This window comes from Anaerobacillus sp. 63XJN7_5_ISO-PGPR-S23-430 (assembly GCF_056173695.1).
Map to the genome: position 1 here is coordinate 1206252 of NZ_CM149686.1, position 115343 is coordinate 1321594.

Here is a 115343-nt window from a genome sequence, read left to right on the forward strand (position 1 = left end):
TTCCGATGCTTCCAACTGAAAAGTCATTTTCGACTTCGACATCGATCGAAAAGGTTGCTTTGTCATTCCCATTTACAATGCCAGAGATCATCATGCCGCCCATCGGACTAGTTGTGTCCTTATCAAACTCGATCTGATCAATATCTCTATAATTGTGAATTAAGTAGCTTTCAGCTGTAGCTCTTGCTTTTGAGATCGTTTCATCATCGTACGCTCTTGATGAGTTCTGGCTACAGCCGAAGAGCAGGATAAGGCATACAACAAATAGAAGGGGCCTTCTATTCAAAACGAATCTATCCTTTCTTTACAAGTTTCTAACAAACTTTCTTTTTACATTCGTCTTTTAATTCTAGAAAAAACGCATCATGAGAGAAACCAACGACATTGTAATCATCTTCCTAATTTAAATTTAAGGTGAAGTGTTTATCGTCATTAACTTGACCACTAATGAACACAGTTCCCATTGGTGAAAATTGATGCGAGCTGATTTGTACATGATTAAAGGTTCGGTCACTCACAAATCTGCTCTTTACACGCTTCTTTCATATCAGGGAAATCCTCTCCTGGAGCTAAATGCCCAATTGAAAAATCACTTCGAACCCCAGCTGTAAATTCAGCCTCCCCGTCATTAATCGTTCCCTCAATCGTTAAACCACCCATTTCACTTTCATAGGAACTGGTTATCTCAACGGATCCGATATCTTCATAGTTATGAGCAATAAAACGTTCAACCGATTTCTTTGCCTTATCGATTGTTTCCTTATCATAGTCGTTTCCCTGTGAGAAAAAACCGCAAGCCCCTAATAGAATGGAGAGGGTGAAGAATAAAAATAATCGTTTATAAAAGGGAACCACCTCGTTTTGATTCACGTTGTTAATAGATTGGTAGTGATGAAAAACGCTGAATCTAATTATACCAAATAAAGGTAGAGGATGAAGAGAGCGTTAATTTGCTAGTTTCATTACGATTGAAAAGCATGTTTCGTATATGAGGGTAAGTGGTAGTTAAAATAGAAAGTTACAATATTTGGATGGTGTGAGAATAGGAGATTTGAAGGGGGTATACATGTCTTTTGGTAAAAGGTTCCATATTACATGGTTGATTGTAATGGTATTAATGAGTATTGAGTATGTATTTTTGCCTGATCATGTCATTATAAAGGGTCTTGCACTAGGTTTAACAACCATGACAGTTGCTACCGTATTGAACAAACTGTATCCTGCAAAAGAAAAAACGAAATAATCGTACATCCATAACCAGGTAAGATCATTTTTCACAGCTAAACGAATCATAACCATACACAACTCGAGTTGCGTATGGTTATGAGGTGTCTTATTTACGAACCATAAATCTGTTCTTTACAAGCTTCTTTCATCTCTGGAAACCCTTCCCCTAATCCTAAACTTCCAACAGTAAAATCATTATCGATTCCAGCTGAGAACCTAGCTTCACCACCATTGACCGTTCCATCTACATTTAGTCCACCCATTTCGCTTTGATAAACTTTAGTGACCTCAACGGATTCAATCTCTTCATAATTATTCGTGATAAATTTCTCAATAGAAGCCTTTGCTTTTTCCTGTGTTTCGTCGTCATAATCCTCGCTCTGCGTATGGAAGCTACAAGCAGCTAACAGGAGAAGAACGACAAGGGGAAACGTTTTTAATGTAGAAATAGAACCATCTCCTAACCTTTAGCGCGAATATGGAGCAAGCGCATTGAATGTGAGAAACAATTAATCGTCACATAATCTCTCCAAACATTCTTCTTTCTTTTCAGGAAACTGTTCACTTTGAATCGCTACCCCAGCTACCATCAGATCAGTGTCCAGGCTTACAGAAAAAGCTTCACCGTTTGCTTTACCATCCACGGTCATAATCCCCATTTCTGCTTCATAGGGCTCGGTTACTGTAAGGGTTTCGATGTTAGCGTAATTGTTTTCTATGTAACTCGTCACGTTTGCTTGTGCTTCTCTCACTGTTGTTTCGCTGTATTCTTTCGTACTACAACCAACTAATAAAATGAGCGATACAATGGTGTAAATACGGATGAATTTCATTTGAGCATCACCTCGAGATGAATCATTTTATGTATAAATTTCAATCGGCTAGCTTTATGCATTTTCTCGTTTAGTCTAAACAGTATAAAAGGGAAGAAAGTAGCCCACATACTGCAAAAAGAAAACCTGCTTGCACAGACAAAATCTGTGGCAACAAGCTGAGAGAGCACTATCTTTATTACTTACTTATTTCATAGTCACAAGATTGCTCTTTACATTCTTCTTTAGGCTCTGGAAAGCCTTCCCCCATGCCAATGCTTCCGACTGTAAAATCATCATTCACTCCGATATTAAATGTCGCTTTTTTATTAACGGTGCCTTCAAGAACAAGTCTACCCATCGGTGCAGAAGGAGACTCTTGGAACTCTACGCTTTCGACTTTTTGATAATTATTTATAATGTAACTTTCTACGCTGGCTTTCGCCTTTACGATTGTTTCTTCGCTGTAGTTTTCGCTGTTAGAGTTCACACAGCCTCCTAGCACTACTAGTGATAGGAGTAGAAAGAAATGAATTCGTTTCATTTTCATCAATCCTTTGTAGCTAAATTGAACATGAATTTATTATACCAAATAGAGTAAAAATAGAACCTTATCAAATTTGACTTAAACCGGATAGTGACAGGCACTCGCGAACTAAAAAGTAAGAAAAGAAGGGGGATTATCACATGAATTTTAATCTGGCTGAAGCGATAGAAATACTTGAACGAACGCCACGGTCTTTGGAAGGTTTACTCACTGGATTATCAAACAGTTGGTTAACGACGAATGAAGGAGATGGAACGTGGACTGTCTCTGAAGTGATCGATCACTTGATCGAGAGTGAGAGAACGAACTGGATTCCAAGGGTAGAAACGATACTAAACGGTGGGCAGAATACTTTTCCGCCGTTTGACCGGTACGCTCATCTTACAAATACCACTGAAACCCCCATCGAAAAGAAACTAGATGAATTTAAAGAAGCTCGCTTCAATAGCTTATCGCGGTTAAAGCAGATTGTGGACTCCGAAGCTCAGCTTGAATTAACGGGCATTCACCCCGCATTTGGTGAAGTAAAGCTAAATGAATTGCTAGCTACATGGGTCGTACACGATTTCACTCATGTTTCCCAAATCGTAAGAGTGATGTCAGAGAGGTATAGAAAAGATGTTGGGCCATGGGAAGAGTATTTAGGGGTTTTAAAGTGTTGAATAAAGAAAGAGAGGAAAAGCTAACTTCTGAAAGACGGAGGTTAGCTTTTTATGTATCATTTGTGGAAAGAGTATTGATCAAGCTAAATAAATTTAATTCAAATGAACGATCTCTATGAGGTCAGCGTCATATAGGTGCAGGTAAAGGAGAGGGTTGTATGGAACGCGAGGAGGAGATTCAATTAATTCAGCAGGCACAAGCTGGAAACGATGATGCGTTCACTCAGCTTTTTCAGTGCTATTATGCTTTCCTCTATAAGTATCTTTTAAAGCTAACCTTAAATGAAGAGAACAGCGTGGATCTTGCTCAGGAAACCATGATGAAGTGTTACGTCAAACTTTCTTCTTATAAAGGAGAAGGGAAGTTCTCGACGTGGATGATTTCGATCGCTTCTAGGCTGTACATTGACATGCTTCGGAAAGAAAAACGAGAAAAGAAATGGGTGGATGAAGAGAAGCGTACCTTATCGCGAAAGTTAGCGTGGGACTCGAGTACAAAGGGGATGAATTGGAGCGACCTTTTCACAGATTTTAATACGTTAGACTCCACGCTCAGAGTTCCGATCTTGTTACGGCATTATTATGGCTACTCGTATGATGAAATTGGGAAAATGCTCGGGATACGCTCAGGAACAGTGAAATCCAGGGTGCACACAGGTTTACGGAAGTTACGAAAGGAGTTGGATACGCCGTGAATGACAAGGAAGAAGAAAAGATCGTTCAACACCTCAAGCAGGATTGGCAGCATATAGATGATCTTGGAAAAGAATCACTTTCTCATCTTGATATGGAGAAACAACTAGTACTGTTTCAACAAAAAAAGAAAAAAGCGTTTTACATTGAAAGTGCGCTCTTCTTGTTAACAGCAGTCGTGATTTTGACCGTGGTTATCGTAAGTCTTTTTGAAGCTCCACTTTTCTTTCTATACTTCCAGATCGTTGCAACTCTGATTGCTCCTTTTGCTGTCTATTTCACTTATAAGAAAGTGAATAAGAAAGGAATGTTTGATTATGACAAATCTTGAGCTCTACGTCTTTGTTCCGATTCTTATTCTCTTGTTACTCACGCAAAGCATGCTTCTCTTTGTAGATGCAAAGAAAAAAGGGAGTTACCCGTGGCTATGGGGGATCTGGGGATTGATTCAATTACCGATGCCGACCTTATTTTACTTGCTGTTCGTCGTATGGCCATATAAACGAAGGTTAAAGGGGAAGAGGTGAAAAAATGGACATCTTGAACGACATAAACTGGGCGTTAGTGGCGCCATTGTTGATCTTGCAGGCGATCTTAACCATTTCAGCGCTTGTTAGTTGTATCAAACAGAAAGAAACAAACGGACCGAAATGGATGTGGATCCTTCTTATTCTCTTTGTGAATCTCTTTGGGGCAATCCTTTACTTTGTGATCGGACGTAAAAACAGTTAGGTGGTGAAAATCATGCTTGTTAACATCGACAATCTATCGAAACAGTTTAAAGGTAAAAAAGCTGTCTCGAATCTCTCCTTCACCATTCAGGAGGGAAGCTGCATGGCTCTATTAGGTCCTAATGGAGCGGGTAAAACAACGACGCTGCAAATGTTAGCTCGAATGCTCACACCTGACTCAGGATCCATTCAATTTAACGGATATCAGAATAAAGACTACCGGCCATTGATTGGCTTCTTGCCTCAGCATCCGTCCTTTTTTAATTGGATGACAGCCAAAGAATTTCTTGCTTTCGCCGGTAAGCTATCATCGATACCAAAGGTAGAGCTTCATGATCGCGTAGAGGAGGTGCTAGCGTTCGTTAGCTTAGAAGAGGCCACGTTTAAAAAAATCGGTGGCTTTTCTGGGGGAATGAAACAGCGCCTCGGATTAGCGCAGGCCTTGCTTCACAAACCGAAGCTTCTCATTCTAGACGAACCGGTTTCTGCGCTCGACCCAAAAGGAAGACGAGACTTTTTACAACTGATCGAAGTACTGAAACAGAACATGACGATTCTATTTTCGACTCATATCTTGCACGATGCAGAGCAAATTTGTGATGAAGTTCTTATTCTGCAAGATGGCTGTTTAAAGTGGAAAGGGTCATTACCTTCATTGCGTAAAGAATTTGATTTATTGCCAATTAAAGTACAAACCGAAGAACCGATGAACGGCATCATCGAACAGCTTGAGATTATCGAAGCTTATGAATATATTGATCTTAAAACCGTAAAGGTGAGACTTCCTGCGCATGTTCACCCAAATGAGCTGTTACAGGAGCTCATTAACCGGAATAGAGCAGTAACTCACTTTGAAATGATGCATGATTCATTAGAAGATGCTTATATGAAGGTTGTGAGACAATGAACCGGTTTCTAACGCTATTACACAAAGAAATTCTCGAGCTAATGCGGAATGGCAAATGGATCTGGCTTCCGGTCGTACTGATGATCATCGGCATCTCGCAACCTCTGACAAGTTATTATATGCCACAAATTCTTGATATGGCCGGTAATCTACCAGAAGGAGCTAGTATCACGATCCCGATCCCTACGGGTGAAGAAGTATTGAGCGGCGCCCTCTCTCAATATGGCACGATCGGTACCCTGCTGTTCGTTCTCGCAACCATGAATGTGATCGCTCAGGAACGACAAAACGGTTCCATTACGCTCGTTATGGTGAGACCCGTTAACGAGTGGCAATACTTAGGCAGTAAGACTGTGGCCCAGCTTGCTCTCTTGCTCTTATCACTTCTATTAAGCTACTGTCTCACATGGTATTATACGAATTTATTATTTACTTCAGTAGACTGGAAGCTAATGATGAGTAGCCTCGTCATTTACTCCTTTTGGGTTCTCTTTGTCGTCTCTGTTACCATTTTTGTCGGAACAATCCTCCAGCACAATGGCGGAATAGCCGGCGTTAGCATTCTCTTCCTCTCGCTGCTCAGTCTGCTAACGTCACTACTTCCGAAATTCATGGAATGGAGTCCAGGAAATATACGAGGAGAAGCGATGAAGGTTTTAGTCGAGCAACAATGGACCCAATCAACATGGGTCGTCATCGGTAGCACGACGACCTTATCGCTCTTATTGTTTATTGCAGGTGTTACGGTGCTGAAGAAGTATAGGCATTATTAATAGCGGGTGACAGGCACCCGCGAATTCCCTACGACTAACGTATAAAAGATCCAAGCGGCGTCAATAATGAAACGACTTAATACGATTGAGGTGGGTTTTATGTATTTATTATTCGTGATGGTCGTTTGGATCTTTTTTGCTTATAAATTTATCGACTGGTCACAGTGGAGGAAGCAGTATGCTACCATTCTCTTTTTCATAGTGGTGAATCTTACATATAATTTCCTCTATTTCAATCACACACTGTGGGCGTTCAGAGGGGTTACAGCCGAATGGATCAATCATTCGATCATTAACATGGCCTTCACTTTCTTTATCTGTCCCGTCGGTCTCATCATCTACCTGCAACGCTTTCCGAAGAAAAGGATCAATCAATTCAGTTACATCGCTATATGGGCTGGATTCTACACAGTGCTTGAGACGATCTTCGCCTATAAAGGATTGTACGTCTATGATAACGGTTGGAACGGGTGGTTAAACATTCCCTTAAATATCATCCTGTTCTTGATGATTTATATTCATTATCGAAGTCCGGTGAAAGCACTCATCATCTCCATTCCTCTCGCCATCCTTTTCTATTTATTCTTCCCCGTCCCATTGGACAGTCTAAAATAATAAAGGAGTGGAGCAGTCATTATGATGATTCGTGATGTTCTATCAGTACCCGTCTTTTTGATATTGGCGATGATAGCGTATGGTGCCATGTGGATTTATTTGCGCAGGAAGAAAGTGAATAAGGATGAAGAATGAAGAGGGGATTAAATGCTTGCAGGATGTCGAGGGAGGTTCGATGTCCTGTTTTTTTGTTTTATTGATCTTAAATTGGAGTTGTCTTCCTAGATTACTTAACAATCTAGAAAGCATCTATAGTACAATGAAATCACCAGTGTTATACAATAAATGGAAGTGGTGATTTGATGAGTCAAGATGTGTTAACCATCCCTGCAAGTGGAACCATTAAGATCATTAGTGAGCACAGCATCCATGCTTATCCGCATCCAATGCCTTTTCAGGACAAGCCTTTTGTCGCTTTGAGAGAAACAGGCGGGTATATCGAAAAGTTATACAGTGTCAGTGATCAGGTTGTGCTACATCCTACTAGAGATGATCTTCATTCCAAACTCGCTCACCTTGACCAGGAGACTAGAAAAAGGATTCTTACCTACATCCAGGATCGGAAAAAAGGGTTTGGTTTTGAGAAGCCAGAAAGTGATTATATGTTTTGGGTTCTTAAAGAGGAGAAGGAATTATCTCACAGGCCGAAATTGGAGCATAATACCCCAGGTCACATTTATTTCAATTACGAAGATTTTATAAGTGGCAATAAGATAATCTCTAAAAAAGGAAAACACACAACAAGCGGCGTGTTTGAGTACGACGATTTTCGAGACAATCTTTTGATAGATAAGTACAATCCAACCCTACAATCAATGAGAAGCATGAAGACAAAGCATTTGAGAAGCGAGAATAGTGAAGACGCAATCACTTGGAATGTGTTCAAATCACTTCAACAAATCAATCCTGGCCACTGGTATCCTGAACTGATTTTAAAAGGGATGAATCATACGAGATTCCCCCTTAACAAACAGGTCCATGCTAATCAGGTTCCGAACAAGCTTCAAATCAAACTTTGGCAGTCTATTAAACCTCCTGAGGCGCTCTTGAAGCAAGGGACAGCTGAAGGCGCAACGGAAGTCGATGTCGTGATCGAATGCGAGTAGTTCGTCTGGGTCATAGAAACGAAATATAAATCAGATATTTCTACTGGCACGACCCACGACAAGGAGAGAAACCAGATCTTACGGAATATCGACGTTGGCTCGAACTATGCAGAAGGAAGAGATTTTTACTTTTCATTGTTGATTTTAGATGATAAGTCTTCCTCTAAAGGCCTTGCTGCTGTTGAAAAGTATAGTAGGGAGCTAACGGAGGATGTGAGTCAAGTCGAGGATCATTTGAAGCACCGTACGGTTGGCCTTTCTAATCTACAGGGACTTACCGTCGTTTACTGGAGAGATCTTGCCGCCATATTTAAAAGCTGTATGGATCAGACGGAGGATGAATTTGAGAAAATGATCGCAACACGTGTGTTTAATTGGCTAGGTGATAAAGAGATTCATATTGAACTAGGATAACGGGAATCTGTATTATCAAAAAGTGAGGGGACACATCATTCTATAGTCCCTCGCTTTTTTGTTTTTATCTAGGTGACAGGCACCGATTGAATGATTTCATAAAAAATGATTTACGTATCATTATCCATTATTCCTTTCGATTACCTCCAGCTAATAGTAAAATAATAGAAAATAGATCTGATTTGACATATCGAAAAAAAAGTAAGCTTTTAGACAGTGTACATATGCGTACATATCGGAGGGATTTAAGTGGCCATCGCTACCTATTCAAAATTTACTAGCTTCAAAGAATCAATTAACTCCCTAACAGATCCTGCTGATCGGGAAGAGCTAATGAACGAAACTTTCTTACTTGAACGAGACGAGAAAAAGAACATAGAAATGTATTATGCTCCGTTCGAACATGTAAATGAGCATGCGAAAATCGTGATTGTCGGAATTACTCCTGGACTTCATCAGATGAAGAAATCATTTGAAACGGTTTGGAATAACGCTAATGAAGAAATGCCAGATGAAGAGGTTTTACAAAAGGTGAAGAACCATTCCAGTTTCGAAGGTCCGATGAGGAAAAACTTAATTACGATGTTAGATGAATTGGAACTACATACATACTTTAACATAGCCTCTACAAGTGAGCTGTTTGGTTCCGCCAGTCATCTCGTCCAAACGACTTCAGTTCTTCCATATCCAGTCTTTTATAAAGGAAAAAACTTCAGTGGCTCAACGCCCAATATATTAAAGACGGAAGTATTACATCGATATGCCTTGAACCATCTACCGATCGAGTTAGAGAAGTTAAACGATCCATTAATCGTGCCTTTAGGTGTTAATGTAACGAAAGTACTGATGGATCTAGCTGAAAACAACTTGATTTCAGCTAACTCAATCGTAAACGGATTTCCACATCCTTCGGGAGGAAACGGTCATCGTCATCGGCAGTTTGCAGAGAATAAAGAGGGGATGAAGGAAACGATTGGGCGGTATTTTAGATAAATGAGTTGCTTCTTTTATTAACTGCTGTTTTTAAGTCCAATATCCATACAGTGGTATCGGGAGTATACAAAGAAATGCGAAGTAAATTGTTGGGGGGTGCCTTAGTAACTTTGTCAATAGAAACACCGTTGCTTAGAAAACTGAGGAGTTTAAGAGAATGTAAATAAAGAGAGCGTCGCACCAAAGGGGAAATAGAAGGAGATTGAGGTGATGAAACTTGTATGAACTGCTCTACAATTTCTACATACAAAATGAAAAAATCTATACTCTAACAAACAATAAAACAAATTACATAAAGCCCTCAGGTAATCAAGGAATATTGGTGAAAACTCAAGATACAGAAAAGTTAGAAGGAAATTCACAATGGAAGTTAGTTTCGAAAAATATCATTCTATCAGCTACCACTGACCTTTTAACTCATAAACAAATTTTTCGTAACGATTTAAAAGAATATGCCAGAACAGCCTTTCTCCATTCTTTGTTAGCTCAGCTACCCTTTACAAAGGTAGAACGAGAGAATGGTAGATCAGTTGTTAATCTAATTCAATATACTACAGATGAACTTCCAGAGGCTTCACTTAATCAAGTGCTTGCTTTTCTTGAAGAAATTATTGCAGGTAAATATAATCCTCAACGAATTAGTAGTCAATTCTCAGAGGATAGTATTAAACGACTGAAGTCACGAGCCAGGCAAGGCCTCAAAATCCTTGGATTTCTAGACTCTTCCTTCAATAAAAACGAAGAAAAGATGATGAAATATGAGCAAGCCATAAGCAAGGTTAACATCATAAGAGACGGAATCCTTCATCATCGATACTTTAAATTGGTTCTTGAACTACTCAGCTCCGCCAGTTCCTTCACAAAAGAAGAAAAACTAGATTCATTAGTAGAACTAGGCATGCACATCGTTCGCAATTCACAAGGTGAGAACCTAATGAAAGAATCAGTAGCAAGATACCGAACAAGAAATATCCTATCCTGGTTAGAGGAGGTTAACCTTATCGATTCTGATTGGAATGTTGTAGATAAAAATTCGATACATAAGATAGACGAATTTCAAAGGTTAAGACAAGACCCTTTTCACTCCGTTATTATAAGACTCCGGAAAGAGAGAGCAAAACAACTTCGCAATTTGTTAGGTAGTAAGAATCACATTTCATTAGATACCTTCAACAAGGAAGTATGGAACTTAGGGCATGCTGTATTAAATGGAGAGAAAGTCGATGTATTTGAAGCGTTATCTTCAAAAAATCAAACCATTTTAGATCAGTTAGAAAATGAGTTGAAAAATGGCTCTTTAAAATATTTGGGTAACTCTATATGGGGATCTGGAAGTAGAGTATATGGATCAGGTTTAACTAATCGTTCAGTAGAGGACAAGGAAAGTATTATTCATGAGGCAGTTCAACTTCTCAATGATGATATGAAGCCTATAAACAAAGCGAAGAGAATTGCTAGTTTAAAAGGTTTCGGGGAAAATAGTGCCACAGGACTTGTTATGGTCTTTCACCCTGATGAGTTTGGTATATACAATGTTCGCTCACAGAAATCGCTAAACAAACTAGGGTATGAACATCATGATTTAGAAAGTTTCCATCAACAGCTTTCTAACCTTAAAAATGATGTTGCTGCTGAGGATTATATCGAACTGGATTGGTTCCTCTATTGGATTAGTTTAGATACAGGGAGCGATTCAACTGCCAACCAATACTGGTGGGTTAACCAAGGTCAAACACATCGTTCGGAGAAGCAAGGTGGATTTCTATGGGCTCCAAAGCAGAACAAACAAGGTAGGGCGCTTAAACACCATGTTGACTTGCTAGAAGCTAAGGTAGAAGATCCAATATTCACTTATTCTTCTGGAGAGGTAAAAACTGTAGCGATTGTTCGTGAGCCTACAATTTCACAAGCTCAACCTGATACGATCTCTAATGGTATGTGGGAGAAGGAAGGGTATTATACTTCGGTAGATTACTATGACTTATCTCCTCCTATTGAAAAAGCAGAGGTGCCAGAAAAGTGGAGACTAGAAGAAGAGGGACCATTTGATCGTAATGGAAACGTAAAGCAGGGATACTTCTTTAATGTAACAGATGACTTTGCTACTAATCTATTTCATCGTTTTAAAGAACGTTTTCCTGAAGAGGTTCATCCCTATTTTGAACATAAGGGAGATAAAGTAGAAATGACTGATTCAAAACTCGTTTCTCATATCGATACCTACATAGCTAGTAAAGGCTTCTATTACGAAAAAGAAGAAGTTGAAAACCTCTATCTATCCTTAAAAACAAAACCATTCGTCATCCTATCTGGAATCTCTGGAACTGGTAAGACAAAAATCGTTCAATGGTTTGCTGAAAGTGTAGGAGCGACTGAAGAAAATGGTCAATTCACTCTAATTCCTGTCCGACCGGACTGGAGTGATGGATCAGATCTATTAGGCTATGTTGATATAAAGGGTGAATTTCAGGAAGGTCCGTTAACTAGAGTGATACGAGAAGCAACTAATCACAGAGATAAGCCATATTTTGTATTGTTAGATGAGATGAACCTTGCCCGTGTGGAATACTACTTTAGTGATATTCTCAGTGTTATGGAAAGTAAGCGCTGGGAGAAGGGAGAACTTTTAACCTCGTCAATATTACCTGAGGAAATAATTGGAGAGCGCCTAGGAATTCCAGAGAACCTGTATTTTATAGGTACAGTTAATATGGATGAAACAACGCATCCATTCAGTAAGAAAGTACTGGATCGTGCAAACACGATTGAGTTCAATCGTGTGAATTTGAATAACTTTGCTTTCCTAGAGAATGTTGATGAGATAGAAAAGTTAGAGATTCAAAATGAAATCTTATATGGAGAATTTTTGCATTTAAAAGATGCGTATGAAGGAAATCAAGACATTGTACATAGAGCAACTGATCTCTTGGTAGAAGTGAATCGCATTCTCGAACAAATCGGTGCGCATGTTGGCTATCGTGTGCGTGATGAGGTTTGTTTTTATTGTATTTACAATGATCAGGCTGGTTTAATGACATTTAATAATGCATTTGATTATCAGTTGCTGCAAAAAATTCTTCCTCGCCTCGCCGGAAGTGATGCTAGGGTATTACGCGTGTTAGAAGATCTTTATACATTTACTGCAGGAAAGCGAGTTTCTGATGATCAGCTTGAAAATCTAGTGGAGTCAGCAAAACAAGCAACCTATCCTAAATCTGCTCATAAACTCCTTGAGATGGTAAGGAGGTTCCGTGACGATGGCTTTACTTCCTTCTGGACTTAATCAAGAAGAAGTAGAACTTGTCGTGATTGAAACGGATGAACTCACCCTTTACTTGAAGGGAAAGCCTTATCATGAGCGTTACGAAACTCTCATGCAGTATCACGATCGATCTTATTTTCAAGATGAAAAAATGCAACTAGACGTAACAGCAGAGAAACTTCAATCTGTTCATGTGTTTGATGTTCAGAAGGGGGAGCTTGTCGAAAAGGACGAGCACGCCCCTATTTTCTTTGAGAATGTTGTTTATCAGCTCGTTGCTTTTTCTAAGTATGGAAAGTCACTTCGTTTCCATCATGAACATCCTAGCTTAAGACGTGCAGTGAGCATGGTGAAAGCTGGTAGAGATCCAATTCTCATGGGGAACCTTCAGTTTCAAAACGAAATAGGTTACTCCACATTTGATATTTACGATGGGGAGAAGCAGTTACTTGAAGTAACAATTGAGGTATTTCCTTCAAAGCTAAATTATAAAGAAGATTACAATCGACTTTTAAAGGAAGTAAATGAAGAGGTCTATAATCTTGCTTATCATTTTGTGAAAAAGACGTACGTTGGAGCGGTTTCTAAAGTAGAGGAAAAGCCTTCATTAGCTGAATTTTATCGATTAATTCAAGCACATTTTCAAGACTTTCTTCATGCCCTTAAGCGGATTGAAACACAGCCTCATCATGAATTGAAGACGATTCATGAGTATGTTCGGGGCGATCAGCTACGACGAGTTGACTCTAGAGGTAGGAGTTATTTGAGAAAAAGGCCGCATCTTTTGCAGGAGGTTCCAAAAGGGATTGAAATTGCAGGGAAGTCCTATATGCCATCTAAAGGATTAGGTATGAAAAAAGTACTTTCTTATGACACCCATGAAAACCGTTTTGTGAAGTGGATGATGAATCGGTTGATCAACAAGCTAGATGAATTAAGAATGAAAGTGGCTGACCCAGGGTGGAGAAAAGCAGAGGTTGATGAAACTTTACTAGGACAAGTCGATGGAATGAAAAAGGAATTGGAAAGAAAGCTACGCTCGGCTTTTTGGAGAGAGATCGGTGAGCTTGATCGCTCCGTTATGAGCTTAGTCTTACAAATGGCGCCAGGGTACCGAGAATCTTATAAAATCTTTTTGATTTTATCGCGTGGGTTAGCCCTTGAAGGCAGGATTTATCAAATGTCGGTTAAAGATGTCGCTCTTCTTTACGAGTACTGGACTTTCTTAAAGCTCGGACAAATGTTAAGTAAGAAGTACATACCAGTTAAGCAGGATATTATTAAAGTGGATCGTGATGGTTTGTTTGTAATTCTTGTGAAGGATAAGTCAGCACGGAGAGAGTTCAAGCACCCATTAACTAATGAAAAAATTATTCTAGAATTTCAGATGAAGGATCGGAATTTACCTACAGTTACTCAAATGCCTGATACTGTTCTTAAAATCGAGAAAAAAGGAAAAGGTCATCATTATAGCTATATCTTCGATGCGAAGTATCGAGTAGATTTCGCTGTGGAAGGAAGCTATTACAAGGGTAAATATAAGACGCCTGGTCCACTTGAAGATGACATCAATACAATGCATCGGTATCGTGATGCCCTTGTCGTTCAAGAAGAAGGTCCTTATGAACGGTATGCTTTTGGTGCTTATGTCTTATTTCCGTGGTTTGATGAAGAGACATATGAACAACATGACTTCTATAAAAGCATTAACAAAGTCAATATCGGGGCACTGCCATTTTTACCACAATCAACTCGTTTAGTTGAACAGTTTATCGAGCATCTCATTGAAAAAAGTCCAGAAGAGATCCAGCGAGAAGGAATCTTACCTAAAGGGTCGATCCAGGAATGGGAATCTTCTCTTGAGGAGAAAGTGCTTATCGGTATGGTTCCGAGAGAACAAAACTACCAGGCTCACCTTCAAAATCGCTTCTATCATATTCCAGTTAAGCAGTTAAAGAAAGGCTGGCAGGATGCAAGCTACATTGCACTATATCCTAAAAAGGGGGCAGCTAAGACAAATGGTATCACCTGCTACGGTAAAATCGTTAACGTGAGGTTCCTTAAGCGTTATGAAATTTATGAGCTTCCGAAAAATAGCTCGGATGAATATGTTCGATTTGAAGTAGAAGCTTGGAATATGCTCGATAGCGTTATTCGACCCGTTGGGTATGGTATTTCTGTTTATGCTTTATCGACTATTAATTTGCTAAATCAGTCTAGAGAACTTCCAGAGTTGTTTATGAAAACAAAGGAAGAGATAACACTATGGAGATTGTTAAGAAGGTTTTCTAATCAAGTAAGAACAGAGTTAGATAGTACCCATTTAGATAAGGCGACAGGTATTAAGGGATATAGGATGAAGGACATTAGACTTTCTATTGACCAAAGTAAAGATACGTTGAGAATTGAATCTTCAAACGAAGTTAGACAAATTCAATTAAAATGGTTAACTCAAAATCCTTCTACTGTATTTAAGCAGATCTCTGAGTTGCTATCTCTAAAGTAGAATAATCTAGCAATTCCTTTCCAATTTAGATTGTCTTATATTATGATTAAATTAACTGACAATTAAAAGGGGAGAAGGGAATGCCCACCTACAATAAGCTAGTGAGAGATCGTATTCCAGAAATTATTCGTACGAATGGCAATAAGTGCAGTACCGAAATTCTGGACGAAGCTGAGTATAAAAAAGAGCTGCAGCTAAAGTTAAAAGAAGAACTACAGGAGTATCTTGAAGCTCAGGAAGATAGCCATGCGGTTGAAGAACTGGCGGATGTGCTTGAGTTGATCTATTCATTAGTTGAGGTGCATCATTCTTCTGTTGAAGAACTGGAAGAAGTGCGTAGGGAGAAGAGAGAAATTCGTGGTGGGTTTGATGAGCGGGTTTATTTGATTGATGTGGAGGATTAGTGTGGCTTTCGAGTATCTGTTGCATAAGCACTTTGAGGGAAGGCGAGATGATATCTCGTCTTTTTTGATTTGTTCTGACTAAGTGAAGTTAAATGTGGTATTGACTAAATCCGTATATACAAATCATTATCCAAAAAATCTCATAATTACAACAATATGATAACTGTTGTAATTATGTGGTAAAGGTTGTTTAATAGATATAGATTTTCATAAGGGGGAAATTTCATAATGAAAACGAATTGGATTGGGCTTGGTCTAGTCATTCTATTGATACTCACTCAGCCTATATCTGCATTTGCACATTCGGGGAGAACTGATTCAAGTGGAGGGCATAACTGTTCTCAAAAATCAATCGACAAAGGTTTGTGTACAGGATATCACAATCATAATAGTGGAAATAGCGGTTCCAGCAGTTCGTCAAGTAACTCATCAAGTGGATCTTCAACAAGTTCCCAGTCTTCAAACTCATCAAACTCATCAAACTCATCGACTGGTAACTCATCAACTGGTAACTCATCAAATTCTAGTAGTTCATCTCAATCAGAGAAGCCAGCTCCAAAACCAGAGCCGAAAATAGATGAAAAACAAGTTAAAGCAGATGAGTACACGTCTGTAGCAAAAAGTTTAGTAAAAGAAGAAAAGTATGAAGAAGCATTACAGGAAATTGAAAAGGTTTACGACCTTGATAAGGATACAGCTGCTATCGATTCATTTGTTGCAACAACGGTTAGTAGTATGTATTCTAACGCTGAAAATGCTTTAAAAGATAAAGATTATAACGAGGCTAAAAAAGAAGCAAATAAGATTCTGGAATATGATCGGGTAAGCGAAAAAATGGTTAACGAAACAGAAGAATTACTATCAAAGATAGAATCAGAAGAGGAATATGAAGAAGCAATTGAGAGAGCGCAAAATAAAATAGATGAAAAAGCATTCAGAGAAGTTTTTGTAAGTTTAGAAGAAGCTGAAGAAATCAAGGAATCGGATGAGACGGAAAAAATAAGAGAACAAACGATCCAAAAGCTAGAAAAAAATGCAAAGGAACTCTACAGCAACGCAAAGCTAAAACAGGCAAAAACACAGTATAACCTTTTACTTGAAGTAAATAAAAAAGATGTTTACCAAGACATGATTATTGAAATAGAGGGAGAGGAACGTCTTGTGGATACATATGGATTAGATGTTCCTGATAAACAAGGAGATTCTATTTCTTTATATGATCATTTGCAAATAGAGGGAAATGAAACTCCTTATCAAGAGAACGTCGTCGATAAGCTAGAAAGTCTTGTGGGGAATGCGAAGACTAACGTTATCTTTATATTTGAAAAGTCGATAACAGAGCTATTTAATGGTGGTGAAAAGGATGCGGCATAAATCAGAACAACAAGGAAATAGACGTTTTTATCAAAAATCCTGGTTTATGTGGGTTTTTCTTATCATTTTTCCTCCGGTAGGGATCTTCTTATTATGGAAGCATAAAATTTTCAAAAAACCGACACGATTTGTTTTGACAACAGTGGGTGTTCTTTATTTTGCTTCATCATTTTTTCTTTTAGCAAATTCAACTATTCCATTGTTTTATAACCACGAAGAATTTGTGGAAGCCTATCAAGCGGAGGCTAAGGAAGTTAATGTTTCTTTTGAACTTAAGCAAGAAGAAGAAACGGATCATTCCGTTACATCCAAACTTAGCGAAGATCTTACAATCATAGAAAATAAAGATGACGCAGGACAAATTCATGAAGTCGTTTTAGTAGGGCAGGGCGAAGGATCTGATATTGTTTTAGCAATGGGCGTTACCATCGGACTAGCAAATCAAGATCAGTCTATCGATGAAGTAAAAGAAGTAATGAATGAATTAAAATTATTTGATGAAAGTTATGATTTTGAAAACAATGAAACAACTGTTGAGCGTGATACAATTCGATATAACATGAAGTACAAGCAATCAGAAGGATTGTTATTGACAGTATCAAAAGTGAATTAAATTATTGAAGTGTTCTTTTGGGAATTTAAACCCTTGAATGGAATAGCCATTCGAGGGCTTTTTTAGTGAAAAAGATAATCATAATGATTAATGTTAAAAATTGATAATAATTAGCTATTAAGCTCTAAACTTTCCTCCTACCCAAACCGATGGAAATAAATGTAGGTTATTAATATAGGTAGATAGGAGCAAAGGACATGTCATTCATCTTTACTTTATTATTTATGGGCGGTCTTATATTTCTTTTCCGTAAAGTCATTCTTAATGGAAATTTCACAGTATCGAAAGGGCAGGCAGGCGAGAATCTTGTTCGCCGGTATATTGAAAAACTGGCCGAGTATGAAGGGTATCAGATTTCCACGATTCATGATTTATACATACCAAGGGGTGACGGCACAACAAGTCAGATTGATCATGTAATGGTGACGGATAAGGGGATCTTTGTGATTGAAACGAAGAACTATGAAGGCTGGATTTTTGGAAGTGAGAAGGCGCGTTACTGGACGCAAACGATCTATAAGCATAAGCAGAGATTTCAAAATCCTCTTCATCAAAACTACGGACATATTGAGTCGCTTAAAACTTTTTTGGGAGAGAAGTATTCTGAAATTCCTTATTACTCTGTCGTGATTTTTACAAACCGTTCTGAGCTGAAGCTTAAGGGACCTTTCCAAAATAGTGATGTGATTCATCCAGAGTATTTGAAACGGATTGTTGATCAGTATCCTGGTGATGTTCTTCCTTTGTTTTCACAACAAGAAATACGTGTGAAGCTGAAGGTGCTTGAAAAGCGGGATAAGGAAAATATCAAGGAAGTGCAGCGGGCGCACATTGATGGAATCCAGAGGCAGAAAAAGATTAATCAGACGAAGGTGAATGCGAATATTTGCCCGAAGTGTGGCGGGAAGCTGGTGCAGCGAACGGGGAAGAGGGGCGAGTTTCTTGGGTGCTCTAGTTTTCCGAAGTGTCGTTTTGTTGCGTGAGGGATGAAGCGTGAAAAGTGGATTTTAGATACTTTATCTTTGGCTATGTTAAATGACCCTGTAGATAAATGTGGTAAAATTAAACTGTTAAAGTAATGGATAATAAAAGTGATAGAAGAAATAATGGATCCATTTTTACTCTTTCTTTTGATTTTTTAACATTACGAAATTTCCCTATTATAGGAGCGTTCTAATATGAAAACCAAAATGAACTATTTCATCTTATTTTTAACGATTATTTTTATAGTTGGTTGTACCAATTTAGAAAAGGCATCCAATAAAGATGCAGAAACAAATACACAAGAAGTAAGTACAGTTGAAACAAATGAAAATAGTGAAAAAGAAGAATCGAACACTACGGTTGTTGATGAGCCAGTAGAAGAGGAAACACCAGACCCAACAGAAGATGAACAGTTCGCAGGATACAAACTTATTGAAGTTGATGGTGGAGATTTGTCTGGACATCGAGAACCTAACGTCGTCGTGGATATTGGTTACGGTGACCGTGAATATTGGGCATTTACGAATGAATACGGACAACTCGTACGCGTTGTTGCTGACGAAATCATTCTACAAGATGATCGTAACGAACCTGTATTATCGTCTGGACGGTACTATTCTGATGAGGCAAAGGTTCCGGGCGTCGAAAGTGACGTGTTAGATGAAGGACATATTATTGCTGATTCTCTTGGAGGGGTATCGAATGCTTATAACATTACCCCACAAGAGAGTACACTCAACCGACATGGTGATCAAGCTTATATGGAAGACGCGATCCGTAGCTCAGGTGAAGCTACTGATTTCGAAGCCATTATCACATATTCGGATACGGAAAAGCAGATACCTTCAAGTTATGAGTACACGTATACGTTGGATGGAAATGAGATCGTTGATACATTTGAAAATGTGAACCCTGATGAAGTTAATGCATCACTCGGATTAACTGAGAGCGAGCCTGACGATTCAACTCCTTCAGACACAGAGGGTGATATTTCTAGTATTGATACAAACGGGAATGGACAAGTGACGATTAAAGAAGCAGAGGCAGCGGGTTATAGTATGCCGATCATGAGTGATCATTGGTTATATCCTTATATGCGCGATAACGATAACGACGGTATGGTAGGTGAATAAGAATTCAGAAAAAATATAGAAGGTAACACGTAAAGGGTAGATTGGTAATCTAAATGGATAAGCATTCTCTTGATCCAGGACATTCTATAAGGCAGACCCCCGTTCTACCATTTTGTTTCAGGGTAGATTATTCCAGAAAATATACACTTAGCTGTTTTTTTTATGTCTTGTTACGACTAACTTTTGAATTCAGAAATAGGTATTTGAAACAAAAGTACATAGAGGAGTGAAACCAATGGATTTAACCCCTTCTGACCTAAAAGCAAAAGACATCTACAAACTACTAACCGGCTCCGTTGTTCCAAGGCCGATTGCCTGGGTATCAACCGTGTCTGAAGACGGCGTTCATAACTTAGCACCATTTAGTTTCTTTACCGTTGCTTCCATCCGGCCTACCATTCTCGCGATCTCCATCGGACCAGGGACGGGGGAGCGTGAGGGTACGGAGAAGGATACGCTCGCAAATATCCGGATTCAAAAAGAGTTTGTCATCAATGTGGTGTCGAGCTCTCTTGGAAACGAAATGCAAAAAAGTGCAGAAAACGTACCTGCGGAAGTCGATGAATTTGAGCATGCTGGTTTAACACCGATCGATAGTAAGACGGTGCAACCGAAGCGGGTGAAAGAAGCGTCGATTCATATGGAATGCAAGCTCCATCAAATTATTCCGCTTGGATCGAATGCCCTTGTTCTTGGGGAAATGAAGCACTATCATATTCAGGATGAGGTGTATCTAGGAAACTATAAAATCGATCTCGAAAAGCTTTCTCCTCTTGGCAGGCTTGCGGGGAACTATAGTGAGAGTAAGGGGTTTTTTACGTTGCCGAGATGAGGTTAACAAAGTTACTTTCATCAACCTGCTTTCTAACTTGAGTCCCTGTAGCATACTTTAAAGCGTGATGGAAGAGTATCTGTTCGCTCAGGGTGTCATTTTTAGTATAGGGATAGGGAGGGGCTGATGATATTGAACCAGGAAATCCACTACAAAGAAGTCCAGCGTCCAAACCAGGTCTGGATCTGGGCGATTGTAATAGGCATCGCGATATTAATGTGGATTGGCTTTTTCCGTCAGGTCGTGATGGGCATTCCATTTGGGAGTAAGCCAGGTACTGATATGGAAGTGATCATGTTATGGATTATTTTCGGAATTGCTTTTCCAATCGTTATGCTCGGATGGCTGCGACTCATTACTGAGGTGAGGGATGATGGGGTTTATGTGCGATTTGTCCCATTTCATCTGACACCCCGTGTTTTCTTATATAAGGATATAACGCATTATGAGAGTTTGAACTACCGGCCACTACGAAGGTTTGGTGGATGGGGGATCCGATGGAATTTTAGTGGTGAGAAGGCTTATTCCATTAGCGGGAAGCAGGGCGTTTTGATGGAAGTGAACGGTGAGAAGGTTTTGATTGGATCACGGGAACCGGAGCGTTTGGTGGAAGTGATGGATCGGGTGAGTAGAAACGAAAGTAAGTAGATACGCTTGTAAACAGCATAAGAGGTTCATAGGAATAGTCCTTTTCTCTTGGTAGAAAAGGACTATTTTTGTGGAATGCGTCGAAAGACATAGAAAAGAGGGAAAGAGAGGGTATTCTAGGTTTAGAAATTAATGGAATATATGAGAGCGATCATTTCCTGCTCGACAATACAGCGGCTATACCTAACTAGACGTACACATAGACTTCATTTGTTGTGAAACGAGGTTTGGTCGAAAAGGAGGTTGCGGTGCTAAACGAACTAGAAGAGTTTAAACGTTATTTGGAGCGCATGAAGTATCGGGCAGAAGCCGAGGCGTTGGAAGCGTATCTAGGAAAGGTAAGGGAAGCTAGATTTGATATCGATGATAGTAAACGAGTCTTTGATCACCATCATTCGACTTATTCGACGAATTGGGTTGGAGAGTCGCGACAAGCTTTCGAGACCCTCATGGGAGAACTCGAACAAGCCTCTCAAAGTGTGTATGCGGTTCATGAGGAACTGACCTCTGCGATTAACGAAGAAATCGACCGACTTCTTCAGAAAGCGGAGGGCCTAAAGTGACGAGAATAGCAATTAAACCAGAACAATTAGACCAGCTGGCAAGCGGCATCCAGGATGCCGAGCGAAAAGCGGATGAAGCGATCAGCGATTTTAAATGGAACTATCAATCTCTTCTAATGAACATCACGGGCGCGAACACCGGTAAGATTGATGCCCTTCAAGCGGAGTTGCAATATGAAATGCGCAAATACCGGGACAAGCTCCATGACCTGCAGGCGGCAGTGAAATTAACCGAGAAAAAAATGACGGAAGAGGATCGATCGCTTTCGGCAAAGTTCGGCCTTATGGCATTAAAATTTAGTGGCTTGAACAGGGTGTTCCAGGATTATGATCCCGTCACGGGAGAAGCGTTAAGCTGGAGTGAACATTTTTTTTGGGAAAATCCACTGACGGCTTCATACAGTGGTGCATTTGGAGAAGTGTTTCCAGACCTGCAATATGCTTTAAACCCACAGGTCATCCAGAGTAGGATGAAGCAAACGTATGAAAGTGTCGTGCTTGATCCTTTATCGAAAACGACGGCTTATCTAGACGATGTGCGCCGGGATGTGTCGCACAGTGTAGTTAGGTACTCAAGCTATGTGGATCGCTGGTGGGGAGAGACGCAGCAGAAGGTTGATGAAGCGCGGAACACGGCACGGAGCTTTTTAGGTGATGTGTTAAAGGGTGTGCAGGTTGGAAGCGGGAATGCAGTAGAGGATGCGATTGATGGGTTTAAGGAGCTTAACGCGTTAGCTGAAAAAGCATTTGGACCAAACCTTGCTGTGTATCGCGATGAAGAAGATCTCCCTGAATTACTATTTAAAAGCTTAGAAACGATAAACTTCTATAAGAACATCTTTGGTGATCCAAAAGGCAATGTCCAGAAGGTGTTGGATGTACCGAAATACATGTGGCAAGGATTTAAAGAAGCCTGGGATCGAGACTTTGTGAACGGCGACGCCGAAAGTCGAACGGCATTCATTACTTACGGTCTAACATCATTAGGAATTGGAGTAATAGGAGACAAAGGTCTCGGCAAAATCGGAACAACCGCAAAAACGATTGAAGACGTTGCGGATGCCGCGAAGAATGTTAAGGTTGAAGGGAAGGGTGCTCAACCGGCGTTAGCTGGAGCGGGTGCTGGGGCAATTTCTAAAGGTGGCGCTCCTTATAATGTGTGGAATGATCCGGTTTCGCGGATCAAGACTGAGATTGATCGGGTTTATGGTGGGAAGGGTAGTAAGGTTACTAATGGTTCGGATAAATTAAAGTCAGCAAAAGATATTTATAAAGTTTCACCTAAAAGTGTTAACCAAGCGCTAGTAGGATACGAGCAAACTCATAAATTCACAGCACAATTTAGGGGATTTGAAGTAAAAGCACAGCGTTCCTTATCACATATGTCTGATAAACAATTGATATACTTATTTAAAAAAGGTTACTCACCAAAGGATGGAGCAAATGATACAATTATACTTCATCATCATGAACAACAAATTGAGGGACCAATGATTGAGATGCCTAATAGATACCATGATTTAGGTAATAAGAGACAACATCCATTTGGAAATTCAGGTGGAGTTGGCAGTGGAGAAGCTAGGATTGAATTTAATACTTGGCGTAAAGAATATTGGAAGGCAAGATACGCCAATGAAATGATTAAAAGGGGGATCATTGAATGAAGATAGAAATATTAAATGCTATCGATGAAGAAGTCGAAATGTGCCCAGAAGCCTTTGGGGGACCTCTTAATATTGAGGAAGTAAACCAAGCAGAAGATGAACTAAAAGTAAAATTGCCAGAGGATTTTAAAGAATTTCTTTTGAGATATGGTTCTGGAGCAGCTGGTGAGGCTATTATTTTGGGATTGAAAGAGGCAGAGTTTGTTGCAACACCATCATTTGTAGAGAAATCTTTACATTTTAGAAAAGTACTCCCTAAAGGGTATGAAAATTTTACTGCTATTGGTATTGACGGTGCAGGGAATCCCGTAGGATTTAATTTCCCGAATACAGAGATTATTACATTTGACTTGAATTTTGGTGGGAAAAATATTATAGCAGAGAGTTTTGAGGAGTACTTAGAGAAAGCAATACGTGAAGAATTAAATATACATTTTTAAAATCCAAGATATAAATTGCAATAAGATAAACTAAAGTAAATTAACTGTAAGCATTTGATTGCATATTAGGCAACAAGTGCTTTTTTGAGAGAAATTAAGGCTTTTGGCAAGATAAAATGCTTGTATGCATCACAAAGGCGGTTCCAAAGGAAATTAATTATGAGAATATTAAAGGTTATGCGGACAGGTACCTCGTTCCACTAAAGAAAGACAGAAATAGAGGGAATAAACCAACCTATGTTATCTTTTCGCTCCACCATCGCGTGTACGTTTCTCATGATACAAAAATTCTAAATAAAGTGAAAGGGAGCATTAATTATTCCACTAATTAATGCTCCCTTTCTTTATGCGATGGAGACAACAGAACCGTCCCGACGATTATGAAATGCGCAAATACCGAGACAAGCTCCATGACCTGCAGGCGGCAGTGAAATTAACTGAGAGAAAAATGACGGAAGAAGATCACTCGCTTTCGGCAAAGTTTGGTCTTATGGCATTAAAATTTAGTGGTTTAAACAAGCTGTTTCAGAATAATGATCCTATCACGGGAGAAGCATTAAGCTGGAGCGAACGTCTTTTTGGAAAAAATCCACTGACGGCTTCATACGGTGGTGCATTTGGAGAAGTGTTTCCAGATCTGCAATATACCTTAAACCCACAGGTGATTCAGAGTAGGATGAAGCAAACGTATGAAAGTGTCGTGCTTGATCCTTTATCAAAAACGACGACTTATCTAGACGATGTCCGCCAGGATGTGTCGCATAGTGTGGTCAGGTACTCAAACTATGTGGATCGCTGGTGGGGAGAGACGCAGCAGAAGATTGATGAAGCGCGGAATACGGCACGGAGCTTTTTGGGTGATGTGGTAAAAGGTGTGCAGGTTGGAAGCGGGAATGCAGTGGAAGATATGATTGAGGGATTTAAGGATCTTAACGCATTAGGTGAAAAAGCATTCGGACCGAACCTTGCTGTATATCGCGATGAAGAAGATCTCCCTGAATTACTATTTAAAAGCTTAGAAACGATAAACTTCTATAAGAACATCCTTGGTGATCCAAAAGGCAACGTTCAAAAGGTGTTGGATGTACCGAAATACATGTGGCAAGGATTTAAAGAAGCCTGGGATCGAGACTTTGTGAACGGGGATGCCGAAAGTCGAACGGCATTCATTACTTACGGTCTAACATCATTAGGAATTGGAGCAATAGGAGACAAAGGTCTCGGCAAAATTGGAACAACCGCAAAAACGATTGACGATGTTGCGGATGCCGCGAAGAGTGTTAAGGTTGATGGGAAGAGTGCTCAACCGGCGTTAGCTGGAGCGGGTGCAGGGGGAACTTCGGTTTCTAAAAGTGGCGCACCTTATAATGTGTGGAATGATCCGGTTTCTCGGATTAAGACTGAGATTGATCGGGTTTATGGTGGGAAGGGTACTAGTAGGAAATTCAGTGGGTATAATTATTGGGATAAGACTATTGAATTTAATCATATAAAAGTTTATCAAAGAGACGATATTATTAATCCTAATAAAAAAGATGCGCGAGGAAGAACAAATCTCGATAGGATGAAAAAAGGTTTAGCTCCACTTGGCCCTGATGGAAAATCAATAAATCTTCATCACACTACTCAGCGAAATGAAAGTTCTATAGCAGAGGTTACATCAACCTTTCATAAAGAAAATAGTCTCGTAATTCATATCAATCCAAATAAAATCCCTTCTGGTATTAATAGGAAAGAATTTAACAAATGGCGAAGTGAATATTGGAAAAATAGATACAATGACTATATATTTGGGAGTGAATCATAAAGATGAGTATTGATCATTATCATAAAGCAAAAAAATATATTTTAAATGAAGAGGATACAGCCGACTTTGTTGGAGGTCGTTCAAATGAATTAATACAGTTAGCGGAGCAAGAGTTAGGCTTTAAGTTTACCGGCGCATATCTTGACTTTTTAAAAACATTTGGAGCTGGTAATTTTGGTTCTCAAGAGATCTATGGAATAATTGACCGAGATTTTGAAAATTCTGCGGTTCCGGATGCAATATGGTATACATTAACAGAACGCAAGAATATATATCTTCCTAATCACCTTTTAGTTATTTACGATAGTGGATTCGGTGAACTATACTGTTTGGATTTTAATCAACTGGATGATACGGGAGAACCACAAATAGTTTCTTTTGATACGGGTGTAGAAATAGAGAATCAAATTTATGAGTTAATTGCGAACGACTTTGGAGATTTTCTACTTGATTTAGTGATGGAAGAAATGGAGTAATTATGTTGCATTAAGAATTATCGCTTTAGCCTCGTGGGAACGGTTCTCATGATGCAATAAATTGAGCATCTAAGCATCGCGGGGATGGTTCTCATAATGCAATATTTCGAAAAACGTTAAAAGAAGCATTCATTATTCCAATAATGAATGCTTCTTTTATTTATGAGGTGGAATCACCAGAACCGTCCCGGCGATTCCTGGACAGCCATAACCTCGCTCCCACTTTGAAACGGTTCGATCAGAAATGTTCATTAGATCGGCTAATTGCTTCTGAGTAAGGCGTTTTTCCTTCCTCAAACTATAAATTAGTTCTCCCACTTTGCTATTGTTCATCGTATTCTCCTCCTACTACGTTTCTATCTTATAAGCTAAAAAGCTCAGTAACAACAAACGTTCCGTAGAGTTTTTTATAAAGAAACAGGGTGACGATTCGAGATTGAAAAAAGGTCTGATTTGGTCTTAATAGTTTAGGTCATTTTATCGTGGGTGATTCGCACTGATTTTTTCATATCATCCAAAGGTCACGCTTTTTATGAAGCTTGTAAAAATTGTTGGGAACATCTACTTAAAAATGAGAGAACGCTCACTAGCTCATATGAACCAACTTTGATTATATGTCTTTGAACGGTAGAACATTGTTTGAAAATTATGCTAGATTTAAGGCGCGCTCATACATAAAAGAAACATACTGCTTGATAAAAGAGGTTACTACGCTTTGTTATGTCTCAGTTCTTTTTTGACTTAAAAGACTATTAATATCTCTTACGCCTGAACGAAGGTGTTAGGACATAAATAATCAAAAAAGTAGGAGGCATTACTATGTTAAAGAAATCGATTTTAGTTGTTTTTACGTTGGTTCTGTTGTTTAGTGGATATCAATTTGGTCTTCCGTCGGCTCTTGCGCTCCCTCCTGGAACGCCGTCAAAGTCTGCCGCACAATCTCAATTGGATTCCTTGACTGTACAGTCTGAAGATTCTATGTCTGGATACTCACGTGATAAATTCTCACACTGGATTGGACAGGGGAATGGCTGTGACACGCGTCAATTGGTGCTGCAGAGGGATGCTGATTATTACAGCGGTGACTGTCCTGTAACGTCTGGTAAATGGTACAGCTACTTTGATGGCGTGCAAGTGTATGACCCGTCTGATTTAGATATCGACCATATGGTTCCGTTGGCAGAGGCGTGGCGTTCAGGAGCAAGTAGTTGGAGCACACAAAAGCGAGAGGATTACGCGAATGACCTTGATGGTCCGCATCTTATTGCAGTAACGGCAAGCAGCAACCGCTCCAAGGGTGATCAGGATCCGTCTACTTGGAAGCCAACGCGTTACAGTGCTCACTGCGGGTATGCAAAGTGGTGGATCAATACGAAGTATGACTATGATTTAAGCCTTCAGTCTTCAGAGAAATCGGCTCTTCAAAGCATGCTGAATACGTGTAGTTATTAATTAGGGTTTGATCGTTTCGACAAGCTGAGGAGGTGCGCTCAAATGAAACAAAAGTCGTCTATTTTCACTGCAACTCATGGTGTTATGACCGAAGAAGTAGGTGTGATTAGCGGGGAGCTTGAACTGGTGACTTCCTGTGATGAGAAAGGCGGACTCACGCTTCGCATCACGTATGTAGGAGCAGAGGAGTGGTACACGCTCCCTGGGAAAGAATACCGCTTACACGATGCGCGTGACCATGAAGTCATTCATCGTTTGCTCGTTTCGGTGCTTGAGCGCTCTTAAAATTCGACAAGTGACAGGCACCAAAAGGGGTCAGGTGCGTACCTGACCCCTTCTCCTAGCACTCCCTTCTTCAACCATGTATCCCCCCAACCAACCAACTCTTAGCCCGATGAAACCCTACAGGAATTTGAATAATTGTCGTTTTCTGTCCAGCCTCCAGTTCATAAATGGTATCACAACCATTGATATCAAAACCAAGCAGGGGATGACCGTTCATGCCAAGTGCGCTGGCTGATAACAATATTCGCTGAAGAAGCATCCCCGCTTCCATATGTTGTATGCGGTAGCCTCTGTAGCCAAGGTCGGCTTTGTGATACGTGCGATCTCCGGCAATATGAAGGCAGATTGGAACTTGATGCAGATTAACGTTATGAAGGGACATTCCGGCCTGGAGGTCTAAACGAAAGTCACCCTCTTTAATGGGTAAAAGGGAATGTGAAGTAGGGTCATACCGATAAGCCCCGTTCGGAATGCCATCAACCTGATAAAAGCACCCGTAAAGAGAGACGCGTGACAATTGTTTTTTTTCTTTATCTAAATCGTTAGCGTACCGGTAGGAATCGGTGCTTTCCTTCAAAAGGGAAGCGAGCTGAACCTGATCGATTCTTTGTCCGTTAAAATCCATTTCTGGTGAATAGCGATTCTGACAAACGGAAGCTAAATTTTTGGTTCTCTCTCTTGCTTTAGGCAAAGCAACCTTTGGCTTTTTTTCCAGTTTTTCTTCGCTTTTCTTAAGACCTCGGATTAACTCGGTTGTTTCAAGCAGCGTAGCATGATGAACCTGTGCGATTTCAGGAAACGGTAAGACGTTTTGAGAACGTTGGTAATGCGTTGTTTTGATTTTAGGAATTTCTTTAACCAACTCTGCTGCTGAACATTCTCCAGGCGCATCTTCATGCACGATATTATGCTTTGATAGCGGAATGACCGCGTAAGTACTTTCCTCCAGTTCTTCTAGCCCCAGTAAGTGATTGATCGCTGAATCTAGAAATTGAAAATGAACCTTCGGATAGAAGCGAAAACATTTACTAACCTCCAATAGCTGACCAATAAGTGCCCCCGCATCCAATCCTTGAAGACGATAGGAAAAGTTGTTGTATTTAAAAAAGTTCTTCCAAAACATCGTCGTGATGATGACGGCCCCAAAACAGCTCGAAAGGTTAGAGCTACTTCCTAGTGCGCTGTTTAAGTAAGAATCAAAATAACCTTTACGTAACAAAAGAAGACGATGATGGGCAACATCATAATGGTAAATCCCATTCGGTAGTTCATCTAGTTTAAGATATAGATACAGTTCACTTGGATATAAGCCGCCTCCTGATGGGGGGAAGCGGCGGAATGATTGCATCGTTTCCGTTGATTCGCCACCCTCGTCAGATGGAAAAGCTGTCTGACTAATCTGAGACAGCCCATAAACATACCAGAGAAAATAACCGATTGTTTTCAGATCGGGCGTTGGGTGAAACGATGATTCTTGAATAGCGAATGGAACATCATGAGCAAGAGCGTATTCCGGCAAATGACGATAAATCTTAAATGGAAGGGGAGCATCGTCCCAATTCACTTCCCAGTTCGGTGGCGTCACTAGGTCATTTCGGAAATGCAGTTGATGTAGGAACAAATCAAGATTCATCACTAACCTCCTTGCCACGTTAAGGGAACGGATGCGGATAAGGGTTAAGCTCCTCAACTGTTAGTTCGCGATCAACATATCCGAGTTCTTTTGGAACTTTTAATACTCTGCTTAAGCCTGTGATGCGTCTCAGGTGATGGCCAAAAGTCATCGGCAGCATGCCTGGAATGATGACCTTTGCGCAGTGAAGTCCGTTCCGATGAATTTCAGGTGTAGTTTGATCAACGACGATGACATCCAAGTCCAAACGGCGAAAGGTTTGTAACATCGTATTTAGATCATCCGTGAGGTCGGCATGATGTTTTGCCGGTTGAAAAGCTTCTTGGAATGTTTGCATAGGTCGATTCTGATTTAGTAAAAAGTGAAGGCGTTCTTCCGCTTCAGGAAGTCCGTATACCATGCCGTGATCATCCATTTTCTTCACGAGAGAAGAGTCGTGATACATGGCTAGAAATTCATCTTTCTTGTTTTTAAAATCTTTATTTAACGGTGGGATCAGTCCAACACTCTCAAAGATTGCACTTTTTACAGCTCTCACAGGGTCGAGATGTGCGCCAGCCGCACACATCAGATTTAAGCGATCGGTATGAGAAGTGCGGTTCTTCGTAATCGTTAAGATGCAGGGGATGTTGTGTTCCATCGTTGCATTGTATAAATAAAGATCATAGCCTAGTACTTCTCGCATGCGGTCGATCATCAAATCGAGCTCTTCGTCATTTGATGAGACTGGATCAATCCGAGGAAGAGAGAGCTTTGCATACCATGTTAATAGAAAAGAGTCGCGTTCAAGCACTTCCATCATGCCGTAGAAAATCGCTTCTTCAAGACTTCCTCCGATCGCACAGCCATTAGACGTTTCAAACACAAACCCGTCGCCGCAGCCCATGCTGTAATAAGCGAGCCGCTCTGGCACGAGAATCGGCTTTTTTTCAATAAGAGAGTAGCCCCACACCCAGTTCATTTTTCGATCAGGATGAAATGGAGCGAATGGATAGCCTTGCTCTGCATACTGTTCATCGGCATGAACGCCGAGCTTAAGAGGGTTCAAGGCTCGATCCAGATTGCGATAGGAATCGTGAACAACGGTTCTTTTACCTTTTGGATCAATGCCACAAGACCGCTCCAACCCTTCCAATATCGCTGTCATTTCACTCATCGCATACGAATTTGTTCTTCCTGCAGAGCCTTCATTTCCATTAAACAGAGGAAGGTTAACGATCGCATCAGCATACGGTGTTTCAAAATCGATCATAAGACGATTTAATAGACCTGTTCGTGGATCGAGATAATCTCTTGAAAGTACGTTGCTTAAGTCGTCCATCGAACGACATCGATAGCTATCTTCACTAATTTTCAAACTTGGTTTAAGCGTAATCACCGCATCCGTTTCGGAGTCTTCGGGCAAATGACTGCAAACGGAACAATAGGCGTCTGGTAAGATACGATGGCGAGAGCTCTCAAGGGAACCTAAATTGGTAAATTGAATCACCCTTTCTAATTGAGGAGACTTAAGATGTACCACATTGTGCACTTCATTTTTGATTAGTTGAGCCATTTGAAGAAGTCCCGTTTGAGAGAGCCATTCATCACGAATATCGCCATCGGCCTTGCTTAAAACCTGTTGAATTTTCCATAGATCTTCCCGGTCGTTCGCTGCCATCATCTTTCTTGTATCCGCACATTGTGAACAGCCTTCACGACCGGGGCGAACGAGCGGACCAACGACACCTTCACCAAATGATAAGAAGCCCCGTAGCCAATCGATACCGTGCTCCCGCGCCACTTCCTCCGCAAGTTTATGGATCGATGGATTCCAATAGTCATGGATGACGAGCAACAATGTCGTATTCTTAGGAATCGCCTTCTCTAAGTCTGGAAGGAGAGTGAGGTGATGGAAGGGAGCCAGTTCTTTCGCTACGCGTTGTTGTAACATGCCATTTCCTACTAGTGTAATATTAGCGCTCACGTCGTCTCCCCCTTCCTAACAACACACCGTAGACATCTAGATATCCATCTTTTTCAAAGGTTTCGAGATTTATTTTTACAATGGAAAGCTCCTTTTTTTGTTGTTCGAAAAGGTCCACCACGGAACGAAGAATGTTAGCCTGGTCGTTCGTGTCATAGGCAGGAATATCAATGGATTGAACTGCTTTTTCTTCAAACTGAATCGTTGAAAAAGACGGAGCTGCCGAAGTTGATTTGTTTTGTGCCTCTTTAACTGCCTGAAGAAGCGCGCCGCGCAAAGCCAGCGTGAGAGTAAATCCGATAGTTCCGTACCAGCGGTTATCTTCCGCTTCCCTCCATACGACAGGAAGTCCGTACACATCTTTCCCTAAGCCTAGCTCCGGCACTTTCTTCATGGTCGATAAAACTTTCAAATAGTAGTTACAGAGATTGTCTTCAACTTGATCGAAGGAAAGTTTGGATATGTTTGCAGTGCACTGATCCGCTTTCTCATTCCACTCCTCTTCAAGTGTTTTTTGCAGAGCCCGGCTAACTCCTTCAATGAACGTTTCTCCAGCTCCAATATGAAGGTCGGTTTGTATATAAGGACAATTCTCCAATTGAGAGGGAAGTGATGAGATGATCTTCTCCTTTAAAGGAAGTACGTACTGCTCAATTCCGGTCAAACCAGCTTCTCGCCTCGCTTCTTCGTGGGTTAAAGCGGCAATTAGGATACTCGGATGTCGTAAAGAAGGGTCATCTGGTTGTATGTTAACCGTTTGAATTTCACATTGAGCTAAAGGTAATTGATTCAGCTCGCCTTCTTCCCACTTATGGAAAATACCTAACTCGCTTGAGGTTAACTGACTGAAATAGTAGAGAAGTTCGTTTTGAGCTTTTTTTCCATCATTTGTCCTTATCTTTTCTAATACGTTTTCTACCCTTATAACGTCGAGCTTTGCTGATACGAGCGGATGAGGTTGATACGGATGCCATTTGCCTTCAAGTGTCTCGAGGTTAAGGAGATACATTTGGTTGTGCGACAGCACAGGGATGCCCGTGCTCTTTTTAAATAATTCAAATACGATCACATTCGCTAGCATTGCACCTGCTGGGGAAGAGAGTGAGCTCGTTTGTTCGTTCCGGTTCATGCTTCGCCATGCAGATTCCCAGCAGCCGGAATCGGGGCTTACAAGTGGGCCAGCCACACCAACCTTTCTAGGGCAGAGTGCTGGGATGAATAGTTTTCTTTTTTCTTGGCAGGCATGAAGGATGGTTCGTAGTTCTTTGACATTTCCTTCTTGTGATACGTATAAAATCGCATCGAATGGCTCGACCAGGGCATCCCATGAGAGCGGATCATTATCCTTTGTTAATGTGAGTTCAATAGAAACTTCAGGGTCTGTTTGTCTCGCAGCCGCCTCTAATTCCCTTATTCTTTGTTGACTGGTGTTCGTGTTTGTTAGTAACGTATGGAACCGGGGCAAGCCGGATGTAAGTAAAGATGACACTAATCCAATTAACATGGATTCTTCTCCGATAGCTAAAACGTTTTGCTCTCGGTATCGTTGAAACCGGTAAGCTCCTGAATCACAGAAACTTTCGATGTATTCAATCTGTGCAGCGAATTTCTCCACCACATGTGGTTTCAACTGATGGGAGCGGTCTTTACTAATGTCATGAAGAAACCCATTCGTAAAGAGGGAATCGGTAATCTCGTAAACACGATTACGATAGGGATCTGGTAATCCATCTGTTAAGCAAGCTAGCGAATATTCCCCGTTATACATTGGAATAAGCTTTTCTATCCATTGATGAATCGTGCTACCTTCCATACGAAACGAACCTGAATTGTTTCTAAAATAAACGCTCCCGTTCGGCTCTGGCATGAAGAAAGTGCCCTTCTTTAGCTTTAAACGCATAGAAGGATGAATATTCATCATCAGACACCTCCTGATTCACTGATCTGACTTCATACTAGGAGTCTATGTTCGTTGCTTTGTCTCATATGTGTGGACAAAATCGCGACACCACGGCTGACGAATTTCAAATGAGTTTACTGACACAAAGTAAGGATAGTTTAAGTAGGATAAGGGGTTGGATATTTATGTTAAAGTTGAGATGGAAAGTGAAAAAGTTATTTCTGAAAAGGGCAGCAATTTTCAACAATTTGCTAAGAGATAATAGACAATTTGAAACGAATGTTCATGCCTATTTTATGAAGAATGAGAGGCCATACGCATGGACTATTTGAGGGGATTCTGTCTCCTATAGGCAATGGCATTCAAAACAACTCCTTCAATAATGCGATAACCGAAAATGAAACCGAAGAATGAAGGGAGTCTTTAATAATGAAGAAAAAGAAGAAACTCATCCATTCCGAATGGAGATGGAGTGTGCTGGCTTTGGCGGTTTTCATCGGAGGGAGCTTTGGAAGTCAACTCGTCTTTCTGCCTGATGTTCCCTATTTACCTCCTATCTATGGGGCTTTAACCGGTTCTTTATTACTAGTTATCGCGAATGTGATTTACGTTCTTTATAAGAGAAAGAAAAATACCAGGGCGGGGGATGAGAAACAAAACCACATGTAAGTTTGTGGCAGATGAACGAGAAGAGTTCGTGAACGCGACTAATCGTGCAGTGGAACTTGATGATCAAAAAGTGATTAAAACACCTCCAGTCTTGACTTACGATCTTATTACGGATGAAAACACTTACCAAACATTTCATTTATGGATGACTGAAACCGGAGAAGGATTCATTCAAAGTCTTTTGTTGGAAGATCGTTTCACTTACCGATTGGAGGAAGGAGCGGTAACCGATTTAACCACCTTTTTGAACAACGAAGGAAATGTTGATCTTAGTACTCATATTGAGTTTGAACAATAAAGAACTTAGAGACATTCCTCTCTAACAAAGCATTTCTCCGAGATGGAGAAGTGCTTTTTTAATGAAGGTAAAGGTTGAGAAGAGGGAGAGTTCGAAACGTCCTTTGGTCTATAAACTAGCGAACAGGATGCTTAATGAGCTATCTACAGAACCCAATAGAAATATAAGTCTTCCCTCTTCTGAAATGTGTCCATTTACTTAAAACCTTCCTATGCGCATTGATTTTAATATAGATGTCTATTACCATAAAGATGTATTCAAAATACTTCTTTAAAAACCGGTTCATACACCTGTTCTTTTATCCGGCATCTACTATCACGGTTCATTAAGTGATCGATTGATTGAAAAAGCAAGAGAGGTGTATAAGGACTAGAAACATTGCCAACATTAGATCAGAAAGGGGTTATGACATGTTAAACGAAAATACAATTAAGATCGTCAAATCAACTGCTCCGGTATTGCAGGAGCATAGCCAGGAGATCGGGGAAAGATTCTATGAATTGTTATTCTCGCGCGTACCAGATCTATATAATATGTTTAACCAAACGAATCAAAAATTAGGTACTCAACAAGGAGCACTTGCGTACGGCGTTTATTTAGCTGGAGCCAATATTGATAATCTAGAAGAAATCGAGTCAATGGTAGAGAGAGTGACTGAAAAACACCGGGCTCTAGGTGTTCAGCCTGAACAATACCCAATTGTAGGGAAAACGTTACTTGAAGCAGTTAAAGATGTTCTGGGCGATACGGCAACAGACGAGATTATCGATGCCTGGGGAGAAGCTTACACAGCTATTGCAGATATTTTCATTAAAACAGAAGCTAAGCTCTACGAACAAACAGATCAGAAACAGGGTGGATGGATCGGAAATCGTTCTTTCTATGTCGATCGTAAGGTGAAAGAAAGCGATGTTATTACTTCATTTTATTTAAAACCAGAGGACGGTGGTCCTATTGCGTCTTATAAACCTGGCCAGTATCTCACGTTAGAAGCCAATATAGAGGGTGAACAATATTCTCATATGAGGCATTATAGTTTGTCAGATGCTCCTAATAAAGATTATTACCGAATTAGCGTTAAACGTGAGGATGCCGTAGACGATGCACCAGCCGGAATAGTATCAAACTATCTTCATCATGATATTTCTGAAGGTCACACACTATCTATTGCAGCACCAGCAGGGGATTTCACCTACACAACTGACGACCAACCGATTGTGTTGATTAGTGGAGGTGTAGGAATTACACCGATGTTGAGCATGCTGAATAGCCTGGTTGAGAACGGTTCGAATCGTGAAATCACGTTCATTCATGCTGCTCAAAATAGCAATGTACATGCAATAGGGGAGCACGTAGAGAAGTTAGCGAAAGAAAATTCAAACGTTTCTTATTATGTGTGTTATTCTGATCCAACTGAACAGGATCGCGCTGAGCTTCGCTTTGATAAAGAAGGGTTGATTGATTTAGATTGGCTTCAATCGGTCTTATCTAATCATCAAAAAGACTTTTACTTTTGTGGTCCCCTTCCCTTCTTGAAATCTGTAAATGAATCGCTTAAAGAATGGGGAGTACCAGCAGAGAGACGTCACTATGAGTTGTTCAGTCCTGTTAGTACAATTGAGGAAGAATAGCTCCCTACTAAAAGTGATAGATAAGCCGATCTAATGTGGCGCATAGATACGTTGAAGGGAGAGGTATTTATGGAAACGAAAGAAAATGAAAAAGTCCTCCGCTTGCAAACGGTGCTTGAAGAAGCTTTAAAACCGATTACTACAAAATTGGAAACGTTAGAAAGAGATGTAGCATCGGTACAAAAAGCACAAGAAGAATTAAAAAAGATGGTGCAAAAAGAAAAATAAGCTATTACTCCAAACGTAGATACGATAGTTATTCTCGATATAAATAGATAAATAGTGCCTGACTCCCTATGGGTGACAGGCACTATTTATCTATTTGAATAAAGGTGAAGAGAAAGAGTTTTTAACATGAAGTTGGAGAAAGGAGGACAGTTCGTGAAAATCTATACGATTGGACATTCCAATCATTCCAAGGAATATTTTCTGGACATGTTGCGAGAAGCTGACATTTCCTACGTGGCGGACATCCGAGCTTTCCCCGGAAGCCGGAAGCACCCGCAATATAAGAGCGAAAATATGAAGGAATGGCTTCGGGAAGCAAAGATAGAATACGCACACTTTCCTCTTCTCGGTGGGAGACGACGTCAGTCTAGCTCTGTTGGGGCTGAGTTGAATGAAGGGTGGAAAAACCCTTCATTTCACAATTACGCTGATTTTACGTTGACGAACGAATTTATTGAAGGAGTAAAGAAACTTAAGACGCAGGCGAAGAAAATGAACGTGGCCTACATGTGTTCTGAACGTCATCCCGCCAGATGTCACCGTTTGCTCATCAGTAATTGGTTACAGGCAAACAATTGGGAAGTTCTCCACATCATCGACGATTCTAAAAAAACAATAAAGCTCGTTAAGCATGAGCTTGGAAAGTGGGGGGCCATGCCAATAATTGAAAAGGATGGCACCGTCGTGTATCCAAATTTATATGAATAAAGGTTACTCCTGTAATGTAGTAGGCTCCTTTTCTCTCAGTGAAAGGGAGCCTATCCATAAGATGACCTCTAGACAAAGAAGAAGGATAACAACCCAACTCCATAAGAATATAAAATGGTGTTGAAACTGATCGATTAAAGCGATCGAACTTTGTCGCTCGGGCAATGCTATTGAAAAAGCGTAAAACATCCCAAACGTAAAGTTCCTCGACCACTGACTCACATCATACGTGAATAATCCCTTTCTCCAACCGAATGCTTGAACTCTCTTGACTGCTCTTATGATTTCGATCGTTTCAACGCTAAGCAAGATAAGAAGAACCGCTATCCACATAAAGAGAAGGCTAGTTGCCGACAAAGCCTGAGTGGACACGAGTGCTAATCCAGTAATCGATAATGCCCCGTGAAGAATGCAGTTTGTATTCTTCCAATCGTCTTTCAACGACCAGTTTCTTCCGCGCAAATAACGTAAGCTTAAACACCAAATTCCACATAGATAGAAAAGCCCACCTAAAATCACACCAAATAATAGAACCTCAAGAGGTAAGGAAAACATCTTCGCCCATGTAACGACAAGGGCTTGAGTCGTCACAGTTGATAGCAAAATAATTCCATGTATAGAAGAGGTGGATTGTTCTTTCAATAGAGAATAAAAATGAATAAGGCTACCGCCTAAGAACAGGAAGCTTAGAAATGTATTTAAAATGACAAGTATTTGAATGACGTAAAATGATTCAGGAAAATACTTTAACGTTACCTGACAAAGAACAAATATCCCCGCAACCCACGTCCCCATCATAAAAAAACGAACGGGATGGTGGAGGACTGTTTCCCTCCATTCTCTACGAGAAAACTGTAGCACTAATGAAGATAATAAGCCCACACTAATTAGCCAAACGCCAATGAGTAACATCCCACCAAAATTCCGTGCAATGAGAGGGAAAGCCTCGACGTCTGCATAGAGGAAAATCCCAAGTGCCATTAGTATCCCGCCCGATGCCGGATGAATTTCTCTTCTCTTTATGTTTGCTTTCATAAAAATCACTCGTTTCTTATTGGTCACGAGTTCCATGATATAGCTTATTGGCATATTCCAAAAGGATTTTTTCTGAGGTTTTTAACTCGGATCGAGTTGATTTCAAAAAGCTATCAAAGGTGAAAGCGATCTGAATAAGAGATTTTTTTTTATGAAAATAGAGATTGAGTAAATGACTATAATTTGAAATAATTGGTATTGAGGTTAGGGATGATGTTAGCTCATATGACAATTTCTTGGGTAAAGGATAAGGATATTACTACCCAAGATACGATTGAATTTTTGATTTATGGAATCATTCCGGATTTATTCTTTTGATATCGAAAGAAAGAGGTGAATCCAGGTGTTAAATTATAAAACCATAAATATAGCTAAACATCGTAAAGAAGTCATAACGTTTCGTAAGGATTCCTTTCTAGTGAGTTTTGGAGATTTAACAAACTTTGGAGATGAAAATAAATACTTAAATTGGTTAGAAAATAAGGTGAATGAATTTCCAGGTGGTTTCGTTATGGTAGAAAAAGAGTCTGAATTCATCGGACAGCTCGAATTAACTGTAAAGGAATATGAAGGTAGGAAAATTGGCTATGTGAACTTATTTTATTTAGTCCCAGAAAGCCGTGGCATCGGTATTGGCAAAGAGTTACACAAATACGCTTCCAATTATTTTGCGGATCAAAATCTTAAAGAATTTCACTTGAGAGTATCACCGTCAAATCCATCTGCATTAAGGTTTTACCATAAACTTGGTATGGAAGAGATGGGTTTAGAGTTGGATGGAACAGTGATAAGGATGAGAGGGTTTATCTAAACGGCTAGTTAAAGAATAGAGAAGCGCTTGCTGATTAAAAGGTAAGCGCTAAACGTACGTTTAGAGCAAATTGGTTGAATAAATCATCAAAAAGGGATTGATCATTATCGGGTTTTCACTAGTGTTTTTAATGGTTTTAGGAACTATTGCCATTTTGACATTTATCGTTACTCCAATTAGAGCTGCTAGAAATAATGAGAAAGGAAAACCACCTCGAAAAATTTCTTATGTTATCGTAGGTTTGTTGGTTTTGCACTGGGGATTTTTCTTATGGGGTGGTTACGCATTATTACCTGTGAATATAGCAGATGCCCTATTTATGCCTGTATGGGTAGTGCTATGTGTCGCAGGTTTAATAATAGCGATCTATGAGTTTAAAAGTAACAAAGTTTTTTCAATTCCCGTGGCTGGTTTTACAGCAATCAGCTTAGTATTTAGCATCTTCATTAATGGCATAACGAATATGTAAGGAGTTCATTCCACTGAAATAGAAATTTTTAATTTTTCGAGAGGTGAATCTAAATATGGATAGTATTATTTTTGATTTAGACGGAACGATTTGGGATCCGATTGATACTGTACTTGATGCGTGGAATGGCTGCATCGGGAGGCATAGTCAAATTAACAGAGAACTAACCCGAACTGATTTTGAAGGAACTTTGGGGCTACAAGTGCACGAAATTAGTGAAAAATTGTTTCCACATTTGGCAAAGGAAGTGCGTGACCAAGTGATGCAAGAGTGTTTAAATACCGAGGAGCATTACTTAAAGAAACAAGGGGGGCAACTTTTCCATAAGGTAGAGGATGTCCTTAGATTACTTTCAAAGAAATACAAACTATATATCGTTAGCAACTGCCAGGATGGATACATCGAATCGTTTTATGAGTTTCATAACTTAGGCGAGTATTTTTCGGACTTTGAGAATCCAGGGAGAACCGGGCTATCTAAAGGGGAAAATATTAACTTGATTATCGAAAGGAACAACCTAACTAATCCTATATACATAGGCGATACAGAAGGTGATTTAAAGGCATCAAGATATGCTGGGATACCTTTTGTTTATGCAAAGTATGGGTTTGGAGAGGTAAGTGAATATGATGAGGTTATAGATAGGTTTGAAGAGTTGGTGGAATTATATGGATCTTAAAGGGGCCTTATGAGGAATAGCCTTGTAATTCTCGGGAGCTAAGTTTAATGATACTCTCCGGAACATCAAGTATAGCGATGGAGAAAATACGCAAAGTTAATAGTTCAATCAGAAAAACGTACTTTCAAAAATGCGTCTTCTTGAGGAAAGTTGCTTTTATTTTAGTCTAGATCGCTCATCTTGAATAAGAAATATCGTGTTCTACAGTTTAAACGGTAGGCACTGCATTTAAGAGACTGCTAATCCTTTAGAACTCTCCAGCTATGGCGACTGGTACCCTCTAGAATCAGGTCATTTTGACCTATCTTACATTGATAAATTTCATCTGTTTCCAATAAAGGAATGTCCTAACCCCCACCTTCATAGACTTAGAGAAAAGAAGGGAGGTGGTCTCAATAATTGAGTGGAGTGTTACCCTTGTAGCCATCGCGTTTATTGTTCTTGTCGTCTATTTGGTGTTAACATTACGAAAAGTTATGACAACATTGGCAGAAACAAAGGAGACGTTGTCTGGCGTCCGTAATTCAGTAAACGGCATTTCAGATGAAGCAGAGGAACTGATTCATAAAGCCAATGAAATTTCGGTTGATGTCAAAGGGAAAATGGAAGCCGTTGACCCCTTAATCGAGTCCGCTCATGATGTGGGCGATATGATACACGATGTAACAAGCTCAATAAAAAGAACGGCACTGCAGAAGAACCGTAAGAAAACCATCCATACACAGGAAAGTAAGCCTGTACACATTAAATTGAAATAAGGAGAAAGAGACTGGGAATAGGTAGTGACCCCTGAAAGTTAGAGTTAAAACTAACTTCTGGGGTGCACTACCAAACCGGTCTCTTTTTAAATTTATGAGCTTCCGAGGCTAGGATTTATCTATATTGTATAGATATTTTTAGGCTGTTCACTATATCATTAGTCCTGTACGACGGCCATGCAGCTTTAATGAAATGAAAAAGAGCTTGGAAGCATTGTGCCTCTAAGCTCTTTTCTGTGGGGTTTTAGTTTATGATGTAATTCGTTTATCAAAAGCGTGATTAAAATCAATCCAATTTCATTTTATGTTAGGAATTGATCCGATCAGCGTCCACCACAACGACCACCGCCTCCACCGCAACGACCGCCACCTCCACATCTTGCGGCACAACCGCCGCATCCAGCGCATCGAGCACAACGCGCGCAGCCGCCGCCGCACCCGGCACACCCCGCACATCCAGCACAACCCGCGCATCCAGCGCAGCCTACACAACCTGCGCATCGGAAGCAGCCATAGCAAACAAACCCGATTAAGCGGGAATCATTTGGATCAACATTTGTATGATAGTTGACTTGCTCACATGGTACTAAATTTTGGGCATGGTATTCTCCGACATCTAAGTGTTGAAGATCATTTTGAAATTGATTCATTTATGTCACCTCCACCGACGTTCTTTTCTAATGGTTTGAATATCCTAGTCGATTATCTAGTGAAACACTTTCTCCAACAAAATATGTAGAGTGACTGGGTAATGTTCCTAATTAAGGAGCGGAATACATCGGTACAAACTAGTTGGAGAAGGGACATTTATGAATAATCGCATCGTGTCAACGGTTCGCAGGATGCCTAACAGTCAGATCAAGTCACTCATTTATTAAATCTCTCAAGAATGCTCAACCAGGACCTCATGGTTAAATCCCCCCTTTTAATTTGTGGTAAAACCCTTGAAAGAAAATTAAATACGTCTAAATGAACAATATATATTGCAAAACGACATTAATAATATATAATGGAAAAAGAAGGATAAATTAAATTTATAAAAGGGAGGAAGGGTAATAATGGGATTTGGATTTAAGGGGAAGCAGAAAGACGAACGGCTGACGACTCTTCAAAATAAGATTTACCGGGAAATGTATATTCTCATTGTGGTGATTTGTGCCTTATCAGTTTTGTATAAACAGTTTCTGGTTGAGGACGGAATACAGCATGTATGGACGGAGATTATTATTTTTAGTGCCAGTTCTGGGTATTATCTTATACGATCAACGATCCTTGGAATTTTTTCAGATGAGGTAGAGATGCACGATCGATCGAGGAAGGTGAGCTTTAGTAAACGGAATTTCTTGATCAGTCTTCTCTTGGGAGTGGGGTTTTCTCTTTTCCTTGCGGTTAGAAACTCTTTGAAGTATGGAGAAGGTGCTGAGGAAACATTTTATTTTTTTCTCAGTATTTTATTAGGGTGCTTAATGATTTACATTCCTGTCTTATTTGTCATAATGGTGGTACCCTATGCGGTAGCGAAGTATAAAAGTGATAAGATAAATGAGCAGGAATTAGAAGAGTTGGATGATGAAGATGTGCGGTGATCAGTTGTGAAAAATGTGAGATTAAAAATGGCAAGAGTGGAGCATGATCTCTCCCAGCAGGAGCTTGCCAAAAAGGTTGGCGTGTCGAGACAGACGATTGGGCTCATTGAGCTCGGAAAATATAACCCGACGCTGCAGTTGTGCTTGTCTATTTGTTGGGCGTTAAATAAATCGCTTGATGAGCTGTTTTGGATGGATCCTGAATAGAAGAGAAGCTACGTTGTTCTACGAGTTGTAGAGTGACGTAGCTTTTTTAGTCTTATTTTGTTTTCTTACCGAAATTTTGGGCAAGCGAAATAATGCCTACAAGATAACAAGGAAAACTGACGAGTATTGCCTCAAACCATGAATTTCCGATTGTACGGTATAAGAGAATGACGAAGATTGCAGCGATAAAGTAAGTAGGTATGAATTTTTTTGATAAAAGTAATTCACTCAGAATGAAACAACTCCTCTTAATCGGAACTATTTTTTCCGTATCCGGTTATTTTATCAGAAATGCCACCTCATAATATAGTAAAGTTAATCTATCGAAAAGGAAATCGATTAATCATGGAGGTCAAGTAAATGCGGCAGCGTCTTGTTGGTATTTTACTGTTTAATGAGGTGGAAGTCTTGGATTTTGCGGGTCCCTTTGAAGTGTTTTCGGTTACAACTTTACTAGAGTCGAACGTAAAGCCTTTTGTGGTTAAAACAATCTCGGAAAATGGGGAAATGGTTACGGCGCGTAATGGGTTGAAGCTGCAACCAGATTATAGTTTCGACGACCACCCTTCGTTTGATATCGTCATTATTCCAGGTGGGTATGGCGCTGAACAGATTGAAATCAACAATCCTCGGATAATTGCATGGATTCAAGATCAGAACTCAAAAGTGGAGTTGATGACATCGGTTTGTACGGGAGCTTTGCTGCTGGCGAAAGCAGGTGTGCTTGATGGAAGAAAAGCGACAACTCATTGGATGGATCTTGATCGATTAGAAGAGGAATTTCCAGAGGTCTCCGTTCAACGGAATGTCAAATTCGTCGATGAAGGTTCGATTTTAACATCAGGGGGCATTTCTGCAGGCATCAATTTGTCGTTCCATATGATCGCTAGGCTACTTGGTAAGGAAGTCGCGTTAAAGACAGCGAAACAAATGGAATATGATATTACGATCGAGTGATTTGTTAATCATGAAAAGCGAGCAATGTACCGATAAAGGAGTGAATTCAGTGGAGATTATAGTAGATGATTTAAGAGGACCTGAAGTGGCTAAATTATTGAATGACCATATCCAAAGTATGCAAAAGCATTCTCCACCGGAGAGTAAGCATGCGCTGGATCTAGAGGGGTTACGGAAGCCTGAGATTACGTTTTGGAGTGCTTGGGAAGCGGGTGACTTAATTGGATGTGTAGCGCTTCAAAGATTGAACAGCCTCCACGCTGAGATTAAGTCCATGAAAACAGCTTCTGCTCATCTAAGAAAGGGTGTCGCAAAAAGACTTCTTCAACACGTTATTGATGAAGCGAAAGCGCGTGGATACGAACGGTTGAGTCTTGAAACAGGTTCAATGGAAGTCTTTCAGCCGGCCAGGCGTTTGTATGCAAGCTTCGGATTTCACGAGTGTCAGCCGTTTGCGGGGTATAGGGAAGATCCGAATAGTGTGTTTATGAGTTTGGAGATGTAAGATTGTTTTCTATGATGTGTCATTTAGAGAGAAGTAAAAGGAGTGCTAATGGTTCAGTCAATTAGCACTTCTTTTCGTTGTAGGGTGGCATCTTGTATTAATTCAGAGTAATTTTCCTTTTTAGGAAATACGAAAAAGCGTTCATCGATAAGATAATCGTATAAAACAGGGTAGCCTGTATGGGCCGCTGGAGTTTTTTTTATGTTTTTATGCTCCTCTTGATGGAAACAATAAAATCCAGGTTAGTTTACTCCTGACAAGGGTAGTTAGTAGAAGTGATATAAACTCTTAAGAACAGAATGGTGATTAAATGGGGTTCTTTTACTATATAAAGAAATATTTAAAGATGTCGAGACGTCAGCGGAAAAGTGAATTGAATTCAACCATTTGGTTTATGCCATTTTGGTATATTGTTGGAGCTGTAGGTTTATCTATTTTTACCTATTATCTCGACTATGTTGTGGATGTTAGCTTGTATCTGCCAGTTGGAATTGGCTTTAGTGGTCAGACGCTACAGGTTCTATTGAGTGCACTTGTAGGAGGGGTGCTGACCTTAAGTGCCTTTACACTTAACTCCTTACTTGTTGCCCTGACGACGTTTAGTGGGCAGTTTTCTTCTAAAATGCTTGTCAACTTCGTTAGTGACCGAGCGACGCAGCATGTACTCGGTATTTTTAACGGAAGTTTTATTTACGTCCTCTTAAACTTCTTATACGTGACGCACGGAGAAGAGGAGTATGTAGTTGCGACACCTGTTTTATCCATTCTGACAGCTATTACAGCCGCCATAACGTTTATTTATTTCATCAACCATACTGCTACGTGGATGCAAGTTCATAATATCAGTTTCAATATGAATGCTAAGTCAAAATTAGTGCAGGCTTCTCTTGAAGAAGAATTAAAGCCTTATCACCTTCAGAAGGAAGTACAGAAGGAAGACATTCTTTCAGATTCTGATGGAAAAATTATCAAAACCAATCAATCTGGTTATCTTCAAGTCGCTGACTTTTCAAGGTTGATTAAACAAGCGAATAGAGACGACGTTCTCCTCAGGTTCGATGTTAGAATTGGAGAATTCGTCATAGCAGGCACACCACTGCTTACTTATTGGGAACATGGACAAGTGATGAATCCAGACCGCTACTTGAAATCCATTGAAATCGGGGTCAAACAAACAGAGATTCAAGATCTGGAATATGGTCTTATTAAGCTTGCCGAATTAGCTATTAAGGCTTTGGGTCACAATGATCCGCTTACGGTGACGAATACCATTCATCAGATTGCTGATCTGTTGAATAGTATTGGCAAATCAAAGAATTTCTCTCCCTACCTTTTTGATCAGGAAAAGAAGCTACGAATTATCTTAAATCAAAAAGATTTTAGTTATTACCTTCACAAGGGATTTGCTTCCATTCGAGAATATGCCAATCAAAACACAACAATTATAACGGCGCTTTTAACGATGATTGCCCAGCTAAGTAAAACAATGGATGAGGAAGCACACAAAGATCTATGGGAATTTGCCCGCCAGACGATTTTAGGGTTTGATAACTACAGCCTGTACGAAAATGATTGTCTGCACATTTTAGAGCCTTTATCCGTACTTGCTAAAAAGACGGGTAATGAGAAGGATTATCTGTTCCTACTTGAATACATGCTGGAGCGGGTTAGTTCGAAGAGTGCTTCTAAGATGCCTTCTTCAAATTAAGCTATCATGAAAAGGAACAACCACGTTAAAGGTAGTTTATTTCCTGGTAGGTATTGAAAAAACGATAAAAGACATCCTGCCGTTTTTCTTCGCGGGGATTGTGATTGTATTGCTTGTTACCTATATTCCATCTCTAACGCTTTGGTTGCCTGAGCTGTTTGAGTAAAGGAAATTGTTGGATACAAATGAGAAAAGGACTTATCCGTAGAAGCGGGTAAGTCCTTTCTCATTTATTTTGAAAGTACTGCCTTCCCAACTTTCTGGCCATACTGAGGCTATTCGTTAAAAAGAGGTGGGTCTTATGGATATATTCATGGATGCCTTGAAGGTCATCTTCCGGATAGTAACGATTCTTCCGTTCATGCTCGCCATCGGACTCTATATGGGGAAGCGGTCTATTGGAGAGCTTCCTGTATTTGATTTTCTCGTCGTTCTAGTGTTTGGGGCTGTGGTAGGTGCGGATATCGCTGATCCTGAGATTGATCATATTCACACGGTTATTGCAATGATTGCGATCGGATTGCTACAGAAGTTAATTTCAAGGATAAAGATAAAGCATCAGAAGTTAGGAAAGCTTCTTACGTTCGAACCTACTGTTGTGATGTACAATGGAGTATTCCTTAAAGACAACATGAAGCAGATTCAATATTCGATTGATAATGTCCTTCAGATGCTTCGAGAAAAGGACGTTTTCCATACAGAAGATGTCGAGCTTGCCATTGTGGAGGCTAATGGAAGACTTAGTGTGAAACTATATCCAAGTAAAGAGAGCGTTGTTCGTGAAGATATGGCGATCGATAAGCAGGCCAATGATGTTGAGATTCCTGTTATTTTGGATGGGCGAGTACAGAAGGATATACTGCAGCACTTAGGGCTTACTGAAGCATGGCTAATGGATCAGCTTGAAAAAAGAGGGGAGCCTGCTGCATCTTCGTTATTTTACGCCGGAGTTAATGCAAAGCATGAGTTAGTTATTTCTAGGAAGGATCAAGCGTCAAATCATGTTCCGCCTTTTCGACACTGAACAGAGGGAGCGGCGACTTATACAAGAGGTTTGGATAGAAGCTGCATAAAGAAACTCAGGCGTTGGCCTGAGTTTCTTTATGATTTCCGCTTTGATTTGGTTTCTAGTGGACGACCAGCTTGGTCATCTTGAGAAGGAGCCAGATCGGCTTCATTCGTGTACGATTTCTTACTAGCAAAAGGTTGATTAGCGTATTGCTTCTTGTTAAGTTTCATTTGAATCACCCCTGGTTGTTAGAGTGTCTAATAGGAGCGAAACTATACATAGAGCTTAATCGACAAGTAATGACAGGAATCGGGAGGTGACAGGCACTCGCGACCTCGCGAATTCGCCAAAACCCGTGCATCCTGAAATGGAAAAAGCTATGATGATAGTGGAACATTTAATTTCAGTGAGAACGATACAAAAACATCGAGTGAATCAGATAGGAGTTGGAGAAATGATCGAAGTGATCGTACAGAACAGAGAAGAAGCGATCGAGGCAGAAGCATTCGGAGCAGGTCGAGTTGAGCTTGTGACTGGTATTGAAGCTGGAGGGTTAACGCCAAGCTATGGAACGATAAAGTCGGTAATAAACAGTGTTACGATTCCCGTTCAGGTGATGATTCGTCCAAACGGATATAACCACTGCTACAGCGATGAGGAGAAAGAGGTTATTCTTGAAGATATCCGCATCTTAAGTGAACTCGGAGGCAAGAGGATTGTTATCGGAGGAATTACGAAGGATCATACCATTGACGAAGAGTTACTTGAAACAATCATTCAGCAGCAACCGGATATCGACATCACCTTTCATCGAGCGTTCGAAGAACTCTCTTCTCAAAAAGAAGGGTATAAAACCCTCGCTCAATACCCAAATGTGAAGCGAATTCTTACATCCGGTACCAATCAGGAAGGGCAAGAACGGATCTCTCAGCTTCAAGAGCTTGTGCGCTACTCGGCGGAAGAAAGTATTCCAACGATCATGCCAGGATCAGGACTGTCACTCGCTACTATTGAGAGCATTCACCAAGCGGTGCAAGCAGAAGAATATCATTTTGGTAAAGGCGTAAGAGTGGGAGAAGATTTTTCAAATCACTTTAGTGAAAAATCGATTAAATCGATTGAACAGGTGCTAAACAAAAGGAAGTAATCGTGGTTCATTAAATGCAAAAAGGGGTTCATACATATGCTTTTCAGCAAATTCAAAACAGCCCTGGTGACCGCCCTAATCACGTGGGTATTCGGCATTGTATTAACGACGGTAGGGGGTCTTATCTATCTAATGAGCGGGGGAGAAGGAGATATTTCTGTCGCTATTGGTAGTGCTTTTTTAATGATTATTTATCTGCTACCGTTCCTGTTAGTAGTAGGAATTGCGATTTCAATCGCCTCTGATGAGCTCACACGCGAAAGTAATCGCCGGAAGCGATATGCCTATTTTGTCCACGTCGGACTCGGAATGATGTTATTCTCGTTTATCTTTCCGATTACAAAAGTAGTAACGGACTTCGGTTATTTCATTAGTACGAGTCCCTGGCTGTTTACCGTGATTTTTACCGCTTCAGTCTTTTGGAAATTTGATGAAAAGGCAAAGGGAAAGTTAGCGCGTACTTCTTTCCAAGTTTCGTAAGCTCAATACAACATGTCAAAGAAAGGTGATGAGCAAATGGATGACGCAAAACGGAAACAGAAAGAAAAATGGAATGTGACGGTGCTTGTGGTTTTAGTCTTCCTATCATTCCTTTTTCAAGTCTCAATCGTATATGGCTTCTTAAGCTATACTATCTATTTGTTTATCAGCTACTTTTTCTTTTATAAACCAATACGAATGTGGGATGTTGTTTTTTATTTAGGTATGGTTATTGCTTTATTTATTGCACTTAAATTAACCACTTAGCGCTACCAATGTAAACAGCGACCTTCTCTCTAAACAACTGTAGCAAAGGATTTATCGTTCCAATCAGTATTCCGCCATCGATGCTTTCAGTTTCAATATTCTAAAACATTTAAGAAACCGGTTTACAAATTTTTAGAATAATGTTGCTTTTCTAACGATATAATCTTATAATCAGTTTATGAAAACGCTTTACTTTGATGTGAATCGTTCATTTTTTTATTCATTTAGGAAACCGGTTTCCAAGCGTTTTTAAAAATCGCATGAGGGGGAAGTAACGGTGAAAAACAAAAGCAAAAAGAAGTGGTTGGGGTTAGGACTGGCGTCGCTGCTTGTATTTTCTTTAGCAGCTTGTAATGGAAATGACAGTACGTCTGGCGATGGCGGTGATGAAGAGGTTACGTTGAATTTCTGGGCATTTGGTGCAACGAATTATGAAGAGCTTGCGAAGGAATACGAAAAGGAACATCCGAACGTGACGATTAAAGTGAGGTCTGCAGAATCAGCCGAGCATCATGATGCGCTTTTTACAGCTTTGTCTGCTGGTAGTGGGGCACCTGATATTGCGGCTTTGGAAGTGGATCAACTGGATCGATTCAAAGAAGCGCAGGGACGTTTTGAGAATTTATATGATCTTGGTGCGAAGGATGTGCAGGATCAATACTTAGATTGGAAATGGGAAGCTGGCGCAAATCAAGAAGGCGATTTCCTAATTGGTCTACCGACGGATATTGGCCCGAAGGCACTGTATTACCGCACGGATCTCTTTGAAGAAGCTGGACTTCCAACAGAGCCAGCGGAAGTAGAATCTCTTATTAATTCCCCTGAAGCGTTTAAAGAAGCGGGAATGAAGCTGAAGGAAGAAACAGGAAAACCATTCGTGGATAGTATCGAAATGGCTTATCGCGCTTATTTAGATGCTTCTGAAAAAACATACTTAAATCCTGACGGTGAATTATTGCTAGGTGAAGAAGGAAACGACGTGAAAAAGGCATATGACTATGCTGTTGAGTTAGATGAAGCAGGCATTGTTGGCAAGCTTGAAATGTGGACACCTGAATGGGCGAACGGAGTAAACAAAGGTGAATTCGCAGCAGAGCTTGGAGCAGGATGGTTGAAGGGATGGATGGAAGGAAATGCCCCTGACGCGGTAGGAAAATGGCGCGTGGCAACACTTCCAACTGAATTCGCAGCGAACTGGGGAGGCTCTTATATTTCCATTCCAAGTGAAACCGATCATCCACAGGAAGCATATGACTTTGTCGAGTGGCTTGTATCCCCTGATAATCAGCTGAAATCATTCCAGAGCAAAGGCTTATTCCCTTCCGCTACTTCTGTCTATGACATGGAAGAGTTCAAAACGAACGAAGATGAGTTCTTTGGTGGGCAAGTAACATCAACTGTTTTTGCTGAAGCGGCACAGGATATTGATGGCGCTGTCTTCAAAGGCGTGAAATACTTCCCTGTTCATCAAGAAGTATTAAATGCGCTTCATAACGTTCAAGAAGGTGGCGATCCTGAGAAAGAATGGAGTGCTGCGATAAAGCGTGCTGAGGAATTAATAGACCGATAGAAGCAGTATTTGTGATGGGATATGGTGGGTAAACCCACCGTATCCTACTTAATCACCGGAAGTGGGGAGAAAGCGTGATTTCAATGAGTGGACAGGAAAGAGGGGTTAAGAAGAAACGATATCGATCTGAAAAGAAAAAGGATATGATTTCAGGCTATTTGTACGTAGCGCCTTTTTTCATTATTTTTGGAGTGATTGGTCTTTATCCCGCTATATTCAGCGTTTATCTTGCGTTTCAGAAATGGAACGGATTAAGTCCAATGAGCTTTGTTGGGCTCGATAATTTTCGGATCGTTTTAGAGGATCCTCTTTTTTGGAAGTCAGTATACAATACGATCATCATGGGATTAATGGGCACGGCGCCACAAATAGTCGTCGGCATTGTGTTGGCGTTTCTATTAAATCTTACATTCCTTCGATTTAAAAATTTCTTTCGAATTACGATCTTTATGCCGTATATCACCTCGATGGTGGCGGTTGCCCTTATATTCAGTGTGTTATTTAGTAATCACGAGTCATCACTCGCCAACTACATGCTAGGCGTCTTCGGATTTGATCCGGTGAATTGGTCCACATCTGAATGGGGAACGAAAATCGCGATTTCCATTATGGTGTTCTGGCGCTGGGTTGGGTACAATACGATCATTTACTTAGCGGGGATCCAAAGCATCTCAAATGATTTATATGAAGCCGCAACGATTGATGGCGCGAATAAGTTTCAGCAGCTTCTCTATATTACGATGCCTTTGCTGAAACCGTTTATCATCTTAACGGTGTTCTTCTCAACAGTTGGGGCACTACAGCTCTTCTCTGAGCCGACGATTTTCTTAGGCGCTGGGGCATTTACACGAGACGAAGCACTAACGGTCGTTATGTACTTGTACCGAGATGCCTTTAAGCTTCAATCCTTTGGTACGGCCTCTGCGACAGCGATTATCCTGCTTGTGATCATTCTTTTCTTTGCAACAATCAATACGCTCATCACATCAGGCAATGGCCGTAAGAAGAAGGGGGTAAGGTAATGGCGAATCGAAAGGAACGAAAAAAAGTCTCTTTCAGTAAAGTGCTCATCTATCTGTTTCTAGGACTCGCTTCACTCTTATCCTTGTTCCCGTTCTACTGGATGTTTGTGATGGCGACGCGTCCGAGTGCAGCTTATAATTCAATCCCGCCTACGATCACGCCAGGCGGCATGCTAGTCGAGAACTTCCAGAAAGTCCTGAATCAAATTGATTTCTTTCAAGCGATGTGGAACTCCTTTCTCATTTGTTCCATCGTTACGCTTGTTGTGCTGTTTATTAGCTCGCTAGCAGGATTTGCGTTCGCAAAATTTAAATTCCCGGGCAAGAACGGATTATTTATCGCAATTTTATTAACGATGATCATTCCCCCACAATTGGGATTGATTCCACAGTATTTTCTCGTATCGAAAGCTGGCCTTCTCGATACGCTTGCTGGGGTTATGGTTGTGTTCTTCCTTAATCCGCTCGGCATCTTCCTCATGAGACAATATGTGAGCGAATCGGTACCCGATGAGCTGATTGAGGCAGCGAAGCTCGATGGCTGTTCGAACTTTAAAATTTATCGAAGCATCGTTGTCCCGATTATTCTTCCGGCTTTTGCAACGCTTGGCATCATTGTGTTTACAGCGGTGTGGGGAGAATTCTTATGGCAATTTACTGTCTTAAGGGACCCGGAGAATTATACAATCCAGGTTGCATTAGCTTCCTTAAGTAACACGTTTAATATTGATTTCGGAATGATCCTCTCAGGCGTGTTCTGGGCAACGATTCCATTGCTCATTATTTTCTTACTGTTTAATCGCCTATTTATTTCGAGTATTACAGAAGGATCAGTAAAATAGAGGCTCAGCCGATATAGAAATTGCTTCACATAGCGTTTCTTAGTAAGCTATCAGTATAAATTCTATTATGATGTCAGAAGGGATAGCGATGAGCCTAACGATTAAAGATATTGCACAAATGGCAGGAGTATCAAGAGCGACCGTTTCGAAAATTATTAACAATTACGGTGGCATTAGTGAAGGAACGAAGAAAAAGGTTCTTAAAGTAATCGAAGAAACAGGCTTTCAGCCAAGCTTTTCAGCTAAGGCGCTAGCGACAAAAAAATCGAATCTCATTGGCCTGATCTATGCTGGCCGAGTGAACGTTGATTTTACACATCCTTTCTTTATGGAAGTTGTAACCGCATTTAAGAAAACAGTCGGGTTACTAGGATATGACATCTTGATGTTCTCGAATGAACAGTTTTATCAGGACAATGGAAGCTACCTTGCAAGGTGCAGGCATTTTCATGTGGATGGCTGTTTGATCATCACAGGTGAGGAAATTGAGGATGCCATTTATGAGCTAGTGGAAAGCGACATCCCGTGTATGGGCATCGATCTAGAACTCAATGGCCCAAGCTCAAGCTATGTGATGACAGACAACATTAACTTGTCTACGAAAGTGATTCAGCATCTGTATCTTAATTCGGTAAAAGATATTGCTTTCATCGGTGGGGGATCAGATTCTGCGATTTCTAACTTGCGAGAAAAAGGATTCCTACAATCGATGAATCAATTTGGTCTAGAAGTGAGAAAAGAGTGGATTCAGTACGGTGATTTTCATGAAGAGAGCGGTTATGCAGCAATGAATCGCATTCTCCAAGGAGAGGCTAGACCTGAGGCGGTATTTGCGGCTTCCGACATGATGGCCTTTGGTGCGCTAAGAGCAATTAAAGAAGCTGGACTCTCGGTTCCTGAGGATATCCGACTAGTTGGATGTGATGATATCGATGCCTGCCGCTACAGTGCTCCGCAGCTCACGACTGTAAGGCAGAATAAAGAGCTGCTCGGTAAGCTTGCTGCTCATATGCTTCATGATTTAACAAATGGTAAAACAGAATTGAAACCCGTTTTTATTGATTCAGAATTGATCGTGAGAGAATCTTGTGGAAGTAAAGTATAACGAAACAGTTACTGACGTGATAATGGAGGGAAGACAATGGCAATTATACAATTTCCAAATGATATGAAGTGGGGCGCGGCAACCGCAGCCTATCAAATCGAAGGGGCCGTAGATGAAGGTGGACGTGGCCAATCGATTTGGGACACCTTTTCGCATACGCCTGGAAATGTGAAGAACGGAGATAATGGAGATGTCGCTTGTGATAGCTATCACCGTTATGAAGAAGATATTGCATTGATGAAGGAGCTAGGCATTGAAATGTATCGCTTCTCCGTCTCCTGGCCGCGTATTTTTCCGAATGGCACAGGGAAGGTCAATGAAGAAGGTCTTCAGTATTACCATCGTTTTGTTGACGCCCTACTCGATCATGGCATTGAACCTATGTGTACACTTTATCACTGGGATTTGCCGCAGGTCCTTCAGGACAAGGGTGGATGGGCAAGCAGAGAAACGACGGATGCGTTTGCTGATTATGCCGAGCTTATGTTTAACGAATTTAATGGGAAAATAAAGCACTGGATTACGATCAATGAACCATGGTGCGTGTCTTTCCTATCAAACTTCATCGGCGTTCACGCACCAGGCAATCAGGATCTCCAGCTTGCGACTACTATTTCACATCATCTTCTATTAGCGCACGGCAAAGCGGTTACGAGATTCAGAGAGTTAGAAATGGAAGGTAACATCGGGTATGCCCCAAACCTCGAATGGAATGAGCCTTTTAGTAATAAGCAGGAGGACATTGACGCCTGCAATCGTGGGATGGGCTGGTTTATCGAATGGTTCTTTGATCCAGTCTTTAAAGGACGGTACCCGGAATTTATGCTGAATTGGTTTGAGAAAAAAGGCGTTTCCCTTACGCTTGAAGATGGCGACCTTGACGTTATTAGTCAGCCTATCGACTTTGTTGGGATCAATTACTACACAGGCAGCGTCGGAAGGTATAAAGAAAACGAGGATTTATTTGATTTAGAGAAAATCGATATCGGCTATAATAAAACGGATATTGGCTGGAACGTATACGGAGAAGGATTCTATAAGGTCCTTAGCAAATTAAAGGATCAATATGGTGATGTCCCGATCTACATTACCGAAAACGGTGCCTGCTATAACGACGGCGTTGAAGATGGTCAAGTTAAAGATGAGCGTCGGATACAGTATTTAAAGCAGCATCTTACTTCGTTAAGTCGAAGTATAGAAGCAGGCGTGAACATTAAAGGCTACTTAACATGGTCTTTGCTTGATAACTTCGAGTGGGCAGAAGGCTATGATAAACGCTTCGGACTCGTCCACGTTAATTTCCGTACGCTAGAAAGAACGAAGAAGGATAGCTATTATTGGTACAAGCAGACGATCGATAATGGTTGGTTTGATATGGAGTAGGATTGTTCCCCTCACCGTGTGGCGGTGGGGGATTTTGATTTACCGTAGAGTCTCATACTCTATATTAGTCGAATGATGGAAAAAAAGAGGAGGACCCTTAAGAGAAATCGAAATAGCAAGACGGAGGGATTGTATATGAACTATGCCGTATCGGTAACAGATACAACAAAAACAAATGAGATTGAAAAGAGCGGACTACAGCTATTAGCATTTCTTGATACATATGAGAGTGCGCTGCAAGAAATTACGACCGTTGAGGAGCCGCCAAGAGGGATTGTTTTCCACGATTTAGAATCAGCCACAAAGCTGTATTCGACGATTCCATTGCCCGCCTACACTTCGAGAGACTTGATCCACTTAACCCCATTACGAGACACGTGGAAGGATATTTATCTATCCACGGTAAAAGATGTGAAAGAGGCAGCGGATTATTATGAAAACCTTGAAATGGTCGATGTAGCAGAGCTTGTTGCCCATGAATTCACGCACCACGCTGACTTCTTCCATTCAGAATTCGATGATTGGGAAGAAGAGAATGCGAATGATATGTGGTTCGAAGAAGGGATTTGCTTCTACTTACCTCGAAAACTCTTAATGTCAGAAGAGCGATTTGAAAAACTGATGAAGGTGGAGCGATTGTTAATTGACGCTCATAAAGAAAAGTATGGGGAATACACGCTAGACGCATTTGGAGAAGCGGGCTATCGAGGTGGAGACGACTTCTCTTATTCGGCTGCGTTTTATGATTATTGGAGAAGTACGAATACAGTTGCTGAGCTAATTGATAGCTACTGCGAAGGCAATGTACGTGAGCTTATTCGCTTGTATCGCAAGTGGGTAGAAGGCGGAGAAAAAGGCCGCCTTCAGGATTACTTTATTAATAGGTTTGGACTATCGGATGAAGTAGCAAGAGGGCTTTGGTTGAGGTGAAGTAGCAGTTTGGTTCGACATGTTATGACATAAAGCGGGTGGTGCCTGGCACCATCCGCTTTTCTCTTATAGTGCTTCACGTATAACTTTTTTATAGTAAACGACTGATAGCCCGCCGAAGATTGAATAAAGCAACGTATAAATTCCCATAACGATCAGCATTGGCGTATACAATTCGGTTCCAAAGAAGAACCAGCCGGAACGAACGGCAAAGTAGCCGTGAAGAAGTCCAACAACAAGGGGGATGCCGAAGTTAACAAGCTGCTTGCCGCGGATGCCACGTGAGAGATCTGCTTGTGTGAAACCGAGTTTTCTGAGAACAGTATAATTCGGACGTTCTTCTTCTCCTTCATTCATTTGTTTAAAGTAGAGGATACATCCTGACGTGATCAGGAAGGTAAGTCCTAGAAATCCGACGATAAACATGATAAGACCCATGTTTTCCTTTTGCTCTTGAAAGGATTGATATTGAGAGCTGTTCCCCTGGTCCTGTTCGAAGGAAAGTGACTGAAATAGCTCAGTTGCTTCTGGTAACGTTGACTGATTTACAAGGTTATATCCAAAATAGGTTAAAGGCTCATCTTGTATTTCTTCATCCATATCTTTTTGAAGAGAAGCAAAGGTCGTTTCATCCACTACAACCGTAGGTAGACCACCATCAGAATAAGAATACGGGAGGATATAGTCACTTTTCAATCCAAGATAATCTTGAGCTATTACTTTCTCTTTTCCTTTAATTTGAATGACGCCAGCGTTATCAAAACGAATGACGGATTCAAGAATTTTGCTAAATCCGGTAAAAACCGCTTCATTAGAAGACACATCTATTTCTTCAAGTGTTTGATCACTAATGACAGGTAACACCATTTCGGAGGCATCAAAAGCCGTCCCGGACTGTTGTTTAGTAAGGATTTCTTCTGTCAAAACGGTCGCTTGAAGAACTTCCATTTCTTTGGTCGTGAAATCATAGCCTCTAGCCTTCAATTCCTTTTCAAATATAGCCGCATTTTGTTCCTCGGCAAGGGAGAAATGGTCCGGAATGTTTTGTTTCGATGTTTTTTCTGCGGAGTAATACGAAATATAGCTAAGTGAAGAAAGAGCGATCGCGAGTGCTGATACAGTTGTAATAATTGTAAGCAGAAGCGAGTTGGATTTCATTCGAAACATAATTGATGATAGAGAAAGTACATCATTAATGTTCAGATAGCCTTCTTTACGCTTCCGAATTAGGTTGGCGACGAATCGAATGGATCCTTTGTAGAAAAGGTATGTTCCCAAAATAACAGAGCCAAGTATAAAGGCCATCGCAAAGAGAAGTTCGTTCATGGCTGAAAAATCGCCATCAAACAGCCTGCTCGATACGTAATAACCTGCAATAATTAGAATGAGTCCAAGCACACCCATGATGATTTCTCGAATGGAAATGTTCTTTATCCGTTCTTCAGATTTAGAGGTCACGTGGAACAGAGAGAGAATACTTTGTGCTTTAATAAAGATCCAGTTCGTTAGCAAAATGATACCGAAAATGGCGAAGAAAACAATCACTGTTTGCAGCAGGGCAGCAGAGGAAAAGTTCAGACTTGCCACTCCATCAATGCCAGTAGCTTTGAAGAGGATCATTTGGATCAGCTTGGAAAATGCAAATCCGACAAAAATACCTAAACTCATAGAGCCAATATAAATAAGTAAATTTTCTACGGTTAAGATTCGGAAGATGCGACCTTTTGTCATGCCAATTAATTGAAAGAGTCCGATTTCTTTTCCGCGTTGTTTAATAAAAATGCTGTTTGCGTATATGAGAAAAACGGTTACGATCACGACAAGCATGATTGAAGCCGCTCGGATGGCGGCTGTCATTTTAGCTGAAGTTTCCATGTTGTCGACACCCGGGTCATATTGAAGAGTGACGAAGGAAAAGTAGAGTCCGACACTAAAGATTAGGGCAAAGACGTACAAATAATAGTTTTTCATGTTCTTCTTTAAGTTCTTCCGAATTATGTGATTAATGCTCATACTGCACACCACCGAGCACGCCTTGAGTCTTCATGATGTCTTTTAGAAACGATTGGCGTGATTCCGTCCCTTTATTGAGCTGTGTATAGATGCGGCCGTCGCGTATAAAGATGACGCGACTGCTGTAGCTAGCTGCAACGGGATCATGCGTAACCATTGCAATCGTGGCTTCGCGCGTTTCGTTTAAGTCGCTTAGCTTATTCAGAAGATCGGAAGCTGACTTTGAATCGAGTGCTCCAGTAGGCTCGTCAGCAAAGATAATGCTTGGATTATGAACGAACGCTCGAGCGGCAGAAGTACGCTGCTTTTGTCCTCCTGATAGTTCATTTGGGTATTTATCCTGGAGATCATGAATGCCAAGCTCACCTGCAAGAGCCTCAAAAGCTGCAGTAGCCTCTTGTTTGGAAACTTTTGCAATCGATAGGGGAAGCAGGACGTTCTCTTTCACAGTTAACGTATCGAGGAGATTGTATTCTTGAAAAATAAAGCCAAGATGTCGTTTTCGAAATTCAGCGAGCTGCTTTTCTTTTTGCTTTGTCATTTCCTGGCCTTCAATTTTAATTGAGCCACCACTTACCCGATCGATTGAAGAGAGTACGTTTAATAGCGTCGTTTTTCCAGATCCTGATGCCCCCATGATACTTATAAATTCCCCACGTTCGATCGAAACGTCGATACCCATTAATACTTCTTGCTTCAAAAACTTATTTCCATAGCTTTTTTGAATTTTACTTGCTTCAAGTACGGTGGTCATCCAATTCCTCCAATGTTTAAGTGATAGTTTCATTATAAAAAGGAGGCGCAATTCTTTCCCTCGATTCGCCGAACAATAAGAGAAGGCATGTGACATTGTTGTCACATGCCTCGAATTTGTTCAAAGTCATTAAGTTCCGGAAAGGTAAGAGTGAAAGCTGTACCGCTCCCGGGCTCTGAATCGACCTCGATGGTAATCTTCAGATAGTCTGCAGCTTTTTTTACGAGATAAAGGCCTATTCCAGATGCTGCTGAATCATCATGATTGGAAGTCGACGTAAATCCTTTCTCAAAAATGCGAGGAAGATCACGATTCATAATCCCGCGTCCCTTGTCCTCAATGGTAAGGAAAGGTTTTTTTCCATTCCTGCCGCTTGTGATACGGATGTCACTGTTTTCGCTGTACTTAACAGCGTTTGTCAGTAGTTGACGAAGCATAAAGGAGAGCCACTTGGTGTCGCTAAGTATTTCACTGACAGGCAAGTCAAGATCGAAGCCGATTCGTCGCTGTTTGCACCATGTACGTAGTGGAGAAATTTCGTTGACCAGAATCTTTTGGAGGTCAACCCATTCGATATACAGATCATTTTCAATCGCTGGCATCCGCTTCTGGTGAAGCTGCTGATCAAGAAGAAAGTGGATGCGAAGCCATTCATATGTAAGCTGCTCATTTAGCTCTCGATCTTGGACGCGTTCAATCAGCAAATGAAGAGCTGTAAGCGGCGTTTTCACTTCATGAATCCAGGCGACAAGATCATCTTTCTCTACTTCGAGCTGGTGTTTCATATGATTGCTTTCGTTTCTAAGCTGCTCGATTTGATCTGTCGTGACATGCTCTACCACTTTTTCAAAAGGGGTGGTGGCCTGTGGAATACTTGTTAGATCATGGTTGTTATCCCGGTCTTCCAGCTCTTTGTAGAATTTCGTTTCCTTCACGAAACGTAATAGTAGAAAAAGAAAGAAGAGGAGAAGGGTTAAAAAGACAGCATATAGAACGGACGTGAACGGGATCGTCGGATCAATTAAGGTAATGAAAAGAAAAGCCCCTTCTATGAAAAGAAAGAAAGCAATCCAGCTACGGCGTTCCTTTAAAAACATCCATATCATGGCGTTTCTATGGCCATATAGCCCTGTCCTACTTTTGTTTGAATGGCGTCACCAAAATCGATCTCCGCTAATTTTTTCCTAAGTCGGTTTACGTTTACCGTGAGCGTATTGTCACTAACGAAACGCTGATCGTCCCAAAGACGATTAATAAGCTCATCTCGGGTAACAATCTTGTTTTTACGTTCAATAAGCATAAGGAGAATGATCATTTCATTTTTGGTTAGCTCAATAGCACTTTCATCAAACGTCACCCGATTGCGCTCCGAATCAATGGTGGTACCGTTCCAGGTTTTAAGTGTATTCGTCTCAGTATTGTAATTGTATACGCGCCTGAGTATAGCCTGAATTTTTGCAACAAGGACATCAAAGTGGAAAGGCTTTTGGATAAAGTCATCTGCCCCAAGGTTCATCGACATGACCATATCAGTTGGATGATCGCGAGAAGAGAGGAAGATGATCGGAACATTTGAATGATCACGAATCATTCTGCACCAGTGAAAGCCGTCAAACTTTGGGAGTTGTATATCAATAATTGTTAGGTCAGGTTTCACTGTAGAAAATTCTTGCATCACCTCACTAAAATCGCTAATGCCATAGACCTCATATGACCATTGCTCGAGGCGCTCTTTGATTTCGTGGAATAGGGATGTATCATCTTCAATTAATAGAATCTTAAACATTGAATCACCACACTTTGCTTCGTCATCTATGTCGATTATAGCAAATAAATGGTAAATAAAAATAATAGAAATGAAAATGATCGATTCGACAAAAAAGAACAAAAACCGGGTGGTGACAGGCACTCACGACTAGCGTATCCTTAAAAAGCATGAAAATAGGAATTGGGGGAGTACGATGAGTTGGTTCAATCGAAATAAGAATGACATTAAGTGGACAGAGCTTGATGAAGAAACACGTGAAGAGATGCTGGTATTTACGGGTAAAAGGGATAAAATTTATAAAAAGAAGTGGGAAAAGTTATCGACTAAGAAGTCACCTATTTCGTGGAACTGGGCAGCATTTTTCTTAAGCTTGTTTTGGTTTACATACCGTAAAATGAACGTATTTGGATACTTGTTCCTCGGTATTATCGTCATAGTGGACGTTTTATCGATTGTGTTTTTTAAGAAAGCACTACCCGGTTCAACGATAGCGCCTGCTTATATTGTTTTGGCTCTGTTTGGAAATAAGCTCTATTTTGATTTTGCGTTAAGCAAAGTAAAGAAGCTGAAAGACCTTTATCCCGATCGTGATGAGCGTCTTGCCGTGATTAAAAAGCGTGGAGGCGTGAGCTGGTTATATGCGCTTCTATTTGTGGTCGTCATGATGATCTGCGGTTTTGGAAGTGCGGCTCTAGAAGAGGAAGTTTACTATTCCTACATGGAACCTAAATTTACAGAAGCTGCTGAGTTACAGGATTCAGGTAAATTAGATGAAGCGATGGGCATTTACAATGACATCGAAAATGACAACTTACCTGTGCCATCTATTCACTTTAACAAGGCGCTTCTATATGAAGAGCAAGGAGAATTTGAAAAAGCGTTAAGTGAGATGAATACATACATTGGATTAGAACCTGAGGATGAAGAAGCAATGGAAATTAAAGAAGAGATTGAGGCGAAAATGGAATAGAGGGAAGAGAGATGGGGTCAGGTGCGTACCTGACCCCCTTCGCGTACATTTGTTTTTTTATTTACATATTTCTCCTCTTTTAATCAATAATAAGAAAAAACCGGATGATTAAAGGAGTGGGTAATATGGAGGAAGTAAACCAGCAAGTGTTACGAGAAGCCCATCAGGCATGCGGAGATATTGAAACCATTCGTCAGCAGTTGATAGATGCGAGGCAAAGGGGAGATTTGAATTTAGCTCAACAGGTTGAGCGAGAGTTAATTCGTGCCGAGCAAGTCGCCAGAGAGTGCCAAAGGAAGCTTCAACAAACTACAGCAGGAAGTCTTGAGGGCGAGCAAATTCTTCAGCAAATCACTCATGACTTAACGACGTGTGGTCAAACATTGCGTCAACAATAAGAAATTGAATCCATACAAAGGGGCTGACATTCATATGTCAGCCCCTTTGTAATTTTAAAAGGTGTGAAGCAGGACAGCAAAATAAATCTACGGACGCTGCTCTAAATCTTTCGCCGTCTGACTCATCTGTACATCCTTTTCCTTTTTGAACGTGCCAAACAGCACATCGACAAACGGAGTAGAAACACCGTACCAATAATTTTCGTTTTTATAATGATGTAATATGTGCGTTTTCTTGATCCACTGCCCAAACCTTGTTTTGGGCTTAAACGGTCGATGGGCAATGTAATGTTTCCATTCGTAGACGAAGAACATAGCGAGCAATCCTGTGCTAAAGGAAAGTGAGAGCAGTAGAGATCCAGACAGGACATAGAAGATCAAACAAAGGAGCAGCAAATTCGGAAAGCTATACCAGATCGGTAGAAATAATAATTTGAGATCATTCGGCATTTTGTGATGGTCGTAGTGCAACCGTTTAATAAGCTTAAGAAGTAATGGATTGTTAGGTGTATTAATGTGAAACAAAAAGCGGTGTGTGAGGTATTCACTAAACATATAGGTGACAATCCCAATGATTATAAACACTGGGACAAGGTGAGAGAGGGTCATTGTCAGTAAGAAGCCAAGAACGATGAGAAATAGGATAAACATGATCAAGATATCAAGGTGGAAGAAAAAATCACGATACAATCCTTTTGCTTTCAAGTTATATGCCCCCGTTCATTTTCGTTTTCCAGAGTTCCAGGCTCGTAGACATCATCTCTTTCGTCAGAGACTCTGCGTGATCAAGATCTCCTTTTAACGTAGCTTCGAGAAACTGCTCATAATAGTGCTTTGATGCTTGACGATGAGAAGGGTCTAGAAAGTACTTTTCAGCCATTTTGCCATAGATGTCTTGAAAACTATTAAGGATTAGAAGAAAGATGGGATTATGTGAGAGCTCAGCAATGTTTTTCTGTAGACTCCAATCAAAATTAGCGTATGATTTCGGATCGTCTGTTAGCTCTTCAAGTGGGATGAAAAGCGAAATGATTTGGAGTCTGTGATGAAGAAGAGCATCCCGGACATAAGCAGGTGTTAACGTAATACGTAGCTCGAGCATGTAAACGATAAACTCATCAGGTATATCTTCGTGGTGCTGGAGGATGTTCACGATCGTCATTAAATGGCCATGCTTCCAGTAATCATTTACAATCGCTGGCGCACCTTTACGAATCGTAATCCACCCGTCTCGCTCTAGTCTCTGTAAGGCTTCACGAATGGTAGGGCGACCTACTTGATAGTGAGAGGCAAGTTCTCGTTCAGGAGGGAGCGGATCGTTTGTCGCCCATTCTTGTTCTAAAATAGAGTGTATGAGCTGTTTAGTGATTTTTTCGGACGATCGTTCTTTCATTGAGTGTGATCTGAGTATTGCGGAACGAAAAAGCCACTTGTGCGAAGTTTTGAGCCATCAATTGCGGAGAATGGAGCCAGTGAATGCATAGAAGAGAGCCACCGGGTAAATTTCACTAGTGACTCTCTGCTTTAATATGGTCAACGAGGAGCGACTAAACTATGCCTTTCACGCATTGATATGTGGCCATCGATTAGTATTTTATAAGAGTCATGGACAATCCGGTCAAGAATCGCATCAGCTACCTGGGCTTGTCCGAGTTTGGAATGCCACCCTTCGGGTGAGAACTGGGAACAAAAGATGGTAGAAGTCCGCTTGAGCCTCGCGTCGATAATTTCTAAAACGTGGAGTACTTGATCTTGAGACAGCTCACTCAGGAGCCATTCATCCAATATCAATAAATCAATCGATCTGTACTTTTTAATCAGTTTGCGAAAACTTCCATCTGCCTCATGTTTGGCAACTGCGAGTTCATCCAATAATTCGGGCAATCGGATATATTTCACCTTGTAGAACTGCCGGCAGGCCTGAATGCCGAAAGCATTTGATATCCATGTCTTTCCATTGCCTGAAGCGCCCATAAGGATAATATTATGATGCTTCTGAAGATAGGTGCCGGACGCCAGCTCTAAAATTAACTGCTTATCCAACTTACGGTCAGCGTGATACTCGATCAGTTCAACGGCTGCGCTCGAGTCATCAAATGTGGCTTGTTTAATCAATCGGTCTAACTTATTCGACCTTCTGCGATCATATTCCGTATCCACCAATAGGTTAAAACGATCATCAAAATCCATGCCTTGGAAGTCTTTATTTTCATTCTGTAGTTGATATAAGTCCGCCATTCCACTCATCTTCATGTCCATTAACTTTCGTAAGGTTTCTTGGTTGATCATTTTTTATCCCTCCCAAAATAGGTAGCGCCTCTGGTAAAACCATAGTCCTCTGTCTGCGGTTCCCCAACTAGCTGTTTGTTCGCTTGCTTTTTCTTCTGCCTCTCCAAGATGCTTTTAAGAACGGCAACGGTGGGATGGGAGGATATCTCCAGTAAGGTCTTGGTCGCTTCCTCAAGCTCTGATTCCGTTCTTTTAGAGGCTGTACTTCTCAATCCGTTCAATATATTCAAAGCTTTCTTTTCAACATTTGTTTTCAAGATATGTTCAACCAGACGTTGCGTATTCGGTCCGACAGTCCTCGCCCATTTACGGTTGTTTTCTGGATTGTGATCGAGATAAAGCCGATGGTGGTCTGGCATGTGATCCGGATTTGTGGCATACGAATCTTCTGATTTTTGTTTACGTGGATGGGATGCAATCCGCACATCTTTAAAGTACAATTCAATTACATCCGCAGTGATTCGGACATCGACATCCTCGCGGACGTATTCATAGGGGACGGAATAGAACTTATAGTCCACTTGAACGTGGTAGTTCGGTTGAACTTTGGCAGTTGCCCATTCCGTCATCTTGAACCGTGTTGGAGGTAGAGGATGAAGGTGGCTCTTCTCCTCTTCTTCAAACACTTTGAACCTAGAACCCTCGCGCTTTTGGAAATTCATCGTATTGATTTCTTCCAGCTTTTCAAAGATTCGTGCATTCAAATCCTCGAGATGAAAACACTGATAGTTTCGTAATGATGCAATGATCTGCCTTGATATGTATCCGACAGTTCCTTCTACACTCGCTTTGTCTTTCGGCTTTCTGACGCGACTGGGCACCACAACCGCCCGGTAGTAATCGGCTAATTCCCGGTAAGCTTCATTGATCATTGGGTCGCCCCGGTGGGGCTTAGTCACGCCCGTCTTCAAATTATCAGGTACCAATGCCTCGGTAACGCCTCCAAAATATTCGAATGCATGAATATGTGCACGCAGCCAGGAAGTTGATTTCATATCAAGAAATGCCTCTACATAACTCAACTGACTGTAGGGAAGAGTGGCAATGAACACATACGCTGGTATAACCTCTCCGGTCGAATTATCCATGATTTTAAGCGTCGTTCCTGCCCAGTCCACCTCTAAAATCTCGCCTGGCTTTCTTCTAATTGGCATGGTCAGCTTATGCTTCTTTGCGAAGTTCCCATATTTTTCAGCGAATGTCCGATAGGCATATGGGACTTTTCCATCTTCTCTAGCTGCACTTGCATATTCGTTGTGCAGAAGCGTCAGGGTGACATTTTTCTTTTGTAGTTCTTTGTGAACCCACTCAAAATCAACGGGGCAGTATCCCTTTTCAATTGCTTGTTTCTCCGGGAACAAGTAAGTCCCAAGCCACTGATTATTCATGGAATCCTCTAACCCCCTTAACCCTCTTTCCTTAGCCCGCTGGACAACTTCAGCGATTGTATTTCGCGAGTGGCCGGTACTGGAACTGATCGTCCTCTGGCTTATGCCATCGAACTCCATCCCCAGAATCTTCCGATAATTAACCATAAAAAAATCCTCCTTCTACACAAGTGTCATGCTTTATAGGCATGTCCCTTAAGTATACCGGAGGTATATTGTGAAAATATGTTTTTGTGGCACTCTACTCCGCAAATGGTGGCTCTATCTTCCGCAATCGGTGGTTTAATTTTGCGCATAAGTGGCTCATTCACCATGCAATATTCAGTGATCACCTCAATTCTGGTAAGACCAGAGTTTTTGTTGGTAATACCATTATAGTATAAAGAGTGGAAGATGGGTGGTATTTGTTTGAAGATTCTTTCTTTTGAAGAGGTGGGAGCGGGAAGGAATTAAAAGTTAGCAATAAAAACACTCTGCAGATGAGGCTTTTGCAGAGTGTTTATGTTCTGGGATATAAAGAATAGAGATCTCCTACGGAAAAAATAATTTAATATAACAAAAAATTAAACAACCACTTATTTATCATTAGGGAATTTTAATACGATTGTTTTTTTACTTTATTTACGTTCCTCTAGAAACTGAAGAACCTCATCTATGTTTGTGGAATACAAAAGAGTATATTCAAAGTCAAACATAGTTAGTTGATTTACTACTAGATATTCATCCGCCGGTATTGCGTTAATAAACCTCTTCCACTTATATTTCTTTTCCATCTTCAATATTTCTTGATCGATTCGCTCCTGATCTATTTTTAATACAGCGAAACTTTCAGTAACGATTTTTTTGTTTGGAAATTTCCTTTCCAAAATCTCAATAAATTTGGGTATGAGATTAGCGTCAGTTACAACATCCACATTACCAACTAGATCAATTTTATCAAACATTTCATCATGGAATCGATCGTCATTGCAAGTAGGATTAGTAAAAATAGCTACACAAAAACGATCTTTTTTTCCTTTTGGTTTATTAGATACCATGGGTTTTCTCCTTGTTAACTTTTGGTGGTACTTTAACTCTTTCCATTACACTAAGAATCTCCTGTAGTAGATTTGTTCCTGAAGATTGTTTTGCCTCAAGCCACTCACATCCATCTTGATTAATCATTTTTAGGGTCCAGTTATATGAAGGAGAAGAGAGGACGTGTACACCCTCAATATTCCATACATCATCTTGTTTATAATATATGATCAAGCGATTAGAGTAATGATAGCGTTGAATAGCGCGTTTGAATTGAGCAAGTAGCATGCTGTTTTTATTCAATTGGTTATTTTGTATAACTTCATCAACATTATGTATCCTTCGCTTTATTATATACTGATTATAATCAATTGGATCCAAGAGGAGTTCTTGGTTAAGTCTATCTGGTAAATGTTCTAAGCCCATTAACATACGAGGCACTATAACTTGTCTCCATGTAACGTCTGGAGATGAATGAACGTATACTTGAAATTTGCAGTTATCGAGTTTTTTACACTCAATAATATGATCATCACCGAAATAGAATAAGCTCTGTCCTTTTAGGTCAGTTGTGATTTCTACAATGAGATTTGTTTTTGCCAAGACCCACATGGCTTGGATAAATGATTCTTCAAATTTCAATTCTTCATCTGTATAATTCACAAGATTTTTGGCATAAAGCTTTTTAAATGTCTCTTCCCAAGCATGCTTCATTTCATTGGGATTATCAAAAGGTGAAGAGATGCCAATTAAGACTTTTCCTCCAAGAAATTTTACTATTAAATAGATTTCTTTTTTGGATAGGGTCCATGTTTTCATAGCTTATCTCCTTTTAGTATATAAAGTCCTTACCTCATGTTCTTAATATAATTTTCCCTTTCACTTTTCGAAAGATTAAAGTCCGGACGTAATTTTTTAACAGTATCATAATTCTGCTTGATGAAAATATATTTCTGGATCCATGTTGATAAGAACGATGTTAACACTGTAAATATTGCTAATATTAATATAAGTACTATCAGTTGAAGAGAATCAGTGACAAACGAAGACATTAACAACTGTGCAATGATATACCCGAAGCTGGACATAACTACGATAGGTGCAACATTAATTTTAATTCCTTGTTTTTGATTTTTTTGGAAAGTCCGTTTCTTTAACATCTTCCTATAATAAATGTGAAAGAATAATAGCAACGAAATAATAGCTACAAGCCCAATATAAAAGTAGTAGTTTTGTTTTACACCAATATTAAAGAATAGGAACTTTTGAATAACTAGAAAGTAAATATAGGTTGTTACTAATCCAAGAACGCCAAAAAATAAGTAGAAAGCATGTTCAAATTTATAGGGAGCAATAAAGCAGACAAGTCCCCAAAGGTTAATTGCTATGATAGGAATAATGCCAGCCCAAAATAATTGGATAGAAAAAGGAGCACTTATCAAGGGGATAATCCCCATAATATCTAAGTAAATAAACAAGAACCCAAAAATATAATGCCGATTATTTTTGGGTAGTTGTAGTTTACTAATATAGGAAAATGTGAACTCGTCGATGTCTTTACTTTTTTTCAAATGTCGTCACCTCATTTGTTATAGATTAAAATTTGATTAATCAAACCAAGGCACAATAGAATTAATACCTTCTCCAATATCATCTAATAATGCAGTTGTACCTTTCTTAATAGCATCACCGATGGAGTCCAATTCTCCATCATTATCAACATCCATGAATTTAAGATCACTCAAAGCAGTAGTAATGAAGATTCCTGCTAACGCACCAGCTAATGCTCCGACTGCAAGTCCAACTGGACCTCCAATAACGCCTCCCGCAAGAGCACCAGCATATGCTGAAGCTACTATTGATGACCCAGCAATTACAACATCCCCTGCTACATTGCCGGCGATTTCGCTGGCTGTTTTTTCTTGTTGAATGCCATGAATAATATCACCAGTTACAGTGGCTGCTACTCCCACAACACCAATTCTATTTCCTGCCCATTTAAAGGATGCTTTAATGTTTGTCATAGGATCAACTAACTTATAAAGTTTTGGATAATTGGTAGCGTTAGTACCAGAATAAGTTTTCTTATTGAATCCCATTAATTCAGGATTCGTCACATGAATTCTTGTTTTAGTAGCACCTTGGGCAGTTAGGTAGAATTCCCTTTTAACCCCAAAGCCTTTAAAATTTTTATTAATACTCTTTGCGGTAGTGTAACCGGTAGCGGTCGCTACACCAAGATTCGTAGCCGCATTAATAGAATTCTCTCGCCAAGATTCAAAATTTAAACCTAGAGTAGGAGAAGGGTCCCAATTCATCTCGTTGTTGAAATCGGAAATACCTACACCATCTGATATGACTCTAGGGTGTTTCGTAATAGAAGAAAAAGCATCGGTAGATATAATTGGTTTTTCGGAAATTTGATTATAATCATTATTCGATTGATATGTATCAACTGATAATTGTCCACTTTCAAAAAGTTCGTGGATTTGATTAATATATTTATTCATTAACTGGATATCTTGATCAACTTTATCTAGAGAGATCCATTGATTTTGGTCAAATTGAAATAACTTTTCTACTGTTTCATCTTTATGTTGCTTTGCCGATCTAAGTTGTTGATGGAATCTATTATCATCTAAAGGTGGTATTGAGATGATGTCATTTACACTATGAATCGTTTGATTTGCATCATTGGTAATATCGATTACCGTATCTTTTGCATATGTTAATCCAGTCTCTAAATCTTGTCCTAGAAAGCTTTCTCTTATTAATCCATTCGAAGATGGTTCGTAAGATTCCATCTCATTCTTTAAATCGTCCAAAGTTGATTCATATGTTTCTATTACCTGGTTATAAAATTCTAGAAATGAATGGTGTGCATCGTTATAGAAAGCTCTTATTGATTGGCCTCCTTTTCCTTTGAAGGACGCTTCAGTAGAAATAAAGTCTTGAATAGCAGATTGGATATTACTTATTTGATCTTTTTGCTGTTTAAGACCTCCTTTTATTTCAATTAGTCCATTTTCAATTGATTTGACATCCAGGGTCTTCATTATAGCATTCATCTCCTAACGTAATTGGATAGAGGAGGAGAGCTTTTTGTCGGCGTTCTCTAATTGTTGAACCGAATCTCGTACGGTCTGGTTGTTCTCGGCGAGAATTTGTTTGTAGGCATTTCCGACCTCTGTTAGCATGTGATTTAACTCATTTAATCGGTTTACGACGTCTAGCGTATTCCCTTCTCCGGTGTTCTTTGGTAGCTCTGCGTTAAAGGAGTTCAAGCTCTTCTCAATGCGACTGATCGATTGTTCGACTTCACTGAACTTTACAAGCAATTCGTTACTCAATTTGCATTTCTCCTTTCCCTCGCTTCTTCTTCTAAACGATGTTTTTCTTGGATTATGTTTAATTCCAATGCTTGTATTTCACGACGAAGGTAATCTGCTTTATTTTCCATTGTCGTAAGTGCGAAGTTTAACTGATTGATCGATAAATCTTGATAAGCCATCTTCATATCTTCGCGTATATTTTGGAACGAGTTCGCTAATTCCCCGGCCCATGTAGCGGGGGAGAGCTCAGGTTGATCGACAAGCTGTTTATTTTGGAGAAATTCACTCTGTAACCCATCTAGCTTCGTTAAACTAGCTTGAAGGCGGATGAGCTGAGCTCGTTTTTCCGCTACTTCAGTTTGTAAATAAGATAAATAGGACATTTGCGCTATCCCCTTTGTATGGTTGATAAGAAAAATCATACTCAAGCAGTAGTATATGGTACCAAATGGAAGGGTTCTGGTAAATAGGTTGTTCTACCTGTTCGTGAGACTGACGTACGGGGTACTTGTACCTATACCCGTTTTCTGATTCTTAGTAACCATATTTTTGTAAAAATGGTAATAGTGTTAATCGGTGGTTTTTATAGCTTCATAGAGTTTACGTAGCCTTCACTAACAGGTTTAATTATGAAAAGGAGTTAGATGTTAAATGGTTAGGGTGTTCGTTTATCGGGAAAGTACGGAGTAGACTCTGTTAAAGAATGTTCATACTTTTGCCATAACAAAAACGAGATTGGCGCTGTTATACTTAGGATAGAAGTCATGAATCAGTTCACCTAGAAAAGGAAAGAAGGAAAAATGATGAGCACAGAATCTGAATCTAAACTATTGTTTTCATTGAGCATTGTGCAGTTTATCCTATCTGCGTTAATACTTTTACTTCCGATTATGTATCTGATTACTCCTGAAGAGGAGAATTTACTACTATACGGCATTATGGGATTTGGCGTAATTAATTTACTTGCTGGTATTTCGAAACGTATCAAAGGGGAGCACCGTTCTGGTATGTTTTACTCCATCGCGGGAGTTGTGCTGTTTGCGATTGGTGTAAGCATGTTGATGTTTTAATAGATTCTTATAGTAGACAGACCTATTCTCATGTGAGAGTAGGTCTGTTTTTGTATGGAGTAGGGAGAACGTTTGGCTGCATCTCTTCATTAAGCGCAGGTGATTCGACAGGAAGTTACATAAAGCGGGTGGTGACAGGCACTCGTGGGTCTTATCTACTAAAAAAAGTATTTGAATATTTCGGAATATTATCTATAATCAAGGTAAAGGGTGGAAATATTTACAAGGGTATACAAGGGCGATTTGAAGGCATGTATTTCTTGCTTTTGAGGAGGTGATGAGAAAAGTGAATGGATACATAAAAGCCCCAGAATGTTTTGTCTTGGTGGACACATTCTGGGGCAGTTGTTGGCGTGCAAACCAACATTGATTTTAGTATACCCTGTATTCAAGCAGAGGGGAACCGTAATGGTGAATGCGAATGAATCTTATACCCGATTTAAAGGGACGGAAGGGAAAAGTAGGCATGGTCAATAACGAAGTAGAAATCTTAAATGACTATGAAATTAGTAAAACGACCAGGGCGATTGTAGTGGCGAAAGAGGTTGGGTTTAGTTCGAGAATTTATGATCGATGCGGTATCTATTTATCAACAACATCTCCAGTAGATTTAATTAGGCAGGCTTGTCTTGAAGCTGGGGTTACGTATGAAGGGCGAAGAAAGGCGGTTATCTATCATTTGAAGTACGAACAGCAGACGCCCATCATCGTTTCCAATTGGAATGCGATTTCGGTTTTTCCAACAGAGTCACCTGAAAGCATCGATTGCTGCTGGGTATTTTACCAGCATGTTAGAGATGTGTATGCGATCACGAAGAGTACTACAATGATTTTGTTTCAGGATGGTTTTGAGCTCCTGGTTCCTGTCTCAAAGGGCAGACTACAAAAGCAAATGGAGCGAATGGGGCGCTGGATTAGTCATTATTCGAATAATCCTGTTTATTGTTGAGAGCGTTGGAGGGGTCAGGCACGCGCCTGACCCCTTCCAGAGAAAAAGGTGGCAGTGGATGGTTTTGATCAGGATGGTTTGCTTGATGTGTTTCCTGGAGGAGGTTGTGATCCTTTATGGATCGCAGTGATGAGAGTTAATCAGGAACGCCTTGATGAAGATATAAAGAAAATGGTGAGAACGATGCGTTGGAAGTATTTCTTCAAAGGTATTCCTGAGGAAGAGTATGAAAAAGTGGAGGATTATGTTCACTTTGATTCGAAAGAGGCTGTCCTTCAATCAAGGAATCTATCAGAAGTGAGAGCTTTTCTGCAGAAAAAAATGAGATAGAAGCACGCGCCAACTCCATTACCAATTACTTGAAGGATTGAAACAAGTAAAACGAGAAGTAGTTAGTGTGATAGACCATGGTGTTGGAGGTGGAGGTAGATGGAAGATGCAGTGTTCTGGATTATGATCGGCGGTGGTTTACTGTCCCTCATTGCCTGGGGATGGTATTATGCGTCACTCGGAAAACGAATTGCGAGGGAAGAAGAAAAGGCAGGACGAGATCTCACGTATGAAATCAATCCGTTTACGGGCAGTTCGCACGGTGTTGATTCGAAAAAGAAGCAGAATCGTAAATAAGGTGATACTCTGCTAAGCGTTTGGAGATATGTTAATGAAGAAGGAACGTAACTCTGCTAAGATGTATTATCTAGCTTTTGGGATCATAGGGCCAGTCTTGATTGCGGTGGTATTTTTGCGTATGCATGTAATGTTTGATAATCAATCTGGAGCTTTTGGTTTGATGATAAGCTTTTTCTTAATCCTCACCTATATTGAATTCCTGGAAAAGAAGGCGGGGTTAAGTAGGAAATACAGGTGGACGAGAGCGATAGGATCGATGGTGTTATTTACTTGTCTCACCATCTATATTTACCTGCAATAGACGGAGGGAGTGAAAAGCTGCGTTGAAGCGCAGCTTTTTTTCTGTCGATTATTTTCATGTGGAAAGGGTGAACGGGGAGTGGATTTGAAGCTCATATTGGAACAATTGGATGTAAACGATAGGCAAGTAGATCTTGATGACCTTATTAAAAATATGCTTCAACAAATCGGTAGTACAGATCCAGTTTTAAGAGATGAACTCATTTATACGACGTTTGGCAAACTGGTTATGATGGATTTCTTAAATGAAGAACAATTGACTCATCTATTGAACGTTTGTCTTGATCAAGATCACCTTTTTTATCAAATGGGAGAGCGAGGGACAGACTCGGTTTTCACACGTTCTTTTTCGGTTCTGGTAGTTGCACTTGTAGTCGAAAAAGATCGCTCCAATCGTTTCTTGAAGAAAGAACAAACCGAAGCTTCGATAGAAGGAATTATACGTTATTTACAAGAAGAGCAGGATACGCGCGGGTTTGTAGCATCAAAGGGATGGGCGCATAGTATCGCTCACGGAGCTGATGCTCTTGCGGAAGTGATCAGACACCCGCTTTTTGATAGGAAGAAAACGGGTGAATGTCTTGATGCGATTCAAGAGTGTCTTTTCAAGGAAGGTACATATGTGGACGATGAGGACGAACGGCTTTTGTTTGCGATCGAGGCGCTTTTGGAGAAAGGAATGAAGGAGGAGGAGCTGAGTAATTGGGTGACGTCACTTAGTGACAATCTTGAAGCCCATTTTGAAGTGGAAAGGTATAGTGTGGAATTCTTTCATAAGAAGGGGAACGTCCTAAGTTTTCTGAAAAGCTGTTATTTTAGGCTGTTGATCAGGGATACGTGTTCTGATGCGAGGCGTGTAATTGAAGACGTCGTGGAGAAATGGACGAGGAAGATTTATTTAGGGGATTGAGTGAGGTGCATAAGCAGCGGTGTTACAACGATCTAAGCGTTATGGAATAAACCCTTAGAAAGGAGTAGTTTCAGTGCCAAAATCATTACCAGGAAAGCTAGCTTTGTTTGTACTGGGTGTATTTGTTATTCAGATCGTAGTTTTTGTAGGTATGCTTTATAACAATAATGGATTTGGAGCGTTTGTGAAGTTTATTCAATTTGCTCCGATCACAGCTTTGTTAGGGATTGTTTTTGGAGTGATGGGTTTTATTAAGGAAGGTAGGAATGAACGAGGTATTCCGCTTGTTGCCATTGGAATTGGTAGTCTCTTTCTTCTGTTCTGCATCTTTTTCTTATCATTTTGGTCATTTGGTGGGTGAGAGGATAGTAATCGTTGCTGCACAGTCCTTCCTTCATCAAAATGAAAAGAGTCTTCTTTTTAATTTATTGGGATGATAGAATTCGTTTTTTTTATATGAATCAACACTTGGGGGTAAAAGAATGATGGGAATCGGATTAACTATAGTCATGTTTATTGTCAGTCTGTTTATTCTATATGTCGTAATCGAATCAGCCGTTAGAAGAGGGATTAATAGTTCCGTTATTGGTAAGTATCTCGAGGAAAAGCATGGTTTGAAAGAAGAGCATAAACCTTCTTTTTTAGATCATGATCTGGATAGTGATGAGTGAGAGTTCGTTCAGAAAGTAGAAGTCAGCAAACAATAACACACAGGAAAAGGAGATGTTTCTCTCGATGAGAAACATCTCCTTTCTCCTTAATGCTTAAATTTCAATAATCTAAGTGCATTTAAAATAACGATTAAGGCTGCGCCGGTATCGCTTAATACAGCGATCCAAAGTGTGAGCCAGCCCGGGAAGATGAGGGCAAGCGCGATCACTTTAATAATGATCGAGAACCAGATGTTTTGTTTAATAATTCTTAATGCTTTTTGGCTTAACTTCATTGTATGTGGAAGTTGATCAAGGTTATCGGCCATAAGAATAATATCGGCTGTCTCCATCGCTGTGTCAGTTCCAGCGCCACCCATCGCAATGCCTAGGTCGGCAGTTGCAAGTGCAGGAGCGTCATTGATGCCATCTCCAACCATAGCTACCTTGTACCCTTCTTGTTGTAGCTTCTTAATGGCGGTTACTTTATCTTCAGGAAATAGCTCCGCAAAATAACGATTCACCTTTGCTTCTGAAGCAATTGTTTTGGCCGTTCCTTCATTATCTCCTGTTAGCATGACCGTTTGTTTGATGCCGCTTTGTTGTAATGAGTCTAAAGCCACGGCAGATGTATTTCGTATTGTATCAGAGACGGCAATCGTCCCAAGAATTCCTTGCTGTGTTCCGATAATGACGACGGTTTTACCGTTACGCTGCATTTCTTGTACATCTTTTTCTATTATTGTTAAAGGAACAGATAGTTCATCGAATAATTTTGGATTCCCAGCGTAATAGATCGTGCCATTAATTGTGGCTTGAACGCCTTTTCCGACGATAGTTCGAAACAGCTCACCATGCTGTGGTTGTAAGCCTTTATTGTTTGCATAGTTTACAATCGTTTTTGCAATCGGGTGAGTGGAATGGTTTTCTAATGTTAAGGCGATGGATAGTAATTCTTGTTCTGATCCGTTTGACGCCTTAATGTCGGAGACTTTCGGTTTACCTTCTGTTAATGTTCCTGTTTTATCAAATGCAATAGCGGTGATCGCACCTGCTTTTTCTAAAAACGTACCGCCTTTAATTAATACGCCATTCTTAGCAGCATTTCCAATTGCTGACACGATCGCAACAGGTGTTGAAATAACGAGTGCACATGGACAAGCGATAACTAGTAATTCAAGCCCTCGATAAAACCACTCTCCCCATGTTCCGATGCTGAGTAATGGTGGTAAAACCATTACGACTAAGGCGAGCACGAACACGATCGGTGTATAAATCGCTGCGAATTTATCGATAAAGGCTTCCGTGGGCGCTTTCTGTTCCTGTGCTTCTTCAACGAGATGAATAATTTTGGCGATCGTCGTATCGTCAGCTAACTTTGTAACTTTAATCTCAAGAGAGCCGTGTTCATTCATGGATCCAGCATAGACGGTATCGCCGATTCCTTTATCAACAGGAATTGATTCACCTGTAATCGGAGCCTGATTAACGCTTGATTCTCCTTGAATGATTTCCCCGTCCAATGGTAGTTTATCACCTGGTTTAACGACGATAGTTTCACCAACAGTAATACGCTCTACAGGTTTCTTCACCATTTCTGAACCAGCTTTAACCCAGGCTTCTGGAGGAGCTAGATCCATCAAGTTACGAATCGAATTTCTTGTTTGTTCAATGGATTTTGTTTGCAGGTAGTTTCCGATAGCAAACAGCCAAACCACGACAGCCCCTTCAAGCCATTCTCCGATTAACGCAGCGCCAATCGCAGCGGCAGACATGAGAACGTTCATGTCGAGTGAACGACTTTTAATTGCAAAGAAGGCACTTCTAACAGGTTTAATACCACTGATCACAATCGCAATGGTGTATAGAATGGTTGAAACGATTGAAGGGATGATCGTAAAAGAATTTATGAGCCCTAGTGCTATTAAACTACCAGAAACGATCATTGAAGCATTTTCATTATTCTTCTTAGTATGTGTTGATTTTTTAGTATCTGGAACCGCTTTGAATCCAATTTTGGAAACTTCTTTCATAATGCTTTCCTCTTGAGTAGAAGCGTCAATTTTCATTTTCCCCGTGGAAAAATTAACGCTCACTTCTTTAACGGTTGGCAAGGTGTTAAGGTGATTTTCGATACTTTTGGCACAGCTGCCGCAGTCCATTCCTTCAATATGAAAAGTTCTATAATCCTTTTTCTGATTGATCGGTTCAACGGAATACCCGAGTTTTTTGATCTCTGCCTCAACCTGAGTAAAGGCATCTACAGAACTTGCGGCTACTTGCAGTTTTGCTGTACTGTAATTGACCTTTACCTCAGTTAAATTCTTTAATTTACTTAACGTTTTTTCAATGGTTTTTGCACATGCAGGGCAATCCATTCCATGAACTTGATAAGTCTTTTTCTCCTCAGAAGTATCGGTGGAATGAGCGTCTGTTTTCTCTAGATTCTGTTGTTCGCTACTGCAACAGCTTGTTTTTTCTGACTTGGTGTCTTCAGTTACATCAGTGTTACTACTGGAACACTGATCCGCTTCTTGCTTGTATTCATTTTGAAGAGCAGAACTGCAGCAGCTTGCTTTTTCGATAGAAGAATCACTGCTACATTCGTTTTTTTCTTCATTTTTATTGTTACAACATTTATCTGCCAAAGAAAGTCCTCCTAATCAACGTGACGTTCACAGCAAGCTACATCATTTTCAACATCATCTAGTATGAGATCGAACATCGTGAGTAGATCTCGAATTTGTTGGTTTCTTAAACTGTAGTAGCAATACTTTCCTTCATTTCGACCTACTATAATCCCGCAACCTTTCAAACAAGCAAGATGCTGTGAAATATTTGACTGGTTTCCATTTACTTCTTGAACAATCTCAGAAACGGTTTTTTCAACATCCTTTATGCTCTCAAGAATTTGAATTCGTGTTTTATTAGAAAACCCGTGAATTAGCTTTACTTTCATATCAATATCAACAGTTTGCATATGTGCCCTCCTGACATATTAGTAAAAACGAATATGTATGTTCTCTATCATATTAGCAATCTCTAATGTGTGTGTCAAACTAGTGTGAATTTTTTCGAAGTTAGACAGTGAAGGTGCAATAGGTGATATCTATATGAAATAAGAGATTGAGATATTTGTATGATTTTGGAATAATTAAAAATGGAAGTCATTGCGAGGTAAAATGACATTTCATAAAAAGATGATAGTGTGAAGGAGTCATATGACCGATGAGGTTGCTTACATCAAAAAAGGTGGCAGAGTTTGAACTTATTCAACAGGCTTTAATCAATGAAGGCTTATCAAAGTTATCAGATGACGCAAGAATCAAGAGGTTAGGAGAAGGTGCCTGGCACTGTGCGTATTTGCTTGAGCGGGAGCGGCTTGTTCTTCGCATACCGAAGAAAATAGCTTACGAGCGAGAGGTGATTTTCAATCGTAAGGAGTTAATAGCGGAGTATGCTGCGACAAAAGCTTTTTACGCGCACGCCAATAAAGCAAAGAACGACATTTGCCCTAACTATTTTAAGTACAGCGTTAATGAAGAATTAACGTACACGCTTGAAACTTATGTAGGAAAATCAATTGATCTTAGCACTCAGACGATAGAAGATGGGAAAAGATATGGAAGAGAGCTAGGAGAGGTCTATCTTGCTCTTGAATCGTTTACTCCACCATTTAAGGGGATTGGATATTTGTATCTTGACGAAAAAGAAGAATTAATAGGCGCGTATGATCTAACTGTAAGTGAATTTCTACTTGAAGAAACAGAAGAGTATCGGGAAGAGTTACATACGCTGCTTGTAAGTCCATACAATTTTGATAAAGAGAAAGTGAAGGAGTTTGGGGAATCGTTTATTTCTAATCGCTCGATTGATCGCGAATCTATTATTCTCACAAATCAAGATGCTTCACCAGAGAATCTCATTTTCACGAAAAGTGGCGTTAAAATGATCGATCCTTATCCTCTTCTAGCTACTGGAACGTCACTTGCAGCTAATTATGTTTTCAACTATGAGACGTTATTTCCTACGTTTTATAACACAGAAAGGTATCGGAAAGGGAATTACCATCAATATGTTTCAAAGCTAATTGCGAATGCAGAAGGGTTTAGGGAAGGGTATATCAGTCGCTTGGAGCAGAAGCATGAAGCCCTACATGTTGAGGTGTTTTTAAAACTTCTGACGATGGCGCATGATCATTTTCTTTTGCTGCAGAAAGAATCTCTCACTTGTGAAGAAGTAATCCGTTATGGGACGAAGGGGCAAGTGGAAGAACGTTTCATGGTTTATTTGAAGGAGCTTGAGAAATATCCATACTTATAGGTGAGTTATTAAAAAGAGTTCGGACGATTCATCGGATGAACCGTCTGAACTCTTTGATAGAGTGGTTATTTCGATTTCTCTTCGTTCTCATCCATGTTCCATGAATATCCCGATTTTCCCATATAGTAGAGAAAACCAGCAGACGATAGGATCGTTAGAATCGCAATGATTAGTCCGATGAAGAGCCCTCCTTTGAATAATGGTCCTTAATTTCTTTGTGCAATAATCGAGTTTGCGATTTCTACCATATCTTCCTTCGTGAATGGAGATTCTTCCCCTGATGGCGTGAATCCAGTCACTTTGTATAGAGCATTTTCGTTTTTACTTAGCCACGTGATCGTTAAGAGGTGACCATCTTCAGCTTCTGAGTATGTGCCATTAACATCTTGATCAAGTTCCTCGTTCGTTTCCCCTATAGAGGTATCGATTCCCTTTTGGTCTTTAATCATAACGTTTAGTCGTTTGTCATCTTCTCCATAATAAAAATCCATTCCATATGGCTCTAATTCAGTTTCGGCTACAGCTTCCACGTCATCTACTTCTAATGGAATTTTCTCCATATTGGGTACGGTAATTTCACTTCTAAAATCTTCAGGAAGTTTCTCCACTTCAGTCTTAACCTCAGGGTAATTCTCTTGTAGGGAGTCTAGATGATTTTCAGTAGACCCTTCTTCCTGTCCACCGCAGGCTGCGAGGATAAGTATTAATCCGAATAGAACTGATGCTAATTTCAATTTCATATGTATCCCTCCTATTCTGTACTACGAAATAAGCTAGGAAAAGTTTCGGATTTAATGCCATTTGTTAGGTTTAATGGTATTGAATTGGGATTTTTATAAATAGAAGAAAAGATCTCTTCACTACAAAAACCTCGCTCATCTTTTCATGATAGCGAGGTTTTTTTGTTCACATTAATCTATTATTCTTTTAAGCCAATAATCGCTCATAAATAACTTCTTTCGTCTCTAAATCGATAGCATCTACTTTAATTTTCACTACCTGGTTATCATCATTCTTCTTAGCGCCCCAGAGACGTATGTAGTTATTACTATTATGATCTAGGAAATTCACCTGAACGGTTCTAACATCCCCGATTTCTACTTGTTTGTCCTCAATCCAACACTCTTGAAAGACCATTGTTTCTTGGGGTTGGCTTAATAGGTAGTCATGCATGAACTTTTCAAACTCAGGAAAATTCATCTTTTGATCTTCAATACAAACCTTGTTAAATTCATCGCGATCCGTAATATGGTAATTTGCTTTTGATTCGTTATTCATTGTAATTCCTCCTCGTAAACACGGTTGATAGATAGTTATTTCCCCGAAAAAGATCTAGGTAAAACATCGAGAAAAGGAAAGATTCTGATCGGTTGGGAGGAAAAGTTTACAACCATCTTTGCGAATGTAGGGTGGTGAAATAATAGTGATTTGAAATTTTGGAAAAGAAGGGATTGTGAAATGGTCAGCGAATGTATGAAATGCTGATGGAAAGAGGTGAGTGGCATGGATAAAAAAGTGATGAGAAATGAGTATATACGGTAGTGAAAAATGTAAAGAAGGAATGATGGAATTGATTAGAAGGTATCAAGTGATTGACCGATTTCCAACCAGCGACGAATATGTACGGTTGTGTTTATCAGTCGGTTGGAATAATATGAATTTTTCTGTAGCGGAAAAGGCGGTTCGTCAATCTATTTATGCGACGGCGGTATCTTATGGAGATGAAGTTATTGGCATGGCACGTATCGTTGGTGATGAGGCGATGTATTTTTATATTCAGGATTTCGTCGTTCACCCTCTGCATCAGGGGAAGGGAGTAGGGAAAATGTTAATGAACCAGCTTTTCTCCTATTTGAAGGAACATGCTCCTACGCAAGCCTTCATCGGTCTTTTTGCAACAGAGGAGGGAAGTCACTTATATAAGCAGTTTGGCTTTGAACAACCGGGTGATATGAATGGAATGTTTCGCTTAACCCCTATTGAATCATAATGCACCTAGACGGTGGCGGTGTCTTCGATAAGAGGATATCGTCACTTTTTAATGGTAATATTTGAAACTTTATAGGGGTTCCACACGTAATTAAACAAAAGGGGGAATGGAAATGACAGCATTTATTGTAATATTACTCGTTATTGCATTTATCGCATCTGGCTTTTCAAAATCGTCGTCAACGCGACGTTCTCCAGGTGGAACGGATCATTCAAGCTATTATAGTGGTGGGCATCAAAGCTCAGGATGCGATAGCTTCGGTGGAGATGGTGGGGGATGCGGTGGTGGTGAGTAATCAGGAAGCTTAGTTGTTGAGGTGAGAGAATGTTGAAAGGAATCAAACGTATATTGGCGCTCATAACGCTAGCTTTAGCGGTAGCTGCTTTCGTGAAGGGTAATGTTGCAATGCTTGCCCCTATGCTCCTTTCTCTGGGTCTTTTTATGGCTGTTTTAGGGATTGAAGAGCGTGGAGAAAGGCGAAGAAAGAAAGCTGGAGTGATTTTTTTAGTGTCAGCTCTGATCATTCTGACTTCTGTTTATATCTTTTAAGGATGTGTGAAAAGGTCATTTCAAAAGGAGGGATTGTCATGAGTTCTCATTTTCGTGTAAAGCCTAGTAAAGTTAGTTCCATGATCGGAATGATTGCTGGCTTTATTTTTGTAATTATCGGTATTGCATTTGTTTCGCAAATAGGCGCATTCGGTATTGTTTGGACTGTGTTTGCGATCCTTATCACGGGATACCATGCCCTGAATGTTTTTAGTAAAAATGGCGTTTCAACGTATCAAGCTGATGTTGATCGTGACGATGATAAGGGTGCGGCTTCCGATCAAGACTACGAGTCGAAAATACGTCAACTTCATCGTTTGAAGGAAGATCACATCATTACGGACGAAGAGTACCAAAAAAAGAAAGCAGAACTCTTGAATCGTAAGTGGTAGAATAAGAGTAGCGAATTAAATACATAAGAGACATGAAGGTTGCTTGCCATGTTGAAAGGAGCACCATGTGAAGACAGAGATCATAAAGTTAACGAAACCAACTGCTCAATTTGTTGAAGTCCTGAATCGGTGGGAAAATGATCGAGAATTGATTCCGCTGATTCGCCCGAATAAAAGCAGGGAGGAATTAGAGCGGCGCGAGACGATCACTCTTGAGGGAGTGAGGGAGCGTCTTACGTACCAGCAGATATTCCAGATCTTTGTGAATCACGAGATGATCGGAGAAATGAATTACATGGTGGATCCTCCACACCTTTTGAAGCAAGAACCAGGAACGGCATGGATTGGAATTACGATTGGCGAACCTGAAGGTAGAGGCAAAGGAATTGGATATGAAGCAATCCAACATTTAGAAGAGCAAATTTACCAGCAGGGTTTTAATCGGATTGAACTAGGCGTGTTTGAGTTTAATACGAATGCGCAAAAGCTCTACCGAAAGCTTGGATACGAAGAGATTGGCAGGTTAGAAGATTTCACCTACTGGCAAGGAAAAATGTGGTCAGATATTCGAATGGAAAAGTACTTATAAGAAAGCGCCGATCAATTAGTGGTCGGCGCATTTTTTGATTACGGTGGGCCCAGGTACGTATCTAACCCCGTTCTAATTATAATATAACCACACCAATGATGATAAACGCTATAGAAAGAAATTTCCTTCTTGTAGCTTTTTCGTTGAATAAGATGAGACCGGCAATGGTTGTGCCGGCGATAGAGCCGCCGGACCAGATCGCGTAGGCTAGTCCGATTTCAATAGATTGCACAGAAAGGGTGAGAAAGTAGATGCATAGCCCGAATAAAACAAATGAGGCGATGCCTGGAATTTTACGGGTGAATCCAGCTGATAGCTTTACGGCAATACTGCCTATAATGGAAAAGGCGAGAGCTAAAATTAAAAAAATCATATCGTTTCCTCCCCTTTTTCTCTATAGCGAGACTTTGTATTTAAGCCAACGATGCCAATCAGAATGAGGAAAATAGCGAGAAATTTTGAGAATGACGTAGACTCTTGAAAGAGGAGGATTCCAGCTACGGCTATAATCACCGTACCGCCCCCAGACCAAAGTGCGTTAATGATGCCCAATTCGTGATCTTTCGTTAGAAAAATATAAAAGAGGATCGCGATAGCATAACTCAAGATCACTATTAAGCTTGGTCCCCACTGGGTAAATCCATTACTGTATTTCATGAATGTCGCCCCGATCACTTCAAATACAATAGCGATACTGAGCCAGATATAAGCGCTTTTCATTGTTATCCCCCAGTTCTTGATCATATTCTAATTCTAGAATAACGTGTGATCGAGGAGAGTGGGTAATATCAATAAATGATGGATCTATAACTTCAGGTTATAATATAGGGGAGAATCATATGAAAGAGGAGAGTGTTTATCTTGCTTCCGAAGTTAGCGTACTTTATTAAAATTGCTGACGAGAGAAGTTTCACTCGCGCAGCAAAAGCTTTATTTGTTTCCCAGCCGGCTCTCAGTAAACAGATGAAGAAGCTTGAAGAGGAGCTTGGTTTTTCTCTTTTTAACCGATCAATTAAAGGAGTAGAGCTGACTACTAAAGGTCAAGCTTTTTACGAAGATATTAAACCGCTGTTTACGCAGATTAATCAGACGGTCGATCGCTATAAGAAATTTGATCAGATACGATTTGGCTCGACACCGATCTTAAGCACCTATTTTTTGCCTGGATACTACGAGCAGCTTCAGTATTCGAATGTTCATGTTACGGCTATTCGAGAAGATAGTTTGGATTTGGTGCCGCTGTTAGAATCTCATGAAATTGATGCGGCGATTGTTCAGAATACCTCAGCGATTGAAGGGATGTATTCAACATTTTTATTTTCTGAACCTTTTGTTGCGGCTGTACCGGTTTCTCTTTCATTAGCGAATAAGAAAGAAGTGACCCTAGAAGAATGTTTCCGGTATACGCAAATCATCCCTCCTACCGGCTATCTTTCTGAGCAAGTAAGAGGGCTATTACATGACCATTCATTTGAGGGAGACGTGCTAGAAACGCACTATCTCGGGATGGGGGGACTTGTCTCGCTTGGAATTGGGATTGCCTATCTTCCGAAAATGATGGGAGAGGCGATTGAACAGAAAGGAGTTGTTTTTCTGCCTATAAAAGGAGAGGCGCTTAGTAGAGATATGCATCTTCATACGAACAGCCCGGCTCTTCTTTCTCTTTTATCAACATCATTTGAACGGCGTTAACGTTCGAGTGGCAATGAAATGGTAACAACGGTTCCTTCGCCAACAGAACTATCAAACAGAATGGCCCCCTTGTGTTCGTGAATGATTTTATAACAGACGACTAGTCCAAGGCCAGTACCAGTATCTTTATTCGAAAAGAATGGCTCACCAAGTCGGTCTAATCGTTCTTTCGGAATGCCTACGCCTTTATCAGCAATTTTGATGATCAGGTGCGTATCGGAGTTGCACGTCGTGATAGAGAGTTGCCCTCCATCTGGCATCGATTCAATACCGTTTTTGATAATGTTCATAAGGACCTGGGTCATTTGATTTTTCTCACAGCGCATCATGAGGGATGGCATATGGAAAGTCGTCTTCACATCGACATTGTTTAATAAAAGCTCTGGCTCCATGAGTGAGACGACGTTACGGGTTAGCGTCATAATATCAGTTTGTTGGTACGTAACGGCCTGTGGTCGCGCGAGTGATAGGAATTCATTGATGATTGATTCAATCCGATCCATTTCAGATAACATCAGCTGCAATATATCATTATGGATCCGATCTTTGTACAGCTGAATAAATCCTTTTACCGATGTTAATGGATTGCGAACTTCATGAGCGACAGCTGCTGCTAGCTGTCCGATTGCAGAGAGCTTTTCTGAACGAAGGAGAAGCTCTTCTGTTCTCTTACGATCGCGTATATCTCTTGTAATAGCGGACATTGCCATGATGTTCCCCTCATGGTCTTTAATCGGTGAATAGGTAATGCTTACGTCGATTAGCGTTCCATCCTTTTTCTTCCTTACCGTTTCGAAATCCACAACACCGTCACCGTCAGTAACAGCTTCTATGATCTGATCAGCCTCTTCTTTATTGTCATCAGGGTAGATGTCATAAAGATGACTTGTCATGTTCTCATCTTTATAGCCGTAAAGTCGCTGGAAAGCGGGATTTACTTTAATGATTTCTTTATCAAGGTTACTAACCGATATAGCATCAGCATTATTTGTGAAAATGGAGGCAATAAGCTCCTGTGTTTCAACAAGTTCCTTTTCCACCTCTCTGCGTGCTGAAATATCCCTTCCAATAGCGATTAGATATTTCCGATCACCATCAGCGTTGTACGTTGGGGCTTTAATAATTTCAAATGTGCCTGTCTCTCCATTAGCTAGTTCAAGCTCATATTCGTATTCCACCTTTTTTTCTTCTTCCCAGGCAATCCAATCTGTTTTTGCATTGTTCTTAAGTAGATGGTGAGCATCAACGCTTCTGCATTTTAACTCATCACACGTTTTTCCTTTGTATGCTCCCTCTTCGATCCCAAATATTAATTTCGCATACGCATTCATTTCAAGAATTCTTCCTTGTTTATCTTTAAAGATAATGAATTCAGGTATGGAGTCAATGAGCGAGCGCAATTGTTCTGCTTGATCAATTGTATCGAACTGAGCATTTTTGAACTCAGTGATATCTTTTACGATTTTATAAGCACCGCGGAAGTGTCCATTTGTATGAATGGGAATGGTTTTGATCATAAGGTGAACCTTATTGCGGTAAATGTCATACGCCTCAATTTCGTAAGAGCGTTGATCTCCATATAAGGCTAATTCGAAATGTCTACCGATCTTAGAAATCGCTTCCTCATTTACCACATGTGTAGGTGCTTTGATCAAGTCTTCCAATGAATAGCCAAGCATTCTGTGAAGGGCTTGATTGATTAGGGTTAGCTTTAAGTGTTGATCAACAAAAGCAATCCCATCAGGGTTTTCATCAATTAATGAGTGAAACCGCTGTTCAAGCTCTTCGGTAGGAATGCTTTCATTGTTATCTGAAGGTTCACCGGTAACTTCCTTGTAGAGAGCCTCTTTATCCTCAACAATGACAAGGGTCACATGGTTCGAATCTATTGGAGAGAAACGAATCGCTTCTTTCGTAAAAGGTAGAGGGAGTTCAATAAATTTTCCCGGCTCCATTGTAAAAGCTCGATCGAGGTGTGCTTGGATTTGGTTCTGTTCGATTGATAAAATACTTTCAATGCACTGTATGGATTCTGCTTTTTCATAAGAGGAGAATCTTGAAATCGCATACTCATTACGATGGACGATGCCCCCGTTTCGATCAAGAACCACGAGGGGCAGAGGAATGGCATCGTAATGGGCGTAATAGGAAGCAGTATTCATAAATGTAACCCTCCAGATCTCGTAAACTATTTTACTATTATAACAAATGAAAAGGGGAGGGGGGTCAGGTACGTACCTGACCCACTCTCCTTTTTTAAAATGTTATCAAATCCACATTGCTGTTTATCACATAACACTGTATGATACATAGTATATATAGTGTATGACACACAGTAAGAAGGTTGGTGAGGGTGTGACGTTATTAAATTCATTCATAACGGAGCTCAGAAGAGGCACGTTAACGCTTGCGGTCCTAAGTCAATTAAGAACTCCTCAATATGGCTATTCTCTCGTTCAATCGCTTGACAAATCAGGCATATCCATTGAACAGAGCACGCTGTACCCTCTGCTTCGGAGGTTAGAGAAGCAGGAGATGGTGACGAGCAGTTGGGATACAACGGAAAGCAGACCGCGTAAGTATTATGTATTAAGTGAGTATGGAAGAGAAATTTTCGAACAGCTGAAACTAGAGTGGGAGAAAACATCGAGCGAATTAGCTACCTTGTTGAAGGGGGAGGACGAACGTGAATCTGATTGAGGTTTACATTGGTGAAGTGACGAGACGACTTCCTGAATCCATTCGGGAGGACATTGCGCTTGAATTAAGATCAACGATCGGGGATATGCTGCCGGATGATCCTTCAGAAGAAGAAGTGAAGAGCGCCCTTAATGAACTTGGGAGCCCGGTACAAATGGCGAATGGATTTCGGGATTGGCCAATGCATCTCATTGGCCCTCAATATTTTGAACTTTACATGAAGATTATCAAGATGGTGTTACCTATTTCGCTCGTTGTCACATTTATCGGGTTTATGACGATTAATGTGATCGACTACAATGGCACAAGGTCACTTGGAGACGTCTTTTTTAATCTGATGGGTGATGCTATTGGAGGCTTATGGAATACCGCAATTCAAACACTGTTTTGGATCACCCTCATTTTTGTGATTTTGGAACGGACCGATATAAATATAAACCGAGCGCTAAAAGGATGGTCAGCGGATGAATTAGAGAAGGTAACCTCTGTGCCCAAAAAGAAGAAAGTTGCGAAATCGGAGCTATTCGCAGACCTTCTCTTTGCGGCAGTTTGGGCAACGCTTTATTTTAACGCAGACAACTTACTTGGCATCATTCGAAACGGTAAGGTGGATGTGCCTTTCTTTAATAATGATGTGCTTTTATCTTACTGGCCACTTGTAAGTCTGACTCTTCTAACGACGGTGTTGCTAGCTTTATATAAAGTGATTGTTGGCTATTGGACGAAGCGTTTAGCGATGGCTAATGCTATTCATCATGCCTTTGCGACGACAGTAATTGTGATTATGTTATTAAATGATCAGCTGATTCATCCAGATCTAACGAACCTATTGTCTCTTTCAGAAACGTATCAAAATATGATTCTTGCAGCAATTGGGCTATTCTTTATTCTGAGTGCCGGCATGGATATTGTAAAAGGATTTTGGAAAGCGAACTTGTAAGTTTAGTGCTTTTTTTCTTGGAATATTTAAAAATAGTGCTAGAAATGCAAGGGTTTAATTAACTGAAAAAAATAAATTTTAATAGAATCGCAGAAATTGCGATTCTTTTTTTCGTGATGTAAACCCTTTATTATCAAGGGTTTTTAGGGATTTTCTATCAAATAGAACCGTCTGTTTCATAATTAACAGAAAAATTTTTTAAACGTTTCCATTGATTTATGAAATAATAATTCCTATAATGAAGAAAGTTGGAAGGGTTTTCAATCGAATTAATGTAAACCCTTTATTTTAGAAGAGGTGGGAGTTATCATGGAAATCTACTTATTAGCAATAACACTCATATCAATTGCAATCGTAATTGTAGGAGTTTCTGTATTTCAGTGGCATGCTTTCATTGGTTTAACTGTAGCGGCTTTATTCCTGGCAGTCATGTCGGGCATGGAATGGGTCGATATTATAGGTTCATATGAAGCGGGTGTTGGTGGCGTACTTGGTCACTTAGTTGGTATTCTAGCACTTGGTACGATTCTAGGAAAACTGCTGTCTGAATCCGGTGCAGGGTTGCAGATTGCGAATTTCTTTATTCGCGTCTTTGGAGAGAAAAAGTTGCCATGGGCGATGTTCTTCTCAGGATTTATTATCGGAATTCCAGTATTCTTTGAAGTTGGTATTTTAATTCTATTACCACTCGTTATTTCGATTCAAAAGGCAACGAAGAAAAACATTTTATTGATTGCGCTACCAGCTGTAGCAGGTTTGTCGATTGTGCACGGATTGATTCCGCCGCATCCGGGTGCCGTTGCTGCGATTGGTATTTATGAAGCGGATCTTGGTAAAGTTCTATTGTATTCACTAGTTATAGCGCTTCCAGCTGGTATTCTTGGTGGTCCGGTATTTGCCAAATGGATTAACAAGCGCGTAGTTCCTGTAGGTGAGCCTGATTTGATCAAAGTGGAAGATCAGCAGGATCCATCTAAACTACCTGGTACAGGCATTTCATTTACAACAATCATTATGCCGGTGTTTTTACTTGTTCTAGGTACGTTCGCTCCGTTCCTACCGTTACCAGGTAGTGCGGAAGGGATTTTAGAATTTATCGGTAGCCCACTTGTGGCACTGTTATTATCTTGTTTCTTTGCATTCTATTTCCTTGGATTCCGTCAGGGATTAGACAAAAAACAAATTAAGAAATACGTAGAAGAATGTATTCTACCTGTTGGATCAATCATCTTGATCATCGGTGCAGGTGGTGGCTTTAAACAGATTTTGATCGATAGCGGAATTGGAACGATTATCGGGAATCTTTCTCAAGATCTTTCGTTATCACCACTCGTTCTTGCCTTTATGATTGCAGGTCTTATTCGAATTGCTACAGGTTCCGCAACTGTTGCTTTAACAACAGCAGCTGGAATTGTGTCACCGATCATCGCAACGATGTCAGGTGTGAATCTAGAATTGCTCGTTATTGTTACAGGTGCAGGTTCACTTATGTTCTCACATGTAAACGATGCTGGTTTCTGGATGGTTAAAGAATATCTAGGCTTAACCGTTAAAGAAACGTTTAAAACGTGGACTGTGTTGGAAACCGTTCTTTCCTTTGCAGCATTTGGCGGAGCATTAATTCTGAACATGTTTGTATAAAAGCGAGAGGGGGTCAGGCACGTGCCTGACCCCCTCTTTTTTTCATTCCAGCATAAAACGCTCCTATTTAGGAAATGTTAACCATATCAAATACGATAGGGTACATGATGGGATGTTGAATGAAGTGAAGAATAAGATGATTGAACTTCATACTTCAATCGAAAAATTAAACGATGGATATAGCACCCTTTGGAAAGAAGAAATGTTTCTTGCCTGGCAATGGTGGTTGAACGTTTTACTTCTTGTAGGACCGTGGGTTATTTGGCTGATTCTACGAAAAAAGGAATGCACGAACCGTTTATTATTAGCAGGATTATTCGTTTATGTGATTACATCAACGCTGGATTCGATGGGCGTTGCTTATGGTCTATGGTTTTATTTGTATACACCGCTACCGTACATACATACGTTTTTTATGCCATGGGATTTAAGTTCTTTCCCAGTTATGGTAATGTTGCTTATTCAATACAAACCAAACTTCAGTCCACTATTGAAGGCGGTGTTCTTTTCGCTAATTTGTGCGTTTGTATTCGAGCCGTTATTTATTAAATTAGACGTATATGTTCCTCTTAAATGGGAGTTATATTATGGGGTGCCAGTCTACATTATCATTTATCTTATTGCCCACCGTGTTAGTAGGAGAGGTAATTTCCACGAGTTAGAATAGAAAAGGGGGAGCAGGTACGAACCTGCTCCCCCTTTTTTGGATTCTATTACTCGTTACAGTTATTTTCTCGGTCTTTTATTTCTGATGTTTCACATTCGATTTGAATGGTAGTGTGCGAGAGGTCAAATTGATCATGTAGTTTTTGCCCAGCGATCTTAAGCATTTGATCTCGATTTACCCCCTGGTTAACCACAAGGTGACAGGTGAAAGATGGAAAGTCGGAGGTAATGTTCCAAATATGCAAATCGTGAATAGAATTCACCCCATCGATTTCAACTAGCGCTTTTTTCACTTTTTGAAGATCGATATTAGAAGGGGTTCCTTCCATTAATACGTGGAAAGAGTCCTTCGTGACTCGGATCCCGCTAATTAAAACGAGTATAGCGACAATCGCACTCGCAATTGGATCGGCGTAATTCCAGCCTATGAACATGATGAGCAATGCGGCAATGATTGCGCCGATTGATCCAAGTAAATCACCTAATACATGGAGAAAAGCACTTCGTAAATTGAGATTCTCAGAAGTGTCTCCTTTCATAAGGATCCAAGCTACGAGAATATTGACGATCAGGCCAATAGTAGCGATGACCAGCATACCTGTGCTTGCTACATCCGGTGGATCGATAAAACGATTAATGGATTCCCATAAGATATAGAATGAAATCGCAATAAGCGCAATCCCGTTTAAGAACGCCGCAAGAATCTCAAATCGCTTATACCCATATGTTTTCTCAGTATCAGATTTCTTCTCACCGAGTTTAAAGGCAAGTAAGCTCATACCTAAAGCGACGGCATCGCTAAGCATGTGACCGGCATCAGATAAGAGTGCGAGACTGTTGGTTATAATTCCTCCAACAACCTCTAGGATCATAAAAGTGGCGATAAGTATAAAACTAATGAGTAGTGCTTTTTTGTTTGCTGAATGAGTGTGTCCGTGATCATGAGAATGATTATGATTATGCCCCATCGTAATGCCTCCAGTCGATTAACAATAAAACGTTATACATGAGTATATGTTCATATACTGATTATACCACTAATGCAAGTTGTTTTAAACGTCTTTTGAAGGGGTCAGGCTCGGGCCTGACCCCTTCAAAAGACAACTGTATCTATAAGGCGGATTTTCGCTCAATTAGTATGTATCAAAAGACCAAACTTGGGGACTTTAATGTGATAGAGGAGCGTGATGAAGGTGTCAAAGGACAAGGGTATTCTTTATTTGATTTGGATAGTGACTGCAGCACTTCTATATAAATATATCCCGAGAAATAAAATTCGACACGGTCTTGTAGCCATGTTTTTTAAGCAGTTTGTTACATGGTTTTTCGGTTTGCTTGTTGTTGAGAAAGGACTTATTCAATATCCTGTTCGACTTTTTAAGAAATCAAACCGTACAAGCTTCACATTCGAGTATTTTGTTTATCCCGCGTTTTGTGCCATCTTCAATTTGAATTATCCGGAAAATAGAAATAAATTCACTCAGCTTCTTTACTATGTTTTTCATGTTGGAGTCATTACGATAGGAGAAGTGATCGCGGAAAAATATACGAATCTAATAAAGTATGTTAAATGGAAGTGGTACTGGAGTTTTATTACGCTTTCGCTGACGAATTTTAGTTCACGCATGTTTTATCGCTGGTTTTACAAAGATGAGCTTAAGACAAAGGAATCAAATGAATAAGTCATTCTCAGCTTCCTCATTCTGGAGGCTTTTCTTGTGCAAACAGAGAGAGGGAGTAATTAATATTCATGCTGAGAAAGCAAGGCAAAGTTTGTACATACTTCTTTCCAAAAAGACAGGCTTATATTTACTGTCACTCATATGATATCTTTCTTATGACCAAACTGAAGTAAGAAGGGTGTTACGATGAGCAAAAACATAAAACTAGAACGTCCAAAAATTCCGGCTATCCTTGAAGAAGGTCATTTTCATGCGATTTATAATGATGAAGACTTAACGCTAATGAATTGCGAGATTATAGGTGAAGCGGTGGACGACGTTGAGCTTGACCGTGTGATCTTATCGAAAGTGGTGTTTAGAAACGTTACATTTACAAACGCCACGTTTCCTCAAATTGATATGATTGATGTTATATTCGATAATTGTAACCTTTCCAATGTGAACTTCACTGAAGGCATCATTCATCGCGTGAAGTTCACGGACTGCAAGTTAATGGGTGCTGATTTCTCGGAAGCAAACCTTGGAAACGTTATGTTTGAGAATTGTATGGCAAATTTCAGTAGCTATGTGGATACCAGGCTGAAACAAGTGAAATTTGAAGATACGTCTTTGCAAAGCGCGAACTATCATGGCTGTCAGTTTACAAAGACAATTTTCAACAGGTGTGACGCAAACGATGTGAATTTCGTACAAACGCTCTTAAAGGGTGTCGATCTTAGCACGTGTACATTTGAACGCCTTCATGTTGATTTGGAAAGCCTAGATGGATGTGAAGTTTCACAGGATCAGGCGATTGGGTTTGCGAAGTTGTTAGGATTGAAGGTAGTTGAATAGCGAGAGGGGGACAGGCACGTGCCTGTCCCTCGCTGCGTTACTTCATAAAAGAAGTGATTGAGGAATGGGCGGATATTTGAAATAATTGTTAGTGGATATAACCTGCGATAGAATATTGGGATTTACATAAAGAAATAAGTGGTTTTAGACAAGCTGCTAAGATTGGAGGGTTTTATGAACATTCGCCATGTGAAGCAATCAGATTACTATATGATTTCTCCACTGATCAATGAATGGTGGAGTGGAGGACAAATGATCGACAAGCTTCCTAAAATGTTCTTTGATCATTTTACGAATACGAGCTTTATTGCAGAAGAGAACGGTGAGATTGCTGGGTTTCTAATTGGTTTTCTTTCACAAACTCATTTAGAAGAAGGGTATATTCACATTGCTGGTGTTCACCCTTCTTATCGAGGTGGTCACATTGGACGTCAACTTTATGAGTCGTTCTTTCAAACAATGAAAGTTTATGGCAGAAGCTTAGTGAGGTGCGTCACCTCGCCGGATAATAAGAATTCGATTGCCTACCACTTTAGAATGGGTTTTGAGATTGAAGGAGGAAACCGCGTCGTGAATGGAATTGCGGTTCACTCAAATTATGACGGACCAGGGCGTGAGCGGGTTGTGTTTGTGAAGCGCGTATAAATGTCCGTGGCGGGGGTCAGGTCCGCACCTGACCCCCGCGCTTTTTTTACTGGCAATTGAAACTAATTCTCGTTCGTTTCGTATGTAGTAATACGCAGAAAAATTGATCAGTTTATATTCTCTAATAGATTTACTCTGAAAAATACGTAAGGCATTGGAGAAGGATTTATGGCAGAGGGGATGTTTTTGCTTATGATTGTGTTCATTACGGTTTTTATTATTGGAAAAAAGAAGAAAAAATAATTTGTAGGTTTGATTCTTTTCTTAAGGGAGTGTTTGCTAAGTTTATCGCAAACGCTCCTTTTATCCATTAGGTCATTTACATAGCACAAAAGTGAAACTTTATTCTGAGGAAGGGTTGAATTTAATGAAAATAGAAAGCAAATTGTATGAGGAAGCAGTGAGTTTAATAGAGTCTCGTTACCCGTCTGGTTGGGGAGGGGCTGCGGCGATGTACACAAGTGAAGGTTCTATTCTAACGAGCGTTTCTCCAGAGAACATAAATGCTTCTGCAGAGCTTTGTATTGAAACGGGGGCTATCCTAGAAGCCCATAAATTAAATATAGAAATCACGCATTCCATTTGCGTCGTACGTGAAGATGAAAATGCTCAATATGTGATTTTAACCCCGTGTGGCATTTGTCAGGAACGACTCTTTTATTGGGGATCGCATGTGAAAGCAGCTGTGTTCACAAAAGACGGAACGCTTACCTTTAAAACATTGAAAGAGATCCAACCTTATCACTGGTATGAAGCATATGAGGGAGAGTAATTAGATAAGAAGTAGATGGGCGTTAATCTCAGGAATCAGTTCCATGTCCAGGAGCTAAAAGCAAAGTGTTCATCCGTATAGGGCTAATCAGGTGGTTGAAGGATGTGAGAATTTCAAGTTTCCCCAGAAGGGATTTATTCCCTTTTATAGAAATGTGTAGTGATGATAAGTAAATCCTGGAAATGAGGGATGGCGATGATTGAGACGCTCTGCTTTTTCTGTATAAAGAAATTTCATATTAAGCCCTCTGATTCACAGTTTCGGAAGTTGAAGCAGAACCCTGGTGCGAGCTATGTGTGTAAGGCGTGTAACTAATCGATGCAGCGAGAAGCACAGCAAAGCACGGGAATTCATCCAGACCAAATTGATCAGTATGATAAATTATTCCGTTAAAATGACCGGAGGGAGTGAAGATGTATGAAAAGATGGCTTGCATTCTTGCCCGTTCTTCTCATTCTACTCACCAGCTGCAATGGAGATGGTCAGGCTGTGACGAAACAGGTTGTTCAAAAAGAAAATCAAACAGAAGTAAGTAACAATTTCACATCAGGCTCTTATAAGATGATTGGTGAAGAAGAGCGGATCGGCTTTATATATGATGATGCGTCAGCATTCAAAGCTGGTGAACCTAATAAGTACATGTGGCACTTGTGGGGAGATGAAGACGAACTAAATGGTTCTCTTAAAGTAGTCGGAACCCATCAGGAGACAAATGAGGAGATCGTGGTTTTTGAATCAGATGAGTTGGCGGGTCCGCATAACGGAGCGGATGCTCACGTCCCGTCAACAATGCAACTTCCTTCACCAGGTGTTTGGGAGCTAGATGCTTATGTTGGGGAAGAATTTTTTGGAACCATTGTAGTGGAGGTCATGTAATTGCCTTACTTTAATAAAGAAATAGGTGTACAAAAAGAAGCGTTGGAACACATACTTTATCAGAATCCAGCCATTGAAAAGGCTCTCGGTGTACTAAGGGAAGAGTTCAATCATGCTTACATCGGGGCAGGGTGTATTGTGCAAACGGTTTGGAATGACTTAACGAATCGGCCGTTGGATTACGGCATCCATGACCTCGATGTTGTGTATTACGATGATCAGGATTTGAGCTTAGAAAAAGAGCTCGAGATAGAAGATCATCTTCGGAAGTTGCTTTCTGACATTCCTTATAAAATTGACGCCAAAAACGAAGCGCGCGTTCATCTCTGGTATGAAGAGAAATTTGGTCAGCGTATCGCCCCTTATTCTTCAGTAGAAGATGCTATCAATAGCTGGCCTACTACTGCAACATCAATCGGTGTCAAAGTAGGAGAGGATGGTGCGTTTCAGGTATATGCGCCATACGGATTATGTGATTTGTTTGGGTTAATTGTGCGTGCAAACAAGTTGTTAATTACCCGCGATGTCTATGAAGCGAAAGTGGAAAAATGGACGCGGAAATGGCCAGAGCTTGAGGTGATCGCTTGGGACAAGTGATGAAGGTGCAAAAAGGAGTACTCTAACAATTTATAGTGGTCTCTTATCTACTGTTTGGAGGCAATAATGGAAGCGAAAAAGTTCTTATCTTTACTAGGGTGGGTGATGCTTGGATCGTGGCTCATTCATTTTTTTATTTACTATTTAATCGATTTAGATCGAGAAATCTATTCTGTAGAAAAGATCGTCTCAGGGATTGTGTTTATTCTTATCGCAGTACCAATCTATTTTACTGGTGTTCACCTGTATTATAAATTTAGCGAGGAGCGTTTATAGGATGAAAAAGGGGTTGGGGGAGATCTGAGTTGCAGAGAGTGGAAAACATAGAAGGAAGGCGATGTGGTATGGCGCATTTTGATTTAGAAAAGATACTACCAAAACCCTCGCTAAAGGAACCCTTTCTACTTGGGATCGATGGGTTAAGTCGGTCAGGTAAAACCACGTTCGTCTCCGAGTTAGAGCACTTACTTGAAATGTCAGGGTATCGCTCTGTTACATTTCATATAGATGATTACATAGAGCCAGAGCAAAAGCGGTATAACACAGGCCACGAAGAGTGGTACGAATACTATTTTTTGCAGTGGGACGTCGCTAAGCTAAAACAGCAACTTTTTGACAGCATAATGGAACGAATACCGCCCGAAAATTTGAAGGTAGATTTGGTGTTAATCGAAGGGGTCTTTCTGCAAAGAGACGAATGGCGTTCTGCGTTCGATTGCGTGCTTTTCTTGCAATGTGAAAGAGATGTGCGGTTTGGACGAGAGAAAGAAGAGACTCAGAGAAATCTAAAGAAATTTGAAGAGCGATATTGGAAAGCAGAAAAGTATTATATGGATACCGTTAAGCCTTTGGAGAGAGCGGATTTTGTGATTGAGTCATGATCGTTCAAGAAAGGAATAAACGGATTAGCATTCCTTCAGTAGGCATATTCTTGCAACTGTTCCTTGTTTTATTTGTCACTGCGCTAAACGGTTTACGAACTTCACTGATGAATCATTTTTCAATTTACCCAGTTGCCCTTATGGAGCTAACGATTGGCGTCATCAGCTTATGTTTGGTGTCTACGGGCTCATTCAATCAAAGTATTCCGCTCTTTCATGGATCGTTGTCATGATCGGTGCAATGACGTGCTTTCTATTTGTTTTTGTGTATCTACTTCCAGAGGGGGGACTCCGCCTCTCATCGGATGGTTATGAGGTCATTTGAATCCAACGAGCGAATGTTCGTAGCGCCTAAAAAGATAGCTGATTATGACATGGAATGGAACGATGTGTATCAAGAAATAGTAGATGCTGCATTAAAATTGGAGGAAAACTAGTGAAAATGAAAGTTCTGGCTCCTTTCATTCTATTGGGAACATTACTGCTATCAAGCTGTGCGGGTAATGAGGATAAAACGGCTGAGATTAAGCCTATGCCTGATTCGGATTATGTAAAAACATTCGAAGAGTTGAATCTTGGTAATCTATTCGATTTTGAATTCGAATTAGAGAATGCGGATAAACGCTGGGTAAGGCTTTGGGTTGAGCGGTATCAAGATGGAGAGAAAGATAGTGAGCCTATCACGGAACTTATCTACGGTGAGAGTCCGATTCCTGATGAAACGTCCAAAGGGCATTTAGGGTTTGGAATCATTCAGTCTAATGAAGGTGAACCGTCTTATTTTCTTTATTCACCAGGCGTTAGCTCAGCTCCGAATAAAAGCGTTGAAAAAACGAAGTCAGAAACATCAATGGCCACATTTGACTATGCGTTTCCAGATGAAAAGGTGGATTTACTATTGAACGAAGAAAAAGTGCTTGCAGCGTATCGGAGCACTTCATCGAATCAAATGAGAACCTATGATTTAGGAAACAAGGATGATGTTAAGAAAATGATTCAAGAGGATACGGAGGTTTTGTTGTTAAAAATCTTGATTGAAGAAAGTGATGAGGATAACTAATGGTTTTTGTTATGTCGGTTTAATAGTCATAGGATTTTAGTATGCTGAAACTATAAAGAGAATTTAACGAAATAGAGGCGTTTTTGTGGGAAATGTATTCTTTTTTGGAAGACTAGGATTAATATTTATAGTTGCTATGTTTCTTATAACATGGGGCGTCACTGCTCTATATAAATTAATGGCAAAGTAAAGAATGAAATTCCGTCTATCATTATGAGGGAAATTTAATAATAAAGTGAAGAACAGAGCTTGGAATGGCTTTTACGCCTCCAAGCTCTATTTTTATGTGATTTTACGTTTTCACCTCTGAAAAAAAATGAATGTATTTTCCAATTAGTGGTTGCTTTATATATCATTACCTGATATATTACATTTATTGATATATCATTAAACGATATATGATTGGAGGAAGCTAATGCCAAGAAATGATTCTCTTGAAGTGGGAGAGCTAACAGATACATCTTATTACATTCTCCTATCACTGATGGAGCCTAAACACGGATATTTAATTATGAAAACAATTGAGGAAATGACAGACCACGCGGTTGTGGTCGGACCGGCGTCTATGTATACCACGATCAAAAAGCTACTTGGGGCAGAACTGATTAAGCTGCATGATAAGAGTGATAAGAAAAAGGTGTATGTAACGACAGAAAAAGGTGTTCAGCTAGTAAAAAAAGAAATCGAACGAAAACGCCAAATGATTCAGCACGGGGAAGAAATCCTCGCAAATAAAGGAGAGTGAGTATATTGGGGAAAAAGAAATATGTGATGAGTAGCGGTTTAGCTTTTTTTGAAGAGAAAGAGATGGAGCGGCTCGGTAAGTTTGCGCAAAAAGGATGGTTTTTAGAGAAGTTTGCGTTCTCAGGTTTTAAGTTACAAAAAGGAGAACCACAGGACGTGATTTATTCACTAGATTATCAATCGGAAGCAGATGAGGAGTATTTTAGTTACTTTGAAGAAGCGGGATGGAAGCATGTTTGTACTGGAGCGGGTGAAATGCACATCTTTTCGGCCGCACCAGGCACTACCCCAATCTATTCAGACCAGGCTTCCGTCAAGGAGAAATATAAAAGGGAAAGCCAATCAATGAAAAAGGTCGCCCTGCCAGCATTTCTAATAGCTGTTATGCTAGTCGTGTTGCTGTTTAGTAGTGAGAATGGATTTCTCCCTACTGTTGTTGGGGATATAAGTGAATATGCAAGTTACGCGGTTTATATTGTGTTGATCTTCACAGGAATGCCCTATCTTTCGTATCAATATAAGTTGAGGAAGTTGGAGAAGCGTAATGTTTAATAGGGGACAGATGCAAATAAAGTAATAGAACTGTCCGTGGTGATGGGACGATTGTTTGTAATGGGGGTCAGGTACGCACCTGACCCCCATTACGTTTCACACTCATTTTCTCTTCCTCCCAATCAACAGCGACACTTGCGCCATTGTAAAAGGCAGGGATGATTTCTTTCGATAGGCAAGGTACTTGCGTTCCCAGGTGTGGGCGTATTTCCCTTTGAACTTTCGTAGGCCCTGGAAATGATAGAAGATATGCCCATGAAGAAAGATTTGGGCGGCGATTCGCTCACTTAGGAAAGAGAACTTCGACTGACCCACATTCGAAAGTGGAGCCATTCCTAGATTAAAGCGCTCGTAGCCTTCTGACTTCGCCCATTCAAATAAAGAGAGAAACATGACGTCCATTGTGCCTGAAGGGGCATCGTGTAGAAAACGCATTAAATCAACAGATACCGTTTTGTTGTTATCGTAGACAGGCATAAGACTAGTAAAAGCAATGATCCTATCGTTTTCTTTCATAACAGCGATCTCTGATTTGTTTAGATAATCCACATGATAGAATCCGAGCGAAAATCCTTTCTCATTTCTTCCCTGTAGCCATTCATCAGATACGTCTTTTAGCTTCTGCAAAAGATCTTCACTGTGCGGAGGCTTTACTATTTCAACTTGAAAATTCTCTCGTTCGAATTTGTTTTTAACAGCACGCAATGCTTTCATTCTCTTTCCAGATAGCGTGAACTGATCTAAATCTACGAATGCTTCTTCCCCAAGCTTAAAGAAACCAAAGCCTTTTTCATGGAGAATGGGAAGCAGGCTGTTACTAACTTCATAGAATACTGGGGTATAACCCTGGATATCTGCCAGGTGCTGAAACTCTTCGATAGCTTCAGGAAATGCTTCTTTCTGTCCGATTGGATCGCCGAGAACGACGAGTTTATCGGATGATTTTTGGAAGCAGATTAAGACTGTTCTATTGGAGTTCCAAAAGATTGATTTATCGTGCAGGAAAATTAAGTGAGCTAACGTATTTCCACCGTAGGTTTCAAGGTGCTCTTGTATTTCATTATCATGTTCAGGTGATGATTCCTTGATTGGGTTTCTCGGTTTAATCACGGCGGTTCCTATCACAAAAACAATCAGCGCAATCATTAAACCAATTAATGCACTATAAAACAGCGTGTGGTAATCTGTAATAACATATGGCAAGACTTGTGGTGGAATAACGCCGTTTGATGAAGGCAAGCTTAAATATCCAATTAACACATACATCGACGTGATGAATAGGATCACTAGCCCATCAATAATGGTTTTGCTCCACGTTAATACATAGCTCTCGCGATAGAAGCGCGTTCTCGACATATAGAGAATGAAGGCAACGAGTAAGAGAAAGATTGCTTCCTCATAATCGATCCCTTTAGAGAAGGTAAAGGCAGCTGCTGCGAAAAGGACGACGATGGTGAGATAATATGCTCTTTTCACCTTGTACTCAATTCCTCTTGATAACCCGAGTAAAGCAAAGCCAGCTCCAACGGAAAGCTGATGAGAAAGGTTAACAAGAAACGGTAGAGAATGCATTTCTTCTAGAATTTTTAACCGATCGATTATACCAGGTAAGGCTGCAGACAATAGTAAAATTAAGCCCGAAATAAACACGAGCAGCGTAAGCATCACATGACTTAGCCTTTGAATAAGGGCAAGTGGGAGGCTATCCCAGTTTGCATTCCATTTCTCCCAATAGTCTCTTACAAAAAGAATCGCAGCGAGTAAGAATGGAAAGATAAAGTATCCAACTCGATAGAGAATGAGTAGAAAAAGGACTTTCTCATCTTGGACACTAACAAGCTGGGTTCCCCAAATGAAGATCAAATCGAACGAACCGAGTCCGCCCGGGGTCATGCTCACAATCCCAACGCATGAAGCGACAACAAAGATAGGGAATAACTCGTGAAAAGAAATGCTCAGTTCAAGTATGTTTGCTAGTAACCAGACGGCAAGGAACGCAAATGTCCACTCAAGGAGAGAGACGGCGATGAGCTGGAATTTCGTTCGTGAACCAAAGAACCGAGGAGAGCTTTTATCACGATGACGAACGAATTGAAAAAGCAGGACAGGCAGATACAGTCCAACCGCTATAACAACGACATAAAGCCATAGGAACTTTTCCATAAGAAGATTATCTCTATAAGCAACAAGAATTGTGACTGCAAGGAAAGATAACCCAGTCAAATAAAAATACGAAATGTTTCCAATGGACTTAGATAGTTTCTGTTTATCTACCTCATAAGTTTGATAAAAATATTTTCTAAGCATTCCGCTAATAATTCCACCAGATCCGATCAGGTTAGAGAAAGCATTGACGATAAACGATTGCTTCAACAGCTGCTTTTTCGGAAATGATTTTTGAAGTGATTTTAAGAGCAATGAGTCGTATAAGAACATCGGGCTAACGGCTCCCATAGAAATTAATAAAACGAGAATAAGTTTGCCTATGTTAAACTGATTAACTTCATTTCGAAGAAGCTCCGGGTTGATGCTAGACATGAAAGGAAGGCTTTCAATCACTGCTAGCACAAAAAGAAAAAGAGGTAAGATGAATTTCAAATAATGAAATAAATACTTGTAAAAAGTTGTTTTCATAGTTCACTCCTTTATCTTGATTTTACATGAATCTTAGAAAGTTCACTCAATAAATTTGAAAAAGGTGAAAGTTTTTGCCTTTAGGAAGAAAATCATAAACCATCCCCGTATAAAAATATGTATCGAAAAGTGTAGTATAGCAGAACGATTCACTCACACAAAAAAACGTTCAGAGGATTTCCTCTGAACGTTTTTTACTTACATTTCTTCTTGTGCTTTTTTCTTGCCTCTAAATCGATACAAAACAAGGTAAAGCATCGGAACCATAATCAGCGTTAAGACAGCTGAGAAAAGGATACCTGATATGATCGTAACGGCAAGCGGTGTAAAGAGCGCATCGCCACTTACGGCAACTGGGATAAGGGCAACGATTGATGTAATCGCGGTAAGGAGAATTGGTCGTAAGCGAACACGACCGGACTCAATAACTGCGTCTTTTACATCCATGCCTTTTTTCAGTGCTTGTTCGATAAATTCAATTAACACAACCGAGTTTCTTACTACGATACCGGTGAGGGATACCATTCCCATAACACCAAGGAAACTGATTGGCGTTTGGGTAACGAATAGTCCAAGAATCGCACCCGCGATTGCGAGGTATACGGCAACGAGAACTAGGAACGGAAGTGAAAGTGAATTAAATTGCAGGGCAATCAATAGGTACACTAGGAAGAGTACGATGATGAAGAGTACGGTAATTTCAGCAAAGAAATCACTTTGAGCTTCGTTTTCACCGCCAAGTGTAATGCTGTAATCAGCATCCTCAAGCTGATCGCGTTGATCTTCCACAATTTCTGTTACGTTTGCTTCATAATTCTCCTCGTCCTTAGGGAAGGCACGAAGCGTAATCGAGCGTTCACCATCAATGTGAGGAATCTTTTGGATTTGTTCACTTTGTTCTGTTGTCACAAGCTCATCTAATGAGATGAGTTCAGGTGGTCCACCTGTTGATGCGGCTGGAAGCTCAAGGCTTGAAAGATCGACTTCATCTTTGCTACCTTCTAGCACGATATTCATATCACGCTTTACAACGCCATTATCAAATGCTTTTAGTGGAATACCTGCCGTTGCAAGTCGAATTTGCTGGCTGATCTGATTGACCGTAATGCCATTTTCTTCGAGTGCATCGCGATCTGGTACATATTCGAGCGAAGGTTCAAAGTCACCTACGTTATCAACGACAAGGTCTGTTTCAAGTCCTTCGATCTCTTTTGTTAGCTCATCTCTAAGGTCGATAAGCTTATCGATTTCTGGTCCAGAGACGGTAACGGTCACAGGTGCTCCTGCAGGAGGTCCCTGCTGGATCGTTTCCATAAAAATCTCAGCATCCGGGTACTCATTTCTGAGCTTATCTGTCCAGTCGTCAATGAGTCCTTGCGTTGTCTGGTTTTCTCGATCGACTCTGGCAACGATTTGGCCAGTATTTTCACCAGTGCTCGTTAGCGAGCTGTTGAAGAGACCAGGAGTACCTGTGCCTGTGAAGACGCTTGTTTCATATACGCCGTCATCTGTTTTCAGTTTTTCTTCGATTTCTTGAAGCGTATCGTGTGTGTCTTCGATCGGCGTACCAATTGGTAGCGTGATGTCGACCGTTACTTCTTCCTTATCAGCAGCCGGGAAGAACTCAAACGGTGTTAAGATGACTAATCCGAAGATCGCTGTCGTGAGCACAAGACCAAGAATAGAAACAAGAATTGGTTTTTTTGAAAATTTCTTTAGAAGCTTGTCGGCATAAACATCGGCAAGCTTATTTAACGGTTTGCCAAGAAGTCCTGGTGCATCTGACATTGGCTTCTTCGATCGACGGCTTAAGAAGTAGCGCAAAATCGGCACGAAAATGAGTGCCACTAATGTTGATGCAATAATCGTTGTAATGAGCACTGTTGGCAACGCGCGTATAAATGCCCCGTTACCACCTGAAAGGAAAATTAGTGGCAAGAATGTAAAGACGATCGCTAGAGAGGAGGTCACGATGGAGACCCAGATCTCTTTTACGCCATTAACGGCTCCCATTAATCCTTTATCGCCGAGCTTATATCTTCGCTGGATGTTGTCGTTTATGACGATCGAGTCATCAACGATAATCCCGAGTGCGATGATTAACCCGATGACGGAGATCTGGTTTAGATCCACATCAGCAAAAGGTAGTGGAATAAAGCCCATTAGAACGGAAATCGGAACAGCAAGTGCTACGACGAGCGCACCCGATCCAGATAGTCCGAGAGATGTTGCCACAATAACGGCAAGCACAGAAATCGCTAGGGATAGGAATAGGCCATCAAAAATGTCCGTAACGATTGAAGCTTGAGAGTAATAAGATTCCAGTTCTACGTTCGAAGGCAGGCTTTTTGAAAGCTCATCCACTTTATCGCTCACACGCTCGTCAACAGTTGGGATATCTTCTCCGGACTTTACGTAAGCGGTGAAGGAAACAGAGGGCTTTCCTTCAAAAGTGATAATATCTTCAACGTCTTTTGGACTAACTTCAACGCTTGCAATGTCTTTTAAGTAAACCGCGTCTCCATCAGGGTTTTTACCTACAAATAACTCTTCCATTTCATCGAGTGAATCGTAGTTTTCAACAGAAAGCTGAACAACTTCCTCATCCATTTTCTGTTTTCCTAGAGGAGTTGGGTAGTATTCATTATTAATGGCACTTTGAACATGGGTAACGTTCAAGCCGGAATCTTTTAATTCCTCTTGTTTTAATTCAATTAAAATTTGTTCTTCAGGCAGTCCTTTGATCGTAACGCCAGAAACGCCTGATAATTCCTCGACTTCCTCTTTCCATCGATTTAATTCTTCTTCAAGAGAGAGGAGGTTGTCGCGGTTATCGCTTGTAAGATGGTAGGAAACAATCGGCATTTTTGCCGTTGATTCATTTACATCTGGTTCGAAAGCTTCGTCAGGAAATGAAGTCGAGGCATCGGAAACGGCCTGGCGTACGTCACCAAACACTTCCTTCTTACTTTCTCCTTCCGCTACTTCGATCACAATGTTCGAAAAGCCTGCTGCTGAAGAAGATGTCACTTCAGCGATGCCATCGATCGAACTGAGCGATGACTCGATTGGGTTCGTAATTGATCGTTCAACTGTGTCCACCGTTGCACCAGGATAAACGGTGCTAATCGTTCCGATATTTACTGTTGTTTCCGGAATTTCACGCTGTGGAAGTTGAATGAATGTAAACACTCCAACAATGACAAATAATAGAATAAATATCATAAAGAGCTTGGACCGTTGTAAAATCCATTTCAACATATGAGAGCCTCCTCTGTTCGTTTTCGACTGTTCGGTCAATCTGATGTCATTTATACCCCATATTTGTTGAAATATAAAGTTTTAATGTGCTTGACTCAATAGTCATTTTTACTGAGATTAGCTAGGAAGTCAAGAAATGAGTGTGCTAGAAAAAGAATTCGAAAGGGTGAAGGTTAGTCAGGTATGATTAAGTAAACTTCTTCTTTTAATCGAGATATGCAGTTTAAGCTCGAGGGCATATTGTGACTATCATTCCACTCATCAAGTAGTGTATTCTGATGGGAGAAGACATCGAGGTGAACGATATGGATAAACGAAAAGCAATATTAGAAGCGGCCGTTGAATTGATCGCAGAGAAAGGATACACACATACATCGATGCAGCAGATCGCTGATAGCGTAGGAGTATCAAAAGGTTCGCTTTACTCATTTTTTCCATCAAAGGAAGATTTGATTATTTCGATATATGAACACTATCAACAGCTCGTTTTTGAACGTGCTTTTGTTGTCGGATTAGACGGTAATCTACCACCTTATGAGCGGTTTGCAAAACAATTCCAGGTCCAATTCGAAGGGATATTGGAATATAAATCTTATATGAAAATGCATATGCGCGGGGAATCCGCTCAAAGCAGTGAAAAGCTTGAAGGAATGGGCCATCGCATGAGAGGGAGACTCTTTAGCTGGCTAGAACGAAATTTGATTGATTTATATGGGGAGAAGATTGCCCCATATAAATGGGATTTGATGTGGATGACGCAATCCATTTATACCTCCTACACAGGTCTTATGATTTCTTCTGAGAGCCTGCTTTCTCCAGAAAAGCTTGGAAAGCACATCGTTAGGCAGATTGATATTCTAGCATCGGATTTTCTAGCAGGAAATAGCGCGCCTCTTCTAGATGATGAAATGATGCGTCCTTTTTCCGTAGGGATGGATCGAGAAGGTGCTTTTACATCGTTTGAGAAAAGAGAGAGTGCCTGGAAGGCGCTCTATAATAATATCCATGAATTAAAGCAGCCTCAATATTATCTAGAGGTAACGGATCGCATATCAGAAGAATCTAGAAAGTCAAAACCTGATGAGATTGTGATGAGAGGGCTGTTTCATTTACTGAAAGAAGAAGATGTGCTGAAAAGAAATGCACAAGCACTAGAGGCACAAATCCTTCCGGCGACAGAACATTAGGATGGTTATTTTCCAATTTTTTCGGGTAAATAGGGTGTAGAGAGAGATGGTTATCACCAAAGGAGAGAGAGACAAATGTCAGAGAAACCTTCATCAATCAATGGAAGCAGTACCTTTATTGCAATTGTTTCCATTGTAGCGGGCTGTCTTGCTGCTATCATTGCAGGAAGCTTCCTATCCGGAGCTATTGAACTAGCAACAATTGAAATCTTCCCTATATTCTTCCCCATCATTATTTGCGCTGTCGGCATTTTTCTAGGAGTGGTTGCTTTTCGCATTTCAAAAAGAAGACTTGCAATAATGGGGATTGCCTTAAATGCTGTTGTTCTTTTACTGCCATTGGGCTTTTTAGTCGTGAAGTTATAGAGGAATGAAGAAAGCAGTTTAGATTATGAGTTTCTAGCTTTAATCACATGAGAAAAAAGATAACAATGAGCGCTGAATAGTATTTCAATTCAGCGCTCATTTTTTATTCTTTATTCAAGATTCGGAAGGTTTTTTTAATTATTCTGAATAAAATATGGATAATTATGTTAACGTTAGGGGGTGCTATAAAAACTGGGAGGGATGTTAGTGAGAAATACACAAACAAAGCAGTGGGATTTAGACAGCGTTTATCCAGGAGATAAAGTAATTTCATTAAAAGAACAGGTCTCTACTATCATTTTACATATTGATCAAGTGCAAACAGATTTGGAAAATCAAACTCATCCTCAAGAAATACTTGAAATGGTTAAGGCGATAGAACTTGTTCAAACCATCAACACAAACGTTTTTGAAATGGATGAGTATATTATTTGTGAATTTTCAGTCGCCGTTCATGATCCAGAGCTACAAACGCTTAATGAACTAAGCACTCGGATGAAGTCACGGATGGAGACGCTATTGCTTACTTTTCGTCACTATCTCGCAGCTATTTCAGATGATCAGTGGCATGCATTGCTCAAAAGTCCAGAAGTTCAAGGAATTGAAACGTTCTTAACGATTCAACGCCAAAAGGTTAAAGACCAGTTAAGCCCAGATCTGGAGAAAGTCATTCACTCTCTTTCAGTAAATGGTTTTGATGGATGGGAAGACCATTATGAACAGGAATTTGCTCAACTTACAGTGCCTGTGAGTAATGAAATGGGGATAGAAAACATATCTTTTGATTCGGCATTTATGCGTGCGATGCTCTCAAGTGACCGAAAGATTAGGGAGGAAATTGCTTCATCAATGACAAACGTTTGTCGTGAAAACGAAATACGTTTTGCTTCAATATTTAATCACCTTGCAGGTTATCGGAACGAGCTTTACCGTTTAAGGGGGTGGTCAAACCCTATGAAGGAAATGTATGAACAAAACCGAATCAGTGAAGCTTCAGTTAATAGCATGATGCAAGCACTCCATCAAAGCAAAACTTTGCTACATCAATTTTTAGACCGGAAAGCGGAGTTAAATCAACTAGAGAAGTTGAGTTGGTTTGATATTTACTCTCCAACGTTTACTTCTAAGGAAACTGTTACATATGACCAGGCAACAGAAATCGTCATAAGTCAGTTTTATCGATTTAGTGAAAAGATGGGCAAATTCGCTGAACGAGCTTTTGAAGAAGGATGGATTGATGGAAAACTCTCTGATTCTAAGCGACATGGAGCATTCTGCGCATCGTTGCCAAATTCGAAGGAAAGTCGAGTACTCCTATCTTTCACAGGAAACTATCAGGATGTCGTTACTCTTGCTCATGAGTTAGGGCATGCTTATCATAATTTTCACCTTCATGAAGAACCAGGATTTGCTCATCAAACCGGAACGGGATTAGCAGAGACAGCATCGACTTTCGCAGAGAATCTAGTACTTGATGCCGCAATCGAATTAGCGGATTCAGAAGAAGATAAATTATCCTTGCTAGAGTTGAAAATTATTAATGGATTAAAGTACATTGCTTATATTCCCGCTAAATTCGAGTTTGAACAGCAGTTTTACGAAAAGCGTAAATCCCAGATGCTTTCAGCAACGGAATTGACTGATTTGATGGAGAAAAGTGAAAGAGACTGGTTTCAGGATTCATTAGAAGAGGTGAACACCCATAACTGGATGACGATTCCGCATTTCTTTAATACAGAAAAAGCTTTTTTTAATCTGCCGTATACAATTGGCTATTTGTTCAGTAATGGTGTTTATTCGCTTTATTTGCTAGATAAAGAAACGCTTCCTGAACGATATAGTCAACTACTCAGCTCTTCAGGCAATAAAACAATGGAAGAATTAGGCGCTGAGTTCCTAGATCAAAATTTAACCGAACCATTTTTCTGGGAGACATCGATCAAGCCTTTAGAGAAAGCCATTTCAATTTATCTCGAGAAAACCAAGGCTTATTTGTAAGCAAGAGTCGTTTAGTGATATGCCGTTTCATTTCTTGATTGTTTAAAATACTATTTTTAATAGATGAAAAGCTAGGTCAATCTGATCTGGCTTTTTGGTTATGCTTCGTTATAGAAAGGTGGTTCTTTGTTTGATTTCGCTCTAGGAGACTAGTAGGCTCTTGTTATTAGTTAAACGATTATTGTTCGTCATTACCGTTGGCTCGTTTTGTTAGCGTAATGTTCCCATCAACGATTTTCTTCTTTCAATCTCCTCCCATTCACGGTTATACTAATGCAAGAGTATTGGATCAACTATGGGACGCAACATCCCTTATACAGAGAGGATTTAACAGCATGCTTGATTATAAGCTTTACAAAAGTAAGAAGGCGAACTGCAGTGAAACGATCGTGTTGATTCACGGTCTTGGTGGGAACTATGGGATCTTCTGTAACCAGATCTCCACATATAAAAAAGAGTATGATGTGCTTGCTATCAACCTACCGGGGCATGGAAAATCACCGAGTACTGACAGTTATAACATGCCTTTCAATAGAGAATTAGTCGCAGACGAAGTGATTCTGCTTCTAGATGAGTTAAAGATTTCTAAAGCACATTTAGTAGGTATTTCACTAGGCTCTGTTGCCGTGCATCATTTGCTTCAACGAGTTCCGGAACGCGTTCAGAGTGCTGTACTAGGAGGCGCGATCACACGATATTCTCCTCTAGCTACCTTCATGCTTCGCGCTGGAAATGCAGTGAAAGCGTTTGTACCATATATGTGGTTGTATAAAATGTTTGCTTATATTATGATGCCTAAAGCAAATCACGCTAGCTCTAGAAAGCTATTTATCAGAGAAGCTCTTAAAATGAATCGAAGAGACTTTCTAGCTTGGTATGCGTTAACACCTCAAGTAAATGCAGCATATGCGAACGTTCAACAATATAGCCAAAACATCCCGAAGCTCTACATTTCTGGGGAACAGGATCATCTCTTTTTGGATCCTTTATTAGAAGATACGAAAAGCGATGAACAGGCACAGCATTTGATCTTAGAGCAATGCGGTCATGTTTGTAACGTGGAAAAACCAAGGGAGTTTAACGATGCTTCGCTTGCATTTTTTAATCAGCATAGCTCAACCCAGTCTTCCATATCATCCGCTTTATAAAGGCTTTGAGTGCCTGTCACTAAGCGAATTTAGACCTATTTGTAACCTTTTCACCGTTTAACTCGTTTAGATAGAAAAGGCTGAGCGAATGGAGGGGTTCATGGTGAAGATCAAGCTTCTACCGATTCTAGTGGGAACCTTATTACTATTAGGTATAACTGGCTGTGGAAATAATGAAGCTCAAATCGTAAATACATCAAAGGGTGACGTGGGGGAAGAGACGGCAGTTCCAGCTACATCAGAAAATGAATTCTCTCAAGAAGCAAGAATGATGGCGAATGATGAGAAACTCATTGAGATGCTAAAGTCTACAGGAGTGATCAAGGAAGATGCGACGCCAAGTGAGATACAGGAGGCGCTAGAAGAGTACTTGAAGGAGAAAGCAGAAGGGATAGACCAGGGCGCAAAATCAAGTGAGAAATATATCGAGGATTTGAAGAAACAAATTCAACAAGACTTAGAAAAAGAAGGTTCGAAAGAGTAATCTTAGACGAGAGCTTTGGTTCTAACAGTTCAGAAAAGGCGTGCATTGAATGCCCTCCTTTTTTGAACTTTTTTTGTTCATTTTAAGAAGTAAAAAACATGAAGCTTGGAACGAAAAGTTAACTGGTAAATATATGATATTATGAAAGTAGTATAGTACTAGATGGGAATGAGTGAAGTTGAATAAACCTGTGGTCATTTGCCTTCTCCTTTTTAGCGCACTGTTTTTAGTTTTTCAAGAAAGCGCATTAAGTACAATGATCTATAATTGGTTTTTAACGATGCTGCTGATGTTCTACATATATACAATTCATGGTGAGGAAATAGATGAATATTGATCAGTTACAATCTAGAAAAAGCCCTGCAAACGGATTCTCTTATTTGTAGGGCTTTTTCTATTTTTTACTTAATTTAACGTGTTGAAGCGTTATTGCAAAAAAACAAATTAGTGATGAGGAAATGGTGCTTTTGATCTGATTTATTTGTGTGAAAAATAGCTCACTACTTGAAAAAATAGTCATAAAAAGGAGGGTTTTAGGAAATATGGTGACTTTTGTATCATTCAAATTTTTCTGAAAAAGGATTATAGTATGATTATTGTAAAACTATTGTAAAAAACATTTTTTTAGGGGGAATGAGATTTTGAAGGGGAAAAATGTACTGTCAATGGCGATGATTGCTGCGCTAACGCTAAGTGCTTTCACAGCACCTGGAGCAAGTAGTCAAGCTAGTGTAGACACGCCGCAAGTGAAGCAAGAAGTGAAGGAAGAAGTTGTACATAAGCAAGGTCCATTTGATCTAGCTATTGCAAATGAAGAAAAGCTAATTGAGATGCTGAAAGAGAGTGGGAAAATCTCTAAAAATGCATCTGCCAAAGAAGCAGAACAAGCATTGGATGTGTTTTTGAATGAAAAGTCTGAGTCGCTTATGGAAAAAGACACGACCGGGGAATTAGAAGATGAAAAGCTTGAAGTTGAAGCTGACATTAAAGAAAAGTTAATGAATGATAACAAAGGTAAGGGAAATGACAACGGGAAAAAAGGCGGCAAGAAACTTGATAAAGTCGTTGAAGAAGACTATCACGGTGATGTTCGTTCTGATAACGTCCTAGTGCTTTTAGTCGAATTCCCTGATTTTCCACATAACAGTATTAAGCCAGATGAATCTGATATGTATTATGAAGATTACGTGAAGGAACACTATCAAGATATGATTTTCGGTGAAGATGGGTATGAAGGTCCGAATGGTGAAGATCTTATCTCTATGAAACAATATTATGAAGAACAATCAAATGGCGCTTACACGGTAGATGGCGCTGTTGCTGGATGGTATATGGCATCCAAAAATGCAGCTGAATACGGTGGTAACTATCCGACAGAAGATGATAGCGACAAGAATGCGCGTGGTCTTGTGAAAGAAGCTCTGAATGCAGCGGCTGCTGATCCTTCTGTCAATCTAGCAGAATATGATCAGGAAGATCGCTATGACCTTGACGGTGACGGTAATTTCCGGGAGCCAGATGGTCTTGTTGATCACTTGATGGTAGTTCACTCAGCAGTTGGAGAAGAAGCTGGTGGTGGACAATTAGGATCTGATGCGATTTGGTCTCACCGCTGGAACCTTGGTAGTATTTTCCCAATCGAAGGATCACCAGAACCAGAGGAGGATTACTTTGGTGCAGGTTCCATGTATGCATATGACTATACTATTGAACCAGCTGATGGAGCAGCAGGAGTGTTCGCTCATGAATATGGTCACGATTTAGGTTTACCGGATGAGTACGATACACAATATTCTGGGGCTGGTGAAGCAGTATCTTACTGGTCAATCATGGCGAGCGGAAGCTGGGCTGGTGCACTTCCTGGAACAGAACCTACTGGTTTCAGCGCATGGTCTAAAGAATTTCTTCAGGCTGCTCAAGGTGGAAATTGGTTGAAGTATGATGAAGTTGATTTAGATGAGATTGACAAAAAAGGTTTGGAAGTTTATTTGGATCAAGCGAACACGAAAGGGACAAACCTTGACGCGCTTCGTATCAACCTTCCAGACAAAGAAACAGAAATTAATACGCCATTTAGCGGCGAATTCGAGTATTTCAGTGGGAGTGACAATGATTTAGATAATTCCGCTGTGATGAATGTAGATCTTTCAGATGCGTCATCAGCCGAATTGACGTTTAAGACATGGTATGACATTGAAGAGGACTGGGATTATGGTTCGATTCAAGTAAGTGAAGATGGTGAGAACTGGACAGCGATCCAGGGAAATATCACGACAGAAACTAATCCGTATGATAATAATCCTGGACACGGCATTACCGGTCTATCCAATGGTTGGATTGATGCTACATTTGATTTGAGCGCTTATGCAGGAAAAGATGTACAAGTGAAAATGAACTACTGGACAGATGGAGCTGCAATTAATCCTGGCTTCTATGTTGATGATATTCGCGTAACAGCGGATGGGAACGAGCTTCTCTTTGACGATGCAGAAGGCGAGCCTAAAGTGGAGTTAGATGGTTTCACAAAGAATAAAGGAGTGAAGGTTTCAGAGCACTACTACCTTCTTGAATGGAGAAATCATCAAGGTGTCGATGAAGGACTTGATCACATTCGTCGTGGCGCTAGCTTGATGTCTTATGATCCTGGTTTAGTTGTTTGGTACGTGGATAACAAGTATTCTGATAACTGGACAGGGGTTCACCCTGGCGAAGGGTTCCTTGGGGTTGTCGATGCGGATCAGCATGAATTGTTCTGGAGTGACGGAACGGTGGCCCAAACACGTTACCAAATTCATGATGCGGCATTCAGCCTTCGTAAAGATGAGAAGATGTTCATTGACTACAGCGAGCTTCTTGGTCGCACAATGACAGATAAGAAAAATCAATTTGTGAAAGAATTCAACGATAAGAAAAGTTATTTGAATGAAGTCATCCCTGATGCAGGACGTAATGTACCCCAATATGGCTTGAAATTCAAAGTAACAGGTGAAGCAACGGATCGTTCAGTTGGACGTGTGTTGATCACAAAAAAATAAGAAGTGAGGGGACGCTTAGAGATAAGCGTTCTTTTTTTCGTTAAGTAGAAGGGGATATCTCTAACACTGGCCAAAATAATTGATGTAGTGTACTTGACTAGGTGGTGTACCCCGCAGTTTAAGATTAAGGGGGAGGAGACATGTATAAAATAAGTGAGTTTGCCCAGTTAACAGGGTTAAGTAAAGAAACGCTTCGCTATTATGCAGAAGTTAAGCTATTAGAGCCTGCCTATATTGATCCGAAGAGCCGTTACAAATACTACGATGATGGCAGTTATTTTCTTGCCTTATTATTAGGAAAGCTACGGAGATTTGGATTTACAATTCAGGAAATGAAATCTGTGATAGATGATGAGTCGTTTGCTCATTTAGAAGATCTTTTGAGTCAAAAGAAAACGAGTATTTTGGAACAAATCAACGATTTGCAACTTCAACTTAACGACATTGATGAGTTTCTTAAATCAGGGAGGGAAAAGAATGATTAGCTGGAAAGATGAGAAAAAAATTCATGCGCCAATTGAAACGGTTTGGGATCTATTTAGAGACAAGAATATTCAAACGATCATGCCAAAGGTTGAAGAGCATGTATTAATAGAAATGGAAGAGCATCAAGTCGGAGCGAAGCATCGTCAAACGTATCGGGAAGGAAAAAGACTTGAAACTTACATGGTTGAGACGATCGCCTACGAGGATCGAGAAGAGTATAAAGAGAAACGGATTAAGTTTGTATTGGGAAAAGCGTTTGAAATATCGCTTGGTTTTATACTAGAAAAAGTGAGTGACAGTGAAACTAAATTCATTTACGAAGGTCATAATAAAGGAGTGAATTTTGTGGGGCGCGCCATGCTTAAGCTAAGCCGGCAGAAGGATCAAATGAATGTTGTTCAGGAATTTATGGACCGAGTGGAAAGTGAAGCGATTAAACGAAATGAAGTCCAGATTTGATCCAAGCACCATTTATTGAGATCTTTTATTCAATTTGATATCTAAGTGGAAGTGGAGAGTGCGGTAAAATCGGCATAATTCTAATCTTTGTACGGTCGTAAAGAAGTTAGTTAGTATGAAAGCCGCCAAGGCAAACTGGGCGGCTTTTTTCTATGACATTAGTGCTTATTATGTGTCTGAACGTTCGCAAGCTTCAGCCACTCTCACAAAATACCCTTTTACTAATTCATCGAGCGCAGCAACGGATTTTTGATCAAGCGTTTGATCGTCCCTTAATGAACAAAGAACGCTTTCAATGAGAAATTCTCGTGACTTCTTAGAATGAAGAAACTCATCCTGGATAAAATCTAGAAGTTCTATTGATTTTGTGTGTTTCTCGTTCAAGCCCCTCTTCAGGGTTGCGATTGTTTGCTGAAGTTTTTCTTTAAAATCCTCATCGGAATTTGTCGCATTTGGTAGCCAGGTACTCATCTGTTCAGGTTTGTTCAGCTGTTCTCCTGCAGCAGCGGCATCGTTAACGATGTTCACGATACGTTGGACGCTATAGTGTACAACGGGGGAAATGTCTACGCTCGGACCGTTTGCAATCGAATAGTACTTGACATTGTGATGAAGTACGCCCAGAAACATGATCGCCCCATCAAGTAGATATGGTCGCTTATCCTCGCCGAATAGCTCAAGAAAACGAGTGAATACCCACTGAATCATTCTCTTTTGTCCTTCTTTAAGGAAATCCTTCAAATCCTCATCATTCGAGACAAACACTTCTTCAAAAAGTGTAATCAGCTTGTTTTTCTTATTCGTATTCATTTGTAGTTCAATTTGTTTAATAAAGATAGTAAGGTCAGCACGATCCTGGCCGATCATCAATTCATCCCGGCTTGTTTCCATTGAGCCATAAAGGGCTTTGAAAAGAGCAATTAATAACTCATTTTTCGATGAGAAGTAATTGTAGAACGTGCCTTTTGAAATGCCGCTATATTCGAGTATGTCTTGAATGGATGTTGCCTGAAAGCCTCTTTCAATAAAAAGCTGATGCGCCATCTTAATAACGTGCTGTTTGCGATCGTTCATTCTATCACCTTTTACTTCGTTATATTTACATGAAATTTATTGTTGTACTTCCGGTATAAAATTGATCATACCTTATTTCTTGATTAGAAACAAATCCTTTCAAATCAGGAAGAAATAATGATTGCAAAAGTTGAACTCATGGTATATGATATTAGAGATTTGAACCGATGGTATAAATAATTGAACTTAAGGTATATGGGGGAATGATGATGAGTCAATCAGTGAAAGAGACGCCAAAACCTAAGTACGGCATTCTTGCGATTCTGATTGTTGGTGCTTTTATTGCGTTTTTAAATAATACATTGCTTAATATTGCGTTGCCATCGATTATGGCAGATTTACAAATTGAAACGGCTACGGTTCAGTGGCTTACAACAGGATTTATGCTTGTGAACGGTATTATGATTCCGGCAACGGCATTTCTTATTGAAAAATATTCCGTGCGTCGCTTATTTCTTGTGGCGATTGGATTATTTACAATTGGTACAGTTGTTGCGGGGATGGCGGAGATCTTCCCGGTTCTACTTGGGGGAAGAATGCTTCAAGCTTCAGGTTCGGCGATTATGATGCCGCTCTTGATGAATGTCATGCTCGTTAGCTTTCCAATTGAAAAAAGAGGGGCGGCAATGGGTGTTTTCGGTTTAATTCTCATGGCGGCGCCAGCAATTGGTCCGACGCTCTCTGGTTGGATTATTGAAAATTACGATTGGAGAATGCTTTTCCATTTCGTGACGCCAATTGCTATTACGATTTTCCTACTTGGTTTCTTCTTGTTGAAAGATAAAAAGGAAAAGGTAAACATTCGTCTCGATCTCTTTTCACTGATCTTATCAAGTATTGGTTTTGGAGGTATTCTTTACGGCTTTAGTTCTGCAGGGAATAAAGGTTGGGATAGCCCACAAGTTTACTTAACGATTGGAATTGGGGTTATTTCTCTGACGACGTTTATTATTAGACAGTCGAAACAAGAACGACCAATGTTGAATTTTTCGATTTTCAAATATCCAATGTTCGCTCTTTCATCTTCCATTACAATGGTTTTAAATATGGCGATGTTTTCAGGAATGCTGTTGCTCCCGATTTACGTGCAAACCATTCGAGGCATTTCACCACTTGATGCAGGATTGATGATGCTTCCGGGTGCACTTGTGATGGCATTTATGTCTCCGATCACAGGTCGCTTATTTGATAAAATTGGCGGACGCATTTTGGCGACATCGGG

Annotated in this window: 129 protein-coding genes (2 of these 129 cut by a window edge); 93 read left to right on the top strand and 36 right to left on the bottom strand. The window is 40.3% G+C overall.

Going from position 1 to position 115343, the window contains the following annotated elements; all coding sequences use genetic code 11:
• Positions 1–286, bottom strand: partial view of a DUF1433 domain-containing protein gene (locus AC0VYJ_RS06580; RefSeq protein ID WP_475366907.1) — the 5' portion only. The gene continues 59 nt to the left of window position 1, outside the view; 286 of the gene's 345 nt are visible here — the first part of the coding sequence; the start codon lies at positions 284–286; its stop codon lies off the left edge, out of view.
• A 224-nt stretch (positions 287–510) separates the two neighbouring features.
• The gene (locus AC0VYJ_RS06585; RefSeq protein WP_475366908.1) at positions 511–855 is read right to left on the bottom strand and encodes a DUF1433 domain-containing protein; all 345 of its coding nucleotides are present in this window, start codon (positions 853–855) and stop codon (positions 511–513) included.
• A 211-nt stretch (positions 856–1066) separates the two neighbouring features.
• Between AC0VYJ_RS06585 and AC0VYJ_RS06590 the strand changes: the two genes are divergently transcribed.
• A complete protein-coding gene (locus AC0VYJ_RS06590; RefSeq protein ID WP_194220742.1) occupies positions 1067–1243 on the top strand; it encodes a hypothetical protein in 177 nt (58 codons plus the stop codon).
• A gap of 94 nt (positions 1244–1337) precedes the next feature.
• On the opposite strand, the gene AC0VYJ_RS06595 is transcribed toward AC0VYJ_RS06590, so the two are convergent.
• From AC0VYJ_RS06595 to AC0VYJ_RS06605, 3 genes are all read right to left on the bottom strand, one after another.
• Complete coding sequence (locus tag AC0VYJ_RS06595) at positions 1338–1490, bottom strand: hypothetical protein (RefSeq protein ID WP_475366909.1); 153 nt, start codon at positions 1488–1490, stop codon at positions 1338–1340.
• Between the two features lie 246 nt (positions 1491–1736).
• Complete coding sequence (locus AC0VYJ_RS06600) at positions 1737–2060, bottom strand: hypothetical protein (protein WP_475366910.1); 324 nt, start codon at positions 2058–2060, stop codon at positions 1737–1739.
• A 178-nt stretch (positions 2061–2238) separates the two neighbouring features.
• On the bottom strand, positions 2239–2583 hold the full coding sequence (locus tag AC0VYJ_RS06605) for a hypothetical protein (RefSeq protein ID WP_475366911.1): 345 nt from the start codon (positions 2581–2583) through the stop codon (positions 2239–2241).
• 143 nt (positions 2584–2726) lie between these two features.
• Here AC0VYJ_RS06605 and AC0VYJ_RS06610 point away from each other — a divergent pair, with 143 nt between their 5' ends.
• The 25 genes from AC0VYJ_RS06610 to AC0VYJ_RS06730 all read left to right on the top strand — a co-directional run bounded on the left by AC0VYJ_RS06610 (position 2727) and on the right by AC0VYJ_RS06730 (position 26186).
• The gene (locus AC0VYJ_RS06610; RefSeq protein ID WP_475366912.1) at positions 2727–3248 is read left to right on the top strand and encodes a DinB family protein; all 522 of its coding nucleotides are present in this window, start codon (positions 2727–2729) and stop codon (positions 3246–3248) included.
• Between the two features lie 158 nt (positions 3249–3406).
• Complete coding sequence (gene sigY / locus AC0VYJ_RS06615) at positions 3407–3943, top strand: RNA polymerase sigma factor SigY (protein WP_475366913.1); 537 nt, start codon at positions 3407–3409, stop codon at positions 3941–3943.
• Positions 3940–4272: a YxlC family protein gene (locus AC0VYJ_RS06620; RefSeq protein WP_475366914.1), complete on the top strand. Its 333-nt coding sequence runs from the start codon at positions 3940–3942 to the stop codon at positions 4270–4272. Before sigY ends, AC0VYJ_RS06620 begins: the two co-directional genes overlap by 4 nt.
• On the top strand, positions 4259–4468 hold the full coding sequence (locus AC0VYJ_RS06625; RefSeq protein WP_159781743.1) for a transcriptional regulator: 210 nt from the start codon (positions 4259–4261) through the stop codon (positions 4466–4468). Before AC0VYJ_RS06620 ends, AC0VYJ_RS06625 begins: the two co-directional genes overlap by 14 nt.
• A gap of 4 nt (positions 4469–4472) precedes the next feature.
• Positions 4473–4673, top strand: a complete 201-nt coding sequence (locus tag AC0VYJ_RS06630) for a PLD nuclease N-terminal domain-containing protein (protein WP_194220751.1) — start codon at positions 4473–4475, stop codon at positions 4671–4673.
• Positions 4674–4685: 12 nt separating this feature from the next.
• Positions 4686–5579, top strand: coding sequence for an ABC transporter ATP-binding protein (locus AC0VYJ_RS06635; protein WP_475366915.1), 894 nt, complete (start codon positions 4686–4688; stop codon positions 5577–5579).
• On the top strand, positions 5576–6352 hold the full coding sequence (locus tag AC0VYJ_RS06640; RefSeq protein ID WP_475366916.1) for an ABC transporter permease: 777 nt from the start codon (positions 5576–5578) through the stop codon (positions 6350–6352). The genes AC0VYJ_RS06635 and AC0VYJ_RS06640 overlap by 4 nt, the downstream gene beginning before the upstream one ends.
• A 99-nt stretch (positions 6353–6451) precedes the next feature.
• A complete protein-coding gene (locus AC0VYJ_RS06645) occupies positions 6452–6967 on the top strand; it encodes a CBO0543 family protein (protein WP_475366917.1) in 516 nt (171 codons plus the stop codon).
• A gap of 302 nt (positions 6968–7269) precedes the next feature.
• Positions 7270–8073 (top strand): hypothetical protein, encoded by an 804-nt coding sequence (locus AC0VYJ_RS06650; RefSeq protein WP_475366918.1) that lies wholly within the window; start codon positions 7270–7272, stop codon positions 8071–8073.
• A 135-nt stretch (positions 8074–8208) separates the two neighbouring features.
• The gene (locus AC0VYJ_RS06655; protein ID WP_475366919.1) at positions 8209–8487 is read left to right on the top strand and encodes a hypothetical protein; all 279 of its coding nucleotides are present in this window, start codon (positions 8209–8211) and stop codon (positions 8485–8487) included.
• 249 nt (positions 8488–8736) lie between these two features.
• Complete coding sequence (locus tag AC0VYJ_RS06660) at positions 8737–9480, top strand: hypothetical protein (RefSeq protein ID WP_475366920.1); 744 nt, start codon at positions 8737–8739, stop codon at positions 9478–9480.
• 217 nt (positions 9481–9697) lie between these two features.
• The gene (locus tag AC0VYJ_RS06665; protein WP_475366921.1) at positions 9698–12763 is read left to right on the top strand and encodes an McrB family protein; all 3066 of its coding nucleotides are present in this window, start codon (positions 9698–9700) and stop codon (positions 12761–12763) included.
• Positions 12738–15248: a DUF2357 domain-containing protein gene (locus tag AC0VYJ_RS06670; protein WP_475366922.1), complete on the top strand. Its 2511-nt coding sequence runs from the start codon at positions 12738–12740 to the stop codon at positions 15246–15248. Before AC0VYJ_RS06665 ends, AC0VYJ_RS06670 begins: the two co-directional genes overlap by 26 nt.
• Before the next feature lie 80 nt (positions 15249–15328).
• The gene (locus tag AC0VYJ_RS06675) at positions 15329–15652 is read left to right on the top strand and encodes a nucleoside triphosphate pyrophosphohydrolase (protein WP_475366923.1); all 324 of its coding nucleotides are present in this window, start codon (positions 15329–15331) and stop codon (positions 15650–15652) included.
• Positions 15653–15880: 228 nt separating this feature from the next.
• Positions 15881–17026, top strand: coding sequence for a YHYH domain-containing protein (locus AC0VYJ_RS06680; protein WP_475366924.1), 1146 nt, complete (start codon positions 15881–15883; stop codon positions 17024–17026).
• Positions 17016–17639 carry a hypothetical protein gene (locus AC0VYJ_RS06685; protein WP_475366925.1) on the top strand — a complete coding sequence of 208 codons (624 nt, stop codon included), beginning with the start codon at positions 17016–17018 and terminating at the stop codon, positions 17637–17639. The genes AC0VYJ_RS06680 and AC0VYJ_RS06685 overlap by 11 nt, the downstream gene beginning before the upstream one ends.
• 197 nt (positions 17640–17836) lie before the next feature.
• On the top strand, positions 17837–18622 hold the full coding sequence (locus AC0VYJ_RS06690) for an NERD domain-containing protein (protein ID WP_475366926.1): 786 nt from the start codon (positions 17837–17839) through the stop codon (positions 18620–18622).
• Positions 18623–18817: 195 nt separating this feature from the next.
• Positions 18818–19756: a DNA/RNA non-specific endonuclease gene (locus AC0VYJ_RS06695; protein ID WP_475366927.1), complete on the top strand. Its 939-nt coding sequence runs from the start codon at positions 18818–18820 to the stop codon at positions 19754–19756.
• Positions 19757–19991: 235 nt separating this feature from the next.
• Entirely contained in the window at positions 19992–20588 is a 597-nt protein-coding gene (locus AC0VYJ_RS06700; protein WP_475366928.1) for a flavin reductase family protein, read from the top strand.
• A 126-nt stretch (positions 20589–20714) separates the two neighbouring features.
• Positions 20715–21236: a DUF6141 family protein gene (locus tag AC0VYJ_RS06705; protein WP_430244969.1), complete on the top strand. Its 522-nt coding sequence runs from the start codon at positions 20715–20717 to the stop codon at positions 21234–21236.
• A 248-nt stretch (positions 21237–21484) separates the two neighbouring features.
• Complete coding sequence (locus AC0VYJ_RS06710) at positions 21485–21799, top strand: hypothetical protein (protein WP_475366929.1); 315 nt, start codon at positions 21485–21487, stop codon at positions 21797–21799.
• Positions 21796–23463, top strand: coding sequence for an HNH/ENDO VII family nuclease (locus tag AC0VYJ_RS06715; RefSeq protein ID WP_475366930.1), 1668 nt, complete (start codon positions 21796–21798; stop codon positions 23461–23463). The genes AC0VYJ_RS06710 and AC0VYJ_RS06715 overlap by 4 nt, the downstream gene beginning before the upstream one ends.
• Positions 23460–23903 (top strand): SMI1/KNR4 family protein, encoded by a 444-nt coding sequence (locus AC0VYJ_RS06720; protein ID WP_475366931.1) that lies wholly within the window; start codon positions 23460–23462, stop codon positions 23901–23903. Before AC0VYJ_RS06715 ends, AC0VYJ_RS06720 begins: the two co-directional genes overlap by 4 nt.
• A gap of 385 nt (positions 23904–24288) precedes the next feature.
• On the top strand, positions 24289–25710 hold the full coding sequence (locus AC0VYJ_RS06725) for an HNH/ENDO VII family nuclease (protein ID WP_475366932.1): 1422 nt from the start codon (positions 24289–24291) through the stop codon (positions 25708–25710).
• 2 nt (positions 25711–25712) lie between these two features.
• Positions 25713–26186: an SMI1/KNR4 family protein gene (locus AC0VYJ_RS06730; protein ID WP_430244964.1), complete on the top strand. Its 474-nt coding sequence runs from the start codon at positions 25713–25715 to the stop codon at positions 26184–26186.
• Between the two features lie 156 nt (positions 26187–26342).
• Here the strand turns inward: AC0VYJ_RS06730 and AC0VYJ_RS06735 are convergent, their stop codons facing one another.
• Entirely contained in the window at positions 26343–26519 is a 177-nt protein-coding gene (locus AC0VYJ_RS06735; RefSeq protein WP_475366933.1) for a helix-turn-helix domain-containing protein, read from the bottom strand.
• A 486-nt stretch (positions 26520–27005) separates the two neighbouring features.
• On the opposite strand from AC0VYJ_RS06735, the gene AC0VYJ_RS06740 reads away from it, so the two are divergent.
• Together AC0VYJ_RS06740 and AC0VYJ_RS06745 are read left to right on the top strand one after the other, a co-directional pair.
• Positions 27006–27638, top strand: a complete 633-nt coding sequence (locus tag AC0VYJ_RS06740; protein WP_475366934.1) for an HNH endonuclease family protein — start codon at positions 27006–27008, stop codon at positions 27636–27638.
• A gap of 42 nt (positions 27639–27680) precedes the next feature.
• A complete protein-coding gene (locus AC0VYJ_RS06745; RefSeq protein WP_475366935.1) occupies positions 27681–27923 on the top strand; it encodes a hypothetical protein in 243 nt (80 codons plus the stop codon).
• 70 nt (positions 27924–27993) lie between these two features.
• Here the strand turns inward: AC0VYJ_RS06745 and AC0VYJ_RS06750 are convergent, their stop codons facing one another.
• The 3 genes from AC0VYJ_RS06750 to AC0VYJ_RS06760 are packed head-to-tail and all read right to left on the bottom strand — an operon-like array spanning position 27994 to position 33443.
• Entirely contained in the window at positions 27994–29556 is a 1563-nt protein-coding gene (locus AC0VYJ_RS06750) for a SagB family peptide dehydrogenase (protein ID WP_475366936.1), read from the bottom strand.
• A 19-nt stretch (positions 29557–29575) separates the two neighbouring features.
• The gene (locus tag AC0VYJ_RS06755) at positions 29576–31522 is read right to left on the bottom strand and encodes a TOMM precursor leader peptide-binding protein (RefSeq protein WP_475366937.1); all 1947 of its coding nucleotides are present in this window, start codon (positions 31520–31522) and stop codon (positions 29576–29578) included.
• Positions 31512–33443 (bottom strand): putative thiazole-containing bacteriocin maturation protein, encoded by a 1932-nt coding sequence (locus tag AC0VYJ_RS06760; RefSeq protein WP_475366938.1) that lies wholly within the window; start codon positions 33441–33443, stop codon positions 31512–31514. The genes AC0VYJ_RS06755 and AC0VYJ_RS06760 overlap by 11 nt, the downstream gene beginning before the upstream one ends.
• A gap of 408 nt (positions 33444–33851) precedes the next feature.
• Here AC0VYJ_RS06760 and AC0VYJ_RS06765 point away from each other — a divergent pair, with 408 nt between their 5' ends.
• From AC0VYJ_RS06765 to AC0VYJ_RS06785, 5 genes are all read left to right on the top strand, one after another.
• A complete protein-coding gene (locus AC0VYJ_RS06765) occupies positions 33852–34091 on the top strand; it encodes a hypothetical protein (protein WP_475366939.1) in 240 nt (79 codons plus the stop codon).
• The gene (locus AC0VYJ_RS06770) at positions 34069–34389 is read left to right on the top strand and encodes a hypothetical protein (RefSeq protein ID WP_475366940.1); all 321 of its coding nucleotides are present in this window, start codon (positions 34069–34071) and stop codon (positions 34387–34389) included. The genes AC0VYJ_RS06765 and AC0VYJ_RS06770 overlap by 23 nt, the downstream gene beginning before the upstream one ends.
• 410 nt (positions 34390–34799) lie before the next feature.
• Positions 34800–36020, top strand: coding sequence for an NO-inducible flavohemoprotein (gene hmpA, locus AC0VYJ_RS06775; RefSeq protein WP_475366941.1), 1221 nt, complete (start codon positions 34800–34802; stop codon positions 36018–36020).
• Between the two features lie 69 nt (positions 36021–36089).
• Positions 36090–36248: a hypothetical protein gene (locus tag AC0VYJ_RS06780; RefSeq protein WP_194220805.1), complete on the top strand. Its 159-nt coding sequence runs from the start codon at positions 36090–36092 to the stop codon at positions 36246–36248.
• A gap of 153 nt (positions 36249–36401) precedes the next feature.
• The gene (locus tag AC0VYJ_RS06785) at positions 36402–36956 is read left to right on the top strand and encodes a DUF488 domain-containing protein (RefSeq protein ID WP_475366942.1); all 555 of its coding nucleotides are present in this window, start codon (positions 36402–36404) and stop codon (positions 36954–36956) included.
• Between the two features lie 3 nt (positions 36957–36959).
• Here AC0VYJ_RS06785 and AC0VYJ_RS06790 read toward each other — a convergent pair whose 3' ends face one another.
• Complete coding sequence (locus tag AC0VYJ_RS06790) at positions 36960–37991, bottom strand: hypothetical protein (RefSeq protein WP_475366943.1); 1032 nt, start codon at positions 37989–37991, stop codon at positions 36960–36962.
• 343 nt (positions 37992–38334) lie between these two features.
• Here AC0VYJ_RS06790 and AC0VYJ_RS06795 point away from each other — a divergent pair, with 343 nt between their 5' ends.
• From AC0VYJ_RS06795 to AC0VYJ_RS06810, 4 genes are all read left to right on the top strand, one after another.
• A complete protein-coding gene (locus tag AC0VYJ_RS06795; RefSeq protein ID WP_475366944.1) occupies positions 38335–38802 on the top strand; it encodes a GNAT family N-acetyltransferase in 468 nt (155 codons plus the stop codon).
• A 121-nt stretch (positions 38803–38923) separates the two neighbouring features.
• The gene (locus AC0VYJ_RS06800; protein WP_475366945.1) at positions 38924–39271 is read left to right on the top strand and encodes a hypothetical protein; all 348 of its coding nucleotides are present in this window, start codon (positions 38924–38926) and stop codon (positions 39269–39271) included.
• Positions 39272–39326: 55 nt separating this feature from the next.
• The gene (locus AC0VYJ_RS06805; protein ID WP_475366946.1) at positions 39327–39950 is read left to right on the top strand and encodes an HAD family hydrolase; all 624 of its coding nucleotides are present in this window, start codon (positions 39327–39329) and stop codon (positions 39948–39950) included.
• A gap of 386 nt (positions 39951–40336) precedes the next feature.
• A complete protein-coding gene (locus AC0VYJ_RS06810) occupies positions 40337–40708 on the top strand; it encodes a DUF948 domain-containing protein (protein ID WP_475366947.1) in 372 nt (123 codons plus the stop codon).
• Positions 40709–41031: 323 nt separating this feature from the next.
• Here AC0VYJ_RS06810 and AC0VYJ_RS06815 read toward each other — a convergent pair whose 3' ends face one another.
• Positions 41032–41358, bottom strand: coding sequence for a heterocycloanthracin/sonorensin family bacteriocin (locus AC0VYJ_RS06815; RefSeq protein WP_475366948.1), 327 nt, complete (start codon positions 41356–41358; stop codon positions 41032–41034).
• Between the two features lie 408 nt (positions 41359–41766).
• Here AC0VYJ_RS06815 and AC0VYJ_RS06820 point away from each other — a divergent pair, with 408 nt between their 5' ends.
• From AC0VYJ_RS06820 to AC0VYJ_RS06845, 6 genes are all read left to right on the top strand, one after another.
• A complete protein-coding gene (locus tag AC0VYJ_RS06820; RefSeq protein ID WP_430241170.1) occupies positions 41767–42294 on the top strand; it encodes a DUF6773 family protein in 528 nt (175 codons plus the stop codon).
• A gap of 6 nt (positions 42295–42300) precedes the next feature.
• Positions 42301–42501 carry a helix-turn-helix transcriptional regulator gene (locus tag AC0VYJ_RS06825; RefSeq protein WP_194220828.1) on the top strand — a complete coding sequence of 67 codons (201 nt, stop codon included), beginning with the start codon at positions 42301–42303 and terminating at the stop codon, positions 42499–42501.
• A gap of 360 nt (positions 42502–42861) precedes the next feature.
• Entirely contained in the window at positions 42862–43458 is a 597-nt protein-coding gene (locus AC0VYJ_RS06830; protein WP_475366949.1) for a DJ-1/PfpI family protein, read from the top strand.
• Positions 43459–43507: 49 nt separating this feature from the next.
• Positions 43508–43963 (top strand): GNAT family N-acetyltransferase, encoded by a 456-nt coding sequence (locus tag AC0VYJ_RS06835; protein WP_430241176.1) that lies wholly within the window; start codon positions 43508–43510, stop codon positions 43961–43963.
• A 346-nt stretch (positions 43964–44309) separates the two neighbouring features.
• Positions 44310–45671 (top strand): DUF2254 domain-containing protein, encoded by a 1362-nt coding sequence (locus tag AC0VYJ_RS06840; RefSeq protein ID WP_475366950.1) that lies wholly within the window; start codon positions 44310–44312, stop codon positions 45669–45671.
• Between the two features lie 301 nt (positions 45672–45972).
• Complete coding sequence (locus tag AC0VYJ_RS06845; RefSeq protein WP_475366951.1) at positions 45973–46695, top strand: DUF421 domain-containing protein; 723 nt, start codon at positions 45973–45975, stop codon at positions 46693–46695.
• 77 nt (positions 46696–46772) lie between these two features.
• Here the strand turns inward: AC0VYJ_RS06845 and AC0VYJ_RS06850 are convergent, their stop codons facing one another.
• The gene (locus tag AC0VYJ_RS06850) at positions 46773–46910 is read right to left on the bottom strand and encodes a hypothetical protein (protein ID WP_475366952.1); all 138 of its coding nucleotides are present in this window, start codon (positions 46908–46910) and stop codon (positions 46773–46775) included.
• Between the two features lie 224 nt (positions 46911–47134).
• Between AC0VYJ_RS06850 and AC0VYJ_RS06855 the strand changes: the two genes are divergently transcribed.
• The 9 genes from AC0VYJ_RS06855 (at position 47135) to AC0VYJ_RS06895 (ending at position 55426) form a co-directional block, all read left to right on the top strand.
• A complete protein-coding gene (locus tag AC0VYJ_RS06855; protein ID WP_475366953.1) occupies positions 47135–47827 on the top strand; it encodes a copper homeostasis protein CutC in 693 nt (230 codons plus the stop codon).
• 36 nt (positions 47828–47863) lie between these two features.
• Entirely contained in the window at positions 47864–48307 is a 444-nt protein-coding gene (locus AC0VYJ_RS06860; RefSeq protein WP_475366954.1) for a hypothetical protein, read from the top strand.
• Between the two features lie 36 nt (positions 48308–48343).
• A complete protein-coding gene (locus AC0VYJ_RS06865; protein WP_430241187.1) occupies positions 48344–48574 on the top strand; it encodes a hypothetical protein in 231 nt (76 codons plus the stop codon).
• A 277-nt stretch (positions 48575–48851) separates the two neighbouring features.
• The gene (locus AC0VYJ_RS06870; RefSeq protein WP_475366955.1) at positions 48852–50144 is read left to right on the top strand and encodes an ABC transporter substrate-binding protein; all 1293 of its coding nucleotides are present in this window, start codon (positions 48852–48854) and stop codon (positions 50142–50144) included.
• A gap of 83 nt (positions 50145–50227) precedes the next feature.
• The gene (locus AC0VYJ_RS06875; protein WP_226612502.1) at positions 50228–51166 is read left to right on the top strand and encodes a carbohydrate ABC transporter permease; all 939 of its coding nucleotides are present in this window, start codon (positions 50228–50230) and stop codon (positions 51164–51166) included.
• Positions 51166–52008: a carbohydrate ABC transporter permease gene (locus tag AC0VYJ_RS06880; RefSeq protein WP_226612072.1), complete on the top strand. Its 843-nt coding sequence runs from the start codon at positions 51166–51168 to the stop codon at positions 52006–52008. The genes AC0VYJ_RS06875 and AC0VYJ_RS06880 overlap by 1 nt, the downstream gene beginning before the upstream one ends.
• Positions 52009–52096: 88 nt before the next feature.
• Positions 52097–53113 carry a LacI family DNA-binding transcriptional regulator gene (locus AC0VYJ_RS06885; RefSeq protein ID WP_430241189.1) on the top strand — a complete coding sequence of 339 codons (1017 nt, stop codon included), beginning with the start codon at positions 52097–52099 and terminating at the stop codon, positions 53111–53113.
• A gap of 36 nt (positions 53114–53149) precedes the next feature.
• Entirely contained in the window at positions 53150–54496 is a 1347-nt protein-coding gene (locus AC0VYJ_RS06890; protein WP_475366956.1) for a GH1 family beta-glucosidase, read from the top strand.
• Positions 54497–54631: 135 nt separating this feature from the next.
• Complete coding sequence (locus tag AC0VYJ_RS06895; RefSeq protein ID WP_475366957.1) at positions 54632–55426, top strand: hypothetical protein; 795 nt, start codon at positions 54632–54634, stop codon at positions 55424–55426.
• Positions 55427–55492: 66 nt separating this feature from the next.
• Here the strand turns inward: AC0VYJ_RS06895 and AC0VYJ_RS06900 are convergent, their stop codons facing one another.
• The 4 genes from AC0VYJ_RS06900 to AC0VYJ_RS06915 form a co-directional block, all read right to left on the bottom strand.
• Entirely contained in the window at positions 55493–57439 is a 1947-nt protein-coding gene (locus AC0VYJ_RS06900) for an FtsX-like permease family protein (RefSeq protein WP_475366958.1), read from the bottom strand.
• Positions 57429–58193: an ABC transporter ATP-binding protein gene (locus AC0VYJ_RS06905; protein WP_475366959.1), complete on the bottom strand. Its 765-nt coding sequence runs from the start codon at positions 58191–58193 to the stop codon at positions 57429–57431. The genes AC0VYJ_RS06900 and AC0VYJ_RS06905 overlap by 11 nt, the downstream gene beginning before the upstream one ends.
• A 101-nt stretch (positions 58194–58294) precedes the next feature.
• Positions 58295–59299, bottom strand: coding sequence for an ATP-binding protein (locus AC0VYJ_RS06910; protein ID WP_475366960.1), 1005 nt, complete (start codon positions 59297–59299; stop codon positions 58295–58297).
• Positions 59296–59979: a response regulator gene (locus AC0VYJ_RS06915; protein WP_475366961.1), complete on the bottom strand. Its 684-nt coding sequence runs from the start codon at positions 59977–59979 to the stop codon at positions 59296–59298. The genes AC0VYJ_RS06910 and AC0VYJ_RS06915 overlap by 4 nt, the downstream gene beginning before the upstream one ends.
• 175 nt (positions 59980–60154) lie before the next feature.
• Between AC0VYJ_RS06915 and AC0VYJ_RS06920 the strand changes: the two genes are divergently transcribed.
• Positions 60155–60931 (top strand): DUF2628 domain-containing protein, encoded by a 777-nt coding sequence (locus AC0VYJ_RS06920; RefSeq protein ID WP_475366962.1) that lies wholly within the window; start codon positions 60155–60157, stop codon positions 60929–60931.
• 125 nt (positions 60932–61056) lie between these two features.
• The gene (locus tag AC0VYJ_RS06925; protein WP_475366963.1) at positions 61057–61329 is read left to right on the top strand and encodes a hypothetical protein; all 273 of its coding nucleotides are present in this window, start codon (positions 61057–61059) and stop codon (positions 61327–61329) included.
• 87 nt (positions 61330–61416) lie between these two features.
• Here AC0VYJ_RS06925 and AC0VYJ_RS06930 read toward each other — a convergent pair whose 3' ends face one another.
• From AC0VYJ_RS06930 to AC0VYJ_RS06970, 9 genes are all read right to left on the bottom strand, one after another.
• On the bottom strand, positions 61417–62034 hold the full coding sequence (locus AC0VYJ_RS06930) for a sterol desaturase family protein (RefSeq protein WP_475366964.1): 618 nt from the start codon (positions 62032–62034) through the stop codon (positions 61417–61419).
• Between the two features lies 1 nt (position 62035).
• Positions 62036–62722, bottom strand: coding sequence for a GntR family transcriptional regulator (locus tag AC0VYJ_RS06935; RefSeq protein WP_475366965.1), 687 nt, complete (start codon positions 62720–62722; stop codon positions 62036–62038).
• Positions 62723–62862: 140 nt separating this feature from the next.
• Positions 62863–63618 carry an IS21-like element helper ATPase IstB gene (gene istB, locus AC0VYJ_RS06940; protein ID WP_475365776.1) on the bottom strand — a complete coding sequence of 252 codons (756 nt, stop codon included), beginning with the start codon at positions 63616–63618 and terminating at the stop codon, positions 62863–62865.
• On the bottom strand, positions 63615–65153 hold the full coding sequence (gene istA, locus AC0VYJ_RS06945; RefSeq protein ID WP_475365777.1) for an IS21 family transposase: 1539 nt from the start codon (positions 65151–65153) through the stop codon (positions 63615–63617). Before istA ends, istB begins: the two co-directional genes overlap by 4 nt.
• A 470-nt stretch (positions 65154–65623) precedes the next feature.
• A complete protein-coding gene (locus tag AC0VYJ_RS06950) occupies positions 65624–66043 on the bottom strand; it encodes a hypothetical protein (RefSeq protein ID WP_194220872.1) in 420 nt (139 codons plus the stop codon).
• Positions 66033–66842 carry a hypothetical protein gene (locus AC0VYJ_RS06955; protein ID WP_475366966.1) on the bottom strand — a complete coding sequence of 270 codons (810 nt, stop codon included), beginning with the start codon at positions 66840–66842 and terminating at the stop codon, positions 66033–66035. The genes AC0VYJ_RS06950 and AC0VYJ_RS06955 overlap by 11 nt, the downstream gene beginning before the upstream one ends.
• Before the next feature lie 788 nt (positions 66843–67630).
• A complete protein-coding gene (locus AC0VYJ_RS06960) occupies positions 67631–69079 on the bottom strand; it encodes a T7SS effector LXG polymorphic toxin (RefSeq protein ID WP_475366967.1) in 1449 nt (482 codons plus the stop codon).
• Positions 69080–69094: 15 nt separating this feature from the next.
• Positions 69095–69373 carry a DUF5344 family protein gene (locus AC0VYJ_RS06965; RefSeq protein WP_475366968.1) on the bottom strand — a complete coding sequence of 93 codons (279 nt, stop codon included), beginning with the start codon at positions 69371–69373 and terminating at the stop codon, positions 69095–69097.
• On the bottom strand, positions 69370–69738 hold the full coding sequence (locus AC0VYJ_RS06970; protein ID WP_475366969.1) for a YwqH-like family protein: 369 nt from the start codon (positions 69736–69738) through the stop codon (positions 69370–69372). Before AC0VYJ_RS06970 ends, AC0VYJ_RS06965 begins: the two co-directional genes overlap by 4 nt.
• A gap of 420 nt (positions 69739–70158) precedes the next feature.
• On the opposite strand from AC0VYJ_RS06970, the gene AC0VYJ_RS06975 reads away from it, so the two are divergent.
• From AC0VYJ_RS06975 to AC0VYJ_RS07010, 8 genes are all read left to right on the top strand, one after another.
• Complete coding sequence (locus AC0VYJ_RS06975; RefSeq protein WP_194220877.1) at positions 70159–70425, top strand: hypothetical protein; 267 nt, start codon at positions 70159–70161, stop codon at positions 70423–70425.
• A gap of 415 nt (positions 70426–70840) precedes the next feature.
• Positions 70841–71374 (top strand): competence protein ComK, encoded by a 534-nt coding sequence (locus AC0VYJ_RS06980; protein ID WP_475366970.1) that lies wholly within the window; start codon positions 70841–70843, stop codon positions 71372–71374.
• A gap of 48 nt (positions 71375–71422) precedes the next feature.
• Entirely contained in the window at positions 71423–71704 is a 282-nt protein-coding gene (locus AC0VYJ_RS06985) for a hypothetical protein (RefSeq protein WP_430241215.1), read from the top strand.
• Between the two features lie 99 nt (positions 71705–71803).
• A complete protein-coding gene (locus AC0VYJ_RS06990; protein WP_475366971.1) occupies positions 71804–72001 on the top strand; it encodes a hypothetical protein in 198 nt (65 codons plus the stop codon).
• Positions 72002–72035: 34 nt separating this feature from the next.
• Positions 72036–72305, top strand: a complete 270-nt coding sequence (locus AC0VYJ_RS06995; RefSeq protein ID WP_475366972.1) for a hypothetical protein — start codon at positions 72036–72038, stop codon at positions 72303–72305.
• Positions 72306–72383: 78 nt separating this feature from the next.
• Complete coding sequence (locus tag AC0VYJ_RS07000) at positions 72384–73214, top strand: DUF2785 domain-containing protein (RefSeq protein ID WP_475366973.1); 831 nt, start codon at positions 72384–72386, stop codon at positions 73212–73214.
• 73 nt (positions 73215–73287) lie between these two features.
• Entirely contained in the window at positions 73288–73575 is a 288-nt protein-coding gene (locus AC0VYJ_RS07005) for a hypothetical protein (protein ID WP_475366974.1), read from the top strand.
• A gap of 121 nt (positions 73576–73696) precedes the next feature.
• The gene (locus AC0VYJ_RS07010; protein ID WP_475366975.1) at positions 73697–73885 is read left to right on the top strand and encodes a hypothetical protein; all 189 of its coding nucleotides are present in this window, start codon (positions 73697–73699) and stop codon (positions 73883–73885) included.
• 86 nt (positions 73886–73971) lie between these two features.
• Here the strand turns inward: AC0VYJ_RS07010 and AC0VYJ_RS07015 are convergent, their stop codons facing one another.
• Positions 73972–76449 carry a heavy metal translocating P-type ATPase gene (locus tag AC0VYJ_RS07015; RefSeq protein WP_475367471.1) on the bottom strand — a complete coding sequence of 826 codons (2478 nt, stop codon included), beginning with the start codon at positions 76447–76449 and terminating at the stop codon, positions 73972–73974.
• 74 nt (positions 76450–76523) lie between these two features.
• A complete protein-coding gene (locus tag AC0VYJ_RS07020; protein ID WP_283152558.1) occupies positions 76524–76844 on the bottom strand; it encodes an ArsR/SmtB family transcription factor in 321 nt (106 codons plus the stop codon).
• A gap of 248 nt (positions 76845–77092) precedes the next feature.
• On the opposite strand from AC0VYJ_RS07020, the gene AC0VYJ_RS07025 reads away from it, so the two are divergent.
• Positions 77093–78187: a hypothetical protein gene (locus tag AC0VYJ_RS07025; RefSeq protein ID WP_475366976.1), complete on the top strand. Its 1095-nt coding sequence runs from the start codon at positions 77093–77095 to the stop codon at positions 78185–78187.
• Positions 78188–78393: 206 nt separating this feature from the next.
• Here the strand turns inward: AC0VYJ_RS07025 and AC0VYJ_RS07030 are convergent, their stop codons facing one another.
• Together AC0VYJ_RS07030 and AC0VYJ_RS07035 are read right to left on the bottom strand one after the other, a co-directional pair.
• Positions 78394–78927 carry a hypothetical protein gene (locus AC0VYJ_RS07030; protein ID WP_475366977.1) on the bottom strand — a complete coding sequence of 178 codons (534 nt, stop codon included), beginning with the start codon at positions 78925–78927 and terminating at the stop codon, positions 78394–78396.
• 187 nt (positions 78928–79114) lie between these two features.
• Entirely contained in the window at positions 79115–79465 is a 351-nt protein-coding gene (locus tag AC0VYJ_RS07035; RefSeq protein WP_430241231.1) for a hypothetical protein, read from the bottom strand.
• Between the two features lie 247 nt (positions 79466–79712).
• Here AC0VYJ_RS07035 and AC0VYJ_RS07040 point away from each other — a divergent pair, with 247 nt between their 5' ends.
• The 5 genes from AC0VYJ_RS07040 to AC0VYJ_RS07060 all read left to right on the top strand — a co-directional run bounded on the left by AC0VYJ_RS07040 (position 79713) and on the right by AC0VYJ_RS07060 (position 81707).
• Complete coding sequence (locus AC0VYJ_RS07040; protein ID WP_430241233.1) at positions 79713–80177, top strand: GNAT family N-acetyltransferase; 465 nt, start codon at positions 79713–79715, stop codon at positions 80175–80177.
• A gap of 112 nt (positions 80178–80289) precedes the next feature.
• The gene (locus AC0VYJ_RS07045; RefSeq protein WP_194220888.1) at positions 80290–80472 is read left to right on the top strand and encodes a hypothetical protein; all 183 of its coding nucleotides are present in this window, start codon (positions 80290–80292) and stop codon (positions 80470–80472) included.
• Between the two features lie 29 nt (positions 80473–80501).
• Positions 80502–80726 (top strand): hypothetical protein, encoded by a 225-nt coding sequence (locus AC0VYJ_RS07050; protein WP_475366978.1) that lies wholly within the window; start codon positions 80502–80504, stop codon positions 80724–80726.
• A gap of 38 nt (positions 80727–80764) precedes the next feature.
• Positions 80765–81118 (top strand): SHOCT domain-containing protein, encoded by a 354-nt coding sequence (locus AC0VYJ_RS07055; RefSeq protein WP_430241237.1) that lies wholly within the window; start codon positions 80765–80767, stop codon positions 81116–81118.
• A gap of 67 nt (positions 81119–81185) precedes the next feature.
• The gene (locus tag AC0VYJ_RS07060) at positions 81186–81707 is read left to right on the top strand and encodes a GNAT family N-acetyltransferase (protein WP_430241239.1); all 522 of its coding nucleotides are present in this window, start codon (positions 81186–81188) and stop codon (positions 81705–81707) included.
• 76 nt (positions 81708–81783) lie between these two features.
• Here the strand turns inward: AC0VYJ_RS07060 and AC0VYJ_RS07065 are convergent, their stop codons facing one another.
• Positions 81784–82080 (bottom strand): DMT family transporter, encoded by a 297-nt coding sequence (locus tag AC0VYJ_RS07065; protein WP_475366979.1) that lies wholly within the window; start codon positions 82078–82080, stop codon positions 81784–81786.
• Entirely contained in the window at positions 82077–82427 is a 351-nt protein-coding gene (locus AC0VYJ_RS07070) for a DMT family transporter (RefSeq protein ID WP_475366980.1), read from the bottom strand. Before AC0VYJ_RS07070 ends, AC0VYJ_RS07065 begins: the two co-directional genes overlap by 4 nt.
• Positions 82428–82568: 141 nt before the next feature.
• Here AC0VYJ_RS07070 and AC0VYJ_RS07075 point away from each other — a divergent pair, with 141 nt between their 5' ends.
• Positions 82569–83399 carry a LysR family transcriptional regulator gene (locus AC0VYJ_RS07075; protein WP_475366981.1) on the top strand — a complete coding sequence of 277 codons (831 nt, stop codon included), beginning with the start codon at positions 82569–82571 and terminating at the stop codon, positions 83397–83399.
• Here the strand turns inward: AC0VYJ_RS07075 and AC0VYJ_RS07080 are convergent.
• Positions 83396–85561, bottom strand: a complete 2166-nt coding sequence (locus AC0VYJ_RS07080) for a PAS domain S-box protein (RefSeq protein ID WP_475366982.1) — start codon at positions 85559–85561, stop codon at positions 83396–83398. The genes AC0VYJ_RS07075 and AC0VYJ_RS07080 overlap by 4 nt on opposite strands.
• A gap of 193 nt (positions 85562–85754) precedes the next feature.
• Here AC0VYJ_RS07080 and AC0VYJ_RS07085 point away from each other — a divergent pair, with 193 nt between their 5' ends.
• The 4 genes from AC0VYJ_RS07085 to AC0VYJ_RS07100 all read left to right on the top strand — a co-directional run bounded on the left by AC0VYJ_RS07085 (position 85755) and on the right by AC0VYJ_RS07100 (position 89347).
• A complete protein-coding gene (locus tag AC0VYJ_RS07085; protein ID WP_303529435.1) occupies positions 85755–86099 on the top strand; it encodes a PadR family transcriptional regulator in 345 nt (114 codons plus the stop codon).
• On the top strand, positions 86086–87039 hold the full coding sequence (locus AC0VYJ_RS07090) for a hypothetical protein (protein WP_475366983.1): 954 nt from the start codon (positions 86086–86088) through the stop codon (positions 87037–87039). The genes AC0VYJ_RS07085 and AC0VYJ_RS07090 overlap by 14 nt, the downstream gene beginning before the upstream one ends.
• 309 nt (positions 87040–87348) lie before the next feature.
• Positions 87349–88680, top strand: coding sequence for a GntP family permease (locus AC0VYJ_RS07095; RefSeq protein ID WP_194220898.1), 1332 nt, complete (start codon positions 87349–87351; stop codon positions 88678–88680).
• A gap of 124 nt (positions 88681–88804) precedes the next feature.
• Positions 88805–89347, top strand: a complete 543-nt coding sequence (locus tag AC0VYJ_RS07100) for a CBO0543 family protein (RefSeq protein WP_475366984.1) — start codon at positions 88805–88807, stop codon at positions 89345–89347.
• A 46-nt stretch (positions 89348–89393) separates the two neighbouring features.
• Here AC0VYJ_RS07100 and AC0VYJ_RS07105 read toward each other — a convergent pair whose 3' ends face one another.
• Positions 89394–90314 (bottom strand): cation diffusion facilitator family transporter, encoded by a 921-nt coding sequence (locus tag AC0VYJ_RS07105; RefSeq protein WP_475366985.1) that lies wholly within the window; start codon positions 90312–90314, stop codon positions 89394–89396.
• Between the two features lie 219 nt (positions 90315–90533).
• Here AC0VYJ_RS07105 and AC0VYJ_RS07110 point away from each other — a divergent pair, with 219 nt between their 5' ends.
• The 11 genes from AC0VYJ_RS07110 (at position 90534) to AC0VYJ_RS07160 (ending at position 97989) form a co-directional block, all read left to right on the top strand.
• On the top strand, positions 90534–91028 hold the full coding sequence (locus AC0VYJ_RS07110; protein WP_475366986.1) for a CBO0543 family protein: 495 nt from the start codon (positions 90534–90536) through the stop codon (positions 91026–91028).
• Between the two features lie 186 nt (positions 91029–91214).
• Positions 91215–91862: a pentapeptide repeat-containing protein gene (locus AC0VYJ_RS07115; protein ID WP_475366987.1), complete on the top strand. Its 648-nt coding sequence runs from the start codon at positions 91215–91217 to the stop codon at positions 91860–91862.
• Positions 91863–92036: 174 nt separating this feature from the next.
• Positions 92037–92507 (top strand): N-acetyltransferase family protein, encoded by a 471-nt coding sequence (locus AC0VYJ_RS07120; protein ID WP_475366988.1) that lies wholly within the window; start codon positions 92037–92039, stop codon positions 92505–92507.
• Between the two features lie 367 nt (positions 92508–92874).
• Positions 92875–93279 carry a cytidine deaminase gene (locus tag AC0VYJ_RS07125; protein ID WP_475366989.1) on the top strand — a complete coding sequence of 135 codons (405 nt, stop codon included), beginning with the start codon at positions 92875–92877 and terminating at the stop codon, positions 93277–93279.
• A 417-nt stretch (positions 93280–93696) separates the two neighbouring features.
• Entirely contained in the window at positions 93697–94155 is a 459-nt protein-coding gene (locus tag AC0VYJ_RS07130) for a DUF4871 domain-containing protein (RefSeq protein ID WP_475366990.1), read from the top strand.
• Entirely contained in the window at positions 94156–94752 is a 597-nt protein-coding gene (locus AC0VYJ_RS07135; RefSeq protein WP_475366991.1) for a nucleotidyltransferase family protein, read from the top strand.
• Between the two features lie 66 nt (positions 94753–94818).
• Positions 94819–95028: a hypothetical protein gene (locus tag AC0VYJ_RS07140; RefSeq protein ID WP_475366992.1), complete on the top strand. Its 210-nt coding sequence runs from the start codon at positions 94819–94821 to the stop codon at positions 95026–95028.
• A gap of 68 nt (positions 95029–95096) precedes the next feature.
• Positions 95097–95633, top strand: a complete 537-nt coding sequence (locus AC0VYJ_RS07145) for a nucleoside/nucleotide kinase family protein (RefSeq protein ID WP_475367472.1) — start codon at positions 95097–95099, stop codon at positions 95631–95633.
• Positions 95634–96069: 436 nt separating this feature from the next.
• A complete protein-coding gene (locus AC0VYJ_RS07150) occupies positions 96070–96693 on the top strand; it encodes a hypothetical protein (RefSeq protein WP_475366993.1) in 624 nt (207 codons plus the stop codon).
• A 415-nt stretch (positions 96694–97108) separates the two neighbouring features.
• On the top strand, positions 97109–97438 hold the full coding sequence (locus AC0VYJ_RS07155) for a PadR family transcriptional regulator (protein ID WP_475366994.1): 330 nt from the start codon (positions 97109–97111) through the stop codon (positions 97436–97438).
• Between the two features lie 5 nt (positions 97439–97443).
• Positions 97444–97989 carry a DUF2812 domain-containing protein gene (locus AC0VYJ_RS07160; protein WP_475366995.1) on the top strand — a complete coding sequence of 182 codons (546 nt, stop codon included), beginning with the start codon at positions 97444–97446 and terminating at the stop codon, positions 97987–97989.
• Between the two features lie 102 nt (positions 97990–98091).
• Here AC0VYJ_RS07160 and mprF read toward each other — a convergent pair whose 3' ends face one another.
• On the bottom strand, positions 98092–100623 hold the full coding sequence (gene mprF, locus AC0VYJ_RS07165) for a bifunctional lysylphosphatidylglycerol flippase/synthetase MprF (protein WP_475366996.1): 2532 nt from the start codon (positions 100621–100623) through the stop codon (positions 98092–98094).
• Positions 100624–100821: 198 nt separating this feature from the next.
• Positions 100822–103884: an efflux RND transporter permease subunit gene (locus AC0VYJ_RS07170; protein ID WP_475366997.1), complete on the bottom strand. Its 3063-nt coding sequence runs from the start codon at positions 103882–103884 to the stop codon at positions 100822–100824.
• 305 nt (positions 103885–104189) lie between these two features.
• Between AC0VYJ_RS07170 and AC0VYJ_RS07175 the strand changes: the two genes are divergently transcribed.
• The 8 genes from AC0VYJ_RS07175 (at position 104190) to AC0VYJ_RS07210 (ending at position 113047) form a co-directional block, all read left to right on the top strand.
• Positions 104190–105071, top strand: a complete 882-nt coding sequence (locus AC0VYJ_RS07175; protein ID WP_475366998.1) for a TetR/AcrR family transcriptional regulator — start codon at positions 104190–104192, stop codon at positions 105069–105071.
• 75 nt (positions 105072–105146) lie between these two features.
• A complete protein-coding gene (locus AC0VYJ_RS07180; protein ID WP_475366999.1) occupies positions 105147–105437 on the top strand; it encodes a hypothetical protein in 291 nt (96 codons plus the stop codon).
• Positions 105438–105644: 207 nt separating this feature from the next.
• Positions 105645–107435 carry a M3 family oligoendopeptidase gene (locus AC0VYJ_RS07185; protein WP_475367000.1) on the top strand — a complete coding sequence of 597 codons (1791 nt, stop codon included), beginning with the start codon at positions 105645–105647 and terminating at the stop codon, positions 107433–107435.
• 335 nt (positions 107436–107770) lie between these two features.
• Complete coding sequence (locus AC0VYJ_RS07190) at positions 107771–108583, top strand: alpha/beta fold hydrolase (RefSeq protein WP_283152530.1); 813 nt, start codon at positions 107771–107773, stop codon at positions 108581–108583.
• A gap of 100 nt (positions 108584–108683) precedes the next feature.
• Positions 108684–109067: a hypothetical protein gene (locus tag AC0VYJ_RS07195; protein WP_475367001.1), complete on the top strand. Its 384-nt coding sequence runs from the start codon at positions 108684–108686 to the stop codon at positions 109065–109067.
• Between the two features lie 641 nt (positions 109068–109708).
• Positions 109709–112102, top strand: coding sequence for an immune inhibitor A domain-containing protein (locus tag AC0VYJ_RS07200; protein WP_475367002.1), 2394 nt, complete (start codon positions 109709–109711; stop codon positions 112100–112102).
• 140 nt (positions 112103–112242) lie between these two features.
• The gene (locus AC0VYJ_RS07205; RefSeq protein WP_475367003.1) at positions 112243–112587 is read left to right on the top strand and encodes a MerR family transcriptional regulator; all 345 of its coding nucleotides are present in this window, start codon (positions 112243–112245) and stop codon (positions 112585–112587) included.
• On the top strand, positions 112580–113047 hold the full coding sequence (locus AC0VYJ_RS07210; RefSeq protein WP_475367004.1) for an SRPBCC family protein: 468 nt from the start codon (positions 112580–112582) through the stop codon (positions 113045–113047). Before AC0VYJ_RS07205 ends, AC0VYJ_RS07210 begins: the two co-directional genes overlap by 8 nt.
• 168 nt (positions 113048–113215) lie before the next feature.
• Here AC0VYJ_RS07210 and AC0VYJ_RS07215 read toward each other — a convergent pair whose 3' ends face one another.
• A complete protein-coding gene (locus AC0VYJ_RS07215; RefSeq protein ID WP_475367005.1) occupies positions 113216–114121 on the bottom strand; it encodes a TetR/AcrR family transcriptional regulator in 906 nt (301 codons plus the stop codon).
• A gap of 209 nt (positions 114122–114330) precedes the next feature.
• Here AC0VYJ_RS07215 and AC0VYJ_RS07220 point away from each other — a divergent pair, with 209 nt between their 5' ends.
• Positions 114331–115343, top strand: partial view of a DHA2 family efflux MFS transporter permease subunit gene (locus tag AC0VYJ_RS07220; protein WP_475367006.1) — the 5' portion only. Its footprint extends 496 nt past the window's final position; 1013 of the gene's 1509 nt are visible here — the first part of the coding sequence; the start codon lies at positions 114331–114333; the stop codon falls past the right edge of the window.

Bases quoted from the DNA above. Each gene is read 5' to 3' on its own strand.
- AC0VYJ_RS06590 (WP_194220742.1), top strand. From the start codon at position 1,067: ATGTCTTTTGGTAAAAGGTTCCATATTACATGGTTGATTGTAATGGTA.
- AC0VYJ_RS06595 (WP_475366909.1), bottom strand. From the start codon at position 1,490: ATGGGTGGACTAAATGTAGATGGAACGGTCAATGGTGGTGAAGCTAGG.
- AC0VYJ_RS06600 (WP_475366910.1), bottom strand. From the start codon at position 2,060: ATGAAATTCATCCGTATTTACACCATTGTATCGCTCATTTTATTAGTT.
- AC0VYJ_RS06605 (WP_475366911.1), bottom strand. From the start codon at position 2,583: ATGAAACGAATTCATTTCTTTCTACTCCTATCACTAGTAGTGCTAGGA.
- AC0VYJ_RS06610 (WP_475366912.1), top strand. From the start codon at position 2,727: ATGAATTTTAATCTGGCTGAAGCGATAGAAATACTTGAACGAACGCCA.
- sigY (WP_475366913.1), top strand. From the start codon at position 3,407: ATGGAACGCGAGGAGGAGATTCAATTAATTCAGCAGGCACAAGCTGGA.
- AC0VYJ_RS06625 (WP_159781743.1), top strand. From the start codon at position 4,259: ATGACAAATCTTGAGCTCTACGTCTTTGTTCCGATTCTTATTCTCTTG.
- AC0VYJ_RS06630 (WP_194220751.1), top strand. From the start codon at position 4,473: ATGGACATCTTGAACGACATAAACTGGGCGTTAGTGGCGCCATTGTTG.
- AC0VYJ_RS06635 (WP_475366915.1), top strand. From the start codon at position 4,686: ATGCTTGTTAACATCGACAATCTATCGAAACAGTTTAAAGGTAAAAAA.
- AC0VYJ_RS06640 (WP_475366916.1), top strand. From the start codon at position 5,576: ATGAACCGGTTTCTAACGCTATTACACAAAGAAATTCTCGAGCTAATG.
- AC0VYJ_RS06645 (WP_475366917.1), top strand. From the start codon at position 6,452: ATGTATTTATTATTCGTGATGGTCGTTTGGATCTTTTTTGCTTATAAA.
- AC0VYJ_RS06650 (WP_475366918.1), top strand. From the start codon at position 7,270: ATGAGTCAAGATGTGTTAACCATCCCTGCAAGTGGAACCATTAAGATC.
- AC0VYJ_RS06670 (WP_475366922.1), top strand. From the start codon at position 12,738: ATGGCTTTACTTCCTTCTGGACTTAATCAAGAAGAAGTAGAACTTGTC.
- AC0VYJ_RS06675 (WP_475366923.1), top strand. From the start codon at position 15,329: ATGCCCACCTACAATAAGCTAGTGAGAGATCGTATTCCAGAAATTATT.
- AC0VYJ_RS06680 (WP_475366924.1), top strand. From the start codon at position 15,881: ATGAAAACGAATTGGATTGGGCTTGGTCTAGTCATTCTATTGATACTC.
- AC0VYJ_RS06685 (WP_475366925.1), top strand. From the start codon at position 17,016: ATGCGGCATAAATCAGAACAACAAGGAAATAGACGTTTTTATCAAAAA.
- AC0VYJ_RS06690 (WP_475366926.1), top strand. From the start codon at position 17,837: ATGTCATTCATCTTTACTTTATTATTTATGGGCGGTCTTATATTTCTT.
- AC0VYJ_RS06695 (WP_475366927.1), top strand. From the start codon at position 18,818: ATGAAAACCAAAATGAACTATTTCATCTTATTTTTAACGATTATTTTT.
- AC0VYJ_RS06700 (WP_475366928.1), top strand. From the start codon at position 19,992: ATGGATTTAACCCCTTCTGACCTAAAAGCAAAAGACATCTACAAACTA.
- AC0VYJ_RS06705 (WP_430244969.1), top strand. From the start codon at position 20,715: ATGATATTGAACCAGGAAATCCACTACAAAGAAGTCCAGCGTCCAAAC.
- AC0VYJ_RS06720 (WP_475366931.1), top strand. From the start codon at position 23,460: ATGAAGATAGAAATATTAAATGCTATCGATGAAGAAGTCGAAATGTGC.
- AC0VYJ_RS06725 (WP_475366932.1), top strand. From the start codon at position 24,289: ATGCGCAAATACCGAGACAAGCTCCATGACCTGCAGGCGGCAGTGAAA.
- AC0VYJ_RS06730 (WP_430244964.1), top strand. From the start codon at position 25,713: ATGAGTATTGATCATTATCATAAAGCAAAAAAATATATTTTAAATGAA.
- AC0VYJ_RS06735 (WP_475366933.1), bottom strand. From the start codon at position 26,519: ATGAACAATAGCAAAGTGGGAGAACTAATTTATAGTTTGAGGAAGGAA.
- AC0VYJ_RS06740 (WP_475366934.1), top strand. From the start codon at position 27,006: ATGTTAAAGAAATCGATTTTAGTTGTTTTTACGTTGGTTCTGTTGTTT.
- AC0VYJ_RS06745 (WP_475366935.1), top strand. From the start codon at position 27,681: ATGAAACAAAAGTCGTCTATTTTCACTGCAACTCATGGTGTTATGACC.
- AC0VYJ_RS06750 (WP_475366936.1), bottom strand. From the start codon at position 29,556: ATGAATCTTGATTTGTTCCTACATCAACTGCATTTCCGAAATGACCTA.
- AC0VYJ_RS06760 (WP_475366938.1), bottom strand. From the start codon at position 33,443: ATGATGAATATTCATCCTTCTATGCGTTTAAAGCTAAAGAAGGGCACT.
- AC0VYJ_RS06765 (WP_475366939.1), top strand. From the start codon at position 33,852: ATGAAGAAAAAGAAGAAACTCATCCATTCCGAATGGAGATGGAGTGTG.
- AC0VYJ_RS06770 (WP_475366940.1), top strand. From the start codon at position 34,069: ATGAGAAACAAAACCACATGTAAGTTTGTGGCAGATGAACGAGAAGAG.
- hmpA (WP_475366941.1), top strand. From the start codon at position 34,800: ATGTTAAACGAAAATACAATTAAGATCGTCAAATCAACTGCTCCGGTA.
- AC0VYJ_RS06780 (WP_194220805.1), top strand. From the start codon at position 36,090: ATGGAAACGAAAGAAAATGAAAAAGTCCTCCGCTTGCAAACGGTGCTT.
- AC0VYJ_RS06790 (WP_475366943.1), bottom strand. From the start codon at position 37,991: ATGAAAGCAAACATAAAGAGAAGAGAAATTCATCCGGCATCGGGCGGG.
- AC0VYJ_RS06805 (WP_475366946.1), top strand. From the start codon at position 39,327: ATGGATAGTATTATTTTTGATTTAGACGGAACGATTTGGGATCCGATT.
- AC0VYJ_RS06815 (WP_475366948.1), bottom strand. From the start codon at position 41,358: ATGAATCAATTTCAAAATGATCTTCAACACTTAGATGTCGGAGAATAC.
- AC0VYJ_RS06820 (WP_430241170.1), top strand. From the start codon at position 41,767: ATGGGATTTGGATTTAAGGGGAAGCAGAAAGACGAACGGCTGACGACT.
- AC0VYJ_RS06830 (WP_475366949.1), top strand. From the start codon at position 42,862: ATGCGGCAGCGTCTTGTTGGTATTTTACTGTTTAATGAGGTGGAAGTC.
- AC0VYJ_RS06840 (WP_475366950.1), top strand. From the start codon at position 44,310: ATGTCGAGACGTCAGCGGAAAAGTGAATTGAATTCAACCATTTGGTTT.
- AC0VYJ_RS06845 (WP_475366951.1), top strand. From the start codon at position 45,973: ATGGATATATTCATGGATGCCTTGAAGGTCATCTTCCGGATAGTAACG.
- AC0VYJ_RS06850 (WP_475366952.1), bottom strand. From the start codon at position 46,910: ATGAAACTTAACAAGAAGCAATACGCTAATCAACCTTTTGCTAGTAAG.
- AC0VYJ_RS06855 (WP_475366953.1), top strand. From the start codon at position 47,135: ATGATCGAAGTGATCGTACAGAACAGAGAAGAAGCGATCGAGGCAGAA.
- AC0VYJ_RS06860 (WP_475366954.1), top strand. From the start codon at position 47,864: ATGCTTTTCAGCAAATTCAAAACAGCCCTGGTGACCGCCCTAATCACG.
- AC0VYJ_RS06865 (WP_430241187.1), top strand. From the start codon at position 48,344: ATGGATGACGCAAAACGGAAACAGAAAGAAAAATGGAATGTGACGGTG.
- AC0VYJ_RS06875 (WP_226612502.1), top strand. From the start codon at position 50,228: ATGAGTGGACAGGAAAGAGGGGTTAAGAAGAAACGATATCGATCTGAA.
- AC0VYJ_RS06880 (WP_226612072.1), top strand. From the start codon at position 51,166: ATGGCGAATCGAAAGGAACGAAAAAAAGTCTCTTTCAGTAAAGTGCTC.
- AC0VYJ_RS06885 (WP_430241189.1), top strand. From the start codon at position 52,097: ATGAGCCTAACGATTAAAGATATTGCACAAATGGCAGGAGTATCAAGA.
- AC0VYJ_RS06890 (WP_475366956.1), top strand. From the start codon at position 53,150: ATGGCAATTATACAATTTCCAAATGATATGAAGTGGGGCGCGGCAACC.
- AC0VYJ_RS06895 (WP_475366957.1), top strand. From the start codon at position 54,632: ATGAACTATGCCGTATCGGTAACAGATACAACAAAAACAAATGAGATT.
- AC0VYJ_RS06900 (WP_475366958.1), bottom strand. From the start codon at position 57,439: ATGAGCATTAATCACATAATTCGGAAGAACTTAAAGAAGAACATGAAA.
- AC0VYJ_RS06905 (WP_475366959.1), bottom strand. From the start codon at position 58,193: ATGACCACCGTACTTGAAGCAAGTAAAATTCAAAAAAGCTATGGAAAT.
- AC0VYJ_RS06910 (WP_475366960.1), bottom strand. From the start codon at position 59,299: ATGATATGGATGTTTTTAAAGGAACGCCGTAGCTGGATTGCTTTCTTT.
- AC0VYJ_RS06915 (WP_475366961.1), bottom strand. From the start codon at position 59,979: ATGTTTAAGATTCTATTAATTGAAGATGATACATCCCTATTCCACGAA.
- AC0VYJ_RS06920 (WP_475366962.1), top strand. From the start codon at position 60,155: ATGAGTTGGTTCAATCGAAATAAGAATGACATTAAGTGGACAGAGCTT.
- AC0VYJ_RS06925 (WP_475366963.1), top strand. From the start codon at position 61,057: ATGGAGGAAGTAAACCAGCAAGTGTTACGAGAAGCCCATCAGGCATGC.
- AC0VYJ_RS06935 (WP_475366965.1), bottom strand. From the start codon at position 62,722: ATGAAAGAACGATCGTCCGAAAAAATCACTAAACAGCTCATACACTCT.
- istB (WP_475365776.1), bottom strand. From the start codon at position 63,618: ATGATCAACCAAGAAACCTTACGAAAGTTAATGGACATGAAGATGAGT.
- istA (WP_475365777.1), bottom strand. From the start codon at position 65,153: ATGGTTAATTATCGGAAGATTCTGGGGATGGAGTTCGATGGCATAAGC.
- AC0VYJ_RS06950 (WP_194220872.1), bottom strand. From the start codon at position 66,043: ATGGTATCTAATAAACCAAAAGGAAAAAAAGATCGTTTTTGTGTAGCT.
- AC0VYJ_RS06955 (WP_475366966.1), bottom strand. From the start codon at position 66,842: ATGAAAACATGGACCCTATCCAAAAAAGAAATCTATTTAATAGTAAAA.
- AC0VYJ_RS06960 (WP_475366967.1), bottom strand. From the start codon at position 69,079: ATGAAGACCCTGGATGTCAAATCAATTGAAAATGGACTAATTGAAATA.
- AC0VYJ_RS06970 (WP_475366969.1), bottom strand. From the start codon at position 69,738: ATGTCCTATTTATCTTATTTACAAACTGAAGTAGCGGAAAAACGAGCT.
- AC0VYJ_RS06975 (WP_194220877.1), top strand. From the start codon at position 70,159: ATGAGCACAGAATCTGAATCTAAACTATTGTTTTCATTGAGCATTGTG.
- AC0VYJ_RS06980 (WP_475366970.1), top strand. From the start codon at position 70,841: ATGCGAATGAATCTTATACCCGATTTAAAGGGACGGAAGGGAAAAGTA.
- AC0VYJ_RS06990 (WP_475366971.1), top strand. From the start codon at position 71,804: ATGGAAGATGCAGTGTTCTGGATTATGATCGGCGGTGGTTTACTGTCC.
- AC0VYJ_RS06995 (WP_475366972.1), top strand. From the start codon at position 72,036: ATGAAGAAGGAACGTAACTCTGCTAAGATGTATTATCTAGCTTTTGGG.
- AC0VYJ_RS07010 (WP_475366975.1), top strand. From the start codon at position 73,697: ATGATGGGAATCGGATTAACTATAGTCATGTTTATTGTCAGTCTGTTT.
- AC0VYJ_RS07020 (WP_283152558.1), bottom strand. From the start codon at position 76,844: ATGCAAACTGTTGATATTGATATGAAAGTAAAGCTAATTCACGGGTTT.
- AC0VYJ_RS07025 (WP_475366976.1), top strand. From the start codon at position 77,093: ATGAGGTTGCTTACATCAAAAAAGGTGGCAGAGTTTGAACTTATTCAA.
- AC0VYJ_RS07030 (WP_475366977.1), bottom strand. From the start codon at position 78,927: ATGAAATTGAAATTAGCATCAGTTCTATTCGGATTAATACTTATCCTC.
- AC0VYJ_RS07035 (WP_430241231.1), bottom strand. From the start codon at position 79,465: ATGAATAACGAATCAAAAGCAAATTACCATATTACGGATCGCGATGAA.
- AC0VYJ_RS07040 (WP_430241233.1), top strand. From the start codon at position 79,713: ATGAGTATATACGGTAGTGAAAAATGTAAAGAAGGAATGATGGAATTG.
- AC0VYJ_RS07045 (WP_194220888.1), top strand. From the start codon at position 80,290: ATGACAGCATTTATTGTAATATTACTCGTTATTGCATTTATCGCATCT.
- AC0VYJ_RS07050 (WP_475366978.1), top strand. From the start codon at position 80,502: ATGTTGAAAGGAATCAAACGTATATTGGCGCTCATAACGCTAGCTTTA.
- AC0VYJ_RS07055 (WP_430241237.1), top strand. From the start codon at position 80,765: ATGAGTTCTCATTTTCGTGTAAAGCCTAGTAAAGTTAGTTCCATGATC.
- AC0VYJ_RS07065 (WP_475366979.1), bottom strand. From the start codon at position 82,080: ATGATTTTTTTAATTTTAGCTCTCGCCTTTTCCATTATAGGCAGTATT.
- AC0VYJ_RS07070 (WP_475366980.1), bottom strand. From the start codon at position 82,427: ATGAAAAGCGCTTATATCTGGCTCAGTATCGCTATTGTATTTGAAGTG.
- AC0VYJ_RS07080 (WP_475366982.1), bottom strand. From the start codon at position 85,561: ATGAATACTGCTTCCTATTACGCCCATTACGATGCCATTCCTCTGCCC.
- AC0VYJ_RS07095 (WP_194220898.1), top strand. From the start codon at position 87,349: ATGGAAATCTACTTATTAGCAATAACACTCATATCAATTGCAATCGTA.
- AC0VYJ_RS07105 (WP_475366985.1), bottom strand. From the start codon at position 90,314: ATGGGGCATAATCATAATCATTCTCATGATCACGGACACACTCATTCA.
- AC0VYJ_RS07110 (WP_475366986.1), top strand. From the start codon at position 90,534: ATGAAGGTGTCAAAGGACAAGGGTATTCTTTATTTGATTTGGATAGTG.
- AC0VYJ_RS07115 (WP_475366987.1), top strand. From the start codon at position 91,215: ATGAGCAAAAACATAAAACTAGAACGTCCAAAAATTCCGGCTATCCTT.
- AC0VYJ_RS07120 (WP_475366988.1), top strand. From the start codon at position 92,037: ATGAACATTCGCCATGTGAAGCAATCAGATTACTATATGATTTCTCCA.
- AC0VYJ_RS07125 (WP_475366989.1), top strand. From the start codon at position 92,875: ATGAAAATAGAAAGCAAATTGTATGAGGAAGCAGTGAGTTTAATAGAG.
- AC0VYJ_RS07130 (WP_475366990.1), top strand. From the start codon at position 93,697: ATGAAAAGATGGCTTGCATTCTTGCCCGTTCTTCTCATTCTACTCACC.
- AC0VYJ_RS07140 (WP_475366992.1), top strand. From the start codon at position 94,819: ATGGAAGCGAAAAAGTTCTTATCTTTACTAGGGTGGGTGATGCTTGGA.
- AC0VYJ_RS07145 (WP_475367472.1), top strand. From the start codon at position 95,097: ATGGCGCATTTTGATTTAGAAAAGATACTACCAAAACCCTCGCTAAAG.
- AC0VYJ_RS07155 (WP_475366994.1), top strand. From the start codon at position 97,109: ATGCCAAGAAATGATTCTCTTGAAGTGGGAGAGCTAACAGATACATCT.
- mprF (WP_475366996.1), bottom strand. From the start codon at position 100,623: ATGAAAACAACTTTTTACAAGTATTTATTTCATTATTTGAAATTCATC.
- AC0VYJ_RS07170 (WP_475366997.1), bottom strand. From the start codon at position 103,884: ATGTTGAAATGGATTTTACAACGGTCCAAGCTCTTTATGATATTTATT.
- AC0VYJ_RS07175 (WP_475366998.1), top strand. From the start codon at position 104,190: ATGGATAAACGAAAAGCAATATTAGAAGCGGCCGTTGAATTGATCGCA.
- AC0VYJ_RS07180 (WP_475366999.1), top strand. From the start codon at position 105,147: ATGTCAGAGAAACCTTCATCAATCAATGGAAGCAGTACCTTTATTGCA.
- AC0VYJ_RS07190 (WP_283152530.1), top strand. From the start codon at position 107,771: ATGCTTGATTATAAGCTTTACAAAAGTAAGAAGGCGAACTGCAGTGAA.
- AC0VYJ_RS07195 (WP_475367001.1), top strand. From the start codon at position 108,684: ATGGTGAAGATCAAGCTTCTACCGATTCTAGTGGGAACCTTATTACTA.
- AC0VYJ_RS07205 (WP_475367003.1), top strand. From the start codon at position 112,243: ATGTATAAAATAAGTGAGTTTGCCCAGTTAACAGGGTTAAGTAAAGAA.
- AC0VYJ_RS07210 (WP_475367004.1), top strand. From the start codon at position 112,580: ATGATTAGCTGGAAAGATGAGAAAAAAATTCATGCGCCAATTGAAACG.
- AC0VYJ_RS07215 (WP_475367005.1), bottom strand. From the start codon at position 114,121: ATGAACGATCGCAAACAGCACGTTATTAAGATGGCGCATCAGCTTTTT.